Genomic DNA, 114,099 nt, shown 5'->3' with positions numbered 1-114,099 from the left:
CCAACCTCGACTCCTACCTCTTCGGCGCCATCACCACGACCAGCCGGGAGGACGTCGTGGTCTTCGCCGGCATCTCGGTGGTCGTGCTGCTCGTCGTGGCCCTGCTGGGGCAGCGGCTCTACGCGGTCAGCGACGACGAGGAGTACGCCCGCGCGGTCGGCCTCCCGGTGCTCGGCCTCAACGTGGTGCTCGCCGCCCTGGTGGCCTCCACCGTCGTGCTGTCCATGCGCGTCGTCGGGCTGCTGCTGATCAGCGCGCTGATGATCCTGCCCAGCGCCATCGCCCAGCTGCTCGCCCGCAGCTTCCGCGAGACCGTGCTCCTCGCCTGCCTGATCGGGGTGCTGGTCAGCGTCTCGGGGACGGCGACGTCCTTCTACACCGGGACGCCGTCGGGCGGGACGATCGTGCTGCTGGCCATCGGCCTGTTCCTGCTCGTGACCTCGGCGGTGGCCCTGCGCGAGAGCACCGCGCGGCGGCGCCACCGGCGACGGGTCGACGTGCACGACGCGCACCCCCACGAGCACGGCGCCGCCTGCGGCCACCCTCCCGTGCCGCACGGCGATCACGTCGACTACGACCACGACGGGCACCTGCACGCGCCGCACCGGACCGGCCGCGGCGTGCACTACGACGAGCACGGGGAGCACCCGGTCCCCGCTCCCCCGAACCGATGAGCGGCGCGGACACCGGCCGGGCGCCGGCCCCCGAGGTCACCGGCCGGCGGACCACCCGGCAGCGCAGCGCCCTGCTGGCCCTGCTGGACGAGCTGGACGGCTTCCGCAGTGCGCAGGACCTGCACGCGCTGCTGCGCGAGCGCGGCGACCCGGTCGGCCTGGCCACGGTCTACCGGGCCCTGCAGGCGATGGTCGACGACGGGCAGCTCGACGTCCTGCGCAGTGCCGACGGCGAGGCGGGCTACCGCCGGTGCTCACCGAGCCACCACCACCACCTGGTCTGCCGCTCGTGCGGGCGCACGGTGGAGGTGGCCGACCCGCCGGTGGAGCGCTGGGCCGCGCGGGTGGGCGCAGAGCACGGCTTCGCCGACGTCCAGCACCAGGTGGAGGTCTTCGGCACCTGCGCCGCGTGCGTCGCGGCCCGTTCCTGACCCGGAACCGTCAGCGGTCGCGCAGCGCGCGCAGCGCGGTCTTGCGGGCCTCACCGGTCAGCCGGTCCAGGAAGACCGTGCCGTCGAGGTGGTCGACCTCGTGCTGCAGGCAGCGGGCCATGAGCCCCTCCCCCTCCAGCCGGAGCGGCTTGCCGTCGACGTCGAAGCCCTCGGCGACGCAGCGCAGCGCCCGCACCGTCGGCGCCCAGATGCCCGGGACGGACAGGCAGCCCTCGTCGCCGTCCTGGATCTCCTCGGAGCGCTCGACGATCACCGGGTTGACCATGTGCCCGATCACGCCGTCGATGTTGTAGGAGAAGACCCGCGCGTTCACGCCGATCTGCGGAGCGGCGACGCCGGCGCGGCCGGGGTTGTCGACGGTCTCCTCCAGGTCGCGGACGAGCGCGGCCAGCCAGCCGTCGAAGGCCCTCACCTCGTCGGAGGGGGTGCGCAGGACCGGGTCGCCGAGCTCGCGGATGGGGCGGATCGTCACCCCGCCAGTCTCTCAGCCGGGCTCCGCGCCCCTGCCCGCGGCTCAGGGACGGCGGCGGACGAGCACCATCTCGTCGCGGTGCACGACCTCGCGGCGGTACTCCGGCGGCAGGTCACCGGTCTTGTGCCCGAGCAACCCGGGCAGCTCCGCCGCGTCGTAGGCGACCAGCCCGCGAGCGACCACCGTGCCGTCGAGGCCGACGAGCTCCACCGGGTCGTCGGCGACGAACTCGCCCGAGACCGCGGTGATGCCCGCGGCGAGCAGCGAGGCGTGCCGGTCGCGGACGGCCTCGACCGCGCCGTCGTCCAGGGTGAGCCGGCCCCGCGGACGGCTGGCGTAGCGCAGCCAGAACTGGCGGGCGCTGGGCCGCCGGCCCATCGGCTCGAACAGCGTGCCCACCTGCTCGCCGGCCAGCGCCGCGGCCGCCTGGGCGGTCGAGGTGACGACGACGGGCACGCCGGCCTGCGCGGCGATGAACGCCGCCTCCACCTTGGTCGCCATGCCGCCGGTGCCGACGCCGTTGCGGCTGGCCGACCCCAGGGTCACCGCGGCCAGGTCACCGGGCTCGCGGACGGTGTCGACCAGGGACGCCGGGCCCGAGCGCGGGTCGCCGTCGTAGACGCCGTCGACGTCGGAGAGCAGCACCAGGGCGTCGGCCTGCGCGACGTGGGCGACCAGGGCGGCGAGGCGGTCGTTGTCGCCGAAGCGGATCTCCTCGGTCGCCACCGTGTCGTTCTCGTTGACGATCGGCAGCGCGCCCAGGGTGAGCAGCCGCTCGACCGTCCGGTGCGCGTTGCGGTAGTGCCCGCGCCGGGTCAGGTCGTCGGCGGTGAGCAGCACCTGGCCGACGGTGACCCCGTGGCGGGCGAAGGCGTCGGCGTAGGTCTGCACCAGCCGCAGCTGCCCGACGCTGGCCGCGGCCTGCGCCGTGGCGAGGTCGCGGGGCCGGCCCTCGAGACCGAGCGGGGCGAGGCCCGCCGCGATGGCACCCGAGGAGACCAGCACGACCTCGCGTCCGGCGGCCCGGGCCGCACCCAGGACGTCGACCAGTGCGGACAGCCGCTCGGTGTCCAGCCCGCCCGGCAGGGTGGTCAGCGAGGACGAGCCGACCTTGACCACGACCCGGCGGGCGTCCGCGATCCGCGGACGGGCGGTCATCGCAGCTCCTCCGGCAGGTCGTCCTCGGTCCACCCCGGCTCGCCGAGCTCGTAGGGCACCCGGCGGGCGCGCTTGGCCGCCAGCCGCTCCTGGGCGCGGACCCGGTGCGGCGCGTCGATCCGGCTGTCGGTGCCGCGCCCGCCCAGGCCCGCGGACTCCTCGGCGGTGAGCGTGCCGGCCGGCAGCGAGGGCACCCAGTCGAAGGTGACGCCCCCGATGGTGACCGCGTCGCCGGTGACCGCGCCGGCCTTGGCCAGCGCCTCCTCCACCCCGAGGCGGTTGAGCCGGTCGGCGAGGAAGCCGACCGCCTCGTCGTTGCTGAAGTCGGTCTGCCGGACCCAGCGCTCGGGGCGGACGCCGTGCACGACGAAACCGCCGGTGTCGAACTCGGTGTCGCGCTCGACGGTGAAGCCGCTGTCGTCGACCGCCCGGGGCGTGACGGTGACGCGGGCCGGCTCCATCGCGGGCAGGCTCGCGCGGTGCTCCTCGACCGCCGCGGCGAGCGCGAAGCCGAACTCCCGCAGCCCCTCGCCGGTCGCGGCGCTCACCGGGTGGACGGCCAGGCCGCGCTGATCGAGGGTCGCGCGCACCAGGTCGACCAGCTCCCGGGCGTCCGGCACGTCGATCTTGTTGAGGACGGCGATCCGCAGCCGCCCGACGAGGTCCAGTTCGTCACCGCCGTACTCCGCGAGCTCGTGCTCGAGGGCCTCGATGTCGCTCTCCGGGTCGCGCCCGGGCTCCATCGTGGCCATGTCGACCACGTGCACCAGGACCGCGCACCGCTCGACGTGGCGCAGGAACTGCACGCCCAGGCCCTTGCCGGTGGAGGCGCCGGGGATCAGCCCGGGCACGTCGGCCATCGTGTAGACGGTGTCGCCGGAGCGGATCACGCCGAGGTTGGGCACCAGCGTGGTGAAGGGGTAGTCCGCGATCTTCGGGCGGGCCGACGACATCGCCGCGATCAGCGACGACTTGCCCGCCGAGGGGAAGCCGACGAGGCCGACGTCGGCGATGCTCTTGAGCTCGATGACGGCGTCGAACGCCTCGCCCGGCTCGCCGAGCAGCGCGAAGCCGGGCGCCTTGCGGCGGGCGTTGGCCAGGGCCGCGTTGCCCAGGCCGCCGCGGCCGCCCCGGGCCAGCACCACGCGGGTGCCGGCGCCGACGAGGTCGGCGATGACGCGGCCGTCGGGCGTGCTGACGACGGTGCCGGCGGGCACCCGCAGGACCCGGTCCTCGCCCCTGCCGCCGTTGCGGTTGCCGCCCTCGCCCGGGCGGCCGTTGCCGGCCTTCTGGTGCGGGCGGTGGTGGAAGTCCAGCAGCGTGTGCACGCTCGGGTCGACCTCGAGGACGACGTCACCGCCGTCGCCACCGTTGCCGCCGTCGGGGCCGCCGAGGGGCTTGAACTTCTCGCGGTGGATCGAGGCGACGCCGTGGCCGCCGTTGCCGGCCGCCACGTGCACGACCACGCGGTCGACGAAAGCGGCCATGCCCGCCGCCTCCTACCTGTCAAGCGCCACGAGCGCACGAGCCCGAAGGCCCGTGCGCTCGTGGCGGAACGTCTGGGTCGTGCGTCAGGCCTCGACGGCGCTGATGCTGATGGTCTTCCGCCCGCGGCGCGTGCCGAAGGTGACCGCACCCGGGGCGAGCGCGAACAGCGTGTCGTCGCTGCCGCGGCCGACGCCCAGGCCGGGGTGGAAGTGCGTGCCGCGCTGGCGCACGATGATCTCGCCGGCCTTGACGACCTGGCCGCCGAAGCGCTTCACGCCGAGGCGCTGGGCGTTCGAGTCGCGACCGTTGCGGGACGACGAGGCGCCCTTCTTGTGTGCCATGTCGAGGTCAGCCCTTCGAGATGTCGCGGACCACGACGCTGGTCAGGGGCTGACGGTGCCCCTGCCGCTTGTGGTACCCGGTCTTGTTCTTGAACTTGTGGATGCGGATCTTCGGGCCCTTGCCGTGCCCGACGATCTCGCCGGTCACGGTGACCTTGGCCAGGGCCGCGGCGTCGCTGGTGACGGTGTCGCCGTCGACCAGCAGGATCGCCGGCAGGGCGACCGAGTCGCCGGCCGCACCCGTCAGGCGGTTGATCGTGAACGTGTCGCCCACGGCCACCTTGTGCTGGCCGCCACCGGCCTTCACCACTGCGTACACCACTGACTCCTCGTTAGCTTCTCGTATCCAGCTGTCGGTCCGGCGCGCACGACCGAGCGGGCGCCGGGGACTGGACGGGTTGCGGACGCCTGACCCGGCGGCACCCGGAGGCGCCCGCGCGGTGGCGATGCAACCCGTCCAGCGTACCTGAGCCGACCGAACCCGTGCCCCTCACCCCTCGCACGCTCGGGGTGGCCTCCGGGCGGGCCGTCAGGACGCCGGCGGTCCGGCCGGCCGGCTCGCCGCCCGGCGACGGCGCGGACGCCCCGCCGGCGCGACCGGCTCGGCCGCTGCGCTCTCCGCGCCGGCCCCCGCGACCTCGGGCGCCGCGGCCTCGGACCGCTGGCTCGCGACGTCCTCGGCGGGCTCCGGCGCCTGCTCTGCGGCCGGCTCGGCCACCGCGAGCGGCGGCACGACCACCACGTCGGAGGCCTCGCGCGGCGGCGTGGACGGGCCGACCGCCGCGTCCGCGTTCACGGGGTCGACGTCCTCGACGGCGACGGCCTCGGCGGTCTCGGGCTCGGCAGTCTCGGGCTCGACGGTCTCGGGCTCGGCGGTCCCGGCGTCCTCCCCGGTGGGCTCGTCCCGGTCCGCGCCGGCCACGACGGCGGCGTCCGCGGCGGCCCGCTCCTCGCCCGACTGCCCGCGGTTGCGCCGGCCGCGGTTGCGCCGGCCGCCGCTGCGGGTGCCCTCGGTCGTCTCGCCGTCGCCCCCCTCGGCTGCCGGCTCGGCCGGCGCGCTCTCGGCGGCGGGCTGCTGCGTGGCGGATTGCTCGCCGGCGGCGTCGTCCCGGCCGTTGCCGTCAGGCTTGCCGGAGCGGTCGCGGCGGTTGCCGCCACCGGAGCCGCCCCGCCCGGAGTCACCGGAGTTGCCCCCGCCGCCGGACCCGTTGCCGCCGCGCCGCTTCTCGTCGACCGGGTCGGTGCTGACGAGGATGCCGCGCCCGCGGCAGTGCTCGCAGGTCTCGGAGAACACCTCGAGCAGGCCTTGGCCGACCCGCTTGCGGGTCATCTGCACCAGGCCCAGCGAGGTCACCTCGGCGACCTGGTGCTTGGTGCGGTCGCGTCCCAGGCACTCGGTGAGCCGCCGCAGCACGAGGTCGCGGTTGCTCTCGAGCACCATGTCGATGAAGTCGATGACGATGATGCCGCCGATGTCGCGCAGCCGGAGCTGGCGGACGATCTCCTCGGCGGCCTCCATGTTGTTGCGCGTGACGGTCTGCTCGAGGTTGCCGCCCGAGCCGACGAACTTGCCGGTGTTGACGTCGACGACGGTCATCGCCTCGGTGCGGTCGATGACCAGGGAGCCGCCGCTGGGCAGCCAGACCTTGCGGTCCAGCGCCTTGGCCAGCTGCTCGTCGATGCGCAGGTCGTGGAAGACGTCGCCCTGGCCGGTGTAGCGCGACAGCCGCGAGCTGAGCTCCGGGGAGACGTGCCCGACGTAGGCCTCGACGGTGTCCCACGCGTCGTCGCCCTGGACGACCAGGTCCTTGAAGTCCTCGTTGAAGACGTCGCGGATGACCCGGATCGCCAGGTCCGGCTCGCCGTAGAGCAGCGTCGGCGCGTTGGAGGCCGACTCCGCCTTCTGCGAGATGACCTCCCACTGCGCCTTGAGCCGGTTGACGTCGCGGGTGAGCTCCTCCTCCGAGGCGCCCTCCGCGGCGGTCCGGATGATCACGCCGGCGTCCTCGGGGACGATCTTCTTGAGGATGTCCTTGAGCCGCTGGCGCTCGGTGTCGGGCAGCTTGCGGCTGATCCCGGTCATCGAGCCGCCGGGCACGTAGACGAGGAAGCGGCCGGGCAGGTTGATCTGCTGCGTGAGCCGCGCGCCCTTGTGCCCGATCGGGTCCTTGGTGACCTGCACCAGCACCTTGTCGCCGGACTTCATCGCGGTCTCGATGGAGCGCTGCTTGCCCGACAGACCCGCGGCGTCCCAGTTGACCTCACCGGCGTAGAGGACGGCGTTGCGCCCCTTGCCGATGTCGATGAACGCGGCCTCCATGCTCGGCAGCACGTTCTGCACGCGTCCGAGGTAGACGTTGCCGGCGAACGAGGTGGCCTGCGCCTGCGTCACGTAGTGCTCGACCAGCACGTCGTCCTCGAGGACGGCGATCTGCGTGCGCTCACCCCGCTGGCGGATGACCATCTTCCGGTCGACGGCCTCGCGGCGGGCGAGGAACTCGCTCTCGGTCAGGATCGGCGCGCGGCGGCGACCGGTGTCCCGGCCGTCCCGGCGGCGCTGGCGCTTGGCCTCCAGGCGCGTGGAGCCGGTGACGCCGCGGACCTCGTCGTCGCTGCTGATCCGGCCGTTGCGGCCGGCCCGCTCGGGGCGGTCGTCGTCGTCGGTGTCGTCGGAGGCGTCGTCGCCACCGCCTCCGCTGCGACGGCGACGCCGACGACGGCGGCGGGTGCTCGACCCGCCCGAGGCCTCGTCGGCGTCGGCGTCGGTGTCGTCGTCCCCGTCGTTGGAATCGTCGTCGGTCTCGGTGTCGGCGGCCGGGGGCTGCTCGCCGTTCTCGTCCTCGGCCTCGCCGGCGTCCTCGCCGCTGCGACCACGGCCACGGCCCCGGCGGCCGCGGCGACGGCGGCGACTGCCGGTGCCGTCGCCGGAGTCGCCCTCGTCGCCGCCAGAGGCAGCGGTGTCCTCGTCGACGTCCTCGTCGTCGGTGGAATCGATGTCCTCGCCAGGCTCCACCACGGCGGGACGGCGGCGCGAGCGCTGGCGGCTCCGCGCCGGCTCGGCCTCCTCGGCGGGCACCTCGGACGCCTCGGCCTCGTCGGGCTCGGGCTGCGGGGACTCCGCCGGGCGGCGGCTGCGGCGACGCGGAGCCGGCGGCGCGTCGACGGGCGGGGCCATGAAGCTGACGAAGGCGGGAACCGCTGCGGCCGGCGCCGCCGGGGCCACCGTCTCGACGGCGTCGGGGTCCGGCGCGGCGGCCGGCCGGGTGGCGCGGCGGCGGGGGCGGGCGACCACGGCGGTCGGCTCCGGCGAGCTGAACTGGGCCCCGAAGCGGGAACCGACCGGCTCCGCGTCGGCGTCCGGCTGCGCCTCGGATTCGGGCTGCGGCTCCGGCTCGGCGGGGGTCGGCTCGGCGGAGGTCTCCGCCGCCGGGGCGTCGTCCGCCTCCGGCTCCTCGTCGGGGTCCTCCGGGACCGAGGAGTCCTCGGTCACCGCGGGGACCTCGGTCACGGTGTCGTCGGGCCCGGGACCGGTGGCGGTCTCGTCGGCGGTGGGGGTGCTGTTGTCGGTATCGGCCACGAGAAGTCTCGTCTCCTCATGTGCTCCCGGGCGCCGATCGGATGACTGGCGGCCGCACAGGAGCACGGGTGGGGCGGGGCGGGCGGTCGCACGGGGTACGGCGACCGGCTCGTCCTGCGAAGTCTGGGGCGGCTCCCGCGCGACGGTTGCCGCGGCGGGGAGCCGGACTGCTGTGGTGCGCGCACCCGGTGGGGCTGGGTGCGGTGGTGCGGAGTGGTGCGGTGGTCTGCGGTGTGCGGCACGTCTGGCAGCCGTGTCGCGGAACGGTGCGCGAGCCCCCGTGGGCCTCCGCCGGTCAGACCGTCGCGTGCGCCTCCTGGTCGGGGGCTCCCGCGGTGCGGTCCGGATCGAGCGGATCGGCCACGGTCCCGGTGTCGTCGAGCCGGCCCTGCGCCTCACGCACGGCCCGGGGGGGCAACGGCGGGTGCAGGTCGGCGACGGCAGCCAGGGCGGCCAACACGTCGTCCGGTCGAACGGCGGGCGTTCCCTGCCGGACGACCAGGTCGAGTATGGCACAACCCGCCCCCGCCGACGCCGACGCGCTGACCACCGAGGGCCGGACGTCGACGTCCTTGGGGCCGTTCTTGGTGCGCTTGGCGACGACGACGACCTCGCGCGCCAGGAGCTCCTCGACCGCCGGCCGGAGCTCCTCCAGCGTCATCCCGGGGAGCTCCACCCGCCAGACCGAGGTGTCGATGCGCTCGGCCAGGGACCCGGTCCCCTCCCCCGCCTCCACGCAGTCCAGGACCGCGATGTCCTCGGGCAGGGCGGCGTCCAGGGCGGCGCGGACGGCCTCGGGGTCGCACCGCACCGCCAGGCCGATCTCCACGTACTCCGCCTCGCTGGCCGCACCGGTCGGGGCGGCGCCGAGGTAGGAGATCTTCGGGTGCGGGCTGAACCCGGCCGAGAACGCCATCGGCACCCGGGCGCGGCGCAGCGCCCGCTCCAGCGCGCGGGCGAGGTCGCGGTGCGAGGCGAAGCGCAGCCGGCCGCGCTTGGCGTACCGGATGCGCAGCTTCTGCACGGTCGGCGGCGGGGGCGGCCCGTCGGGCTGGCGGGCCATCAGACGACGGTCAGCGGGAGCAGGCTGCGGTCGGTGGGGCCGATCTGGATCTCGGTGCCCATGGTCGGGCAGACCCCGCAGTCGTAGCAGGGGGTCCACCGGCAGTCGGCGACCTCCTCCTCGCTCAGGGCGTCCTGCCAGTCGTCCCAGAGCCACTCCTTGTCCAGCCCGGAGTCCAGGTGGTCCCAGGGCAGGATCTCGTGCTCGGTGCGCTCGCGCGTGGTGTACCAGTCCAGGCCGACACCGAAGGGCGCCAGCTCCTCGGCCGCGGCCTGCGTCCACCGCTCGAAGGAGAAGTGCTCGCTCCAGCCGTCGAACTTCCCGCCCTCGCGCCACACCCGCTCGATGACCCGGCCGACGCGGCGGTCACCGCGGGACAGCAGTCCCTCGATCACGCCGGGCTTGCCGTCGTGGTAGCGCAAGCCGATCGACCGGCCGATGCGGCGATCCTCGTTGATCTTGGCGCGGAGCACCCGCAGCCGGTGATCGATCGTCTCGGCGCTGGCCTGGGCGGCCCACTGGAACGGGGTGTGCGGCTTGGGCACGAAGCCACCGATGGACACGGTGCAGCGAATGTCCTTGCGGCCGCTGGCCTCGCGGCCGGCGCGGATCACCTCGACCGCCAGGTCGGCGATCTCCAGGACGTCCTCGTCGGTCTCGGTCGGCAGACCGCACATGAAGTAGAGCTTCACCTGCGTCCAGCCGTTGGCGTACGCGGTCGTCACCGTGCGGACGAGGTCCTCCTTGGACACCGTCTTGTTGATCACCCGGCGGATCCGCTCGCTACCGCCCTCGGGGGCGAAGGTCAGCCCGGAGCGTCGCCCGTTGCGGGACAGCTCGTTGGCCAGCGTCACGTTGAAGGCGTCCACGCGGGTGCTCGGCAGGCTCAGCCCGGTGTTGGTGCCCTCGTACCGGTCGGCGAGCTCCTTGGCCAGCTGCCCGATCTCGGAGTGGTCGGCGCTGGAGAGGCTCAGCAGCCCGACCTCCTCGTAGCCGGTCGCCTTCAGCCCCTGCTCGACCATCGAGCCGATGCCGGTGATGGTCCGCTCGCGCACCGGACGGGTGATCATCCCGGCCTGGCAGAACCGGCAGCCACGGGTACAGCCGCGGAAGATCTCCACGCTCATCCGCTCGTGCACCGACTCGGCCAGCGGCACCAGCGGCTGCTTCGGGTAGGGCCACTCGTCGAGGTCCATGACGGTGCGCTTGCCGACCTTGGCCGGGACGTCGTCGCGGGTGCGGGTGACGCCCGCGATGGCGCCGTCGTCGGCGTAGGTGACGGCGTAGAAGCGCGGCACGTAGACGCCGTCGACCCGGGCCAGGCGGGCGAGCAGCTCCTCCCGGCCACCGGGGCGGCCCTGGGCCTTCCACGCCTTGACGACGTCGGTGATGTCGCCCACGGCCTGCTCGCCGTCGCCCAGCACCGCGCAGTCGACGAAGTCGGCGACCGGCTCGGGGTTGAAGGCCGCGTGCCCGCCGGCGACGACCACCGGGTGGCTCTCGTCGCGGGCGATCGCGTGCAGCGGGATGCCGGCCAGGTCGAGGGCCTCGAGCAGGTTCGTGTACCCGAGCTCGGTGGCGAAGCTGACGCCCAGGACGTCGAAGTCGGCGACGGCGCGGTGGCCGTCGACGGTGAACTGCGGGACACCGTTCGCGCGCATGAGCGCGGCGAGGTCCGGCCAGACGGCGTAGGAGCGCTCGGCCAGGGCGTCGGGGCGCTCGTTGAGCACCTCGTAGAGGATCATCAGGCCCTGGTTGGGCAGCCCGACCTCGTAGGCGTCCGGGTACATCAGCGCCCAGTGGACGGCGGCCTCGTCCCAGGGCTTCACCTGGGCGTTCAGCTCACCGCCCACGTACTGGATCGGCTTCTGGATCTGGGCCAGCAGCGGCTCGAGTCGCGGGTAGAGCGACTCGCCGGCGGTCGTGCGGAGCTCTGCAGTCATGACCGGTCCAGGGTAGCCGCCGGACTCCCGGCGCTCCCCGGCCGAGTGCGGAGTTGTGGTCGCCCCGGACGGCGAGTCCGCGCGTGTCAGCGGCAACAACCCGGCACTCGACCGGTGCGTCCACCCACACTGCCGACGTGAGCCGTTTCGCCCGACCGCGATCGCGGGCACTCCTCGGCACCGCGGCGGTGCGGGCGATCCGCGAGGACACGCCTCCCCGCCGCGGCGCTGGGGGCTAGCCGAGGTCGGGGAAGAACAGGGCGATCTCGCGAGCGGCGGACTCGGGCGAGTCCGAGCCGTGCACGATGTTGTTCTGCACCTCGAGGGCGAAGTCGCCGCGGATGGTGCCGGGGCCGGCCTTCACGGGGTCGGTGGCCCCGGCCAGGGCGCGGAACGCCTCGATGGCGCGGGGACCCTCCACGACCAGGGCCATCAGCGGACCGCTGGTGATGAACTCGACGAGGGCGCCGAAGAAGGGCCGCTCGCGGTGCTCGGCGTAGTGGGTCTCGGCCGTCGCGGCGGTCAGCGTCCGCAGCTCGGCGGCGACCAGGCGCAGGCCCTTGCGCTCGAGGCGGGTGATCACCTCGCCGACCAGGCCACGGGCGACGCCGTCGGGCTTGACGAGGACAAGAGTGCGTTCGGTCACGGGGCCGGAGCCTACGGGCTGGTCCGCGTGCGGGAGTCGGCACCGCCGTCGGGCACCGGCCAGCCGATGCTCGGCGCGTGGCCGCGGAAGTTCTCCAGCCACCAGGTCCAGTCCCGCGGGACCAGCTCGAAGGGGCTGGGGTGACCGAGCTCCCGCGCCGCCCAGACCGGCCAGTGCGGATTGGCCAGCGCCGCCCGTCCCAGCAGGACGACGTCGACGTCGCCCGAGCGGACCGCCGCGTCGGCGTCCTGCGGGACACCGAGGTTCCAGCTGCTGGCGACGGGGATCCCGATCTCCCGCTTGACCCGCCCGGCCCGCGCCACCCAGGCGCCGGGCTGGTTCCACAGCGGGTCGGTCATCGCGTCGGTGTTGCCGCCGAAGCTCAGGTCGGCGAGGTCGAGCCCGCGCTCCCTCATCCAGCCGATCGCGACGACGGAGTCCTCGAAGCTGGTGCCCACGGGGTGGAAGTCGTCGGCGCCCAGCCGCATGGTCAGCGGCAGGTGCTCGGGCCACACCGCGCGCACCGCATCCAGGGCCTCGAGCAGGAAGCGGGCGCGGTTCTCCAGGCTGCCGCCGTACCGGTCGTCGCGCTTGTTGGCCAGCGGCGAGAAGAAGCTCGAGCCCAGGTACCCGTGCGCGAAGTGCAGCTCCAGCCACTCGTAGCCGGCCTCGGCCGCCCGTACCGCGGCCGCGGCGTACTGCCGGTGCAGCTGCCCGATCTCCTCGACGCTGAGCGCGTGCACCGGATAGGGCCGACGCGGCGCGCCGTAGGGGACGGCGGACGGCCCCACCACCTGCCAGCCGTCGGGGGCGTCGGGCGCGATCTGTCCCCACCCGGCCCACGGCGGCTGCTCGCTGCCGCTGCGGCCGGTGTGGCCGAGCTGGATGCCGGCGACGCCGCCCATCGCCCTGATCATCGCGGTGACCCGGGCGTGGCCCTCGATCTGCGCGTCGTCGTAGATGCCGGCGCAGTGGACGCTGGTCCGCCCCTCCGGGCTGATGGCGATCTGCTCGGGGAAGACCAACCCGAACCCACCGGCGGCCCGGGCGCCGAGGTACATCAGGTGGAAGTCGTCCAGCCGGCCCTCGGTCGACCGGTACATCGTCATCGGGCTCATCCCGATGCGGTTGCGCAGGGTGACGCCCTTGAGCGTGAACTCGCTGAACAGGTGCGACATGTGCGACACGGCCGCGCAGCGTACGTGTCGGGCGAACCGGCCTCGGGCGCCGCGGTGTCCCTCCTCCGGGGGATCGGGCCAGGAACCGGACCTGCCGATGAGGACTCGTGAGAACCGGAACCCGACGGCTGCTGGCCGTCCCCGCTGCCGCCGTCGTGCTCGTGTGCTCGGCCGGGCCAGCGACCGCCGAGGAACCCGTGAGCCCCGAGGTGACCGGGCTCCCCGAGGTGCTCGTGGACGACCTCGCGCGCGCCGAGCAGCACACCCTGACCGACCTGACGGAGGGCGAGGGCGTCCGGCTCGAGGCGTTCGTCGTCACGCCCGACGGCCCGGAGATCGTCACCCTGGACGCCGACCGGCGCGCCGACGCCGACGCCGCGGTGCGTCTGCTTGAGCAGCAGGCATCGGTCGAGGCCGCCGACCTGACCGTCGTCGCGCGGGCGACCGCCGGCTCCTACCCGCAGTGGGGCAACACGACGGTCCGCTCCGACGCCGCCCGCGCCGAGGTCTCCCCCGGCGCGCTGGCCGACGTCGTCGTCGCCGTCCTGGACACCGGGGTGTCGCTGCACGGCGAGCTGGCCGGTGCGCTCCTCCCCGGGCGCGACTTCACCGGCTCCCCCGGCGGGGTCAACGACGACCGGCAGGGGCACGGCACCCACGTGGCCGGGACGGTCGCCGCGGACGCCGGCTCGGTGGTCGAGGGCGTCGCCGCCGGGGCCCGGGTGCTGCCGGTCAAGGTCCTCGGGGACGACGGATCGGGGTACTCGTCCTGGATCAGCGGCGGCATCGTCTGGGCCGCCGACCGGGGCGCCGACGTCATCAACATGTCGCTGGGGGGCCAGTACAGCTCGACCGTCTACGACGCCGCCGTCGCCTACGCCCGCTCGAAGGGCACCACCGTGGTCGCCGCGGCGGGCAACGCGAACACGTCGGCCATCTTCATGCCGGCTGCGACGCCCGGCGTCATCGGCGTCTCCGCCACCGCCCAGAACGGCGCGAAGGCGGTGTTCTCCAACTACGGCAGCTACGTCGACGTCGCCGCTCCGGGCGTCGACATCATCTCGACCTACCCGGGGAACCGCTTCGGCTGGATGAGCGGCACCTCGATGGCCTCGCCGCACGTGGCGGGGGTCGTCGCCCTGATGGAGGCCGCGGCTCCGTCGCTCACCCCGGACCAGGTCGAGCGGGCGCTCACCTGGTCGGCCACCGACCTGGGCGCCGCCGGCCGGGACGACTCCTTCGGGCACGGGCAGGTCGACGGCGTCCGCGCCGTGCGCGCGGCGCAGGTCCTCGCCGGCGGCGGCACCCTGGTCCGGGCGCCCTCCGCACCGCGGGTCGGCGCGCCGACCGCACTCGCCGGCGGGCTGCGGCTGACCTGGTCGGCGCCGGCGGACACCGGTGGCGCCGCCGTCACGGCCTACCGGGTGTCCGCCTACCGCGGCACGGCTCTGGCGAAGTCCGTCGTGGTCAGCGGGCAGACGACCTCGGCGACCGTGACCGGGCTGACCAACGGGACCGCCTACCGGGTGGGGATCGAGGCCGCGAACACCGCCGGGTACGGGGCGCGGTCGGCGCAGGTCACCGCCACGCCGCGCACGACGCCCGGCGCTCCGACGATCAGCTCGGTGACGGCGCAGCGCCTCGCGGTGGCCGTGCGCTGGACCAGGCCGGCGAGCGACGGCGGGGCACCGCTCACCGGGTACGTGGTGCAGGCGTTCTCCGGCCGGACCCTCGTCAAGTCGGTGACCGCCGGGGCCACGGCGTCCGGCGTCACCGTTGGGGGGCTGAAGGCGGGCACGGCCTACACGTTCCGCGTGCTGGCGAAGAACGAGGCCGGTGCCGGGGCGGTCTCGGCACCGAGCCCGGCGGCGCGCCCCCGCTGACGCCGTCCGCCGACGGGACGGCCGCCTTAGGGGGCGGTCGTCCCGTCGGCGTCGCCGGGCCCGGGTACGGCGACCGGCGCGAACATCGACCCCAGCAGTTCCTTCCGGATCTGCAGGAGGTACAGCCAGATCAGCACGAACGCCCCGCCGACGAACCACATCGCACCGGTCATCAGCCCCGTGGCCAGCAGCGGGACCTGCAGCGCGGTGCCGATGGCCAGCCCGCGCTCGCGGCGCTGGATGCCGCTGGCGAGGATCAGCAGCAGCGCCAGCACGAGCAGCACGGTCAGCCGGACGGCGCCCAGGCCCTCCGTCGGGGCGATGCCGCGGGGCACGAAGAGGACCGCGATGCCCTCCAGCACGAGGATCGCGGCAGCCGCCCCGCCCAGCGCCCGGCCGGCCCGGACCGGGTCGGTGGCCCTCACGGACGACGTCCCGACAGGAGCGTGCGGGCCTCCCCGGCGGTGATCACGCTGCCGGTGACCAGGACGCCCGAGCCGCCGAGCGCGTCGTCCGGACCCGCCTCCGCCAGCTCGATCGCCTCGGTGATCGCCTCGCCGAGCACCGGCTGGACGCTGACCCGGTCGGCACCGAACACCTCGACGGCCAGCGCACCCAGCTCGTCGGCGGGCAGCGCACGCTCCGAGGAGTTCTGGGTGACCACCAGCTCGGCGCAGATCTCCTCGAGCGCGGCCAGCATCCCCGCGACGTCCTTGCCGCGGACCGCGCCGACGACCCCGACGAGGCGGGTGAAGTCGAACGACTCGCGGATGGCCTCGACCGTCGCCGTCATCCCGGCCGGGTTGTGCGCGGCGTCCACCAGCACGGTGGGGCTGGTGCGCACGCGCTCCAGCCGCCCGGGCGAGCGCACCGCGGCGAACGCCGCGCGGACGGTCTCCTGCTCGATCGGACCGGTGGCCGCGCCCGCGCCCAGGAACGCCTCGACCGCGGCCAGGGCGGTGGCCGCGTTCTGCGCCTGGTGCGCCCCGAACAGCGGCAGGTAGACCTCGTCGTACTCGCCGCCCAGGCCCTGCAGCCGCACCTGCTGGCCGCCGACGGCGACCCGGCGCTCGAGGACGCCGAACTCGGTGCCCTCCCGCGCGACGACGACGTTCACCTCGACGGCCCGCCGGATCAGCGCGTCCAGGGCACCGGGCTGCTGGTGGGCCAGCACCGCGATCGAGTCGGGCTTGATGATCCCGGCCTTCTCCTGGGCGATCGTGGCGACGTCGTTCCCGAGGTACTCCGCGTGGTCCATCGCGACCGGGGTGACGACGGCGACCCGCGCGTCGGCGACGTTCGTGGCGTCCCACCGTCCGCCCATGCCCACCTCGATGACGGCGACGTCGACCGGCGCGTCGGCGAACAGCGCGTAGGCCATCCCGACCATCACCTCGAAGAAGCTCATCGGGTGCTCGCCGGCGGCGTCGACCATCTGCACGTAGGGGGCGATGTCGTCGTAGGTCTCGACGAACCGCTCGGCGCTCACCGGCTCGCCGTCGAGGACGATCCGCTCGCGCATCGTCTCCAGGTGCGGGCTGGTGAACCGGCCCACCCGCAGCCCGAACCCGCGGAGCAGCTCGTCGATCATGCGCGCCGTCGTCGTCTTGCCGTTGGTGCCGGCCACCTGGATCACCGGCATCGCGCGGTGCGGGGAACCGAGGAGGTCGACCAGCGCCGAGATGCGGGTGAGAGACGGCTCCAGCCGGCTCTCCGGCCAGCGCGCCAGCAGCTCTCTCTCCACCCGGGCCAGGTCACCGGTGCTGCCGTTGTTCATCCTGCTCAGGATGCCAGCCGATCGGTTCCTAGACTGAACGGCATGACCACCGACATCCACGCTCCGGACGCTGCGGCCCCGGGAGCCGGCGGTGGCGTACCCGACAAGCCCACCATCGACGGGCTCGAGGAGAAGTGGGTCGAGCGGTGGGCGGCCGAGGACACCTACGCCTTCGACCGCGCCGCCGCGCTGTACCCCGCGACCGCCCGCGAGCAGATCTGGTCGATCGACACTCCCCCGCCCACGGCGTCGGGCTCGCTGCACGTCGGGCACGTGTTCAGCTACACGCACACCGACTTCATCGCCCGCTACCAGCGCATGCGCGGCAAGCACGTCTTCTACCCGATGGGCTGGGACGACAACGGCCTGCCGACCGAGCGCCGCGTGCAGAACTACTACGGCGTCCGCTGCGACCCTTCGCTGCCCTACGACCCCTCGTTCGAGCCGCCGGCCAAGCCGGAGAAGAACCAGGTGCCGATCTCCCGGCGCAACTTCGTCGAGCTCTGCATGCGGCTGACCGAGGCCGACGAGGCGGAGTTCGAGAAGCTGTGGCGCCGCGTCGGGCTGTCGGTGGACTGGTCGAACGTCTACCGGACGATCTCGGAGTCCTCCCGCGCGACCGCGCAGCGGATGTTCCTGCACAACCTGGCCCGGGGTGAGGCCTACGCGCAGGAGGCGCCGACCCTCTGGGACGTCACCTTCCGCACCGCCGTCGCCCAGGCCGAGCTGGAGGACCGCGAGCGCCCCGGCGCCTACCACCGGATCTCCTTCTCCGGACCTTCCGGCCCGGTGTACATCGAGACGACGCGGCCCGAGCTGCTGCCCGCCTGCGTCGCCCTGGTGGCCCATCCCGACGACGAGCGCTACCAGCCGCTGTTCGGCAAGACGGTGACCACGCCGCTGTTCGGCGTCGAGGTCCCCGTCGTGGCGCACCGCCTGGCCGAGCCGGACAAGGGCTCGGGCATCGCGATGATCTGCACCTTCGGTGACCTCAACGACGTCACCTGGTGGCGCGAGCTGCAGCTGCCGACGCGGGCGATCGTCGGCTGGGACGGCCGGCTGCTCCCCGACCCGCCGGCCGACGTCCCGGCGTCGCCCTACGACGAGCTCGCCGGCAAGACGGTGTTCAGCGCCCAGCAGCGGATCGTCGAGCTGCTGCGCGAGTCGGGCGACCTGGAGGGCGGCCCGACGCCGATCACCCACCCGGTGAAGTTCTACGAGAAGGGCGACCGTCCGCTCGAGATCGTCACCACGCGCCAGTGGTACATCCGCAACGGCGGCCGGGACGCCGACCTGCGCGAGGCCCTCATCGCCCGCGGCCGGGAGATCCAGTGGGTGCCCGACCACATGCGGCACCGCTACGAGAACTGGGTCGAGGGCCTCAACGGTGACTGGCTGATCAGCCGGCAGCGCTTCTTCGGCGTGCCGTTCCCGATCTGGTACCGGCTCGACGAGGCCGGCGAGCCCGACCACTCCGCGCCCATCCTGGCGCCCGAGGAGTCGCTGCCGGTCGACCCGTCCTCCGACGTCCCGGCCGGGTTCACCGAGGACCAGCGCGGGGTGCCCGGCGGGTTCATGGCCGACCCCGACGTCATGGATACGTGGGCGACGTCGTCGCTGTCGCCGCAGGTCGCCTCGGGCTGGGACACCGACCCGGAGCTGTTCGCCCGGGTGTTCCCCATGGACCAGCGGCCGCAGGCGCACGACATCATCCGCACCTGGCTGTTCTCCACCGTGGTCCGGGCGCACTACGAGCACGGGACCGTGCCGTGGACGCACGCCACGATCTCGGGGTTCGTGGTCGACCCCGACCGCAAGAAGATGTCGAAGTCCAAGGGCAACGCGACCACGCCGATCGACGTGCTCGAGCGCTACGGCACCGACGCCGTGCGCTGGCGGGCCGCCGGTGCGCGCCCGGGTGCCGACTCGCCGTTCGACGAGACGCAGATGAAGGTCGGCCGCCGGCTGGCGATGAAGATCCTCAACGTCGGCAAGTTCGTGCTCGGCCTGGGCGCCTCGGCGTCCTCGACCGTCGAGCAGGTCACCGAGCCGATCGACCTCGGGCTGCTCACGGCGCTGGGCCGGGTGGTCGACGAGGCGACCGCGGCCATGGAGACGTACAACTACACCCGCGCGCTCGAGGTCAGCGAGACCTTCTTCTGGTCGTTCTGCGACGACTACGTGGAGCTGGTGAAGTCGCGCGCCTACGGCTCGGGGCCCGAGGCCGCCTCCGCGCAGGCCGCGCTCGCGGTGGCGCTCGAGGTGCAGCTGCGGCTGTTCGCGCCGGTGCTGCCGTTCGTCACCGAGGAGGTCTGGTCCTGGTGGCAGGCCGGCTCGGTGCACCGTGCCGCGTGGCCGGTCGGCTCCGACCTGCCCGCGACCGGCGACCCGGCCGTGGTGACGGCGACGGCGGCCGCGCTGGCGGGGGTCCGCAAGGCGAAGTCCGACGCGAAGGTCTCCATGCGGGCCGACGTGGAGACGGCGACGGTGCGGGCGCCCGCGGCCCAGGTGCCGCTGATCGAGGCCGGCCGTGCCGACCTGGTCGACGCCGGCGGCATCGCCACCCTGGTCGTCGAGCCCGGTGACGGCGAGCTGACCGTCGACGTCGTCCTCGCCGAGGTCCCCGACGCCTGACCCCACCCGATGCGACCTCGAGCGTTGGCCCTCAGCCGGCCGGAACGTCCGCTGCTCTGGCCGGTGCAGGGCCAACGCTCGGCTGTTGTCCACAGGCGTGACCACGTTGGCAGCGGCGATCTCCCCGTGCACGGGAGTCTCTCCGGGTGCACGACCTCCCTCACCTGCTCGGACCGGAGCGCACGGCATCGACGGCGGCCCTGGCGGCCCTCGCCAGCGAGCGGAGCGTGCGCCGATGGCTCGCCTCCGGCGCCTTGGTCCAGCTGCACCCGGGTTGGGTGACGGTTCCGGAGCTGGCCGAGGACTGGACGGTCCGGGCCTGTGCGGCGACGGGCTACGCCCGCGGTCCGCTCAGCCACATGAGTGCGCTGGCCGTCCACGGGATCGTGGACCACGAGGTGACCCGGATCGACGTGACCGTTCGCGGTGATCGCCGGGTGCGCACCTCCCGATGGCTCCGGGTCCACCGCAGCCAGAACCCCTTCGCCGTGGTCTCGGCCCGCGGCTTGCCGGCGACGACCGTGGCGCGGTCGCTGGTCGATACCTGGGGTGCAGCGCACCGGGCACGGGCACCGCGAGGATTCGACGACGTCGCCCGGGATGCCGTCCTCCGCGCGACACGCGAACGGCGCGTCACCGTCGACCGGCTGACGCATGAGCTGGGGGCCCGGCCGGAACTACCTGGGCGGGCCGCGCTGAGCGAGTTGCTCGGCCTCATCGCGAACGGAGCGCAGAGCGTGCTCGAGGTGATCGCCGTCCAACAGGTGCTCGATGTCCCCGGGTTGCCGCCTTGCGAGCAGCAGTACCGGATCGTGCTGCCCGGCGGTCCGGCGTTCCTCGACGCGGCCTGGCCTGAGGTGAAGCTCGCCGTCGAGCTCGACGGGGCCGCGTTCCACGGCTCGGACGAAGCACGCGAGCGGGATCTGGCCCGGGACGCAGCGCTCGCGGCACTCGGCTGGCTGGTCCTGCGGTTCAGCTACCGCCAGCTGACCCGCGAGCCCAAGGTCTGCCGGGCTCGAATCGCGGCGGCTCACCGAGCGCGTCTGAGCGTTGTCCCCTGAGCGGTCAGAGTGGCCCCGGGAACGACCGGCTCAGGGGCAATGCTGGACGGAGCAGACCCACGAACGCGGCGAGCCCGCCCCCGAGTGGGGACGGGCTCGGCGGCAGCTCAGGTCAGGCGGACTTCTCGCGGCGCTCGCGGGTGGGCTTGCGCGGCACGATGGTCGGGTTCACGTGCTCCAGCACGACCTCCTTGGTGATCACCACGGAGGCGACGTCGTCCCGGCTGGGGACGTCGTACATCACCGACTGGAGCACCTCCTCCATGATCGCGCGGAGACCGCGGGCGCCGGTGCCGCGGAGGATGGCCTGGTCGGCGATCGCCTCGAGGGCGTCGTCGGTGAACTCCAGCTCCACCCCGTCGAGCTCGAACAGCTTCCGGTACTGGCGCACCAGGGCGTTCTTCGGCTCGGTGAGGATGTTGATCAGCGCCTCGCGGTCCAGCTTCTGCACGCTGGTGATCACCGGAAGCCGGCCGATGAACTCGGGGATCATGCCGAACTTCAACAGGTCCTCGGGCATGACCTCGGCGAAGGCGTTGGCCTCGGCGATCTCGGCCTTGCCGCGGACCTCGGCGCCGAAGCCGATGCCCTGCTTGCTGGTGCGCGCCTCGATGACCTTGTCCAGGCCGGCGAACGCGCCACCCACGATGAACAGCACGTTCGTCGTGTCGATCTGGATGAACTCCTGGTGCGGGTGCTTGCGGCCGCCCTGCGGGGGCACCGACGCCGTCGTGCCCTCGAGGATCTTCAGCAGCGCCTGCTGCACGCCCTCACCGGAGACGTCGCGGGTGATCGACGGGTTCTCGCTCTTGCGGGCGATCTTGTCGACCTCGTCGATGTAGATGATGCCGGTCTCGGCGCGCTTCACGTCGTAGTCGGCGGCCTGGATCAGCTTGAGCAGGATGTTCTCGACGTCCTCGCCGACGTAGCCGGCCTCGGTCAGCGCCGTGGCGTCGGCGATCGCGAAGGGGACGTTGAGCATCCGGGCGAGGGTCTGCGCCAGGTGGGTCTTGCCGCACCCGGTCGGGCCCATCAGCAGGATGTTGGACTTGGCAAGCTCGACGCTGTCCTCGCGGGAGGCGCGGTCACCGCCGGCCTGGATGCGCTTGTAGTGGTTGTAGACGGCCACCGAGAGCGTGCGCTTCGCCTGGTCCTGGCCGATGACGTACTGCTCCAGGAAATCGTGGATCTCCTTGGGCTTGGGCAGCTCGTCGAACTTCAGGTCCGAGGACTCCGAGAGCTCTTCCTCGATGATCTCGTTGCAGAGGTCGATGCACTCGTCGCAGATGTAGACCCCGGGGCCCGCGATGAGCTTCTTGACCTGCTTCTGGCTCTTCCCGCAGAAGGAGCACTTGAGCAGGTCACCGCTCTCACCGATTCGTGCCACCTGCTGACCTCCGGTTCGGATTCGCAGCCCTGGAACCAGGTGTCTGCGTCGTCATCGTTGCTGCTCTCGTCGCCCCTGCACACCCCGCTCTGCGGGGCTCTCCTCCCGGCGCTGCCGGCCGGGGTTCGGGCGTCCGCAGAACGTACCTGCCGCCACCGACGTCGCCGGGCAATGACTCACCCGGGTCTGCCTCGGTGGGTCCCACTTCCGTCTCGCTCGTCCCACTCATCGTCCCCGGTCCGGGAAGTCGTTTCCCGACCCGCTGGACCCCTGTGACGGTACGGGCCGGGGACGCGACACGCGCGCCCCCGGCCCATGCCCACGAGGGATCAGACGGCCGGGAGCGCGTTGAGCTTCCGGCTCTGGATCACCTGGTCGACGATGCCGTACTCCTTCGCCTCCTGGGCGGTGAGGATCTTGTCGCGGTCGATGTCGGCGCGGACCTGCTCGGCCGACCGACCCGTGTGCCGCGCCAGGATGTCCTCCATCTGCGACCGCACCCGCTGGATCTCCGCGGCGTGGATCTCGAGGTCGGAGACCTGACCGCCCGCCTCGCCCGAGGGCTGGTGGATCAGCACCCGGGAGTAGGGCAGGGCCAGCCGCTTGCCCGGCGTCCCGGCCGAGAGCAGGACGGCGGCAGCGGACGCGGCCTGGCCCATGCACACGGTCTGGATGTCGGGGCGGACGAACATCATCGTGTCGTAGATGGCCATCAGCGAGGTGAACGAGCCACCGGGCGAGTTGATGTAGATCGTGATGTCGCGGTCCGGGTCGGTGGACTCCAGCGTGATCAGCTGGGCCATGACGTCGTTGGCCGAGGCGTCGTCGATCTGCACCCCGAGGAAGATGATGCGCTCCTCGAAGAGCTTGTTGTACGGGTTGGACTCCTTCATGCCGTAGCTCGTGCGCTCCACGAAGGAGGGCAGGATGTACCGGCTGGAGGGCATCTGGAAGCTCATGAGTGTCCCTCCGGACTCAGTTGTCGGTGACCGGGTTGGTGGCGTCGGTCATGGCGGCCCGGCTGACCACGTGGTCGACGAAGCCGTACTCGAGGGCCTCCTGCGCGGTGAACCACCGGTCGCGGTCGGAGTCCTTCTCGATCTGCTCGATGCTCTGGCCGGTGTGGAAGGACTGCAGCTCGTTGAGCTCCTTCTTAGTCCGGCGGAAGAGGTCGGCCTGGATGGCGATGTCGGCCGCGGTGCCGCCGACGCCGGCCGAGGGCTGGTGCATCATGATCCGCGCGTGCGGCAGGGCGTAGCGCTTGCCCGCGGTGCCGGCGGTGAGGAGGAACTGGCCCATCGAGGCGGCCAGGCCCATCCCGTAGGTGGCGACGTCGCAGTCGATGAACTGCATCGTGTCGTAGATCGCCATGCCGGCGCTGACGGAGCCACCGGGCGAGTTGATGTAGAGGTGGATGTCGCTCTTCGGGTCCTCGGCCGAGAGCAGCAGCATCTGGGCGGCGAGCTGGTTGGCGATCACGTCGTCCACCTGGGTGCCCAGGAAGATGATGCGCTCGCGGAGGAGGCGCTCGTAGACGGAGTCTCCGAGATTCATCATTCCGCTGGCGCCACGCATCACGGGTGCGCTCGCGAGGTTCGGGTCGGTGGTGCTCACAGGTGCGGTGACCTCCGTAGGACTGTCCGGTCGGCGGTCGCGGTGACCGTGCGGCCGGGTGGTAGGGCGGGTCGGGCGACGGAGTGCGGGCGGTCGTGCGGGCCTCGACGGCCCTCCGGAGGGGTACCCCCCGGCGATTCGCCTGAGTCCTGTCGACCCTAACGCGCACCCCCGACGGTCGATGCCCTCGACGGGGAGTGTTCGCCGTCGGCGCAGCGTCGTCACCCGGAAAGACCGACGCCGCCCCACCCAGGAAGGGTGGAGCGGCGTCGGGACCGGAGCTGCGGGCCGGTCAGGCCTTGGAGACGTCCTCGGTGTCCTCGGTCGCGCCCTCGGCGGCCTCGGCGGCGACGGCCTCGACCGCGAGGTCCGCGTCCTCGTCGGTGGCGTCCTCGTCCGCGGCGTCGGCGTCGGCGTCGGCGGCGGCCTCGGCGGCCGGGGCCTGCACGGTCCGCGGACGCAGCGCCTCGAGGTCGACGACGTTGCCCGACGCGTCGGTGATCGTCGTCTGCTCGAGCAGCTGGGCGAGGGTCTTGGTACGGCGCACGTCGGCGACGAACTCGGCGATGTTGCCGCCCTGCTGCAGCTGCTGCGCGTACTGCTCCGGGCTCATCCGGTTGCGCTGCGCCTGCGCCATGATCTGCGCGGAGAGGTCGTCGTTGTCGACGGTGACCTCACGGGCGTCGGCGATCGCGTCCAGGATGAACTGGGTCCGGACGGCCTCCTCGACGTTCTTGCGCTGGTCGGCGTCGTAGGCCTCCCGGCTCTCGACGCCGGACATCGAGAGGAAGGTGTCCCAGTCCATGCCGGCCTGCTGGAGCTCCTGCTCGAAGGCCCGGTTGCGCCACTCAATCTCGCGCTCGACCAGGTTCTCGGGCATGGGCACCTCGACGACCTCGAGCAGGTGCTCGACCAGCTTGTCGCGGGCCTGCGCGCCCTGCTGGATCACCTTGGTGCGGGCCAGCCGGGTGCGGACGTCCTCGCGCAGCTCGTCGAGGGTGTCGAACTCGCTGGCGGTGGAGGCGAACTCGTCGTCGAGCTCCGGGAGCTCCTTCTCCTTCACCGAACGGACGGTGACGGTGACGTCGGCGGTCTCGCCGGCGTTGGGGCCCGACAGCAGCGCGGTCTGGAAGGTGGCGCTCTCCTCGGCGGACAGCCCGCGGACGGCGTCGTCGAGGCCCTCCATCAGGTTGCCGGAGCCCACCTCGTAGGACATGCCGGTGGTCGAGCCGTCCTCGAGCACCTCGTCGCCGAGCTTGGCCTCGAGGTCGATGGAGACGAAGTCGCCGTCCTGGGCCGCGCGCTCGACCGACTGCAGCATGCCGAAGCGCTCGCGCATGACGGTGACCTGCTGGTCGATCTCCTCGTCGGTGACCTCGACGTCGTCGACGGTGACCGCGAGCTCGTCGAGGGAGGGCAGCTCCAGCTGCGGGGCGACGTCGACCTCGGCGGTGAACTCGAGGGTGTCGTTGTCCTCGAGCTTGGTCACCTCGATCTCGGGCTGCCCGAGCACGCGGACCTGGTTCTCGCGCACGACCTCGGAGTAGACCTCCGGGATGGCGTGCTGGACGACCTGCTCCAGGACGACGGGGCGGCCGATGCGCTGGTCGAGCACACGGTTGGGGACCTTGCCCGGGCGGAAGCCGGGGACGCGGACCTGCTTGCCCAGCTCCTTGTAGACCTCACCGAAGGCGTGGTCCAGGTCCCCCCAAGCCACCTCGATGGCCATCCGGACCCGCGTGGGGCCGAGTTCCTCGATGGTGCTCTTCACAACGGCAGTGCTCCTCGGTAAGACAACTGGTGGGGGCGCTCGGCGTCGACGGCGCCGCGTCGACCCCCGAGTCTACGGGCGGCACACGAGCGGACGCCGGGCCGGGATGCGGTCCGGACGGAGCTCGGAGTCGGGGTGACAGGATTTGAACCTGCGGCCCCCTGCTCCCAAAGCAGGTGCGCTACCAAGCTGCGCCACACCCCGTGGCCGGGCCGAGTCTAGGACCCACCCACCCGGGACCGGCGACGTCTCAGGCGGAGACCTGCGGACGGCGGTCCGCCCAGGGCGCGGCCTGCTCGAGAGCCGCGGCGACGCGGACGAGCAGGTCCTCGCGGCCGAAGGCGGCCACCAGCTGCACGCCGACCGGCAGCCCGTCCGCCGTCCAGTGCAGCGGCAGGCTCACCGCCGGCTGGCCGGTCACGTTGAACTGGGCGGTGTAGGGCATGAAGCTCCCGACGCGGCGGCCCTCCTGCTCGGGGCCGGCCGCGGAGAACCAGCCCAGCTCCGGCGGAGGCGCCCCCACCGTCGGGGTGACCAGCAGGTCGAAGCCCCGGCCGTCCTGCTCCTCCGGCGTCCAGAACGCCGCCATCCGGCGCGCCCACGCCCCCAGCCGGGCCCGGGCCGCCAGGTAGTCGGCGGAGGACAGCCGCTGCCCCATGGCGCGGTACACGACGTTGCGGTGTTCCAACTCGTCGTCCCGCACCGGGCGGCCGAGGAGGCGCTCGTGCTCGGCCAGCTCGAGGGCGACGTCCGCGGCGATGGTGACGCCGAACGAGCGCATGAACTGGTCGTCGAACATGCCGTCGGGGGTGGCGGGCTCGACCGCGCAGCCGAGGTCCTCGAGCAGCTGCCCGGCGCGGTCGACGGCGGCCCGGCAGTCCGGCGACGGCTCGCCCGGCTCGACGTCCAGGAGGCCGACCCGCAGCCGGCCGACGGGGACGCCGAGCTCCTGCGCCAGGGGGCGGGCCAGCGGCGGGGCGACGTAGGGGTCGCCGGGCATGGGGACGCCGATCAGATCGAGGACGGCCGCGACGTCGCGGACCGTGCGGGTGACCACGCCGTCAGTCGTGGCGCCGGCCCAGCTCTCCCCCACCTCCGGGCCGTGGCTCACGCGACCACGGGTGGGCTTCAGCCCGACCAGCGCGCACTCGGACGACGGGATGCGGATCGATCCGCCGCCGTCGCTGGCGTGGGCGATCGGCACCATGCCCGCGGCGACCGCGGCGGCCGATCCACCGCTGGATCCGCCGGCGGAGTGCGCCGGGTTCCAGGGGTTGCGCGTGGGCCGGTGGGCGGCCGGCTCGGTGGTGATGGTGGTGCCGAACTCGGGCACGTTGGTGCGGCCGAGGGCGACGAACCCGGCGGCGCGGAACTGCCGGGCGAGGTGGCTGTCGGTCGGCCAGCGCACGTCGGCGTCGCGCAGGTAGGAGGTGCCGTAGTCGGTGCGCTCCCCCGCCACGTGGCAGCCGAGGTCCTTGAGCAGCATCGGCACGCCGCGGAACGGCCCGTCGGGCAGCTCGCCGGCCGCCTCCTTGCGGGCCGCGTCGAACCGGTCGCGGACGACGGCGTCCAGCCGCGGGTCCACCCGCTCGATGCGCTCGATCGCGGCGTCGACGAGCTCGGCGGGGCTCGCCTGGCCGGACCGCACGAGCTCGGCCTGCGCGGTCGCGTCCACCCACGTGGTGTCGGTCATGGGTGGGGACGCTAGCCCCGGGATCCGTGCTGGTCACCCCCTCGTGTCCGTGGCGGGCGGGCGGGTGCCGTGCCCTACGGTGCGCGCAGGGTGACGACGCGTCGGTGGCGTCCGTCGCTCGGTTCGGCGGGCGCTGGCCGCCGTCCTCCCGCGGATGAAGAGGGGCCATGTCCGGTCGTCGCGCAGCTCTCCTGCTGGTTCCGCTCCTCTTCCTGGGCGCCTGCTCCGGTTCCGACGGAGAGGACCGGGACGACGCATCGGAGGAGACGGCCCAGAGCAGCGTGGAGTTCGACGACTGCGACGTCGACGTGCCGGCGGGCGTGGACATGGAGTGCGGCACGCTCGAGGTCCCGGCCGACCGGGACGATCCCGACGCGGGCGAGATCGAGCTGGCCTTCGGCATCGTTCGGAGCCATGCCCCCGACCTGGCCGACGACCCCGTCGTCTACCTGTCCGGCGGGCCGGGCCAGAGCACGCTCGAGCTGGTGTCGCAGGGGTTCGCGCAGCTCTACGAGCCGCTCACCATGCACCGCGACCTCGTGCTCCTCGACCAGCGCGGCACCGGCCTGAGCGAACCGTCGCTGGCGTGCGACGAGTACAGCTCTTGGGCGCGCGACTCGCTCGGCTCCGATCTGCCCGACGAGGAGCTGGAAGCCCAGGCGGCGGGCGCGCTCGAGGAGTGCCACGCGCGCCTGGTCGACGACGGCGTCGACCTCGCCGACTACAACAGCGCAGCCTCCGCCGCCGATCTGGAGGACCTGCGGGTCGCCCTCGGCTACGACGAGTGGAACCTCTACGGGATCTCCTACGGCACCCGGCTGGCGCAGCAGGCCATGCGCGACCACCCCGACGGCATCCGGTCGGTGGTGCTCGACTCCGCCTATCCGGCAGAGGCGGATCTCTACGCGGAGACGCCCGGCAACGCCGAGCGCGCCATAGAGGCCCTGTTCGCCGCCTGCGCCGCCGACCCGGCCTGCGCGCAGCGCTACCCGGACCTGGGCCGGACGTTCCGGGACCTCGTGGCTCGGTTGAACGCCGCACCGGCGCCCGTGACCGTCGTGGACGCCAGCACCGGGGAGCGGGTGGACGACGACCTCGACGGGGACACCCTGGTGGGCGCGCTCTTCCAGTCCCTCTACTCCACCGAGCTGATCCCCCACCTGCCCGAGGTGATCACCGCCGCGGCCGCCGGCGAGTTCGGCTCGATCGGCCTGCTGCTCGGCACGCAGGTCGCCTCGCTGGACCTCGTCGCCGTCGGCCAGCAGCTCGCCGTGCAGTGCAACGAGGAGGTGCCGTTCGCGTCTCGCGAGGCGGTCGCCGCGGGTGCCGCGGAGCACCCGCTGGTGGAGGGGTTCTTCGAGACGGGGCCGACCTCGGGGACCGGCCTCTTCGAGGTCTGCGAGCTGTGGGATGCCGGGAAAGCCGACGCCGACGCGAATGAGCCGCTGACCAGCGACATCCCGACGCTGGTGCTGGCCGGTGACCTGGACCCGATCACGCCGCCGCGGTGGGGTGACCAGATCGCCGGGCAGCTGTCCGAGAGCGTCTTCGTGCAGTTCCCCTCCACCGGGCACGGCGCGCTGCCGAGCCGGGCGTGCGCGGTGGCGATCACCGGCGACTTCCTGGACGAGCCCGACCGCGAGCCGACGACGGACTGCGTCGACACCATCGAGGCGCCGCCCTTCACGCCGGAGCGCGTCGAGGTGGAGATGACGCCGTTCGAGAGCGACGAGCTGGGCTTGGCGGGGGTGCGACCGGAGGGCTGGATCGAGTCCTTCCCCGGGTTGTGGCAGGAGTCGCTCCTGTCCTCGCTCATCCAGCAGGTGGTGCCGGGCGTGACCGCCGAGGAGGTGCTGGCGACCGTCGCCGAGCAGCTCGGCACGGAGGAGCCGCTCGTGCCGGTCGGCGAGCTGACCACCAAGGCCGCGACGTGGCAGCTCTACCGGATCGTGGAGCTCGGACAGAGCGTGGACATGGCGCTCGCCGACGGCGAGGACGGCTTGATGCTGGTGCAGCTGACGACGAGCCCGAGTCGGGCGGACGTGCACCGGGAGCAGATCTTCCTGCCGGCGGTGCAGGCGATCGAGAGGCTGTCCTGACCTCCGCAGGCGCCCTGCAGATCACGACGGAGCCGCCGCGCTAGGCTCTGCGCGGACCTCTCGCAGGTCTCGCGGGTGTAGCTCAATGGTAGAGCCCCAGCCTTCCAAGCTGATTACGCGGGTTCGATTCCCGTCACCCGCTCCAATGCGGTGTCACGGAGCACCTTCACGGGTGTCCCGTGACACCGTCTTGGTTTGGGCGGGTTCGCGATGCCGCCATGAGTGTCGGCACCGCGGCGGATCAAAGCCCCACTGAACCCGGGGCGGGACAGTGTGTGACGACTACCACGTCATCGTCGATTCGGTCACCCGGCGGCCGCCTCTACGTGCAGGGCCCGCTGCGCACCAGGGGTCGGTTCGGGTCGCTCGGGGAGCCACCGTGGCGAGTCCCGAGCCGCACGCGCCTGCGACGACGAGCAGGCAACCGCCTCCACCACGAGACTGTGCGCAGTGACGACACCCGTACTGGAGGCCCAGTGTCCGAGTCGACGAATCCATCCTCAGTCCACAACCCCGAGCTCCTGGCCATCTACTGCAACGACCACCTCGCGGCCGCCCGCGGCGGCATCGAGCTGCTGAAGCGGATGATCGCCGAGCACCGAGACGGCCCCTATGCGCCGGACCTCGAGCGGCTGCTGGGCGAGCTGAAGGAGGAACGCCGCTTTCTGTCGAGCACGATGGCCACACTCGGGTTCCCCATCCGCCAGTACAAGCAGGTGGCGCTGTGGGTGGGCGAGAAGCTGTCGCGCCTGAAGCTCAACGGCGGGCTGCTCCACCGCTCACCGCTGTCGTCCCTCGTGGAGTTCGAGTTCCTGGCCTCTGCTGTGCGTGCCAAGCGCAGTGGCTTCGAGACCCTCCGTGTGGCAGCGGAGACGGACCACCGCCTGGACAAGGAGGAGCTCGACCGATTCATCGACCAGGCGGAACGGCAGCACGAGTGGCTGACCCACACCCGTAGGGAGGTCGCCGCCTCGGTCTTCGGCGGGCGACCCGAGGTCGCGGAGTAGGAGCCGCGCTGGCTCGGTAGTGCGGGTGGAGGGAACCGCCGCCCCCTCGACGTCTCGGCCGCACCACGGAACTGCCACCGGGTCGCCGCCTCCAGCAGTCACGCGATCGCAACAGTGGATCGGAGACGGCTGGGTAGAGGCGCACGGTCTGAAATGGGGGTGAGTGGTGTTCCTCGCAGCGGCGGTGATGCTGGTGCTTGCGGTCGGCGGCGCCGCCGTGGCTCTCCTCCTGCAGCGGTGGACCGCCGTCTCGGCCAGCCCACTGCCGAGCCTGCCGTTCCTCTCCGGTTGGCGCCCGCAGGAACATGCGCTGTCCCGTTTCCACGCTCGCTACTACCCGGTGACCCTGCTCTTCCTCGCCTTCGACGTCGAGATGCTCTACATGTACCCGTGGGCCACCGTCGTGGCTCAGGTCGGCGTCTCGGCCGTCGTGGAGATGTTCGTCTTCCTCGCCGTGCTCATGGCCGGGGTCGTGTGGGCCTGGCGCGAAGGTGCACTGCGGTGGGTCTGACGTCGGCGCTCGCCGCCGCCGCAACACGCCGTGTCGCGGTGCTGGTGGTCGAGACGCCGGGCTGGGGCCGGGCCCGGTGCGCCGTCGAGCGCGAGGTGCGCCGCCGCGGCTGGCGCGCGGCACTCTGCCCCGCCGACGCCGACGTGCTCGCCGTCTGCGGTCGCCCCGGGGAGCGGATGGCGGCGGCCGTCGACCTCGTCTGGGCACAGCTGCCGGGACCGCGTGCCCGCATCCACCTGCTCGATCCGAACGACGTCGCGCCCGCCCTCGACGATGCCGCCGCAGAACTCGCCGACGACGGCCGGCAGCGCGCCGATGCCGAGGAGCGACCGCACGATCCCCTGATGGGCCGCCCGGCCGTGGACGAGGACGGGCACGAGGACGCGGCCGCCGGCGAGGACGACGAGGACGACGAGGACGACGAAGACGACGACCACCTCGGCGGGAACGGCGACCACGGCGACATGGGCCACGCCGACATGGGCCACGGCGACATGGGCCACGGCGACATGGACATGCCGATGCCGGGCGGGATCCCGCTCGCCGGAGGTGGGGAGGACCGAGATGGGCTCGCCCTCGACGTGCTGCACGTCCCGCTCGGGCCGGTCATGCCGCACTGGCCGGCCGGCCTGCTACTCCACTGCACGCTCTCGGGCGACGTCGTCCAGGAGGCACGGGTCGAGGTGCTGGGTGCCCTCGAGCCGGCTCCGCCGGCCGCCGACCTGGTGCACGGCTCACCTGCCGACCGCTGCGACCGGGCGGCCACGCTGCTGGCGCTGTCCGGCTGGGAGGACGCGGCCACCGGCGCCGCCCGGCTGCGTGACGCGCTGCTGACCGATGCCGACCCGGCGGACTGCCGGCCGGTGCTGGACCGGCTGGCCCGGCGGGTGTCGCGCTCACGATCGCTGCGCTGGTCGCTCCGCGACCTGCCCGAGGTGCGGAACCACGTGCTCGTTCTCCTCGCGTCGGCCGCCGCGAGCATCGACGGCGTCCCGGCGCCCGTCTCGGCCACGCCCCTCACCGACCTCCCGGCCCGGCTGGCCGGGCGGGATCTGGCGGCGGTCCGGCTGCTGGTCGCAGCCGCCGGCCTGGACGTCGCCGCCGCGGCCCGGACCGGGGCGGTGGTCGCGTGAGCGTCGTCGAGGTCGCGGTCGGCTGGGTGCCGCTGGCCGCCGTCCTGCTGCTGGCCGTGGCGGCCGCGGCGGCGGCGCTGGACGGTGCGCTGGCCGCTCGCGCCGCCGGCCGGCCGTGGACGGCGGGTCTCCCGGTCCCCTGGCTGGAGACCGCGCGGCTGCTGCGCCAGCGCCGGCGGTCCACCGTGGCCGCCGACCGGCCGCTGGCCGCCACCGGGCGGATCGGGCTGCTGATCGCGGCGCTCCTGATGGTCGTCGTCGTACCGCTGGGCCCGTGGACCCTCGCGGACCTCTCCGTCGGCATCGTCTGGTTCAACGCCATGGACGTGCTGGTCTGGGCGTTCGTGTGGCTCGCCGGGTGGGGGCCCAACAGCGTGCACGCCCTCGTCGGCGGCTACCGGTTCCTCGCCCAGGCGCTGTCCTACGAGCTGCCGCTGATGTTCGCGCTGACGGCGCCGGCGGTAGCTGCGGGCAGCCTGCGGTTGGGGGACGTCGTCGCCGAGCAGCAGGGCCTGTGGTTCGTCGTCTGGATGCCGGTCGCCTTCGCCGTCTTCTGCGCGGGGGTGGCGGCCTTCTCGGTGTGGGGCCCCTTCGCCGCCGCGGCCGGCCCCGAGCTCGCCGGTGGGGTGCTCGCCGAGTCCTCGGGCATGGACCGGTGGCTCGTGCTCGCCGGGCGCTGGGCGCTGCTCGCCGCCGGCTCCGCGTTCGCGGCCACCGCCTTCCTCGGCGGCGGCCACGGTCCGCTGCTGCCCGCCTGGCTGTGGACGCTGGTCAAGACGGCGGCGGTGCTGGCGCTCCTCGTCCTGCTGCGCCGCCGGCTGCCCACGGTCCGCCCGGAGCGCCTGGTCACTCCCGCCTGGCTGGTCGTGCTGCCGCTGGTCCTGCTGCAGCTGCTCGTGGTCTCCGTCGTGGTCGTGGGGAGGGGCTGACGTGCTCGACGACGTCGTCTTCTGGGTGCTCGCGGCCGTGGCCGTCGCCGCGGGGATCGCGGTGTTCCGGGTGGACTCGATGGCCCGGGCCACCTACGCCCTCGCCGTCTCCTTCGTCGCCGTCGGACTGGCGCTGCTGCTGTTCGACCTGCCCTACCTGGGCGTGGTCGTCGTCCTCATGATGGTGATGGAGATGGCCATCATGGCCATCTACATGATCATGTTCATGGGGATGAACCCCGCGCTCATGCCGATGAGCATGGTGCACGGCAAGCGCGCGGCCCTCGCCGTCAGCTCGCTCACCTTCGGGCTGCTGGCCGCCGGCGCGCTCTTCGTCCCGTGGCCGTCCCGGCGGGCGGCCCCGGCCGGCGACCTGGTCACCTCGCTGGGGCAGGCGGTGATGGGTTCGAAGATGCTCGTGATGATGACCGTCAGCGCGGTCCTGTTCGCCACGATCGTCGCCGCCCTGGTCCTCGCTCTCCCGCGCGGTCGCTACGACCGGCTCGGCGAGGACCTCCAGGGCGACGACCTCCCGGGCGACGACCAGGAGCACCGCCGATGACCCTGCAGACGGTCCTCCTCGTCGCCGCCGCGCTGTTCGCGGTGGGCCTGTACGGCGCGATCTCCCAGCAGGTCGTCGTCATGGTGATGATGGGCCTGGAGCTCATGCTCAACGCGGTGATCCTGGCCGCCGGCGCCTTCTGGTGGTTCCTCTCCCCCACACCCGACGGCCAGGTCCTCCTGCTCGTCGTCATCACCGCGATGACCGTGGAGATGGCGATGGGCTTCGCCGTCGCCACACTGCTGCACCGCTCCCGCCAGTCCGACATGACCGACATGGCGACGGACCTCTCCCGGTGACGCCCGCCCTGCTCTGGACAGTGGTCGCCCTCCCGGCCGTCGTCGGAGCACTGCTGTGCCTCGTCGGACGTCGGGCCGACCGGATGGCGCCGGCGGTGGCGGTGGGAACCGCCGCCGCGGGCCTGGCGCTCGCGATCGTCGCGGCGGTGCTGCGTCCCGAGGCGGAGAGCCGCTTCCTGCCGGGGCTGCCGTTCGGCCTCGCGGTGGACCCGCTGGCGGCGGTGGTCCTCCCCGCGGTCGCGGCCGTGACGCTGCTGGTGCTGGTCTTCTCCGCGGCCGACGTCGAGGACGGCCGCGCCCGCTTCACCGGGCTGATGCTGCTCTTCGCCGCCGCCGTAGCGGTCACGGTCACCGCCACGACGCTGACCACCCTGCTGTTCGCCTGGGAGGTCATGGGCGCCACCTCCTACGCGCTCGTCGGCTTCTCCTGGCGCGACCGGGACAAGGTCGGCGCGGGGACCACCGCCTTCCTCACCACCCGCACCGCCGACCTCGGCCTGTACCTGGCCGCCGGGGCGGCGCTGGCCGGGGGCGGCGGGCTCGCGCTGGCCGACCTGCCGGCCGCGGCCGGCCCCTGGCGGGACGTCGTCGCCGCCGGCGTCCTCGTGGCCGCGCTCGGCAAGGCCGCCCAGCTGCCGTTCTCCTTCTGGCTGTCGCGCGCCATGGAGGGCCCGAGCCCGGTCAGCGCCCTGCTGCACTCCGCGGCCATGGTCGCCATGGGCGGCTACCTGCTGCTGCGCACCGCCCCGCTGCTGGAGTCGACCGGCTGGGCCGGACCGGTCACCGCGTGGGCCGGGGTGCTCACCGCCCTCACGCTCGGCGCCGTGGCGATCGCCCAGTCCGACCTCAAGCAGCTGCTCGCCGCCTCCACCGCGGCCCAGCTGGGGTTCGTCGTGCTCGCCGCCGGGGTGGGCTCGGTGTCCGGCGGCGCCGCCCACCTCGTCGCCCACGCCGCCACCAAGGCCGCGCTCTTCCTCGCCGCCGGCGCCTGGCTCTCCGCGCTCGGCACCAAACAGCTCACAGCGCTGCCCGGCGCCGCCCGCCGGTGGCCGGTCGTCGGCGCCTGCGCCGCGGTCGGCCTGCTCACGCTCGCCGGCATCCCGCCGCTGTCGCTGTGGGCCACCAAGGACGACGTCCTGGCGGTGGCCCGGGAGCAGTCCGTCGCGCTGTACGTCGCCGGTCTCGCCGCCGCCGGGATGTCGGCCGCCTACGCCGCGAAGGCGCTGTGGCAACTCCTGCGTCCGATACCTCCCGACGCCGACGCCGGCTACGACACCGAAGAGGTGGGGAACCGACGGATCCGAACCCCGCAGGTCGCACCGGTCGTGGTCCTCGCCGCCGGGGCCGCCGTGCTGGGCCTGCTCGTCTGGCCGCCGGCCGGGACGGAGCTGCGTGCGGCCCTCGGGGAGAGCGGCGCGCCACGGCCGCCCCTGCTCGACCTGGTCCTCTCCGCCACCGTCGCCCTCGCCGTCGTCGCCGCCGTGGCGCGGGTGGACCTGCCGGAGCCACGCTGGGCGGCCCGCTGGCTGGGGTTGGGCATCCTGACCGACCGGCTGGTCACCCGGCCGGTGCTGCGCCTGGCCGAGCTGCTGGCCCGGTTCGACGACCGGGTGCTCGACCGGGCCGTCCTGTCCACCGGGCGGGCGGCACTGGCGCCGGCCCGTGCGCTGGCCCGGTTCGACGACCGGATGCTGGACGGCGCGGTCGGCGGGCTCTCGGCCGGGACGCTCCGGGCCGCCCGCGGCGCCGCCGTGGCCGACACGGCCGGCGTCGACGGTGCTGCCGAAGGCGTGGCCGCGGTGACTCGCAGGCTCGGCGGTCTGGCCCGCCGGACGCAGACGGGGCAGCTCCACCAGTACTACGTCCTGGCCACGCTGGTGCTCGGCGCCGGCCTCGCCCTCCTGCTGCTCACGGGGTGACGGTGCTCAGCCTCATCGTGTTCCTGCCGCTGGCCGCGGCCGCCGTCCTGGCCCTGGTCCGGTTGCCCGACGGCGCCGCGCGCTGGGCGTGGCTCGCCCTGACCGTCGCCGACCTCGTGCTGGTCGGCGTCGCGGTCGCGGCCTACGAGACGCCACCCGACGGGGGGCTGGCCCTCGAGCAGCGGGCCCGCTGGATCCCCTCGGTCGGCAGCAGCTACCACGTCGGGGTCGACGGGCTCTCGCTGCCGCTGGTGGTGCTGACCGCGGTCCTGTTCGCCGCGTGCGCGGTCTACGCGCTGCGGGAGCAGCGGCGGCCGCGGGCGCAGGCCGCCCTGTTCCTGTTCCTGCAGTCCACCTGCCTGGGGCTGTTCGTCGCCCAGGACCTGATCCTGTTCTTCCTGTTCTTCGACCTGTCGATCGTCGGCATGTACTTCGCCATCGCCGGGTGGGGGCACGGCGACCGGGCGCGCTCGGCGCTGAAGTTCTTCCTCTACACGTTCCTCGGCAGCCTGGCGCTGCTCGTCGGGTTCATCGGGCTGTACCTGGCGGCCGATCCGCACACCTTCGACATCCCCGAACTCGTCGCCGCGGCTCCGCTGCAGGACAGCCCGGTCACGGGCGGCTGGGTCCTCGCCGCGCTGCTGCTCGGCCTGGCGGTGAAGACGCCGACCGTTCCCTTCCACACCTGGCTGCCGCCTGCACACACCGACGCCCCGGCGATCGGCTCGGCGATCCTCGCCGGTGTGCTGCTGAAGATGGGCACCTACGGGTTCGTCCGGATCGCGATGCCCGTGCTCCCCGACGCCTGGCAGGACTGGGCGTGGGTGCTCATCACCATCGGCGTCGTCTCAGCCCTGTACGGCGCGCTCGTCGCCCTCGCCCAGACCGACCTCAAGCGGATGATCGCCTACACCTCGGTCAACCACATGGGCTACGTCGTCCTCGCCGTCGGCGCCGCCGGTCTCGTGGGCTCGGGCGAGACCGCCCGTGAGCTGGCGGTGACCGGCGCGGTGACCCAGATGGTCAGCCACGGGCTGACCACCGGGGCCCTCTTCCTCCTCGCCGGGGTGTTGCACCAGCGCCGCGGCAGCTACGCGATGGACGAGTACGGCGGCCTGGCGGCACCCGCTCCCCGCTTCGCCGCCCTGTTCGCGGTCGGCGCGTTCGCCTCCCTCGGGCTGCCGGCCTTCAGCGGGTTCATCGCCGAGTTCCAGGTCTTCACCGGCAGCATCGGGGCCACCCCGGTCGCCGCCGTCGCACTCCTCGGCATCCTGCTCACCGCGGCCCTGTTCCTGCGGGCCGTGCAGCGGCTGCTCACCGGCCGGACGACCGGCCTCTCGGTCGGCTTCCCCGACCTGCACCTCCGCGAGACAGTCGCCGCCGGAGGCCTGCTGGCGCTGTCCCTGCTCGTCGGCATCGTCCCGTGGCCGTTGCTCGACCTCATCGCGCCGGCCGCCGAGTCGGTGGTCGACCTGGTCAGCCGGTAGGGGCCGGCGATGCACCCCGCCATGGGCAAGGACCCCCTGGCCCTCCTCCCCGAGATCTGCCTGCTCGTCGGCGCGGTCACCACGCTGCTCGCCGGCTCGTTCCTGGCCCGCGACCGGCAGTGGCTCACCCGGCTGGTCGCGCTCGCCGCACTGCTGGCTTCCGGGGTCGCCGCCGCCGCCGCTCTCACCGGCGACCCGCTGACGGTCTACGGAACGACGTTCGCCGTCGACACCGCCACCGGCGTCGCCCGGCTGGTCGTCGTCGGCTCCACGCTGCTGGTGATCGCCCTCGGCACCGAGGAGGTCCGGGGCAGGCCGCGGGAGAGCGAGACGTACGCGCTGCTGCTGCTCTCCTCGCTCGGCGCCACCGTGATGGCCGCGGCCAGCGACCTGCTCGTGCTGGCGGTGAGTTTCCTTCTCGCCAGCATCCCGCTCTACGGGCTGATCGGGATGACCCGCGGCCCCCGGGCCGCCGAGGCGGCGCTGAAGGCCTACCTGCTGGGCGCGCTGCTCAACATCCTGCTCCTGCTCGGCTCGGTCGTGCTCTACGGCGTCGGCGGCGCCACCGCCTACGCCGACCTGCGCGCCGGGCTGGCCGGCGCACCGGCCGCTGCCGTGGCGATCGGCCTGCTCGGGGTGCTCGCCGGGCTGCTGTTCAAGGCCGGCGGGGTCCCGGGGCACTTCTGGGTGCCCGACGCCGCCCAGGGAGCCGGGGTCACCGCCGCCGCGTTCCTCACCACCGTGCCCAAGATCGGTGCCCTCGTGGCCGCCTACCGGCTGGTGTCGGTGCTGCCCGACTCGGTGTCCTGGCCGCTGCTCGTCGCCGTACTGGCCGCGCTGACCATGACCCTGGGCAACCTCGCGGCCTTCGCCCAGGACGACGTCCGCCGGCTGCTCGGCTGGTCGACGGTGAGCCAGGTCGGCTACCTCCTCATGCCGGTCGCAGTCGCCGGCACCTCCTCCGACGCGCTGCCGGCCCTGCTGGTGTACCTCGCCGCCTACGCGGTCACGAACCTCGCCGCGTTCGCCGTCGTGGCCGCCGTCCCCGAGCGGCGCTCGGTCGCCGACGCCCGCGGGCTGGCTGCGTCGGCACCGGTGCTGGGTGGCGCGCTGCTCGTGGCCCTGCTGAGCCTGGTCGGCACCCCGCCGACGGCGGTGTTCCTCGGGAAGCTGAGCGTCTTCACGGCCACCTGGGAGGGCGGGATGGCCTGGCTGGTCGTCGTCGCCGCGGCCAACACCGTGGCCAGCCTCTTCTACTACCTGCGCTGGATCGCGCCGGCCTACCGGCCCGGGGAACGCACAGGCGGCCCGGAGCCGCACCGGCCGCTCGCGACGGTGACCGCGGTCGTCGCGGCGCTCTCCGTCCTCGTCCTCCTCCCGGCGCTGTCGGGACTGCTTCCCGCCGTCCAGGATGCGGTGGTGGCCCGGTGAGCCCTCGTACCCGCGGGCCGGCGGCCGCCGTGCTGGCGCGGCTGCGCAGCGCGCTCTGGCCGATCCCCGTCCTCGGGGTCGTCATCGCGATCGGCCTGGGGATCGGGATGCCGGCGTTGGACTCGGCGCTCGAGGGGGGCAACGGCGAGCACCCGCTCACCTTCGCCTTCGGTGGCGGTCCCTCGGCCGCGCGGGACCTGCTCGCCGCCATCGCCGGCTCCCTCATCTCGGTGACCGGCCTGACCTTCTCCCTCACCATCGTCGCCCTTCAGCTGGGCAGCAGCCAGTACTCACCCCGGCTGCTGCAGACCTTCGTCACCGACCGGGTCGTCCAGCTCACCCTCGCCCAGCTCGTGGCGACCTTCGTCTACGCGCTGACCGTGCTGCGTACCGTCCGCACCGAGGACGCGGCCGTCGGGTCCGATGCCGTGGTGCCTCGACTGTCGATCACGGTCGGGTACCTGATGACCCTCGGCAGCGTCGTGGCCCTGCTGCTGTTCCTGGGACACCTCGCCCGGTCCTTGCGCGTGGAGACGATGCTGCGCGACGTCCACGACGAGGCCAGCCGGACGATCGACCGGGAGCTACCCGGAGCCGGGAGCCCCCCGGAGCCGCCCCCGGAGGTCCCCGTGGGAGCCGGGCGGCCTGTGGTCGCCGCCTCCAGCGGGTTCCTCGTGGATGTCGACGAAGCCGCGCTCGTCGCCGCCGCCCGCCGGTACGGCGTCCTCGTGCGGCTCGCCGTCCGCATCGGCGACTCCGTGGTCGCCGGCACCCCCGTGGCCCACGTGTGGCCCCTGCCCGAGCAGGGTGCGGCCGACCTCGACGAGGTGGCCGGCGCCCTGGCCGACGGGCTGCGGCTGGGATTCGAGCGCTCCCCCGAGCGCGACGTCGCCTACAGCCTGCGCAAGGTCGTCGACATCGCCGCGCGCGCCCTGTCCCCCGGCATCAACGACCCGACGACCGCCGTGCACGCGCTGTCCCACGCCTCGGCGATCCTCGGGGACCTCGTCGAGCGACCGCTGACGGCGGTCGCGCACTCCCACGACGACGGCGTCGTGCGCCTGGTGGTGCCGCAGTGGACCGCGGCGGCTCTGCTCGAGCTGGTCGTGGAGGAACCGCTGCAGTTCGCCGACGGCCAGCCCGCCGTGCTGCGCCGGCTGGCGGCTCTCCTGCGTGAGGTCGCCTGGCGGGCGCCACGCGGGCTGCTCGACGACGCACTGCACCGCCACCTGTCCGACCTCACCGCCCTGGCCGGTGAGACGACCCGCGTGCCCCCAGCGGAGCTGTCGGCCTGGGAGACGCGCCTCGACCGGGCCCTGGCCGGCCTGTGGCCGTCGGACGGGCCGGGGGCGGGAGGGGTGTGACGGAGGTACCCGCGACCTCCGGTCCCGCCGCCGAGCACGGAGCCCGGCGCCGGTTCGGGTTCCGGGCGCTGCTCGGTCTCGTCGCCGTCCTGGTCGGGGCCGTCCCGTTCCTGGTGCTCCTGCTCCTCGTGACCCGGGGCTGGACGCCTCTGGCCGGCGCCGACCAGGGCATCGCCGACGAGTTGAACCGCGTGGTGCGTGACTCCCCGGCGGTGCTGTCGGCGTTGCGGTTGGTCACCGACCTGGGTGGGACGGGGACGGCGGTCTGGCTGCTCACCCTCGCCACGGTCGTGCTGCTGGTCCGCCGCCGGCGCCGGCTGGCTCTCTTCACGACCGTGACCGGCCTGGGGCTGGCCGTGCTCGTACCGGTCACCAAGGCCCTGGTGGACCGGGTGCGCCCGGTGGTGGAGGTGCCCGTCGCTGCGACGCCAGCGAACGCGAGCTTCCCCAGCGGTCACGCCACGACGGCCCTGGTCACCTTCGGCACGCTGACCCTCCTCACCCTGCCGGTCGTCGATCGCCGGTGGCGGCCCTGGCTCCTCGCGGCGGCCTCGCTCGTGGCGGGAGCCGTGGGGATCACCCGGCTCGCCCTGGGGGTGCACTTCCTGTCCGACGTCCTGGCCGGGTGGGCGATGGGCGCCGGCTGGCTGGCCACGACGACACTGGCTTTCCGCGCGTGGCAGCACGACCGTGGCGTAGCTCCCCGGGAGCCGCTCGACCCGCTGGAGGTCCCGCCGTCCCCGGTCTTCGCGGCGGACCGGTGGTTGCCCGACGGAGTGGCCACCGCGCGGCGGATGGCGCTGGCGGCGGCCGCCGCCTGGGCGGCGGCGACCGCGCTGGGGTTGCTGGTGACCGCGGTGGCATCGGGCACCTGGCTGGGCCGGTGGGACCGTGCGGTGCCCGCCGGGTTGGTCGAGCTGCGCACCCCGCTGCGGACCTCCGTCGCGGAGGCCGTGGGCGACCTGGCCGGCACCCGCGCCATCGTGGCGGTGTCGGTGACCACCGCCGTGCTGGCTGTTGCGCTCACCCGCCGCCGGCGACCTGCGCTGTTCGTCGTCGTCGCTACCGTCGGGGAGGTGCTGCTGTACGCGGCCGTCACCGCCGTCGTCGACCGGGCACGCCCGTCGGTCGCCGACCTCACCGACGGGCTCCCGGTCGAGGCGAGCTGGCCCTCCGGGCACGTCGCAGCCGCGACCGTCGTGTACGGGGCGGCCGCCGTGCTGCTCGTCTCCGGCCGGGGTCACCGGTGGCGCGTGCTGTTCGGCGTGCCGGCCGCGGTGGTGCTCGCCGTCGGCTTCTCGCGGATGTACGTCGCGGCGCACCACCCCACGGACGTACTCGCCGGCCTGCTGCTCGGCGCGGCGTGGCTGGCTGCCTACACTCGCCTGCTGCTGCGGCCGGGCGAGCATCCGCCGACGCCGGACCGATGACCGAGCCGACCGTGGTGCTCCCGCTCAGAGGACCGCCCTGCCCTCCAGCACCACGCGGACCACCGCGTACTGCAGCTGCTGGGTCGCCGTCGCCTGACGCAGGTACGCGGGGAGCTGTCCGACGTGCAGCCGGCGAACCGCCTCTACCGCCCATTCCTCCGCCTGCGCCGCCGTATCGGCCGCGCGGTGGCACAGGGACAGTGCCGTCGCGAGATCGTCCCGGGGGTGCCCGGCTCCGCGGCCGGACCGGCGGCGGGACCGGTCATCCATGTCCGGCCACGCCACGCTCGGCGAGGGCGTCGGGGAGATCGACCGCGCTCATGACCGGAACTGCTGGATCTTGTCGCGCGCGACACTGGCCAGGGTGGAGAGCCGGTGTGGCTGGCCGCGCAAGAACGCCTCCGCGAAGTGCTTGGCCTGCTCGTACTGGATCTTCCCCGGCATCGGCGGCTCGTTCGGATTGACCGAGACGTCCAGCAGGGCCGGTCCGTCGTGGGCCAGGAACTCCCGCACGGCCTCCCGCAGCCGTCCCGGATCCGTCACCTTCTCGCCGTGCGCACCGCACGTGCGGGCCCACGCGGAGAAGTCGGGCTCGGGGTCGGGGTAGCGGACGGCGAACTCCGGGTCACCCAGGATGATCTGCTCCCACAGGATCTGGCCGAGCGAGTTGTTGTTGTTGACCACCATCTTGATCGGCAGCCGGTTGCGGGTGGCCGTCAGCAAGTCGGCCATCAGCATGGCGAAGCCGCCGTCCCCGACGAAGCCGATCACCTGGCGGCCGGGGAATGCGTGCTGCATCGCGATGGCGTACGGCAGACCGGGGGCCATCGTCGCCAGGTTGCCCGACAGGTAGAACTCGCGGCCGCCGCGGATGGTCCAGTGCCGGGCCGCCCAGGTCGCGATCGTGCCGGAATCGCAGGTCAGGATCGCGTCGTTGCTCGCCAGCTCGTCGATGGTGTGCATCAGGTACTGCGGCGCGATGGGGCTGCGGTCGGGCGTCTCCAGGGCGGCCATGTTCTCCCGCCAGCTGGCCATCCCCTTCTGCGCCGACTCGAGGAACGAGCGGTCCTCCTCGCGGCTCACCATGCCCAGCAGCGCTGCGGCGGCCTCCTTGGCGTCGCCGACGACGGGCGCCTCGGTCGGCATCCGGGAGCCGATCCGGCCGGAGTCGAGGTCGACGTGCACGGTTCGGACGCCTCGGTCGGTGGGCAGGTACTTCGTGTAGGGGTAGTTGGTGCCCAGCATCAGCAGGGTGTCGCAGCCGTCCATGACGTCCTCCGACGGGCCGGTGCCGAGCAGCCCCAGACCCCCGGTGGTGAACGGCGAGTCGTCGGGGACGACGGCCTTGCCCGGCAGCGACTTCACGATCGGCGCCGCGAGGGCGTCGGCCAGAGCCAACACCTCGTCCCGGGCGTGCAGCGCGCCGGCACCGACGAGCATCGCGACCTTGCTGCCGGCGTCCAGCACCGCCGCGGCCCGCTGCAGGTCCTCGCTCCGCGGCGTGGTCGGCGCAGGGTGGTACACGGGAAGGGTGACGGCCGGCTCGCCGGGGCTGGGGCTCGCGTAGGGCGACTCGACCTCGGCGATCTGGATGTCGTTGGGCACGCTGATGTGCGCCACACCCCGCTTCGACAGCGCGTTGCGCACGGCGAGGTCGACCGCGGCCGGCAGCTGTGCCGGGTTGCTGATCAGGATGTTGTAGGCCTGCGCGACGTCCATGAACGGACGGGTGAGGTCGACCTCCTGCTGGTAGGCGGTGCCCATCACCGAAGTCTCCTGCGAGCCGGTGATCGCCAGGACCGGCGTGTAGTCCAGCTTCGCGTCGTACAGGCCGTTCATCAGGTGGATGCCGCCCGGACCGCTGGTCGACAGACAGACGCCCAGCTTCCCGGTGGCCTTGGCGTAGCCGCAGGCCATGAAGGCCGCAGCCTCCTCGTGGTGGACGAGCAGGAAGCGGATCTCGTCGGCGTGCCGGCGGAAGCCCTCCATGATCCCGTTGATGCCGTCGCCGGGAAGACCGAAGACGGTGTCCACCCCCCAGGCGATCAGGCGCTTGACCAGCGACTCGCCGACGGTCTCCTTCACGTGCACCTCCGGAGCGAACGCGGGCACGGCGCCGGGGCTGGGCGCGGACGCCGGGAACCCGCCCCGACGTTGCCTGGCGCAACGGTTTCCGGGACTCCCGTGGACCAAACCCGACCATGGAGGCCCCGAGGGGAGCGATCGTTGCCTCGCAGGACCTCGTCGATCCCCCTGTCCCCGGCCGGTCCGGCGGCGAGATGGGGAAGCCGATCAGTTCACGCTGATCCGACTGGTCCGGCCGCCGCCTGGTCCTGCTCGGCGGCGTACCGGTCGCGGCCGACGCGCCGGACCCTGCCCTCCTCCTGTGCCTCCCGCAGCGCCAGCCGCAGCTGGCCGGGCCCCCACCAGCGGGCGCCGACGGCCTCGGCGAGCGCCTTCTGGGTGAGCGTCCCTCGCTGCCGGAGCACCGCCTCCACTGCGGCGATGTGCCGGTCCAGCGACCGCTCGTCCCGGCCCGGGGTCGTGATCGTCATCCGGGGCGAGTAGAGCGACTGCCCTGGGCCGGGCCGGTAGCGGCGCAGGCCACGACGTTCCCGCTGCTCCCGGCCCACCACCCGCGCCCGGATGCGGTCGGCTGCCTCCCGGTCCCGGCGGCGCGCGGCCGGATCCTCGGCGTCGCGCGCCCCGACGTCGTCCTGGGCGTCGTCGTCGCCGTCGTCGCCGCCGTCGCCGTCCTGGGCGTGCTCGGCCGTCAGCGGCATCGCGATCGACTCCAGGGAGGCGTTCTCCGCCTTGACCCCGAAGACGATCTCGGCCAGCCCACCGAGGGCCATGACGGCCGCCGCGATGAAGAAGCCGGTCATCAGTGCGCCGGCGTCGCCGCTCTCGATCAGCCGGCCGAACAGCAGCGGGCCGACGATCCCCCCGATCCCGGTGCCGACGGCGTAGAAGAACGCGATCGCCAGCGCACGCGTCTCCATCGGGAAGATCTCGCTCACGGTCAGGTACGCAGCCGAGGCCCCGGACGACGCGAGGAAGAAGGTCAGCCCGAGCAGCAGGATGAACGTCCAGGAGTTGAGCCCGGTGAACAGGACGGCCGTGACGACCGCCATCACGGCGGAACCCAGGTAGGCCAGGCTGATCATGGGCTTGCGCCCGACCGTGTCGAACAGCCGGCCGAGCAGCACCGGCCCGAGGAAGTTGCCCACCGCGTAGACGATCAGGAAGACCGGTACGAAACCCGAGGCCACCCCGAAGTACGTCGACATCAGCGTGCCCAGGTTGAACGTGAAGCCGTTGTAGAGGAACGCCTGGCCGACGAAGAGCGCCAGGCCCAGCACCGCGCGCTTGGGGTACCGCGTGAAGGCCACCTTGGCGATCTCCCGGAACGGGATCACGTGCCGCTGACGGATCTTCAGGGTGTCGTGCGGCTCCTCCAGGTCCTCTCCGGTCTCCTCGCGCACCTCCCGCTCGATGGCCTCGACGGTGCGGTTCGCCTCGTCCTCCTGGCCGTGGATGAACAGCCATCGCGGGCTCTCCGGCACGTGCCGCCGGACGACGAGGATGACGAGGCCCAGCACGGCACCCATGACGAACGAGATCCGCCAGCCGACGCTCGGACCGAGGAGGTCCTCGTCGAGGAGCAGCAGCGAGGCGCCCGAGCCGAACGCGGCACCCAGCCAGTAGGAGCCGTTGATCAGCAGGTCGACCCGCCCGCGCAGCCGGGAGGGGATCAGCTCGTCGATCGCGGAGTTGATGGCGGCGTACTCCCCGCCGATGCCTGCGCCGGTGAAGAAGCGGCAGACGTAGAAGAACCACGGGGTCCACGCGAACGCGGTCAGCACGGTGGCCGTGATGTAGACACCGAGCGTGAGCAGGAACAGCTTCTTGCGGCCGAATCGGTCGGTCAGCTGACCGAACAGCAACGCGCCGGTGCAGGCCCCGACGATGTAGATGGAGGCTGCCAGGCCGATCTGGCTGGCGGTGATCTCGATCCCGCTCCCGGCCTCCACCATCCGTGCGGCGATGCTGCCGACGATGGTCACCTCGAGCCCATCGAGGATCCAGACCGTGCCCAGGCCGATGATCACCAGGCGGTGGAACCTGGAGAACGGGAGTCGGTCCAGCCGGGCGGGCACATCGGTCTCGATGGTCTGCAGTTGCTCGTCGCGCTGGGCCCGGGCCACGTGCCCCCCTGGTGTCCGCCGGAGCGTCTCCGCACAGCGGCGCCGGGGCTGGGCGCCGGCGGCCGGAGCCACGCCCGGTCGCCAGAGGCATCCTGCGTGTGGCCAGGGGTCTACGCAAAGCGGAGATGTCCCGAGCCAGCCGCGAGGAACACCGCCGGCCCGCGCGTGTGGGCGCCCGCGGACGTGGGCACCCCTCGCTCCCGTCGAGCACAGCGGCGGACCGAGGGGTGTGCCCCCGGCGGAAGGAGCCGAGGCCCATGACGGGCTCGGAACGACAGCGACTCGAGGACATCGAGTCAGCGCTCAGGACGGAGTCCCCCGATCTCGCCCGGCTGCTCGCCGGGACCGGAGCGCCCCCGGCGACGCGGGAATCGCGCCGGTGGCGATGGTCGGTGGCGATCGCTGCGGTGTCCGCGCTGGCGTTGCTCGGGGCGGCCGCGCTCGCCCACTCCGCAGTGCTCGGGGTCGCCGGGCTGGTCCCCCCGCTGACCGTCGCCGTCCTGGTGACCGGGGAGCGACGCTGGGGGCGCCGCCGCTGATGCGTCATCTCGGCGCAGCGGGCCGGGGCGGGCAGCCGACCACGGACGTGACGGTGCGCTCACCGGGATCCATCAGGCTGGACGAGCGGAGCGATTCTTGACGACGTGGCCGCTGGGCCCCAGCGTGTTCGCCCTCGGGGCCATGGCGCTGGTCATCGTGGTGGCCGGCGTCCGGCTGACCCGCACCGCCGACATCCTGGCCGAGCGGACCGGCCTCGGTGATGCGCTGGGCGGAGCGCTGCTCCTCGGCGCCGTGACATCGCTGCCCGGCAACGTCACCGTGCTGACCGGAGCGCTGGAGGGGGATGCGGGTTTCGCGCTCTCGAACCCGGTCGGTGGCATCGCCCTGCAGACCGTCTGGCTGGCCATCGCCGATCTCCTCTACCGGCGAGGCAACATCGAGCGCGCGGCCGCGAGCCTGCAGAACGTGCTGCAGGCGGTGATCCTGCTCGCCCTGCTCGCGATCCCGGTCATCGGCTACGCCACTCCGGCCTTGACACTCGGCTGGATACACCCGCTGACGGTGCTCATCCCGGTCTTCTACGGCTACGGGCTGGTGCTGCTCCGCCGCATGCAGCGGGAACCGATGTGGCAGCCGACCCGTACGGCCGACACCGAGGAGCGCCAGGACGACCCTGCGGACGAGGGCGGGAGCGGCCCCACGACTCGCCGGCTGTGGGCCTCACTGGCCGTCCTCGGTCTGGGAACGGGCGTCGCTGGATGGGTGGTCGGTCGAGCCGGACTCGGTGTGGTTGCGGGAACCGGGCTGGACAGCGGGCTGGTCGGATTCACCCTGACCACCGCGATCAGCTCGCTGCCCGAGCTCGTCGTCCTGCTCACGGCCGTACGGATGGGGCAGCTGACCCTGGGCGTGGGGAACATCATCGGGGGGAACGTCTACGACGTCCTCATGATCGCCATCGCCGACGTCGCGTACCTCGATGGCCCCCTGTACCGCGACGCCGGCCCGACCAGCCTGGTGCTGCTCGGTGGAACCATGCTGATGACCGCGGTCCTGGCCGGTGGCCTGCTCATGCGTGACCGGAAGTGGATCGGTTTCGAGGGTGTCTCGATCTTCCTCATCTACGGCGGCACCGTCGCCCTCCTGTTCGTGGGCGGCTGACGCTGGAGCCGGACGGATTCATGACTTCGGCGGCCCTGGAGGCGGACGTTGCGATCCGATGACGTCCGCTTCGCTGCGGCACCAGGGGGTAGGCGTACCGCGGCCAAGCCCGAGCCACCGCTACGGCGATCACGAGGCGAACTGACATGACCAACGGAGAAGACTCCCTCGGCACGGCGACCCTGTACCCGCTGAGCGAGACCGAGCTGACCGTCGCCGACCCGGCTGCCGACGTCCGCGGCCGAACGGTCGTCGACCGCAACGGTGACGAGGTCGGCCGCGTCGACGACCTCCTCGTCGACGACCGGGAGAACAGGGTCCGCCTTCTGCGGGTTGGCGAGGGAGGGTTCCTCGGCATCGGGACGTCGCACTACCTCGTCCCGGTGGACGCCGTCGTCTCCGTCGACACCGATCGGGTCCACATCGACCGCGAGCGCAATGGCATGGGCGGCGTCCCCGCCTATGACCCGGAGGTCGCCGCCCGGCCGGACTACTACGACGGCGTCTACGGGTGGTGGGGCGCCGCACCGTTCTGGGGCGCGGGCTACCGGTACCCCGGCTTCCCGTTCTGAGCGCCGCGCGTGTCCTCTCGCCGAGGTGCGGCGTCCGCCCGGGGAAGCCGCGTGGGCACGGCACTCGTCCTGTTCGTCCTGTGCGCGCTCCTGCCCGGGTGCGTGGCCGTCGGGACCGACGTGGGGAGCACCGCACCGCCCTCCACCACCCCGCCGGCCGGTGACGGGGCCACTCCGGCCGAGGAACGCATGGCTCGCGCGATCTTCGACCGGGTCAACGCCGAGCGGACGGCGCGCGGTCTGGCCCCCGTCGGCTGGAGCGACCAGCTGGCTGCGGTGGCCCGTAGCTGGAGTGAGTCCATGGCGCAGAGCGGCCGGTTCGAACACCAGGACATCGGTGAGGTGTTGGGCAGTGGAGACGTCGAGGGGCTCCGCGCCATGGGCGAGAACATCGCCACGTCGTCCGCGGCGGTGCCGGCCGGGGTCCTCCACGTCGGCTGGATGCGCTCGGACGAGCATCGGGTCAACGTCCTCAATCCCGGCTTCGATCGGCTCGGGATCGGCGTGGTCTGCGCCGCCGACGGTTCGGTGTGGGCCACGCAGGAGTTCGGTCGGACAGCGTCTGCCGACCTCCCGGCCATTGCCTCGCAGACTCCACCGCAGGAGCCCATCGCCCGCCCCGCCGAGGACGGCCCCGGCTGCGGCTGACGCCGCGCCCACCCCGGTCGTTCCGCGGACACCGAGCCGAAGCTCCCCCGGCAGTCCTGCCGACAGCGAAGCCTGCGGGCGGGACGCTGATCGCGACCTCGCCGAACCCCGATCGGCAACCCGGTACCGGGCATTCGGAGCCCGGTACCGGGTGACCACTACTTGATGGTGTAGCCAGCGTCGACCGGCAGGGCGACCCCGGTGATGTACCGCGCCTCGTCGGAGACGAGGAACAGGATCGCGTTGGAGATGTCCCGGGACTCGACCCACGGCACCGGTAGCGCGTTGGTGGCCTCGAACGCCTCGGCGGCCTGCTCCCGCGTCGGGTTCTCGGCGCCTCCCAGGAACAGCCCGCGGGTCTTCTCGTTCTGGATCATCACCGTGTCCACCCCCGTGGGGTGCACGGTGTTGACCCGGATCGAGTGGGGCGCGAACTCGTTGGCCAGCGTGCGCATGATCCCGACGACGCCGTGCTTGGCCGCGGTGTAGTGGATCGTGTTCGGCGTTCCCTTCAGCCCGGCGGTCGAGCTGGTGAGCACCATCGCTCCCCCGCCGTTCTCCACCAGGTGCGGCAGGCTCACCTTGCAGGTGTTCCACACGCCGGTCAGGTTGATGTCGATCATCTCCCGCCAGGCCTCGTCGGAGAGCTCCAGAGCCGGGAAGATCTCGAACACGCCGGCATTGGCGAGCACGATGTCCAACGTGCCGAGCTGGGCGACGCCGTCGTCGACGGCGGACCTCAGCGCCGCCGGGTCGCGGACGTCGGCCTGGGTGGCGACGATCCGGCGGTCGAGTGCCTCCACCTGGCGGACGGTCTCCGCCAGGTCGTCCTCGGTCGCCGGTGGGTACATCTGGATCGTCTCCACCGGGGCGGCGATGTCGACGGCGATGATGTCGGCGCCCTCCTCGGCCAGCCGCAGCGCGTGGCTGCGGCCCTGGCCGCGCGCGGCACCGGTGATGAAGGCGACCTTGCCCTCGAGTCGCCCGGCCATCACTTGACCACCATCCCGGCGTCGACCGGCAGCTGGATGCCGGTGACGTAGCGGCCGGCGTCGGAGACCAGGTAGAGGATCGCCTCGCTGACGTCGGCGGGCTCCACCCACGGGATCGGCAGTGCGTTGAGGCTGGCGAAGGTGTCCTGCACCTCGTCCTTGCCCGGGTTGTCCAGGTCGGGCCGGAAGTTCGAGTACGTCGACTGGTTCTGGATCATGTCGGTGTTCACGTTGGTCGGGTGCACCGAGTTGACCCGGATCTTGTCCGGCGCGAGCTCCAGAGCGAGCACCTTCACCAGGCCGACGACGCCGTGCTTGGCTGCCGTGTAGTGCGCCAGGTTCTGGATCCCCCGGAGGCCGGCGGTCGAGCTGGTGATCACGATCGCCCCGCCGTCGTCGTTGGCCTTCAGGTGCGGGATCGCCGGTCGGACCGCCTTGAACTGGCCCGACAGGTTGGTGGCGATCATGTCGTCCCACATCTCGTCGGGCATCTCCTCCGCGGTCGAGAAGCTGAGGATCCCGGCATTCGCCACGACGATGTCCAACCGGCCGAGCTGGGCGACACCGTCATCCACGGCTCGCTTCATCGCCGCGCCGTCGCGGACGTCGGCCTGGGTGGCCACGATCCGGCGGTCCAGTGCCTCGACCTCCGCGACCGTCTGCGCCAGGTCGTCGGGGGTCGCCAGGTCGTAGGGCACGGTGTCCACCTGGCTGCACAGGTCGACGGCGATGACGTCCGCCCCCTCCCGCGCCAGATGCACGGCATGGCTGCGGCCCTGGCCACGAGCCGCGCCGGTCACGAAGGCGACCTTTCCATCGAGCTTTCCCATGAGATTCCTCTCGGTCGGGGTACGGCCCGCTCCGGGGCTGGGAGCTGCCGCGGCCATCGCGCGCAACCGGCCGAGGCCCGCTGTGCGCGATGGAGGTCATGTCGTGGTGGCGCCGGCGTCGACCGGCAGCTGGATGCCCGTGACGTAGCGGGCCGCGTCGCTGACCAGCCAGGCCACCGCGTCGGTGACGTCGTCCGGCTGCACCCACGGCACGGGCAGGGCGTTCAACCCGCGGAACGGTGGGTCGACGTCGTCGCGGGTGACGTGCCGCGGCTCCAGATCCGGCCGGAACAGCGTGTAGGTCGCGTCGTTGTGGATCATGACGGTGTCCGTCGAGGTGGGGTGCACCGAGTTCACCCGGATCCCGTGCGGCGCGAGTTCCAGCGCGAGCGCCTTCGCCAGCCCGACGACACCGTGCTTGGCCGCGGTGTAGTGCGCCATGTGCTGGTTGGCCACCAGCCCCTCGGTGGAGCTGATGAGCACCATCGCGCCGGCGCCCTGTGCCTTCAGATGCGGGATCGACGCCCGCGCGGTGCGGAAGGCTCCGGAGAGGCAGGTGCCGACGACGTCGTCCCACATCGCGTCGCTGATGTCCTCGGCCGGGGCGTAGCTGGTGACGCCGGCATTGGCGACGACGACGTCCAGCCGGCCGAGCCGCGTCACGCCGTCGTCGACCGCCTGCTGGACCGCCGCGGTGTCCCGGACGTCGGCGCGGGTCGCCACGACCCTGCGGCCCAGCGCCTCGACCAGCCGCACCGTCTCGGCCAGGTCGTCCGGAGTTCCCATCGGGTAGGGCACCGTGCTGATCTGGCCGCACAGGTCGACGGCGATCACGTCGGCTCCCTCGTGCGCCATCCGCACGGCGTGGCTGCGGCCCTGGCCCCGCGCCGCGCCGGTGATGACGGCGACCTTCCCCTCGAGGGCGCCCGTCGCTCAGCCCTCCGGCGCGGACTGCGGGGGTGACTGCCGGGGAACGGGGAGCGCCGCGACCGCCGCCGCAGCGGGCGCCGGGGCGCCGTCCTGCCGGGTGAAACCAGCGGGGACGATGACGTCTTCGCGGCGGACGTCGTGCACCGAGGCGTGCCCGAGGCCCAGCAACGCCTCGTCGATGCCGCTGCGCAGGATCGACAGCACGTTGCGCACGCCCTGCTCACCGTTCGCGGCCATGCCCCACAGGTAGGCACGGCCGATCATCACCGCACGGGCTCCGAGCGCCAGCGCCTTCACCGCGTCCGCACCGCGGCGGATGCCACCGTCGAAGAGGATCTCGATCTGCCCGCCGACCGCGTCGACGACTCCGGGCAGCGAGCGGATCGAGCCGGGAGTGCCGTCCAGGTTGTTGCCGCCGTGGTTGGAGACCGAGAGGGCGGCCGCGCCGATGTCCACGGCCCGGCGGGCGTCGTCCGGGTGGCTGACGCCCTTGATCATCACCGGCAGGTCCAGCTGGTCGACCAGCCAGGCCAGGTCGTCCCAGCTGGGCGGCGGGGTCTGCATCCACTGGCCGTAGGCGTCGAAGAACCCGGGGGGCTCCTCCCCCACCGCGCCGATGTTGGGTACGCCCAGCTCGGGCAGTTGCAGGTGTCGGAGGTATGTGGCCAGGTACCGCGGCTTGCGGATCACCTCCGGGGCGAACCGCACCATCGTCTTGAGGTCGATCGCCTGCGGGATCGGCGGGCTCCCCCAGTCGCGGCGGGAGGCGAACGACCAGTCCAGAGTGAGGATGAACGCCTTGGCGCCGGCGGCCTTGCCACGCTCGGCACGGGCCAAGATCTCGTCCCGCGTGCCGACCCAGTAGGTCTGCAGGAAGGTCAGCGGGTTGGCCTCGGCGACCTCCTCCACCGGCTTGCTGCCGAACGACGACAGCCCCATCGCGGTGCCCTCCTCCTTGGCGGCTCGGGCGACAGCCACCTCCCCCTCGGGGTGCACCGCCTGCACGCCCACCGGGGAGATCAGCAGAGGCATCGAGATTTCGTGGCCGAGCACCGTGGTGCTCAGGTCCCGCTCCCCGGGCAGGTCCCCGATCCGCGGCCGCCAGGCCAACTCGTCGAAGGCACCGACGTTGTCCGACAGGGTCAACCCGCGCTCGGTGGAGGCCAGCAAGGCTAGGTAGACCGACCGCGGCAGCCGCTTCTTCGCCCGCCACTGGGCCTCGTTGACGGTCTCGAACCAGTTCCTCGTGCTCGCCATGGGACTCCGTCCAGGAGGCGGGATCGATCGAGCTGCGGTCTCAGCTCGTGTCGTTCTGTTCCCGGCACCTGCCCCGCTCGGTGACCCGGACACCCGGGACCACGGATCGTCACACGGCCGCAAAGAAGCAGTGCACCCACCGGGAGGCGTCCGGATTGGTGGTCGTCACACCGGTGACAGCCCTCGCCCGGTCCCTCCGGTGGGGCCGCCGATCCCACGGAGGCCCATGACCGCCGTGACGGCAGCCGAGACGGCCGCGACCCCGCCGCTGGTGCCGGCGGCGCGTCTGTACCGGGTGTCCGGCAACAGCGGGAGCATCGACGCGGCGTGCACGACGTCGAGCACCGTGGCCGCACGGAGCAGGGACGGGCTCGGCCGTGCGAAGAGGAGGCCGTGCTGCACGACGAGCCGAGCGCCCAGCAGGGACACCGCCCAGCGCCGGGACGCTGGCAGCTCGGGGCACACGGCCCGTACGACCGACCGTGGCCGGGTCAGGAGCGCCAGGCCCCACGCGGCACCGACCGTAGCCAGAACCCGGACCGCTCCTGCGGGCACCGGCTCAGGCACCGGTGCGCCCGGCGTCCAGCGCGGCGGCCGCCTCACGGGCACGGATGCGCTCGCGCTGCGGCTCGACGGTGTAGCGCGGGTCCTTCGCGCTGGCCACGCCGGCGTCGAAGATCCCGAACCGGGTGAGCGCCGACCCGGCGGCGAGCAGGGTGCCGCTCGCGGCGGCGAGCGCGCGGTTCCGCCCGGACAGCGGCGCCAGGAGCCCGCCCGCCGCGGTGCAGGCCCGCGCGAGCCGCAGCAGCGTGCCGGCGCGGCCCTGCCGGTAGGGCTCGCTGAGCAGCCCGTGCCCATGCTCGACGCGGTGCATCAGGCCGAGCTCCACGGCCGCCCCCACCGCCGCCACGGTCCGCGCCGGGCCGGCCTCGGCCGGCGGCGCCAGGGCCAGGCAGATCCCACCGCCGGCGGCGGCGGCCGACCCGGCGAAGACGTAGGGCAGCTCGACGTGCACCTCGTGCCAGGACGGCGTGGAGGTGTTCGCGAGCAGGACCGCGGTGTACGTGGTCAAGGGCCCGCCGAGGACCGCGGCGAGGGCGCCGGACACCCGGCGCAGCCGGGCCAGCCACCCGAGGACCTCGGCGCCGGCGGTCGCCGTCGCGAGCGCGCTGAACGGGGCGAGGATCCACGAGCCCACCGAGAGCGGCGACGTCGGTTTGAACACGCGCAGCATGTGCAGGAAGCGTGCGGGCCGGCCCAGGTCGTGGATGAGGAACCCCACCGACGTCAGGGCACCGGCGGCCGCGACCCGGTGGCCCACCGTCGACAGGCCCGGCCGGCGCGTGACGTCGGCGAGCGTCCCGATCAGCGACGACGCACCCGCCGCCCCGCCGAGGAACAGGTACAGCGGGACGTCGGGCTGCTTCCACACCGGGGCCTTGACCACCGGCCGCCCGTAGTAGGAGGTGAACTCGGCCTCCTCCACCATCGAGAAGTCCCGCCCGCGGCCACGACCACGCCGCCTGCGCCGCTCGCGCCCCTGCGCCGGCGCACCGTCCGCCCGCCGCCAGCCCGCACCGGGATCACGATCGGACCCCGTCACGGCCGCCGCCGCAGGAAGGCCGAGCCGATCAGACCCACCAGCCCGAGCGCCGCGGCCGCCGCGTGCCGCCACATCGCCGGGAGGTCCCGCGTGGTGACGACCGGGTCCGGCGGCAGGCCGTAGACCTCCGGCTCGTCGAGCAGCAGGAAGAACGCCCCCGCTCCCCCGACGCCGTCGTCCTCGTCCCGCCCGTAGAGCCGCACGCCCTCCACGCCGCGCTCCTGCAGCGCGGCGAGCCGGGCGTCGGCGCGGGCACGCAGGTCGTCGAGGTCGCCGAACTGGATGGACTGGGTGGGGCAGGCCGTGGCGCAGGCTGGCTGCAGCCCGTCGATGGTGCGGTCGTAGCAGAGGGTGCACTTGAAGACGCGGCCGTCGTCCTGCCGCTGGTCGATGACCCCGTACGGACAGGCCGGGACGCAGTACCCGCAGCCGTTGCAGATGTCCTCCTGCACGACGACGGTGCCGAACTCGGTACGGAACAGCGAGCCGGTGGGGCACACGTCCAGGCACCCGGCGTGCGTGCAGTGCTTGCACACGTCCGAGCTCATCAGCCAGCGGATCTCCCGGTCTCCGGAGGCGGTCTGCTGCGGGTCGGTCTGCTCGACCGCCGTCGTCGCCGCGGGCACGCCTCCGTGCACGGTCGGGTGGTCATCGAGCGGCCGGGCACCCGGCAGGCCGAGGGTGGGCATTGGCAGGTCGACCGTCCGGCTCTGCTCGACGAAGGCCACGTGCCGCCAGCTGTTCGCCCCGAGTATCCCCGTGTTGTCGTAGGACTCCCCGGTCAGCCCGAGCGCGTCGACCTGGCCGTGCGCGTCGTCCATCGGGAGGGTGTTCCACTCCTTGCAGGCGACCTCGCAGGCCTTGCAGCCGATGCAGATCGACGTGTCGGTGAAGAAGCCGACCCGCGGCGGGGAGTCGGTGTACCCGCGCTCCCCGGCCACATCGGGGACCGGCCCGTACAGGGTGTGCTCGGGGTCGTCCCCGGCCAGCGCACGCCCGACGGAACTGATGCTGGTCACGTATTCCTCCCCTCGATCGGCGCCCGGCCGTTCGGGCCGAGCAGCCCGCTCCCGGCGCCGGCGCGCCGCCGGTACTCCTCGACGTAGTCGACGAGGGCCGGACCGCGCGGGCGGCGGCCGGGACGGATGTCGCAGGTGCCGACCTTCGACTCCTGGATGTGCACGTTCGGGTCGAACACCGCACCCAGCAGCTCGTTGGCCGGATCGCCGGTCACCAGGCCGTTGGGCCCCCAGTGGTACGGCAGGCCGATCTGGTGCACCTCGCGGCCGGCGATCCGCAGCGGCCGCATCCGCTCGGTGACCAGCACCTTCACCTCGATGGCGTTGCGGGCGCTGACCAGTGTCGCCCAGCCCATGTGCTCGAGGCCCCGCTCCTCCGCGAGCTGCGGGCTGACCTCGCAGAACGCCTCGGGCTGGAGCTCGGAGAGGTAGGGCAGGGTGCGGCTCATCCCGCCAGCGGTGTGGTGCTCGGTCAGCCGGTAGGTGGTGACGACGAACGGGAAGACGTCGCTCTGCGCCGGGTTGCCCCGGTTCCACGCCCCCTGCACCTCGTGCCGCGCCGGATTGGCGTGCTGCCCGTACAACGCGTTGGGCACCGGCGACTCCGCCGGCTCGTAGTGCGTAGGCATCGGCCCGTCGGCCAGCCCCGAGGGGACGAACAGCCAGGCCTTGCCGTCGTTCTGCATGATGAATGGGTCGGCCCCACCGATGCCGTCCTCGGCCTGCGCGCCCTCCGGCGGAACGTAGTCCGGTGGCTTGGTCGACTCGAAGTCGGCGACGTCCGGTCCGCTCCAGCGGCCGGCGTCGGCGTCCCAGTACACGTACTTCTTCCGCTCGCTCCACGGCCGGCCCGCAGGGTCGGCGGAGGCACGGTTGTAGAGGGTCCGGCGGTTCATCGGCCAGGCCCAGCCCCACTCCGCGGCGACCCAGTCCTGCTCCTGCCCGGGCTTCCGGCGGGCCGCCTGGTTGACCTCGTCGGCGTAGACGCCGGAGTAGATCCAGCAACCGCAGCGGGTGCTGCCGTCGTCCCTCAGCGCGGTGTAGCCGGACACCGCGCGGTCGTCGGGTCCCGTTCCGCTGATCTCGCGCAGGACGGCGTCGGCGCTGGGCTCGTCGTGCTGGCCCGAGGTCGGGTAGTCCCAGGTGAGGTCGAGCAGTGGCCGGTCCCGCGGGTCGGTGGACCCGGCGAGCTTCTCCCGGATCCGGCGGCCCAGGTGGAAGTAGAACCACAGGTCGCTGCGGCAGTCGCCCGGCGGCTCGACCGCCTTGTGCCGCCACTGCAGCAGTCGCTGGGTGTTGGTGAAGGTGCCCTCCTTCTCCACGTGCGTGGCCGCCGGCATGAAGAAGATTTCGGTGGGGATCTCCTCGGTGACCAGCTCGCCGGTCTCCAGCTCCGGGCCGTTCTGCCAGAAGGTGGCCGACTCGATCATCTGCAGGTCCCGGACGACCAGCCACTCCAGGTTCGCCAGACCGAGTCGCGCCATCTTCGCGTTGGCGTGGCCCACCGTCGGGTTCTCCCCGACGAGGAAGTAGCCCGGCACGTTGCCCTGGATCTGCTCGGCCATCGTCTGGTACGAGCTGTGGTCGCCGGTCAGCCGCGGGAGATAGCCGAAGGCGAAGTCGTTCTCCGGCTGGGCGGCGTCGCCCCACCAGGCCTTGAGCAGGCTCACCGTGTAGGCGCGGATGTTGCCCCAGAAGCCGACAGACCCCGCGGCCTCGCCGACGAACTCCTCGAGCGACCCGTGCTGGCGCGCATGCGGCATCGGGATGTAGCCCGGGAGGATATTGAACAGCGTCGGGATGTCCGTCGAGCCCTGGATCGACGCGTGGCCACGCAACGCGAGGATCCCGCCGCCGGGCCGACCCATGTTGCCCAGCAGCGCCTGGAGGATCGAGGCGGTGCGGATGTACTGCACGCCCACCGTGTGGTGCGTCCATCCGACGGAGTAGACGAAGGCGCTGGTCCGTTCCCGGCCGGAGTTGGCCGTCAGCGCCTCGGCCACCCGGAGGAAGGTCTCCGGCTCGACCCCGCAAACCTCGTGCACCATCTCCGGCGTGTAGCGGGCGTAGTGCCGCTTCAGCACCTGGAACACGCAGCGCGGGTGCTGCAGGGTCTCGTCGCGCTCCGGCTTGCCGCCGATCGTCGTCCCGCCGCTGCCGGCCTCCTCCGACCGGCTGACCTCGTGGTCCTCCCCGCTGTGCGGGCGGGCGTTCTCGTCCGACCCGCCGGAGTCGGCCGGACCGCCTGGGCTGCCGGAGGCACCCGGCTGGGGCGCCAGGCGCTGCCCGGCGGCGGCGCTCATCTCCGCGCCCTCGTACTGCCAGCTCGTCTCGTCGTACTCCCGCGTCTCCGGGTCCCAGCCGGAGAAGACGCCGTCGAGGTCCTCGGTGTCGGCGAAGTCCTCGCGCAGGATCGCCGCGGCGTTGGTGTAGGCCACTACGTAGTCGCGGAAGTAGAGGTCGTTGTCCAGCACGTACCGGATCAGCCCGCCGAGGAAGGCGATGTCGGTGCCGGCCCGCAACTGCGCGTGGACGTCGGCCAGAGCGCTGGTGCGGGTGAACCGCGGGTCGACGTGGACGATCGTCGCGCCGCGCGCCTTGGCCTCCATGACCCACTGGAAGCCGACGGGATGGGCCTCGGCCATGTTCGAACCCTCGATGACGATGCAGTCGGAGTTCGCCAGGTCCTGCTGGAACATCGTGGCACCGCCACGACCGAACGAGGTACCCAGACCGGGCACCGTGGAGGAGTGCTATATGCGCGCCTGGTTCTCGACCTGGACCGCGCCCATGGCCGTGTAGAGCTTCTTCATGAGGTAGTTCTCCTCGTTGTCGAGGGTCGCTCCTCCGAGGCTCGCGATGCCCATCGTCCGGTTGACGCGCTTGCCGTCGACCTCGTCCTGCCAGCCCTTGCGGCGGGCGTCCAGCACCCGGTCGGTGATCATCTCCATCGCCGTGTCGAGGTCGAGGTCCTCCCACTCCGCCCCGTACGGACGGCGGTAGCGGACCGTCGTCACCCGCGAAGGGCTGGTCACCAGCTGCTTGCTGGCCGCGCCCTTGGGACACAGCCGACCGCGGCTGATCGGCGAGTCGGGGTCGCCCTCGATCTGGGTGACCTGCCCGTCCTCGACGAAGACGCGCTGACCGCAGCCCACGGCGCAGTAGGGGCAGATGCTCTGCACCACCCGGTCGGCCGTGGCCGTCCGGGGGGTCAGCTCGTCGGTGCCGCGGCTGCGCGCCGCGGCTCCCCTGCCGGTGGGGTCGTCGCCGCGCAGCTGCCGGATCACCGGCCAGGCGTCGAGCCAGGTCTTCACGTGTCCTCCTCCGCCGGGCTCAGCCGGGATCGGGGTCGTGGGCGGTCTGCTTGTCCCCCGAGGCCTTCTCCGCCAGCGACTGCTGGTGCCGCTTGCCGATCGCCGTCGAGTAGGCCTCCTCGTGCAGCCTCTCCTGCAGGTGGGGGTAGTGCGCGTCGAACGCCGGCCGGTTGGACCGGATGCGCGGGATCTCCCGGAAGTTGTGCCGGGGCGGTGGCGACGAGGTGGCCCACTCCAGGGAGTTGCCGTGGCCCCAGGGGTCGTCCCGCAGGGCCAGGTGCCCGTGCTTCCAGGAGCGCACGAGGTTGTAGAGGAACGGGATGGTCGCCGCGCCCAGCACGAACGACCCCACGGTCGAGATCGTGTGCAGCGTGGTGAACCCGTCACCGGGCTGGAAGTCCGCGTAGCGCCGGGGCATCCCCTCGTTGCCCAGCCAGTGGTGCACGAGGAACGTGGTGTGGAAGCCGATCATCGTCAGCCAGAAGTGCAGTTTGCCCAGCGGCTCGTCCATCAGCCGGCCGGTCATCTTCGGGAACCAGAAGTACACCCCGGCGAAGGCGGCGAAGACGATGGTGCCAAACAGCACGTAGTGGAAGTGGGCGACCACGAAGTAGCTGTCGTTGAGGTGGAAGTCCAGCGGCGGCGAGGCGAGCAGGACGCCGGTCAGGCCGCCGAGGAGGAACGTGACGAGGAAGCCCATCGACCAGAGCATCGGGGTCTCGAACGTCAGCTGCCCGCGCCACATGGTGCCGATCCAGTTGAAGAACTTCACGCCCGTCGGCACGGCGATCAGGTACGAGGTGAAGCTGAAGAAGGGCAGCAGCACCGCGCCGGTGGCGAACATGTGGTGCGCCCATACGGCCACCGAGAGCACCGTGATCGCCGCGGTCGCGAAGACGAGCCCCTTGTAGCCGAAGACCGGCTTGCGCGCGAAGACCGGGATGACCTCGGTGATGATGCCGAAGAACGGCAGCGCGACGATGTACACCTCGGGGTGGCCGAAGAACCAGAAGAGGTGCTGCCACAGCATCGGACCGCCGTTGGCGGTGCTGTAGATCTGCGCACCGAGGTGCCGATCGGCCTCCAGCGCCAGCAGCGCCGCGGTGAGGATCGGGAAGGCGAACAGCACCAGGATGCTGGTGAAGAACATGTTCCAGGTGAAGATCGGCATCCGGAACAGGGTCATGCCCGGGGCCCGGAGCGTGACGACGGTCGTGATCATGTTGACCGCGGCCAGGATCGTTCCCAGACCCGACACCACCAGCCCCATGGCCCACACGTCGCCACCGGCGCCCGGCGAGTGCACCGCGGTCGACAGCGGGGTGTAGGCGTACCAGCCGAAGTCCGCGGCCCCGCTGGGCATGAGGAAGCCCGACATGGTGATCAGGCCGCCGAACAGGAACAACCAGTAGCTGAACGCGTTCAACCGCGGGAAGGCGACGTCCGGTGCGCCGATCTGCAGGGGCAGCACGAGGTTGGCGAAGCCGAACGCCAGAGGAGTGGCGAACAGCAGCAGCATCACCGTGCCGTGCATGGTGACCAGCTGGTTGTACTGCTCGGGCGACAGGTACTGCAGACCCGGCTGGGCCAGCTCCCCCCGCATGAGCATCGCCATGAAGCCGGCGACGAGGAAGAACGCGAAGCTGGTCCCCAGGTAGAGCTGCCCGATCCGCTTGTGGTCGGTGGTCCGCAGCGCATCGGCGAACCGCCCGCCCTTGCGGGGTCTCTCCATGCCGCGCGCGCGGAGGACGATCCGCTCGGGCGTCAGGGTCACGGGACTCCCCGGAGGTGCACCAGCCGCACCCCCGGGGGGACGCGCCGCACGGGACGCCGTTGCTGGGCGCCGGTCTGCGCCCACCACCCTACGGAGAGCGCACGGTGCAGGCGACCGGGCGTCCACCGGCCGGTCCCGCCTCGCCGTCCGCACCCCCGGCCCGCACCATCAACCCCCATGAACGGGCAACCGGACGCCGTCGTCGTCGGAGCCGGGCCGAACGGGCTGGCCGCGGCGCTGCGGCTCGCCGCGGCCGGGCTGCGGGTGCGCGTGGTCGAGCGCAACCCGGTGGCCGGCGGCGGACTGCAGTCGGCGGAACTCACCCGCCCCGGCGTCGTCCACGACGTCTGCGCCTCGGCACACCCGCTGGCCGCCGCCGCCCCCTTCTTCCGCGAGTTCGACCTCGCCTCCCGCGGCGTCCGGCTCGTGAACCCGGAGATCCCCTACGCGCACCCGCTCGACGCCGGCCGCGCGGCGATCGCGCGGCGATCGATGGAGGACACCGCAGCCGGGATGGACGCCGATGCGGTCGCCTATCGCCGCCTGGTGGGGCCGGTGCTGCACCAGGCGCAGGACGTCGTCGACTACTTCCTGGCGAGCTCCTTCCGGCGACTCCCCACCCGAGGCATCCCCGGACTGGCCTGGTTCGGCCTCAACGGGCTGCCCGACGTCCGGCGGCTGACCCGCACGTGGTTCCGCACCGACGAAGCCCGGGCACTGCTGGCCGGGGCTGCTTTGCACGGGATGCTTCCGCTGAGTCGGGCGATCACGGGCGGACTCGGGCTGCTGCAGGGCACGCTCGCCCACCACGTCGGCTGGCCGCTCGTCGAGGGTGGGTCGCAGCGTCTGGCCGACGCGATGGTGGCCGCACTCGAGGAGCAGGGGGGCGAGGTCGTCACCGGCCACGAGGTGACCGATCTGCGGGAGTTCGACGGCGTCCCGGCCGTTCTGCTCGACGTCGTTCCCCGGGCCTTCGTCCGGATGGCCGGCGACCGCCTGCCGGACTCCTACCGCCGGGCGGTCGCCCGCTACCGGCACGTCCCGGGCGTCTTCAAGATCGACTGGTTGCTGACCGATCCCGTGCCCTGGGCCCATCCCGAGGTCCGGCGGGCGGGCACGGTGCACGTGGGCGGCACGCTGGACGAGATGGTCGAAGCCGAGGCGGCGCCCGGCGCCGGTCGGATCGCGGAGCGGCCGTTCGTGCTCGCCGTCCAGCCGACGGTGCACGACCCGACCCGCGCACCGGCCGGGCAGCACACCCTCTGGGGCTACGTGCACGTGCCGAACGGCTCGGACGTCGACATGACCGAGGCGATCGAGGCCCAGATCGAGCGGTTCGCCCCCGGCTTCCGCGACACGATCCTCGAGCGGCACGCCTTCACCGCCCCGCAGATGCAGGCGCACAACCCGAGCCTCGTCGGTGGCGAGATCTCCGGCGGCATGGCCACGCTGCGGCAGATGCTGGCCCGTCCCGTGCCCCGCTGGAACACCTACCGGACGCCGATCCCCGGCCGGTATCTGGCCTCCTCGTCCACTCCGCCCGGCCCGGCGGTGCACGGCATGTGCGGCGACAACGCCGCACGGGTCGCGCTGCAGGACGTCTTCGGTATCCGGGAGATGCCGCCGCTGCCGCGAACGGCACCGACGAACGCGTAGCGACGAGACCGCTCACCTACTGGCGCTGGCATACCGATTCCGCCCGGCCCGCACGGGTACCGGCGCGGACGACGAGCCGGAACGCCCACTCCGGAACCAGCCCGGTCGCCCGGGGTCGGGCACACGCGGAGCGCACGGCGCCGCTGACGAACGGAGATCACATGGTCGACAGGATCGCCGACATCTGGGGGACGCGGACCCCGCACGCCAAAGGCACGCGGTGGCCGGTGCGGGTGGACACTGCCCTCGCCGAGGGGGTCTCCGAAGGGGACGTGGAGAAGTGGGTCCAGTCGGCCTGCACCCTGTGCAGCAACGGCTGCGGCTGTGACATCGCTGTGGCCGACGGACGGATGGTCGGCGTCCGCGGCCGCGCGGTGGACACGGTGAACCACGGCCGGCTGGGCCCGAAGGGGTTGTTCGGCAGCTGGCAGGGCATGGGGCGCCGGCGCCAGAACCGCGGCGACCGGCTGACGCGACCCCTGATCCGCGAGGGCGGCACCCTGGTCGAGACCGACTGGGGCACGGCGATGACCCGGATCGTCGACCGCAGCCGGACACTGCTGGAGGAGCGCGGGCCCCTGTCACACGGCTTCTACACCAGCGGCCAGCTCTTCCTCGAGGAGTACTACACCCTCGCGGTCATCGGGAAGGCCGGCATCGGGACGCCGCACATGGACGGCAACACCCGGCTCTGCACGGCGACGTCGGCCGCCGCGATGAAGGAGAGCTTCGGCTCCGACGGCCAGCCGGGCAGCTACGAGGACATCGACTGGTGCGAGGCGATGTTCCTGTGGGGCCACAACATGGCCGAGACGCAGACGGTGCTGTGGATGCGCGTCCTCGACCGGCTGCACGGCCCCGACCGCCCGGCGCTCGTGTGCGTCGACCCGCGCCGCACCGCCGTGGCCCGCGAGGCCGACGTCCACCTGGCCCTCCGCAACGGCACCAACCAGGCGCTGGTCAACGGCATCCTGCGCGAGATCGTGCACCGTGGCTGGGTCGACGAGGACTACGTCGCAGCGCACACCTGCGGTCTCGAGGATCTCGTCGCCACGGTCGAGCCGTGGACGCCCGAGCGGACCGCCGAGGTGTGCGACGTCCCCGCCGACGACGTCCGGCGCGCCGCGGAGATCTTCGGGACCTCGGACCGGGTGCTGTCCACGGTGCTCGAGGGCTTCTATCAGTCCCACCAGGCGACCGCCGCGGCCTGCGGGGTGAACAACCTGCACCTGCTGCGCGGCATGATCGGGAAGCCCGGTGGCGGGATCCTGCAGATGAACGGGCAGCCGACGGCGCAGAACACCCGCGAGTGCGGCGCGGACGGGGACATGCCCGCGTTCCGCAACTGGGACAACCCCCGCCACATCGCGGAACTGGCCCGGCTGTGGGACGTCGACCCGCTGAAGATCCCGAGCTGGTCTCCCCCGACACACGCGATGCAGATCTTCCGGTACGCCGAGCAGGGATCCATCGGCCTGCTGTGGATCAGCGCCACCAACCCGGCGGTCTCGATGCCCGACAGCGGGCGCATCCGGCGCATCCTGGCCTCCGACGAGCTGTTCGTCGTCGTCCAGGACCTGTACGAGAACGAGACGACGGAGTTCGCCGACGTCGTCCTCCCCGCCGCTGGGTGGGGCGAGAAGCAGGGGACGTTCACCAACGTCAACCGGACCGTGCACCTGTCCGAGAAGGCCGTCGACCCGCCCGGGGAGGCTCGCAGCGACCTCGACATCTTCCTCGACTATGCCCGGCGCATGGACTTCCGCGACCGCTCCGGCCGTCCGCTGCCCCCGTGGAGCACCCCCGAGGAGGCTTTCGACGCCTGGCGGGACTGCACCCGCGGACGGCTGTGCGACTACACCGGGCTGAGCTACGACCAGCTCCGCGGCGGCAGCGGGGTCCCGTGGCCGTGCAACGACGAGGCGCCCGACGGGACGGTGCGCCTGTACTCGGACGGCGTGTTCCCGACCGCCTCGGAGGCGGCCGAGACCTACGGCCACGACCTGCTCACCGGTGCCGCCGTCAGCGCCGCCGACTACGCCGCTCTGGCGCCGGACGGCCGTGCGTTGCTCAAGGGCGCCGACTACGTCCCTTCTCCCGAGGAACCCGACGACGAGTACCCGTTGCGGTACACGACCGGCCGCACGGTGTACCAGTTCCACACGCGGACCCGCACCGGTCGGGCACCGCAGCTGCAGGCCGCCGCGCCGACCATGTGGATCGAGCTCGCCGCCGAGGACGCGCACTCCCTGGGCGTCTCGGAGGGCGACCGGGTGCGGGTGGTCAGCCGGCGTGGGCACATCGTCGCCGCCGCCCGGATCGCCGGCGGGCGTCCCGGCGTGGTCTTCGCACCGTTCCACTACGGAGCCCGGGGGCCGGACGCGGACCAGCCACCGTCCTCCGACGAGCCCACGGCCGCGAACGAGCTCACCAGGACCCAGTGGGATCCGGTGTCCAAACAGCCGCTGTTCAAGTTCGCGGCGGTCCGCGTCGAGCGCCTCGGCTCCGGCGACGGGCCGGCGCCGGCGCCGACCACGACTGCCTCGGCACCCGTGGACCCTGCCGCGGTGCCCCCGACGAGGGGACGCGGCGGGGTCGTCGTCCGCGAGGACATCGCGCCGGTGGAGCCCCCCAAGGCCGCGAGCGAGGAGCTGTCGTGAACCTGACCGCCGTGCTGACACTCCTCGACCAGGCCGAGCAGGACCTCGCGACCGGCTTCCGCACCGCGGCCGAGGGCCACGCCGAGGAGCCCGACATCCACGACATCTGCCACAACCTCGCCGCGCAGTGCGAGGGACGGCGGGTAGCGCTGGCGCCGCTCCGGGAGCGCTACGGATCCACCGACACCGGCGGAGCCGCCGACCGGCTGGGCACGCGGGTGCTCAGCGAGGCCCGCCCCGGCCCCCTCGGGCTGCTCCGCGATCTGCAGGACCTCTACGTACAGGCCGCTTTCGCCGAGCTGACCTGGGACCTGCTGCAGCAGGCCGGCGCTGCCCTGCACGACCGGGACATGCTGGCCGTCAGCCAGCGGTGCGCGCGCGAGGCGAGCATCCAGCAGGGATGGCTGCGGACCCGGTCCAAGCAGGCCGCACCCCAGACGCTGGTCCTCGCCCGATGATCCCTTCGTCCCCAGGACCGCTGCGCCCCGGGTGCAGTCGGTGATCAACCGAGCGGGCGTGCGGACCGGGACCTACGCGGGCCTGGTGTCGGCGATCGTCCTCGCCTGCGCGGGGGTGGTCGGCCTCGTGCTCCACCAGCCGTGGCTGTTCCCCAGCCTCGGACCCACCCTCATGGTGATGACCGAGACGCCACGGCAACCGGCGGCCCGGCCCCGCAACGTGATCGTCGGGCACGCCGTCGGCGTGGCCGCCGGCTACCTCGCTCTCGTCGTCACCGGGTTGACCGGCGCGCCGCCGGTGATCCGCACCGGTGTCAACTGGCAGTTCGTGCTCGCCGCGGCACTGGCGCTGGGGCTGACGTCGTTCGTGCTCCAGGCCATCGACATGCCGCACCCGCCGGCGGGGGCGACCACGCTCATCGTGGGGCTCGGCCTGCTCAACAAACCCGGTGAGCTGGGGGTCATCCTCCTCGCGGTCGTGCTCGTGACGGCGGGGGCGTCGGCGGTCAACCGGCTACGGGGTGTCCGCAACCAGGGTGAGCCCGTTGAACAGGGACCTCGTCAGCGGCCCTGACGCTCACCGTTCCTCCCGATCACGGAGGGCGTCCCGCGCGAGGGGTTCGCCGACCCCCGCCCGGTGCGCGGCGCGTCCGACCAGCTGGGCGAGGACGGGCGCGGTGGCCAGCTGGAAGAGGACGACCAGGCCCAGCTTCAACGCCTCGGCGGCCGGCACCAGCACCGCCGTCCCCGCCGTCAGCAGCACCAGACCGAGGACCTGCACCTTCGTGGCCGCCTGCAGCCGTGCCGCGACATCCGGCAGGCGGACCAGCCCCACTGCGGCCAGGACGGCGAGCAGTCCCCCGCTCACGAGCAGGACCGACGCGACGATCTCCGTGGCGGTCACCGGGGGTCCTCCACGTCGAAGCGGAGCACCGACACGGTGCTGAGGAAGCCGACCAGGGCCACCACGACCAGCAGGACGACGTTGGCCGGCTCTCTCCGCCCGAGCGCTTCGACCAGGATGCCGCCGAGGAGGATGACGACGAACAGGTCCAGTGCGACCAGCCGGTCGTAGACCGAGGGTCCGCGCAGCAATCGGAACAGGGTCAGGAGCGCCGCGACCAGCAGCAGCCCCCCGGTGACGAACAGCACCGCGGTCACCGGCTCTCCTCCCGGTCGGCGCTCTGGTGCCCGACCGCCGCCAGCACGTCGTCCACCGCACGGGCGGCCGCCAGGCGAGCCACCGTGAGGTCCTGCTCCGAGCGGACGTCGAAGACGTAGACGTACAAGGTGTCCGAGGGGCGGTCGATGTCGACCACGAGCGTGCCCGGCACCAGGGACAGGCGGTTGGCCACCGTCGAGACCAGCAGGTCCGGATGCGGGTCGGTGGACGCGGGCAGCTTCAGCTCGATGATGGCCGAGCGGGTGGCCGGGCCACGGCGTACCACCGTCCACGCGACCTGCGCCGATGTGGTCACGACCTCGACCGCGAAACGCCCCAGTGCTCGCAGGGAGGGGCCGAGCCGGGGACGGGACGTCAGCCGGACGGCGGGGAGCCGGCAGAGCGCCAGGCACAGTGGCGCGACGACGAGGCCGGACAGCAGCACCGCCGGTGTCAGCACGCCCCACAGCAGCACCCACACCACGAACAGCCAGACGGTCAGCGCGATCCGGTCGGTCATGGCGCCGCTCCCTCCCCCAGGACGGCGGCCCGGTACCCCTCGCGGTCGACGAGGTCGTCCGCAGCCCGGCCGGCGTAGGCCGACAGCGGACCAGCGGCCGCGGCGAGGGCCACACCCGCCGTGACGGCCAGGGCAGCGGCGGTGGTCATGAGTCCCGAGGCGCGCCGGGTGGCCGTCGTCGTCCCCGACCCGCCGTCGGGCTCCTCCCGGGGCGACTCGCCCCAGAACGCCATGAGCCAGACCCGGCCCATCGCCGCGAGGGTGAGCAGGCTGGTCACCAGCGCGACGGCCGCGACCACCAGCACTCCTGCCGAGGCGCCACCGACCGCCGCCTGGAGCAGGCCGAGCTTGCCGATGAACCCGGCCAGCGGCGGGATGCCGCCGATGCTCAACGCCGGCACGAGGAACAGCACGGCGACCACCGGCGCACTCCGGGCGAGCCCACCAAGCTCGGACAGCGCGGTGCTGGCCCGTCGCCGTTCGGCCAGGCCGGCCACCAGGAACAGCGCCGACTGGACCGTGATGTGGTGGACGAAGTAGAGGATCGTGCCGGTGAGGCCGGCGACCGAGGACATCGCCAGGCCGAAGAGCATGAACCCGATGTGCGAGACCAGGGTGAACGACAGCACGCGGTTGAGGTCGTCCTGGACGAGGGCGCCCAGCACGCCGACCAGCATCGTGACCGCGGCCAGTACGAGCAGCAGCACCCAGGGCTCGTCCCGGGGGAACAGCAGCGTCTGGGTGCGGACGATCGCGTAGACGGCGACCTTGGTCAGCAGCGCCGCGAAGACCGCCGTGACGGGGGCGGGCGCGGCTGGGTAGCTGTCGGGCAGCCACCAGTGCAGGGGCACCATCGCCGCCTTGATCCCCAGCACGGTGAGCAGGATCAGGCCGAGGAACTCACGCAGGCCGGCGGGCAGCTGCTGCACGGCGTCGGCGAGCTGGGCGAGGTTGACCGTGCCGGTGAGGGCGTAGACCAGCCCGATGGTGGTCAGCAGCAGGATCGTCGCGGTGAGGCTGGTGCTGACGTAGATCATGCCGGCCCGCACCCGCTCGACCGTGGGTCCGAGTGTGGTCAGCACGTAGCTGGCCATAAGCATGACCTCGAACCCGACGAAGAGCGTGAACAGGTCGCCGGTGAGCAGCACCAGCGCGATGCCCGCCAGCAGCACCAGGTAGGTCGGGTGGAAGACCGAGGGGACGTTCTCGATGCGCTTCTCGGCGCTCCCCTGGCCGATCGCGTAGAGCATGACGGCCAGACACACGACCACGGCGACCAGCAGGGCCAGGGCCGAGAAGCGGTCGGCGACCAGGGTGATGCCCAGCGGTGGCGCGTGACCACCGGCGTGCAGGACCAGCCGGTCGGCTGCGTCGACGCGGAGGAGCAGCCAGACGGCGTCGAGCAGCACGGCGGTCAGCACGGCCAGGCCGAGCACCCGCTGTACCGCCGGGCGGGGGCTGAGAACGAGGGAGAGTGCCGCTCCGATCAGCGGCAGCACCACGGGGACTGACAGCAGCGTGGTGGTGCTCACCGGGTCTCCTCCATCGAGCCCCGGTCGTCGCCACCGGCGAGGGCGTCCTCCACGGCATCGGGCACGTCGTCGTCCCCGCGCAGCGTCACGCTCCGGTCGGCCAGCGCTAGCAGGAGCGCGGTGACCGCGAGGGTGATGACGACCGCCGTGACGGCCATGGCCTCCGGCAGTGGGTCCGCCGCCGCCTCCGGCGTCGTCTCCCCGGCGACGGGTGCGTGCCCCGCCGGCCCGCCCGCGACCAGCAGGACCAGGTTGGCCGCGTGCCCCCACAGGGCGAAGCCGAGGACGACGCGCAGGAGGCTGCGTTGCAGCAGGAGGTAGCTGCCACCGGCGAACAGGACGCCGACGAGCAACGACAGGGTCAGGTTGCCGGCGCTCACGTCGTCTCCTCGGCGTCTTCCTCGGAGGGCTCGTCGACCCCCAGCGTGCGGAGGACGTCGAGCGTGAGGCCGACGACGATCAGCGCGACCCCGAGCTCGAACACCAGCGCCGAGGGGATCTCCACGTGCCCGAGGAACCCCGCGTCCACGCTCCAGACCGCTCCGGCCAGCAGTTCCCCGGCGACCAGGACCCCCGTGCCCGCGTAGCCGGCCACGAGCAGGAGCCCGATGCCCAGGAGCAGTCCCGGAGGCAGCGGGGTGGCCGCGGTGAGCTCCTTGGGGCCGCCGGCGAGCCGGCGCAGCACCAGGCCGAGCCCGGCGACGAGGCCGGCGGCGAAGCCGCCGCCGGGGTGGTGGGTGCCCACGACCAGCAGGTAGACCGCCACCACGAGGATGCTCGGGTGGGCCAGCCGGGCGAGGACCTCCAGCTGCAGGGATCGCTCTCCGGCGTCCTGCCGGTCGGCGGCGGGGAGCAGGCGCGCGCGGGGCGCGGCCGCCGGCCGCCGATGGGCGTCGGTCATCGCGCGTCCTCCTTCTCCGCTTCCCGTTCCGCGCGGCCCGGCCGGTCGTGTCCGCCCCGCGGGGTGCCACGGAGCCGGCTCGTGACGAGCACCAGGCTCGCGACGCCGGTCGAGGCGATCGCGAGCACGGTGACCTCGCCCAGGGTGTCCAGCGCCCGGAACTCGCTGATGATCAGGTTGGTGACGTTCGGGCCGCCCTCGGCCGGCGCCTCGGCGAAGTAGCCCTCGGTGGAACGGGACGGCACGCGCCGGGCGCTGATGGTCAGCGTGGCCAGCGTCGCCAGCGCCCCGACCATGAGCGCGACGACGGCGCGCACCCCGCGCAGCACCTCCGGCGGATGCCGGACCTCCGCCGGCATCCGCCGGATGACCAGGACGAAGACCAGCAGGGTGACCGTCTCGACCAGCACCTGGGTCAGCGCGAGGTCCGGGGCGCCGTGCAGGAGGAACAGCAAGGCGACGGAGTAGCCGACCGCCGACAGGACGAGGACGGCGACGATCCGGCGGTGGATCCGGACCACCCCGACCACCGCGATGACGACGGCGACACCGATCAGCGCCTGCGCCGGGGTGTCCCAGGCCCGATACCGCTCCGGCAGCCCGACCTGGACCAGCAGCACACCCCCGGGGCCGAGGCACACCGCGAGCAGCACGACGAGCAGGTAGCCCGGCAGCGAGCCGACCTGGGTGCTCCGGGTGAGCCCTCCCGCCGCGGCGAGCACGCCACGCGCCACCCCGTCCTGCGCGCCCTCGGCGGACGGCACCGGCGGCACCGCTCCCCGAGCGGCATCGACACGGTCCCGCGCGAGGTGCAGCGCCGCCCCGGCCACCAGCGTGACCAGCGACAGGAACAGCGGCGGGGAGAACCCGTGCCACAGCGCCAGGTGGTAGCTGTGCTCCACCGGATAGGCGTCGGCGTGCCCGCTGGCGAGCGCGTCGACCACCGACGGCAGGAGACCGAGCACGACGCCGGCCGCGCCCAGCACCGCCGCCGGCGCGACGAAGGACAGGGGCGGCCGGCGCTCCAGACGCGGCTCGACGCCAGGCCGGTCGGCGAAGGCGCCCCACAGGAAGCGGAGGGTGTAGGCCACGGTGAGCACCGAACCGGCGACGATCCCCGCCAGCACCCAGCCGTGCCCGGTCCCGGGCTCGACGAACGCCTCGAAGGCGGCCTCCTTGCCCAGGTAGCCGATGGTCGGCGGCAACCCGGCCATCGACAGGCAGGCCAGCCCGGCGACCACGGCGAGGCCGGGAGCGCGCCGGCCGACGCCGGTCAGTTCACGCAGGTCCCGGGTGCCGGCCTCGTGGTCGATGATGCCGACGACCAGGAAGAGGGTCGCCTTGAACGCTGCGTGCGCGAGCAGCATCGCGGCGCCGGCCAGGGCCGCGGTGCGGGTCCCCGCACCGAGCAGGACCAGCAGGAACCCGAGCTGGGCGATCGTGCCGTAGGCCAGCAGCCGTTTCAGGTCGGTCTGGGCCAGCGCCCGCCAGCCGCCCAGGAGCATGGTGGCCACACCGACCGCCAGCACGATCGGTCGCCACGGCAGCACCTCGGCGAGGGCCGGGGCGAGCCGGGCGACCAGGTAGATGCCCGCCTTCACCATGGCCGCGGCGTGCAGGTAGGCGCTGACCGGGGTCGGCGCGACCATCGCCGCCGGGAGCCAGGGGTGGAACGGCACCTGGGCGGACTTGGCCAGCGCACCGACCAGCACGAGGACGACGGCGGTGGCGGCCTGCGCCCCGGTCGGGGGCGCGGCCACGATCTCCGAGAGGCGGTAGGTGCCCGCCGCGTCCCCGAGGAGCAGCAGCCCCAGCAGGAGCGCGAAGCCCGCGCCGGTGGTCACGAGCAGGGCGCGCAGCGCGGCCGACCGGTGCTCGCCGTCGCGACCCTCGTCCCCGATCAGCAGGAACGAGCAGACCGTCGTGAGCTCCCAGGCCACGTACAGGGCCAGCACGTTGTCGGCCAGGACCAGCGCGAGCATCGCGCCGGCGAACAGGACGAGGACGGCGGTGGTCCGGACCATCCCGTGCCGCCGGTCGGCGAAGTAGTGGACGCCGTAGAGGAGCACCAGCGTGCCGACGCCGGTGACGACGAGCCCCAGGAGCAGCGAGAGCCCGTCCAGGCGCAGCGGCACCTCGAGGTCGAGGGTCTCCGCCCAGGTCCAGTCGGACCGGCGGGGGCGCCCAGCGAGGACGTCCGGCGCGGCGGCGACGAGCCAGGCGAAGGACGCGGCCGGGGCGAGCGCCCCGACCAGCAGCGCCCGTGAGCCCACCCGCGGAGTCAGCGCCGCGGCGGCCGCGGCGAGGACGAGGTGTGCAAGGAGCAGAGCGGCCACGAGCGTCAGGGAGCCGCGATCCGGCGGCACCGGTCACTCGGGCGCATCGGGTCCTCCTCCAGATCGTGGCGTCCACCGGGTGCCCGAGCCGGCCCCCGCTCACACGTCGGTGCGCGCCGCTCCCCCGATGCCCGTCAGGCTGGACCAGTCGCCGACCTTCTCCGCCGGGATGACGCTGAGCGAACCGTCGCTCTCCAGGACCACCGCGGCGATCGCCGACAGGTCGCCGGAGCCGGTGGCGCGGACGGCCTGGCGGATCTCGTCCATCGTCACCCGCTGCTCCTTCAGCGCCGCGGTGATGGCGCAACCGTCCCGGAACAGCAGGGTCGGTCGCGCCGTCACGATCCCGCGCAGGCCCGGCCGTCGGACGGTCACCCAGGCCACCAGGAACTGCAGCATCGCCAGGACCACCAGAGCGAGCGCCCCCTCGGCCCAGCTGACATCGCTGTTGAGCAGGATCGTGGCCAGCGTCGAGCCGAGCGCGACCGTCACGACGAGGTCGAACGCGTTGAGCTTGGCCAGCGTCCGCTTGCCGGACGAGCGCAGCACCACCACCACGGTCAGGTAGGCGCTGGCCCCGACCGCGAGCACGCGGCCGAGGTCGGACCAGGAGTCGAACCACATGCTGCCCGGCTACCCCCACCGAACGGCGCGTAGTGGTGCCGCCCTGCTCATCGCAGAGCCGGCTCAGCGCAGGCGGACCGGCCCGGCGTCGATCGGCGTCCGGAACAAGACGTAGGGCTTGCGCCGCTGATCCTTCCCCCCGCGGTACTTGTCCTGCCGGTACAGCTGGTTGGCGGTCACGTAGAGGAACCCGTCGGCGGCGACGGACATGGTGTCGGGCCACAGCAGGCGAGGGTCGTGGACGACGGTCTCCCAGCTGCCGTCGGGCAGCCGGCGGTGGATCGCGTCGTGCTCGCCGTCGGTGACGTAGAGCCGCCCCTGGTCGTCGGTCTCCAGGCCGTCGCTGACGCAGCCCTTGTCGCCCTCGTCCCGGACGGTGGCCGCGACGGCGTCGTCGTCCTGGTTGCGGTCGACCAGGACGTCCACCGAGACGCTGTACCAGCGGCGCCCGGCCAGCGGGCAGTAGTACAGGCGGCTGCCGTCGGCGGCGATCGCGATGCCGTCGGCGCCCATCGTCACCGGCGAGGTCGCGCCGTCGGGCGAGCGCTCCAGGAACTCGATCCCCTCGACGACCATGCGCAGGTCCGGCGGCGTCGTCGCCTTGGTGCTCGGGTGCTCGTGCAGCCGCCGCCACGACCTCCCTGTGGCCAGGTCGACCACGATGATGCCGTTCGGCCCGGAGTCGGAGGAGTCGGTGATGAACGCCGTCCCGCCCTCCCCTCGGCGCAGGTCGAAGCGGACGTCGTTGAGGTAGGTGGTCGGCAGCGCGACGTCGGTCGGGATGAAGATGGTCTGCACGACCTCGTCGGAGGTCAGGTCGACGCAGACCAACTTCGGCCCGCCGTGCTCGGTGGGCTGGAACATCGGGCTGCCGGTGTCGAGCACCCACAACCGGTCGGCGGGGTCGACCACGACGCTCTGCACCGACACGAACCGCTCGGGGTCGGCGTCGCTGACGTTGTCGTTTTGCTGCTGGCTCGGGTAGGGCACCTCCTCGCCGTCGCGCAGCTCGCCGACGGTGAAGCCGACGTCGTCGCCCCACTTCGGGTAGCAGACGAACACCCGGCCGGTGTGCGACACCGTGACGCCGGTGGGCATCGCGCCGGTGAAGGTGTGGACGACCTCCAGCCCGCTGATGGTCTCGTGGACGGCCGGCTGCCCCGTCACGGGGCTGCCACGGCGACGCCGAAGGCGCGCGTGAAGTGCTGCGCCGCCTCGCGCTGGGCCTGCTCGGCCTCGTCCAGGACGGCGGCGGCGCCGAAGAACTCATGCATCACACCGGCGTAGTACCGGTGCGTGGTCGGCACTCCCGCGGCCTCCAGCTTGCGGGCGAACTCCTGCCCCTGGCTGCGCAGCACGTCCCGCTCGTCGGTGATCACCAGCGTCGGCGGCATCTGCGCCAGCTGCTCGGACGACCAGCCCAGCAGGTCCACGCGCGGATCCTTCGCCCCCTCCGGGACGCCCTGGAAGGCGTGCATCGCCATCCACGACAGCAGCGGGCGGTTCAGCGGGCGGCCGTCGGCGGCGTCGTCCATCGACTCGCCGAACTGCTCGCCGGTGGTCAGGGGGTAGACGCAGACCACGGCCGCCGGCAGCGGCTCGCCTGCCTCGGCCAGCTGCAGGACGGTCGCCGGCGCCATGTTCCCGCCCACGGACTCGCCGCCGATGCCGATCCGGCCGGGATCGCCGCCCAGCTCGGCGGCGTGCGCGACGGTCCACAGGTACGCGGTGAGGACGTCGTCGTGGGAGGCCGGGAACACCGCCTCGGGTGCCCGCCGGTAGTCGGGGCTGACCACGATTGCACCGGCCTTGTTCGCCAGACCGCGACACGAGGCGTCGTAGGTGTCGATGTCGAAGAGCACCCAGCCGCCGCCGTGGATCCACACGATGACCGGCAGCGGACCGGCCGGCGCCTGCGCCGGCGTGTAGATCCGCACCTTCATCTGCCCGTCGGCGCCGTCGGGGATCATCCGGTCCTCGACCGAGCCCACCGGCTCGGGTCCCTCGATGCCCTTGTCGGCCATGACCTTCTTGACGGCGTCGTCCGGGCCGGGCTGCTTGCGCGCCTGGTCGGGCTCGAGGATCTCGAAGGGCAGCGGTCCCAGTGAGGAGTGCGCGTCGGTGATCGCCTGCGCCTGCGGCGTGAGCAGGCCCGAGGGGTCGGTGGCCATCTCCTTCTGCTTGCCCGAGAGCAGGTCGCGCACCTGGTCCAGGGGCTTGGCGAGGAAGCCGGCGATGCGCTCGGCGATACCCTCGTCGGGGGCGTGCGGGTGCGGCCGGGTGGGCGCCTGGCGCTTCGCGGCGAGGAACTCCCTGCCCAGCTGCGCCATGCGCTCGGGCCCGGCCTTGCGCCGGAACTCCGGCAGCTCCTCGTCCTCCTCGTCGTGCACGTGGTGGCGGGTGACCTCCATCAGCTTGGTCAGCGCCTGCTCGAACTCGGCCTCGCCGGGCTCGGTCCGGCCGAGGGTGACGAGCAGTTCCTTGATCTGCTGGTGCTCGTGCTCGGCGTCGTCGTGCTCGTCGGTCATGCCGACCTCGGGCCAGATCGGGTAGAGCACGGTCTCCTCGGCGAAGGCGTGCAGCGCCAGCTCCAGTGAGATCTGGTCCACCAGCACCCGGCGGTTGCCGCGGCCGGCCTCCAGGTGCTGGAACTGCCGCTCGACGACGGCGTGGTCGTCGGCGATCAAGTGGTCGATGTCGCCGGGCTGGGTCGGGTAGGACAGCGCCACGGAGTGCTCCTCGCGGGTCGGGTCTGGGGACGGCCGGCACACACCTGGTCTCGGCGGCCGGTCCCTGCCTCAGCAGGTGGTCCGTCGTGCACCACCTACCCCTCGCCCCCGCAGGTACACGCCTGGATCGGTGCGTGTGCCAACCAGTCCTGGGTAGTCCCGGGGTCCGGCACCGGTCCTAATACGAGCCGCCGCTGCCGCGTCCGCGGTGTCCTCGCGCGCTCTCGTGCGTACACCGCTCCCCCACAGTTCCAGGAGGTCCACCCGTGAAGGCTGTCGTGTACCGCGGCCCAAAGAGCGTCGCCGTCGAGGAGGTGCCCGACCCGACGATCCAGGCGCCCACTGACGCCGTCGTCCGCATCACCACCACGAACATCTGCGGCTCAGACCTGCACATGTACGAGGGCCGCACCAGCGTGGAGGAGGGCAAGGTCCTCGGCCACGAGAACATGGGCATCGTCGAGGCCGTCGGTGACGCCGTCGACCGCATCAAGGTGGGCGACCGGGTCTCCGTCCCGTTCAACATCGCCTGCGGCACCTGCCGCAACTGCCAGACCGGCTGGACGTCGTTCTGCCTGCAAGCCAACCCCACCGAGGGGATGGACGGCGCCGCCTACGGCTACGCGAACATGGGCCCCTACGACGGCGGCCAGGCCGAGTACCTGCGCGTGCCGTGGGCCGACGTCAACCTGCTCAAGCTGCCCGAAGGCAGCGAGCACGAGAACGACTACACGATGCTGTCGGACATCTTCCCCACCGGCTGGCACGGCGTGGAGCTGTCCGGCTTCCAGCCCGGTGACCGGGTCGCCGTGTTCGGTGGCGGGCCGGTCGGCCTGATGGCTGCACACAGCGCGATGCTGCGCGGCGCCTCCCACGTCTTCGTGGTCGACAAGGAGACCGACCGGCTGGCCCTGGCCGAGAAGTTCGGCGCCACCCCGATCGACTTCTCGGCGCACGACCCGGTCGAGCAGCTCATGGACGCCACCGGCGGCCGCGGCGTCGACCGCGGCGTCGAGGCGGTCGGCTACCAGGCCCACGACCCCTCCGGCCAGGAGCACCCCGAGCTGGTGCTGGACAACCTCGCGCAGGTCGTCCGGTCGACCGGCGGCATCGGCGTCGTCGGCGTCTACATGCCACAGGACCCCGGCGCCGCGACCGACCTGGCCAAGGAGGGCCGGATCCCCTGGCAGTACGGCACCTTCTTCACGAAAGGTCAGTCCATGGGCACCGGCCAGGCGCCGGTCAAGCGGTACAACCGCCAGCTGCGCGACCTGATCACCAGCGGCCGGGCGACGCCGTCGTGGATCGTCAGCCACGAGCTGCGGCTGGACGAAGCCGTCGACGGCTACCGCCACTTCGACGACCGGGACGAGGGCTGGACCAAGGTCCTGCTGCACCCCGACCGCGCCTCCTGACCACCGTGATCCGGATATGCGGGGCCTGCTCAGGCGAGCAGGCCCCGCACCTCCCGAGCGATCTGGACATCCTCCCGGCCGTAGGAGGTGGTCACCGGCTCAGCGTGGGACCGAGCTCGGCGCCGGTCTGCCCTGCCCACGGGGGGTGAGGTCAGCCCGGGTCCCCCAGTGCTCCGGCCCCTCACCCGCTGCAGATCACCGGGTCCGCTCGAGGAGACGGCGCGCCGTGCCAGTCGCGAGGAAGGCGCGACACGCGATCTACACCCTCCAGAGCCCTCATCCTGATCTCGTACGCGGCGGCGAGGTCGGTGATCGCCTTGATGCGGTTGCAGGAAATAGCGGGCTGCCCGGCCCTTCCCCCGGGACCGGCGTACCCCGTGGACCGCGGGGTAGGACGACGACGGGCGCGGAGAAGCAGCGCCGTGCTCGTGGGGTAGGGAGTCCCCGGTGGAGGAGGTCCGCACATGTGGGTCTGGATCACGGTCGCGGTGGTCGTCATCGCACTGGTGTTCGCAGTGTGGGTGGCCAACGCATACCGCCTGGCCAAGAAGAACAAGAGCCTGATCCGGAGGAGCACCGGTTCCATCGCGCCAGGGCACGCGGAGAGTGGTCGGACGGGACATGGCGAACAGGGCCTCTAGTTCTCTTGAGTCTCCCGGCGCAGCACCCGTTCGGACCGCTGACCACGGGCTATGAACCGGACGGATCCGCATCGGCTTGGAGGACATGCTGGCCGGCGGAAGGTCTGCGGGCCGTCGATCAGTCGGCATGGCCCCACCTCCGAGTGCCGTCCCAGCGAGGGGCGGAGGGTGGCCGCCGGCGCGAAGCCCAGGCCGGGACCCGGGCCGCCATCCCCGCACAGTCGTGGCGGTTGCTCACTGATCTGGCGGGTAGCGGGGCCTTGTCCGCGATCCACTTCGCGAGGTGTCCGACCGCAAGGGCCTGCTCAGCAGCGGCGGGCCTCCTCGAAGACTCCCCCAGGAGGCACCGCATGAAGGCTGTCGTGTGGCACGGCGTCGGGGACATCCGGCTCGACGACGTCCCCGACCCGACCATCCAGGACCCGACGGACGCGATCGTGGAGATCACCGCGAGCGCGATCTGCGGCACCGACCTGCACTTCGTGCGCGGCACGATGGCCGGCATGGTCGAGGGAACGATCCTCGGGCACGAGGCGGTGGGCGTCGTCCGCGAGGTGGGCCCCAATGTGCGGAACCTGCGGCCGGGCGACCGTGTCGTCATCCCCTCCACCGTCGCCTGCGGCACCTGCTCGTACTGCCGGGCCGGGTACTACGCCCAGTGCGACAACGCCAACCCCAACGGGCCCGGCGCAGGGACGTGCTTCTTCGGGGGACCGCAGACCACCGGCCCCGTCGACGGTCTGCAGGCGCAGTACGCCCGCATCCCGTACGCGAACGTCGGCCCCGTCTGGGTGCCCGAGGAGGTCGGCGACGACGCGGCGATCATGCTGTCCGACATCTACCCGACCGCCTGGTTCGGCGCCCGGCTGGCCGAGGTCGGCGACGGCGACACCGTGCTGGTGCTCGGCGCCGGACCGGTCGGGCAGTTCGCCGTCACGAGCGCCTTCCAGCAGGGGGCCGGGCGCGTCCTCGTGGTCGACGGCATCGGCAGCCGGCTGGACCAGGCGCGAGCACGCGGAGCGGAGGCGATCGACTTCAACGCCGAGAACCCGGTGGCCGTCGTCAAAGAGCTCACCGGTGGCATCGGCGTCGACCGGGTGATCGACGCGGTCGGCGTCGACGCGCAGCGGCCGAAGAGCGGGCCGGCTGCCGAGGCCGCCGAACAGCAGGCGGAGCAGTTCGACCAGGAGCGGTCGCAGGTAGCCCCGGAGCAGGCCCCGCAGGGCGACACCTGGGTGCCGGGCGACGCGCCCAGCCAGTCGCTGCAGTGGGCCGTGGAGGCCGTCGCCAAGGCCGGCAGCATCGGGATCATCGGCGTCTACCCGCCGCAGATGACGAGCTTCCCCACCGGTGCGGCGATGAACAAGAACCTCACCGTGAAGATGGGCAACTGCAACCACCGCCGCTACATCCCGCACCTGCTCGACCTGGTCCGCACCGGCGCCATCGACCCCTCCACGGTCCTCACCCAGGTCGGCGACATGCCCTCGGTGCTCGACGCCTACGAGACCTTCGACCAGCGGCAGACCGGCTGGACGAAGGTCGCCCTCGATCCCTCGTCCTGACGACGTCCTGCCGACGGGAAGGGCGCGCGGTCGCCCGCGCAGTCCCTCCCCCAGCGATGCCCGGGCCAGGCGCGAGGCCGGCACCGTATGACGGCACAACCCGGCGGCCCGACCGCCTCGAGGAGGCACCACATGAACGTCGACAGATCCCACGTCGTCCAGGCGTTGCACGCCGGCGGCCGACCCGACCAGGCACGGAGAGCCGAGGAGGAACTCGACGTGGAGGTCGACACGGTGCGCGACGCCGACCGTCTCCGCGACCTCGGCATCGACCCAGACAGTCGGGCACAGGGCGGCGGGCTCGCCGTGCGCTGACCGGCGCCAGCGCTCGACTCCACCACCACACCAGGAGGTGTCCATGGCCGCCCACGCCGGAGAGAAGGCGCAGAAGACCGGCGACTTCTACTGCGCCCACTGCAGCGAAAAGGTCCACGTGACCCAGGGGCACGAGATCCCGCCGTGCCCCAACGGCCACGCGACCTTCGAGACCCGCCGCAACGAGCCGGGGAACAAGAGCTGATCGGCCCGGCGTCACCGCGCGCGGCGACGTTCACCTCGCCGCTCGGGCGTCGTCCGGGGAAGGTGCGCCGGGTGCGTGCCGCGACGTCACGCGGGAGGGCGCGACCATGACCGTCGACGTCACCCCCGGACCTTGGCCGGCCACACCACTCGGCCACCTGCGCCGGGTACGGCTGGAACACGCGCGGCGCGACCTGCAAGGCGAGCTCCCAGGACAGACCCTGCGGGACTGAGTGCATGAAGGCACTAAAGGCACACGGAAGGCACGACTGCCGCCTGATTCGGCGCTGAGCAGCAAGGATGGGGTCTGAGGTCCCAAGCCTTCCAAGCTGGCCATGCCGGTTCGATCCCGGTCACCCGCTCCACGCTCCGACCAGCTCGACTGCCCGTTCGGCAGCTCAGCGCGGCAGCGCTCCTCCTTCCCCGCCTCAACGGCTCTGGTGACCACCGAACACCGGTACGGAACGGTGCTCAAGGGCACGGTGGGCGAGGACGACGGGCGACGATCGGTTGCCCGCCTCCGCGGCCGCCATCGGGGCACCTGACCAGGTCGGACAGACGACATGACGCGCTACGTGCCACGGCGGGCCTCGGGGCTGCCTCCGGGGCAACGCCTGCTGCAGGAGATGCCCCGCTCCACCGACCGGCCGCAGCTGCTCATCGCGGCGGCAGGACCGGTAGCCGGCGAGCACCATGGAGACGTGCCCGAGGGAGACAGCGTCTGGAAGGCCGCCCGGCGAATGCGCGGGCACCTCGTCGGCCGCGTCGTGGTGAGCAGCGACTTCCGCGTTCCGCAGCTCGCCACGGCCGACCTGGCCGGCCGCACGATCACCGCGTTCGACTCCGTCGGCAAGCACATGCTCACCCGCTTCAGCGGCGGCCTGACGTTGCACACCCACTTCAAGATGGACGGCGCCTGGCAGGTGGTCGGCCCGGGCAAGCGCCTGCCGCGCACCTTCGACGACGAGATCCGGCTGGTCCTGCGCACCGACGGCCCGACGGCGTACGCGCTGCGCATGCCGGTGCTCGAGCTCGTCGAGACCGCGCGCGAGGACGAGGTCGTGGGCCACCTCGGGCCCGACCTGCTCGGGCCCTCGTGGGACGAGGACGTCGCCGTCGAGCGACTGCTGCGCGATCCCGAGCGGCCGCTCGTCGAGGCGCTCCTGGACCAGAAGAACCTCGCCGGCATCGGCAACCTCTGGGCCGTGGAGACCTGCTACCTCCGCGGCCACTCCCCCTGGACGCCCGTGCGCGAGGTCGACCTCCGTGCCACGGTCCGCCTGGCCCGACGGATGATGCAGCACTCGCTCGACCACCCCGGTCAGGTCACCACCGGCAACACCCGCCGAGGCCAGACCCACTGGGTGTACGGCCGGGCCGAGCGCCCGTGCCGCCGGTGCGGCACGCCGGTCGCCTTCCGCGATTCGGTCACCGGGCAGCCCTACTCCCGCGAGACCTGGTGGTGCCCGCACTGCCAGCCCGGGCCCTTTCCGTCCCTGGCCGAGCGCCCCACCCGACCCGGACTGCGACGCGGTGTGAACGAGGAGTCCTTCGGCTCGCGCGGCCGGCGGCTGCGCGGCGAGGCCGGGTACGCGCGACGCCCCCTCCGGTGAGGGGGCCGGCATCAGACCGCCTGCGGCCGGCCGCGGCCGACACCAGTCCCGTCGCTCGGGAGAAGCACCGTCCTAGACGGTCGGGTCGCCTTCGGGCACCTCGATCGCGATCACCTCGTCCACCTTCGCGTCGGCGCCGGACAGGCCTTCGGCCTCCTCGTGCTCGTCGTGGAAGGCCAGCCAGCGCATGCCGAGGGCCTCGCGCTGCTCGTCATCGACGGCCTCCTTGAAGGGCGGGAAGAAGTCGGTCTCCTCCTCGGCCATGTGGTCGGCGTTGACCTGGCGCACGTTCCGCACCGCCTCCCACCACGCCTCGCTGCCGACCTCGTGCTCAGCGACTGCGGCGGCAGCGTGCCGGATGTCGTTGTGGTCGTGCACGCCCTCCGCGGTCTCCTGCTCGCCGTCCGCCTCCTGGGCCAGCAGCGGGTAGAACAGCTGCTCCTCGGCGACGGCGTGCACTTCGAGCCTGGCGTGCAGCGCCTCCCAGGCAGCGGCGAGATCCTCCCCGGACAGGTCGTCGAGCGCGGCGAAGTCCCGCCGGAAGATCTCGTGCTCGGCCAGGACCAGGGCGGTGATCTCGAAATCGGACATGCGGGGGCCGTTACCCGTGCGGTCGTCCGCCACGCCCGCGGATCGCTGCCGGCGGTTTGTCGACGCACCCGCGTGGGGTAGCCGCGCCGCAGCGGAGCGACATCGCTCCGACATCTGCATGGAGGAGACGTCATGGCGAGCGGTGTGGCGACGGTCTGGGTGCCCGTGGACGACATGGACCGGGCGGTGCGCTTCTACACCGACGTCCTGGGGCTGAGCGCGAAGAACACCGCGGCCGACTGGTCGGAGATCGACGCCGGCGGGCTCACGATCGGGCTCAACGCGCGGGAGGGCACGGCCGCCCACGCCGACGGCGGAGCGGTCATCAGCTTCACCCCCGACGGGGGCATCGAGGACGAGGTGCGGCGGCTCCAGGAAGCCGGCGTCCAGTTCGCCGGCGACATCGCCAGCTACGACTGGGGCCGCATCGCCGCCTTCAGGGACAGCGAGGGCAACGACCTGCAGCTGTACGCGCCCCCGGCCGACTGACGCCGTCGCGGGGCGGGCGGTCGCCACCGCCGGCGGTCATGCCGGGGCGATCGGTTCCCCGTCGGACGCGCTCCCGGTCACCGGGTGTCCCACGGCCCCGGCTCCGGGCTGCTCGCGCGCCAACCGCGCCGCCTCGGGCTCGACCAGGCCCACCTGGGCGGCGATCGGCCGGCTGACCAGGTTGGTCAGCCAGTCGGCCCCTATCCGGAGCCGGTTGGCGGCGGAGGGCAGTGCGTAGAGGTGGTAGCCCTTGGTGACCACCTTCGCCGCCGGCCCGGTGAGCGGGAGGCCCAGGGGCCGGGCCACGCCCGACGCGCCACCCAGATCGGCGACGAGCCCGAGGTCGCGGTGCCGGTACGTCCGGGGGCTGCCGTGGCCGAGGCTCGCCGCGATGTTGCGGGCGATGACGACCCCCTGCCGCTGCGCGTGCTGGGCGGTGGGCGGGTAGTCGGCGTCGGTGCCGCTGAACGGGTCACGGGCGGCCGCGCTGTCCCCCGCGGCCCACACCCCGTCGCGCAGCTGCAGGTGGTCGTCGACGGCGAGCCGGCCGCGTCGGACCGGTAGGCCCAGGTGCCGGACCAGCGGCGGCGGGGTGACGCCCACCGTCCAGACCACGGTGTGCGTGGGCAGGGTGTCGCCGTCGGACAGCGACACGCTGCGGTGGTGCATCGCCGTGACGCTGGTGCCCAGCCGGATCTCCATGCCGCGCGCCCGGACGACCTGCATCGCGGCGCGACCGAACCGGGCGCCGAGCTCGGGGAGAATCGTCGGGGCGACGTCGATCAGCACCCAGCGCAGGTCCTCGGAGCGCAGCCTGGGAAACCGGTCCCGCTGCGTCGTCGTCATGTGCTGCAGCTGTGCGGCGGTCTCCGTGCCGGTGTAGCCGGCACCGACGGCGACGAAGGTCAGCCGGGCGCGGCGTTCGACCGGATCCCGGGCGCCGTCGGCCAGTTCCAGCTGCCGGAGGACGTGGTCGTGGAGATACTGCGCCTCGACCAACGTCTTGAGCCCCAGCGCGTACGTGGCCACGCCGGGGGTGGGCAGCGTCCGGGTGACGCTCCCGGTGGTCAGTGCCACCCGATCCCAGTGCACCGGGTCGACGGGTCCGTGATCGGCCACGACCCGGAGGGTGCGCCGGCCGAAGTCGACGTCCTCCACCGAGGCCTGGACGACGCGGGTGCGGTGCAGGACCGCACGCAGGGGAACCGCGATCCGGCGGGGATCGAGCCTGCCTGCGGCGACCTCGGGCAGGAGCGGGCTGTAGCAGAGGTGATCGGTGGCGCTGATCAGGGTCAGGTCCGCTGCCTCCGGAGGGAGAAGGCGCTCGAGGGTGCGGGCGGCGAACAGGCCGGCGAACCCGCCGCCGACGACGACGACGACGGCGGGGCGCTGCCCGGGGGCCGGCCGGTCGCCCGCCGCGCGGCGTCGTCGCACGGCTGCCGGCGCACGGATCACCGGACCGTCGTCATCTCGTCGCCTCGCTGCTCGTGCCCTCCTGCGGGGTCCGGGGCGCGGGCGGGGGCTTCGGGGCTCCCCGCGGGACGAACCGGTCGGCGAAGTCGAGCGCGGTCTGGGCGACCTCGCGCCACCCGTGGTCGATCGTGAGCGAATGGCCGCGGTTCGGGATCTTCACGATCTCCGTCACTCCTGGGTTGCGGCGCTGCCGGTGGTAGGCGGCGTTCGCGATCGCCCATGGCACGGTGTGGTCCTTCTCGCCGTCGATGATCAGCAGTGGGCCGCGCTGGGGATTGGCCGTGTCGACCGTGGCCTCCGTCCACGGGTTGAGGTTGGCGGTGCCCATCTGCACGAGGGCGGCTCCCGAGGCGGCGACGTGGAAGGTGTCGTAGAGCTCCCTGGTCTCCTTGTCGTCCAGCGCGTTCGCCCAGCCGTACGCGAACTGGTCGAGCGTGAGCGTGATCGCGCGCCCCCGGGTCCGCGGGTCGACCAGGAACGGGCCCACACCTCTGAGGACGGACACCGGGAGGGGCAGGACGCCGCGGAACACTCCGGGATCGATGGCCACCGTGACCGCCGCGAGGCCCCGGCCGGCGAGCATCTGCGCCACCAGGCCTCCGGTCGAGTGACCCATCACGACGGGTCGCCGGTCCAAGGCCTGGATGATCTCGGCCGTGTGGTCGGCGACCTGCTTCAGCGTCTTCCGGGCGAAGACGTCCGGGTTCGCCCGGGCCGCCTCGACCGTGGGCGGATCGTCCGGCCAGTCCGGCGTCAGCGGGGCGTAGCCGGCCTGCTGGAAGAAGTCCGCCCAGGCGGCCCAACTGCTCGGGAGCAGCCAGAGGCCGTGGATCAGGACGACCGGGGTGGTGCCGGAGGCGTTGGCCGCCTCGATCTCGCGGATCTCCCGCTCGGATGGTGACGCCATGACGAGTTCCTCCTGCCCGGGGCGCGATCACCTGTGCGCCCGGACGCTTCTCGCCCGGCCTCCGAGCCGCCAGCCCCTTCCGGGCCTGCGACCGGCGTGCCGCACCGGTCGGTAGACAGCCGTCTGCGCAGCGTCCGACGTCCCGCGACGGCTCATCGGACCCGTTCCGCTCACTACGCTGCGGCGCGTGACCGCTGACCGGCCGGCGCGGGTCGAGGACGTGCACGAGCTCGCCCGGGCGATGCCGCACGTGACCGTCGTCCGCGGGTCGCGGGGCAACGCCGTCTACCAGGTGGGTGGCAGGTCGTTCGTCTTCTTCCGCACCCCACGGCCCGACGCCCGCGACGAGAACGGCCAGAAGCTGACCGACGTCATCGTCCTCTGGGTGGGGTCGGAGGCCGACAAGCAGTCGCTCGTCCAGGACCCGACGACGCCGTTCTTCACCACCCCGCACTTCGACGGCCACGACTCGGTCCTCGTCCAGGCCGGCCGGCTCGGCGAGATCGGCCGGCAGGAGCTCGCCGAGGTCATCGAGGACGCCTGGCTCGCCCAGGCCTCCGCCCGGCGACGGACCGCCTGGCTCGCCGAGCACCCCGCGCCCGGCGACCGGTGAACCGCGGCCCGGTCCTCGTGGAGGAACGGGCCGCCCGGGTTCACCGGTGCGACGCGGGGACCGTCAGTCGAAGGCCGCCGGCAGGCCCAGCTTCACGAACAGGCCGCTGTCGAGGTCGAGGAAGCTGGAGATGTGGGCGACCTTCCCGTCCTCGATCTCCAGGACGTGCAGGCCCCACGGCTCGTGACCGCCACCCGCGCGGGGCCGGTACTGCGCCACCGCCGGCGAGCCGTTCGCCCACACCGGGAACACCCGGGAGTTCGCGCACTCGCTGCCCGGGCCCCGCATCCACGTCCCGATGTCCGCCGACCCACGCAGCCACATCTCGAAAGGGGGCATGTGCTGGGTGGCGTCCTCGTGCAGCAGCTGCACGAAGGCCTCGATGTCGTAGCGCTCGAAGGCGTCCACGTACTTCGCGAGCAGCTCGCGGTCGTCGGAGTCCAGCGAGCGGGGGGCGGGGCGGGCGTCCAGGTCGGCGAGCGTCGCGCGGGCCCGCTGCAGGGCGCTGTTCACCGACGCGACCGTGGTGTCGAGCAGCCCGGCCACCTCGTCGGCCTTCCAGCGCAGCACCTCGCGCAGGATCAGCACCGCGCGCTGCCGGGGCGGTAGGTGCTGCAGCGCGGCGACGAAGGCCAGGCGGATCGACTCCCGGGCGACGGCCTGCTCGGCCGGGTCGCCGTCCTCGGGGAGCACCTGGCGGTCCAGCACCGGCTCGATCCACGCCGTCGCCGGACGGCGCCCGGCCAGCGACGCCGGCACCGGCGGGTACGGGTCCCCCGCCAGGTCCATCGGCAGCGCCCGCCGGTTGCGGCCGTTGAGCGCGTCGAGGCACACGTTGGTGGCGGTGCGGTACAGCCACGACCGCAGCGCCGAGCGGCCCTCGAAGTCACCGAGACCCCGCCACGCGCGGACCATCGTCTCCTGCACGGCGTCCTCGGCGTCGAAGGACGAACCGAGCATGCGGTAGCAGTAGCCGGTGAGCTCGCGACGGTGCTCGAGGAGCCGTGGGTCGAGCTGATCGGTCGGGCCGAGGGCCACGCTGGTCACCTGGGAACCACTCCTCCGGTCGGGTTGCGAGCCATCGCACCACAGCGCGCCGACATTCCGGGAGGGCCCAAGCGCCCGTTCCTACTGGTAGCTGACCAGCTCCGGGGTCGGCAGCACCTGCTGGATCGTCTGCTCGGGGGTGAGCATCGGGGCGTCCTCGTCGTAGAAGTTCTTCCACCCCCACGCCACCTCGGGCGCCCCCTGGCGCAGGGTCCGCCACGTCTCCTGCTTGCTGGCCTGCGACCCCTGACCGTCGGCGTGGATCAGGACCGCCAGCTCGTCGCGGGACAGGTCGAGGTCCTCCCGCCCGGGCAGCATGTCGAGCCGGAACTGGTGGAGCACCAGGAGCTTCTGCGGCAGCGATCTCTCCCGCGTCAGGTCGGCCAGCCAGGTCACCACCCGGTTGACCTCCTCGACCCCGACCGAGCCGATCTGGGTCAGGTGCACCTCGCCGGGCGCGAGCCGCCACTCCGGGTCCAGAGCCAGCCCGACGTGGGGCAGCTCCAGCAGCGGCCGGTACAGCTCGGCCTGCGCCACGAAGTCGGTGCGGCCCGGCTGCAGGTCGAGGATCACGTAGAGCCCCGCGGCACCGGCCGCCTCCACCCACGGCCACACCGTCTCGATCGGGCTCTCGGTGGAGTAGTTGCCGTCCGGCCCCGCGACCTCCGAGGCAACGGTCACGATGACCTCGAACGCCGGGACCACGGGGGGCTCGACGAGCGCGTCGTACGGGGCGGCCGTGTCGCGAGCCCGCTGGATCGCCGCGTCGACCGGCTGCTCCCCCAGCACCCCGAGCGCACCGCTGCCCGGGAAGCCGTAGAGCGCCACCATCATCCGGCCCGGGAACAGCAGCTGCCCTCCCCCGGGCAGCTCGGTGCCGGTGGCCGCCGTCGCCACCTTCCAGTCCAGCCCCTGCTCGGCACCGAGCCCGGCACCCACCGCGATCACGGTCTCCGCGTCGTCGTCGGAGAGCGCCTCGACCACGTCGGCCGACGCGCGGGGGTCGGTGCTCCCCGACACGGTCACCACGCGGGCCCCGGCCGCGCGGCCGGTCGCGACGGCGGCGGGCGAGGCGTCGTCGCCGGCGAGCAGCACCACGCCCTCGACCGGGTCGGCGCGGTCGAACTCCGGCAGCTCCTCGGCGTCGACGCCGTCCTCCGGCGCCTCGGCGTCCTCGGGCCGGAGCGCGACCGGACCGTCGGGGTCCAGCTCGGCCACCGCGGCGACGTCGCCGTCCGACGGGACGGCCTGCTCCTCGTCCAGCGACAGCCCGGTGGCACCGGCGACCGCGGCGACGTCGGCCGGCACCGACCGCACCTCGGGACCGTCGTCCGGCCCTTCCGCCTCGCCCACGGCCAGCACGACGTCGACCCCGAGGCGGTCCAGCTCCTCGGCCGGCTCCGCTCCCCCGCCGCGGGCCGGCTCGACCAGCAGCGGCACGCCGAGGCCGACGGCGGCCGACGCGCCCAGGAGCTGCCCCGCCCGGTCGTCCGCGCGGACAAGCACCGCGACCGGCGAGCTCTCGAAGAGCGCCCGGCTCGTGGTCACCGCCTGCGCGACCGGGTCCTCGTCGGCGACCACGGTGAGGCCGCCGCCGGGCTCGGCCGCCACGGGCGACGACGCGGTGCCGCCGGAGGTCGTCCCGCCGTCGGAGGACGACCCGGCATCGGCGTCGGCATCGGTGCAGCCGGCCACCAGGACGAGGAGGGCTGCGGACACGGCTGCCCCACGAGTGCGCACGATCCTCCTCCGGACACCGGGGTCGGCCTGCGAGCCTACGGCCCGGGCGCCGCTGGTACCTATGCCCGCCCCAGCGCCCGCTCCACGTTCTCGACCATGCGCCGGAGCACCAGCACCGTGCGCTCGTACTCCTGGCGGGACAGCCCGTCGGCGGTGTGCCGGCGCACCCGTCCCACCGCCCGCAGCACCCGGTCGTGCGCGGCCGAGCCCTCGGCGGTCAGCTGCAGTTCGCCGCCCTCGCCGCGGTGGATCCAGCCGCGGCCGGCGAGGTCACCGACCACCGCGCTGGCGTTCCCGGGGAAGTCCGCCAGGGCGGCGACGACCTCGGACTCGCTGTCCAGGCCACCGGCCAGCGAGTGCAGCACCTGCCAGTGCCGGCGGGTCAGCCCCTCCCCGGCGACGACGGAGTCCAGCGCCTCCTCGAGCAGGGCGTCCAGGCGTTTGACCCACCAGCCGATCGGCCGCTCGTCGTCCATCCGCGCATCCTGAGCAGCGGATCGGCCCGGCGACAACCCGTTGGCGCTCGGCGTCCCCCGACCGGTAGACACGAGCCGTGCCCGACGACCTCGCCGCCCAGCTCCGCCCGATCTCCGTCGAGGAGTGGCCGGTCTTCGTCCGGGCCATGTACGGCGTCTTCGGCGACGAGCCGCGCGGACGCTTCGTCGACACGCCGCCGCCGTGGGCCGAGCTCGACCGGTCGCTGTCGCTGTGGGACGCCGGTCGGGTGGTGGCGACGGCGGGGCTCTACAGCCGCCGGCTCACCGTGCCCGGCGCCGACGTGCCGTGCGCCGGCGTCACCTGGGTCACCGTCGCCCCCACCCACCGGCGGCGCGGTGTCCTCAGCGCGATCATGCGCCGCCAGCTCGACGACCTCCGGGCCGCCGAGCGGGAACCGGTCGCCGCCCTGTGGGCCGCCGAGGCGTCGATCTACGGCCGGTTCGGCTACGCGCCGGCCACGCGCCGCGGCGGATGGACCGGGCGCACCCACGGGATGCGGTTCCGGCCCGGTGTCGACGTCGGCACCGGTGCGGTCCGCCCGGCCGAGCCCGCCGAGTTCCGGGCGGCGGCCGTGCCGCTGCACGAGCAGCTGCGCCGCCGGGTGCCGGGCAACCTCGCGCGCGACGAACGCTGGTGGGACCGGTTCCTGCTCGACGAGCCCGAGGAGCGCAACGGCCGGCCGGCCCAGCAGCTGCTGCTGCACACCGAGACCGACGGCGCGGTCACCGGGTACGCCGCCTACCGGCGCAAGGCGGCCTGGAGCGAATCCAGCGAACCCGAGGGCGAGGTCTCGGTGCAGGAGGTGCGCGGGTCGACCCCGGCCGCCTACGCCGCGCTCTGGCAGTACCTGCTCTCCATCGACCTGGTGCGCACCGTGCGGGCGCGCACGGCGTCCGACGACGACCCGCTGCGCCACCTGCTCGCCGACGAGCGCGCGCTGCACGCCTCCCCCGTCGACGCGCTGTGGGTCCGCGTGGTCGACGTCGGCCGCGCGCTCTCCGCCCGTCGCTACCCCGCACCGCTCGACATGGTGTTCGAGGTGCGCGACGAGTTCTGCCCCGAGAACACCGGCCGCTGGCACCTGTGGGGGCACCCGGCCGGCGCCTTCTGCGACCGCACCGACCGCGACCCCGACATCGTGCTCGGCATCGAGGAGCTGTCGGCGGCCTACCTGGGCGGGGTGTCGCTGGCCTCCCTGCAGGCCGCCGGACGGGTGCACGAGGTCAGCCCCGGCGCGGTCGTGCAGGCCTCGACCGGCTTCGGCTGGCCGGTCACGCCGTGGTGCCCCGACGAGTTCTGAGCGGCTTCGCTGCGGGGGCGCCTTCTACCGGCCGCCGGCGGGGCGGTGCCGGTCGCGCTCGTAGTCGCTCAGCAGCCCGATCCGGCGGACGTGCCGCTCGTCGCCGCTGAAGGGGGTGCGCAGGAACTCCAGCACCAGCTCCGTGGCCTCCTCGACGCTGTGCTGCCGGGCGCCGATGGAGACGACGTTGGCGTCGTTGTGCTGGCGGGCGAGCTGTGCGGTCGCGGTGTTCCAGACCAGGGCGGCGCGGACACCGGGCACCTTGTTGGCCGCGATCTGCTCACCGTTGCCCGAGCCGCCGATGACGACGCCGAGCGACCCGGGCTCGGTGACCGTCCGCTCCCCCACCTCGAAGCAGAACGGCGGGTAGTCGTCCTGGGCGTCGTACTCGAACGCCCCGCAGTCGACGGGCTCGTGCCCGGCCTCGGCGAGGACCTTCTTCAGGTGATCCTTGAACTCGAGGCCGGCGTGGTCGGTACCGACGAAGACGCGCATGGCATGCAGTTTGACAGGCTGCCGACGTGGCAGTGCTCGGGGTGGACGGCTGGAAGGGCCGCTGGGTGGGTGCGCTGCTGACCGGCCGGACCGTGCGGCTGCTCGCGCTGGACGACATGACGGCCGTCCTCGCGGGTCCCGGACGTGGAGCTCATCGCCGTCGACATGCCGATCGGCCTGTCGGACGACGGCGCGCGGGCCTGCGACGTCGCGGCCCGGCGGCGGCTGAGCCCTTTCGGGGCGGCGTCGTCGGTGTTCCCCGCCCCGGTGCGCCCGGTGCTCGCGGCCGGCTCCTACGAGGAGGCCCGGCGCATCTCGGTCGCGGCGTCCGGGAAGTCGCTGTCGGCGCAGGCCTGGCAGCTGGTCGCCGCGATCCGCCAGGTGGACGACGCACTCGGGGAACCGCCCGACCCCCGGGTGGTGGAGGTGCACCCCGAACTCGCCTTCCGCACGCTGGACGACCGGGTGCGGAACCGCAAGGCGACGGCACCGGGCCAGGCCCAGCGGCTCCGCGCACTCAGCTCGTCGATGGACGTGCTGGACGGCCTCGCTGCCGCCGCTCCGGGCGTTCCGCTGGTCGACGCCCTGGACGCGTGTGCGGCGGCGTGGTCCGCCCAGCGCATCAGCGACGGACGCGGCGAGTGCGTCGGCGACGGCACGATGGACCGCCGCGGCCGCCCCATGCGCATCTGCTGGTGAATCCACACGGGTGAGGTCCGGTGGCTCGCGAGCCCTCGGCCGGGCCTACAGGCCCATGAATGCCCGCGTCGCCGACAGGTTCATCCCGTAGCGGTTGCTGCCCGAGGAGTACGTGTCGCACGGCGGAACGACGCCGTAGTACGCGATCCCCCGCCTGCTGCAGTAGAAATGCACGCCATCGGCATCTCCGACGCGGATGCTGTTCCTCACGCAACCGTGCGCCGCCGTCGCCTCCCAGGATCCGCACGGCAGCGACAGGTAGAACTTCCCGCCCGGTGAAATCCCGACGCCACCGTCGAGAACGCGTGCGCTGGGCCAGGACAACGGCAGGGCACCGTAGGCATTGCCCACTCCGGAGCGGACGAAGTTGAGGTCCGGAGCGGCTGCTGCGGGTGGCTTGACCCAGACCACGAGAGGCACCCCGTACTGGCGACTGGTCTTCATCACGGCAGCGGCATCGGCCTTGTACTTGTCGACGAGGGCCTGCCCCTTCAGACCGCCGGTGCACTTGGTCGAGGAATTGCCCGAGAATGCGACGACCATCGCGTCATAACGCTTCGCGGAGAGCATGCTGCTGAGCGTCCACGGTCCGCCGGAACCGGGCAGGAGGTCGCAGATCGCCAGTCCCCCACGGACCGGAAGGTGGTCTGCACCTTGCCGTCATGCGCGAGGTAGAAGTTGATGTAGTTGGACGAACCTCCGACCAGGGAATCGCCGAGGACCAGCACCTGCTTGGGAGTGGCGGCCTGGGCCCCCGGAGAAAGGCCCAGCCCCCACAACAGGCACAGCACCAGGAGCGGCAGGGCGACGACGATGTTCCTGGATCGTCTCGGAATGGCTGTGTTTCGACCCCCGGCCATTACGGGGTTGTCGACCCGGTGTCGTCGGCTCGTCCATGCGCCCTGCGTCCGGCGCTTCTCCGCTCGCGCTCGTGCATCTCAGTTCTTCCCCCGGTGAGAACGAGTCCTCGGCATCCGCGGGCGCGAGCCTAGGGCGGCAGTCGCCATTCAGGAACCCCCGTCGATGCGCCGCGCACCACGAGGCACTGCCGCAATCGCCGGGGGGCCTTCCGTGGTCAGCGGTCGGTCAATTCCTTGACGAGATAGCCGCACAGGTCGGCGTGCTCCCGGATGGCCGTGCCGCTCTCGTCGCGCTCGAGCCACCGGTCGACGACGTCGCCGTGCTCCCACTCCACGTAGCCGAGCCGCTCGTACAGACGTCGGGCGGCGACGTTCCCGCGCTCGACCGCGAGGCCGAGCCGGTGAGCTCCCAGCGCCGTCGCGCACTCCTCCGCCGCAGCGACGAGCCGCGAGCCGATCCCCACGCCGCGCGGGATGGCCTCCAGCGCGTTCAACTCCGGGACGTCGCCCAGCACCTGGCGGACCTGCTCGTACCTCGAGCGGTGGAACACGGTCCCCCGACCGCAGGGCAGGTCGCCGTCCCAGGCCACCAGGTACGTCGCCTCACCACGCTCGTGCATCCCTGACCGCTCGACGTGGTGGAACCGGTCGCGGGGGCCGGCACCCACCAGGAGGCGCGGTAGCTCACCCGAGCGGAAGGGTCGGACGACCACCCCCGCAGCGGCCGTCCGGTCCATGCCTGACACTCCTGTTGCCGATGGGCGTGGGGACGACGTGCTCAGGAGCCGGTGAGCCGCCGGACGATCGACAACGGGAGCAGGCGCAGCAGCCGTGCCACCGGGCGCCACGGCCACTCGGGCACGTAGCCGCGCACCGGCTCCCGCTCGACGACGTCGACCAGGGCGGCCACGCCCTTGTCCAGGCCGACCGTCAGCGGCCCGCGCCGTCCCTCGTTGATGTCCGTGGCGATGTACCCGGGCAGCACGGTGGAGACGACGATCCGCGAGCCGTAGACGTCGGAGCGGATGCCCTCGGCGAGCGAGTTGAGCGCCGCCTTGCTCGCCCCGTACGCGGTGCGGGTGCCGGGCATGCCGCGGATGGAGGCGACCGACGAGACGATCACCAGGTGCCCGGCGCCCTGGCTGCGGAACAGCTCCATCGCCGCCTCGCACTGCGCGTGCGACCCGAGCACGTTGGTCACCAGGACGGCGCGGTTCGCGGCGGCCTCACCGGTGCCGACCGACCCGCCCTTGCCGATACCGGCGTTGACGATCACCCGGTCGAAGCCACCGAGCTCGTCGGCCAGCCGCGGCATCACCGTGGCGACCGACTCCGGGTCGTCGACGTCCATCGCGGCCACGACCACCCGGATGCCGGGGTGGGCGGCGAGCAGCTCGTCGCGCAGCGCCTCGAGCCGGTCGAGCCGGCGGGCGGTCAGCGCGAGGTCCCGGCCCATGGCGGCGAACCGGCGGGCCATGCCCTGCCCGAGGCCGGCACTGGCACCGGAGATGAAGATCCGCTGGCGAAGGGGGTGCGGCATCGCAACAGGATGCCGCACCCCCTCTCCCCTGCTTTTCCGCGGAGAAGCGGTCCGCTTTTCCGCGGAAAAGCAGACCGGTTGCTCAGCGGGAGGAGAGCTCCAGGGTGTCGGCGGGGACGGAGTCCATGTCCGGGCCCGACGTGCGGGTGCGCTTGAGCTCCCAGAAGTCGGGGAGGTTGGCCAGCAGCACCGCGCCGTCGAACGCCTTGCCGGCGTCCTCACCGGTGGGGACCTTGCTGATCACGGGGCCGAAGAAGGCGACGCCGTCGATGTGCATGACGGGCGTGCCGACGTCGTCACCGACCGGGTCCATGCCCTCGTGGTGGCTCTTCTCCAGCGCCTCGTCGTACTCGGTGGAGGTGGCGGCCTCGGCGAGGGAGGCCGGCAGACCGGCGCGCTCCAGCGCGGGCGCGATCAGCTCGTCGAGCTCGGCCTGCTCGTGGTGCCGCAGGGTGCCCATGGCGGTGTAGAGGTCGCCCAGGACCTCGTCGCCGTGCTGCTGGGCGGCGGCGATCGCGACCCGCACCGGACCGATCGCCTTCTTCATCATCTCCTGGTACTCCTCCGGCAGGTCGCGGCCGCGGTTGAGCACGGCGAGCGACATGACGTGCCAGTGGAGGTCGATCTCGCGGACCTTGGCGGCCTCGAGCACCCAGCGGCTGGTGAGCCAGGCCCACGGGCACAGCGGGTCGAACCAGAAGTCGACGCGGGCCTTCACGGGCGCGCTCTGCACTGCCTCGGTCATGGTGGTTCTCCTCGCGGTCGGTGCCCCGGGGGTGCTCACCGGGGCTCTCGTCGGGTGCCAATCAGCATCGGCGCCCGCTTGTTCCCCCGCAGGACGGGACGGCGATGCGCCCCGGGTGATCGCAGCGGGCGCGAATGACGTCGTCCCCGCGTGGGAAGCTGCCGGACGTGGCCGCACCCAACCTGACCCGCACCGATGCCGCAGCGCGCGCCGAGCTGCTGACCGTCGAGAGCTACGACCTCCAGCTCGACGTCACCGACCAGTCCGGCCGTCCCGGCGAGCGCACCTTCGAGTCGACGACGACCGTCGTGTTCGGCTGCCGCGAGCCCGGCGCCGCCACGTTCATCGACCTGGTCGCCGACGGTGTCCGGTCGGCCTCCCTGAACGGCGTCGAGCTGGACATGAGCACGTGGACCGAGGAGGCCGGCCTCCCGCTGCCCGACCTTGCGAAGCAGAACACGCTGGTCGTCACCGCCGACTGCCGCTACTCTAACAGCGGCGAGGGCCTGCACCGCTTCCTCGACCCCGAGGACGGGCAGGTCTACCTGTACACGCAGTTCGAGCCGGCCGACGCCAAGCGGATGTTCGCCTGCTTCGACCAGCCCGACCTCAAGGCCACGTTCACGCTGCATGTGACCGCGCCCTTCGACTGGCAGGTGGTCTCCAACAGCGGCGACCGCACCGTCGAGGCCGGCGCCCACGGCGCGCAGCTCGTGCACTTCGCGCCCACCAAGCGCATCTCGACCTACCTGGTCGCGCTGATCGCCGGGCCGTATGCCAAGGTCACCGACTCCCACGACGGCATCCCGCTGGGCCTGTACTGCCGCGCGAGCCTCGCCCAGTACCTCGACCCCGACGAGCTGTTCCGGGTGACCAAGCAGGGCTTCGACTTCTACCACCGGGTCTTCGACTACCCGTACCCGTTCGACAAGTACGACCAGCTGTTCGTGCCCGAGTTCAACGCCGGGGCGATGGAGAACGCCGGCGCGGTCACCTTCCTGGAGGACTACGTCTTCCGCTCCAAGGTGAGCCGGGCCCGGTACGAGCGCCGGGCGGAGACCGTGCTGCACGAGCTGGGCCACATGTGGTTCGGCGACCTGGTGACCATGCGCTGGTGGGACGACCTGTGGCTCAACGAGTCCTTCGCAACCTACATCAGCACGCTGTGCCAGGCCGAGGCGACCGAGTACACGACCGCCTGGACGACGTTCGCCAAAACCGAGAAGGCGTGGGCCTACGCGCAGGACCAGCTGCCTTCGACGCACCCGATCGCCGCCGACATCCCCGACGTCGCCGCCGTGGAGGTCAACTTCGACGGCATCACCTACGCCAAGGGCGCCTCGGTGCTCAAGCAGCTGGTCGCCTACGTCGGCCGGGACGAGTTCCTCGCCGGCGTGCGCCGGTACTTCCGCACGCACGAGTACGGCAACACCACCCTCGCCGACCTGCTCGGCCCGCTCTCGGAGAGCTCCGGGCGCGACCTCACCGAGTGGGCCGACCAGTGGCTGCGCACCAGCCAGGTCAACACGCTGCGCCCGGTCTTCGAGATCACCGACGACGGCCGGTACGGCAGCTTCGCGATCGAGCAGACCGCCGTCGCCGAGCACCCGGTGCTGCGCAACCACCGGCTGGCCGTCGGGCTCTACAGCGAGGGACCCGACGGGCTGACCCGCAGCCACCGCGTCGAGCTGGACGTCGCCGGCGCGCGGACCGAGGTGCCCGACCTGGTGGGCCACCCGGCCGCGGACCTCGTGCTGGTCAACGACGACGACCTGACCTACGCCAAGCTGCGGCTCGACGAGCGCTCGCTGGTCACGCTGCGCGCCCGGATCGGGGCAATGACCGATCCGCTGGCCCGGGCGCTGTGCTGGTCGGCGGCGTGGGACATGACCCGCGACGCCGAGCTGCCCGCCCGCGAGTGGGTCGAGCTGGTGCTGGCCGGCATCGGCTCGGAGACCGAGATCAGCGTCGTCCAGTCGCTGCTGGCCCGGGTGCAGTCGGCGCTCAGCAGCTTCGCCGACCCGACCTGGGCACCCACCGGCTGGACGCTGCTGGGCGACCACGCCCTCGCGGCGCTGCAGTCGGCTCCGGCAGGCAGCGACGAGCAGCTGGTGTGGTCGCGCACCCTGGCCAGTGCCGCCCGCACCGACGAGCACGTCGCCGCACTGCGCGGGCTGCTCGACGGCTCCGGCACCGTCGAGGGGCTCGTCGTCGACGCCGACGCGCGGTGGTCCTTCCTGCACGGGCTGGTGGCCATCGTCGCGGCCGGCGACGCCGAGATCGACGCGGAGGCCGAGCGCGACGCGACGGCCACCGGGATCCGCCGGGCGGCCACCGCCCGCGCCCTCCGGCCCACCGCCGAGTCCAAGGCCGAGACCTGGCGGAAGTCGTTCCACGACGACGAGGTGCCCAACGCGGTGCACGAGGCGATCGTCGCCGGCTTCTGGCACCCCGCCCAGCGCGAGCTGACCGCGCCGTACGTGGACCGCTACTTCGCGGACATCCGGTCGATCTGGGACCGGCGCCCGGGTGAGATCGCGAAGAACGCCGTGCAGTACCTGTTCCCGTCCGTGGTGGAGCCGCGCACCATCGTGGCGGCCGACGCCTGGCTCGCCGACGCGAGCCAGCCGGCGGCGCTGCGGCGGCTGGTGTTCGAGGGCCGGGACGGCATCGCCCGGGCTCTCCGCGCCCGCGAGCGGGACGCCGAAGCCGGCCTGTGAACGGCGAAGGCCCCGTCCCCCTGTGGGAGACGGGGCCTTCGTCGCTTCAGTGGTGCCGGTGGGACGGGCGGCCGGCCTGGTCGGACAGCTGACGCAGCCCGTTGACGATGCCGCCGACGAGGTCGCCCCCGGCGAAGGCGGTCGTCATCGACAGCACCGCGAGGGCGCACGCGCGGTCGGGCAGCCGGCGGGCCGCGGCGGAGCCGGTGACCACCTCGACGACGCGCTGGCCGGGCGAGACGGCGATGAGCACGGCCTCGGCGGTGTTCCCGCCGGAGTAGGCGTGCAGCTCCTCGGCGCGGGCCCGGGTCGGGGTGCCCAGGTCACCCACGTACAGGGTGAAGCGCAGGCCGGTCTCCCGCGAGGACATGGTCAGCGCCTCGTCGATGCGGGCCAGCTCGCGGAAGCTGAAGATCTGGTCGATCCCCTCGTCCGTGCGCGCGGGCAGCGTCGAGTGCGTCGCGGTGTCGTGGGACTCGACTTCGAGAGCGCGGGTCATCGCGGGCCTCCGGCCAGGTCGATCGCCGGTGCGGCGAGGGTCGTCGGACGTGCGGCGGGCATCGGGCTCACCAGGTGCCCCGGGCGCCGCCGAGCGGGCCGGCCGGGCGGGGGGCGCGGGCCGCGGAGGCGCCGTCGGCCGACGGTCCGCCGCTGACTGCGTGGGTGGCGGCCGCGTCGGCGCCGTGCCGCTCGCCGTAGACCGAGGAGCCGATGGCGGCGGTCTCGCCGTCGCCGTGTCCGCTGCCGTGGCCGGTGGCCTCCGGGTGCGGCTCGTACCAGACCGGCTCGTGGGTCCACGGCTGCCCCGGCTTGTAGCGGGGGCGCCGGTTGCGTGCGGCGGGTCCGATGGTCAGCAGCGCCAGCAGCAGCACGACGGCCAGCGGGGCCGCGACGAACACGAGGATGGTCTCGGCAGCGGTCACGCCCACAACCTACCGGCACCCGGTGCCCTCAGCCCGCCGCGCTCCCCCAGGCGGCGGGGTGTCGGGAGGCCCAGGGCCGGGCCTGCTCCAGCTGCGCGGACAGCGCGATCAGCGTGGCCTCGTCCGCCGGGCGGCCGACCAGCATGCTGCCCACCGGGAGCCCGGCGGCGGTCCGGTGCAGGGGCAGGGAGACGGCCGGCTGCCCGGTGATGTTGGACAGCGCCGGGAAGGCCGCGTAGCGCTCGTTGCGCGCGAAGTCCGCGGCGCCGTCCCCGTCGGCGTCGAACCACCCGATCGGCCGCGCGGTCATGGTGGTCACCGGGGCCAGCAGCACGTCGAAGCCGGCGGTCGCCCGCAGGAAGCGGCGCGAGACGGCCCGCAGGGTGGCGAGGGACTCCAGGGCGTCGCGCGCCGACAGCGCCAGCCCCCGGGCCCGCAGCTCCCGGGTGAGGGGGCGCAGCTCGCCGACCCGGCCCTCCGGCACCTGCAGCGTGGCCCCGGACAGCGCCCACACCCGCTCGAAGGCCGGGAGCACCTCGGGACCGAGCAGGCTGGGCGGCGCCTCCTCGACGTCGTGCCCCAGCTCGGCCAGCAGCCCCGCGGCGTCGTCCAGCGCGGTGACGATCTCCGGTTCCAGCACGGCATCCGGCATCGGCGACTCGGTGAAGACGGCGATCCGCAGCCGGCCCGGCGGGCGGTCGGCGGCCGCCAGGAAGGTCTCCCCCGGCGGTAGCGGCGGCGCCCACCACGGGTCACCCACCTCCGGGCCGGCCATCGCGTCGAGCACCGCGGCGGCGTCCCGCACGGTGCGCGCCAGCGGCCCGTGGGTGACCAGGCCGGTCACCTCGCTGCCGAGCGGCGCGTTGCTCACCCGGCCGCGCGTGGGCTTGAGGCCCACCAGCCCGTTGACGCTGGCGGGGATGCGGATCGAGCCGCCGCCGTCGCTGCCGTGCGCGACGGGCACCAGGCCCGCGGCCACCGCGACCGCCGCTCCCCCGCTCGAGCCGCCGGCCAGGAGGGTGGGATCCCACGGGCAGCGGGCCGGGCCGACGACGTCGTTGTCGGTGTACCCGGGGAAGCCGAACTCCGGGGTGTTGGTCTTGCCCACGCTGAGGGTCCCAGCCGCGGCCAGCCGGGTGACGACGGCGTCGTCCACGGTGGGCACGTGGTCGGCGGTGACCCGGGAGCCGAACGTCGTCCGCACCCCGGCGGTGCTGGTGAGGTCCTTGATCGCGGTCGGCACCCCCAGGAGCGGGGGCAGCTCGCCCCCGGCGCGCAGCCGGCGCTCGGCCTGCGCGGCAGCGGCCAGGGCGCGCTCGGGGGTGACGGTGATGAACGCGCCGAGACCGGCGTCGAGGGCCTCGATCCGGCGCAGGCAGTGCGTCACCAGCTCCGTGGGGCTCACCTCGCCCGAGCGCACCGCCGCGGCCTGCTCGAGCGCGGTCAGGTCGTGCAGCCGGGTCACACGACCGGACGCTAGTCGTGCCCCCGCGCACGTCCGGCCCGGCCGTCCCGTACACAAGGAGCCATGGACCTCTCCCGTGCCGCCGCGGAGGCCCTCGACGCGGCCGACCCCCTCGCCGGTTTCCGCTCCCGCTTCGCCGGTGCCGACGAGGACGGCCCCGGCCGGCTGCTGTACCTGGACGGCAACTCCCTGGGCCGCATGCCGCGGGCCACCCCCGCGGCGGTCACCCGCGTCGTCGAGCAGGAGTGGGCACGCGGCCTGGTCGGCTCCTGGTCGCAGTGGATCGGCGCGGCCACCCGGCTCGGGGACGAGCTCGGCGCCGGGGTGCTGGGAGCCGGCCCGGGTCAGGTGCTGGTCGGCGACTCGACCACGGTGAACCTCTACAAGCTGATGGTCGCGGGGGCCGCCGCCCGCCCGGGGCGCGACGTGCTGGTCTGCACCGCCGACGACTTCCCGACCGACCGGTACGTGGTGGCCGGCGTGGCCGAGAGCCGGGGCATGACCGTCCGGGAGATCGACGCGCACGTCGACGAGGGCCTGGACCTGGCGGAGCTCGCCGCGGCGCTGGACGAGCGCGTCGCCGTCGTCGTCCTGTCGCTGGTGGCCTACCGCTCCGGCGCGCTGGCCGACGTCGCGGAGGTGACCCGGCTGGTGCACGAGTCGGGCGCCCTACTGCTGTGGGACCTCTCCCACGCGGTCGGCGCGGTGCAGGTGGAGCTGGACGCCACCGGCGCGGACCTGGCCGTGGGGTGCACCTACAAGTACCTCAACGGCGGGCCGGGGGCGCCGGCGTTCCTGTACGTGCGCCGGGATCTGCAGGACGAGCTGCGCTCGCCCATCCAGGGCTGGTTCGGGCAGCGCGACCAGTTCGCGATGGGTCCGGTCTACGCGCCGGCCGACGGCATCGAGCGCTTCGGCGTGGGGACGCCGCCGGTGATCGGCATGGCCGCGGTCGAGGTCGGCGCGGGCATCGTGGCCGAGGCCGGCATCGGGGCGCTCGCCGCGAAGGGCCGGGCGATGAGCGATCTCGTCGTCGCGCTCGGCGACGAGTGGCTCGTGCCCGCCGGGATGACGCTGGCCTCCCCGCGGCAGGCGGTCCGCCGCGGCTCGCACGTCACCTTCGCCCACCCGCAGGCCTGGCAGCTGACCCAGGCCCTGGTCGACCGGGGCGTGGTGCCGGACTTCCGCACCCCCGACCGGGTGCGGCTGGGCCCGGCACCGCTGTACACCCGGTTCGTCGACGTCTGGGACGCCATGGACCGTTTCCGCGCGTTGCTGGCCGACCACTCGTACGAGGCCTATCCCGCGGAGCGCGCCCGCGTCACCTGAGGCCGGTCAGGACCGCGCGACGACGACCAGGTTCTCCGTCGACCGGCCGCCGTCCTCCTGCGTGCAGGTGATGAGCACCAGCCGGCCCGGGACGGCCTCCCACACCTCGGCGGCGTCGGGCAGCTCATCCTTGTCGTACCGCTGGGTGCGCTCGACGGTGTACGCGACCGTGCCGCCGGGGGTGCTCACCTCGACGACGTCCCCGGTGCCCAGCGTGCTGTCGCCGTCCTCGTCGAGCAGCGGGTCGAAGCCGTACCGCCCGGTGTTGGTGGAGTGGGCGGCCAGGTACAGCGTGTTGTCGGCCTCGGCGGCGTCGCCGACCGGGTCGCCGTAGGGCTCGATCCAGTAGGCCGCCGTGAGGGTGGGCGGGTTGATCGCCCCGCTGCGCGGCGTCAGGGGCAGCACGGGCAGGTCCATCCCCAGGGCCGGGACGACGACGTGCACGTCCGAGGCCGGAGTGGGCAGGGCCTGGCCGGCCGTGGGCAGCGCGGGCTGCGCGTCCTCGGCCGGCACCGCCGCCTCCTCGGGTGCGGCGTCGGCGGTAGGGCTGGACGCCGCGGACGTCGGTGCGGCCGCTGCCGCCTCCCCGCCTTGCAGGCCGAGCGCGACCACCGTCCCGCCGGCGATCGTGAGCGCGAGGAGTCCCGCGCCCACGGCCACCCGGCGGGACGGCCTGGTCAGACCCCGCACGGGCTGCCCTCGACCACGGGGCGACGACGACCGCGGACGACGGCCGCGCCGGCACCCGCCACGAGCAGCAGGCCCGCGCCGGCGGCGAGCATCGGGCCGGTGCCGGCCTCGGCCTCGACCTCGGGCAGGTGCACGCCGGTGTTGGAGCGCAGCCCCGGGTTGAGCTGCGGAGCGGCGGGCGGAGCCGGTGCGGCGACGGGAGCGGCCGCCGGTGCCTCGACGGTCAGCTCGGCGAAGACGGTGGAGAACCCGCCGGTCGGGGTCTCCTGCAGCACGTACAGGCCGTACGAGCCGGGCTCGGCGTCCGCCGGCACCGCGAAGCTCGCCTGCGGGCCCGTGACGTCCACGGTCAGCTCGCTGACGGGCCCGGACTCGAACCCGTCCTCGTCCAGCTGCGCGAGAGCGACCTGGACGCCGGAGAGGTCGGTGAGGCCGAGCTCGCGGAGGATCGAGTCCTCGGTGAGAACCAGCGTGACCGTGGAGCCGGGGGTCGCCGGCGTCGGCAGGGGGCAGCTGTCCCAGGAGGAGAGGCCGCACGGGATCTGCGAGGTGGCGGTCAGCACGGGGTGCACCGTCTGCGGCGCGGGCGGCGTCGCGGTGTCGAACTCGATCTCGTAGTCGATGGTGTCGTAGACGTCGCCGAAGGCCGGTCCCAGCGACGACGTGAGCCCACCGATGGACAGCGTGCCGACGTCGCCGACGAACGGGTCGTCCGCCGGCAGGGTGACCTCGACGGCGTCGGAGGAGGGGGTGCTGACGAGGTATTTCGGGTTGGCCGAGGCGAAGCGGGAGGAGTAGGTCGCCTCGGGGATGCCGTCCTCATTGTCGTCGAAGACGAGGTCGGCGGTGGCGGTGGAGGCGTCGAGCCCGTCGGGCAGCTCCACGGTGATCGTCCCGGTGAACTGCACCGGCACCGGCACGAAGTCGCTCAGCGCGGTCGCCTCGCTGACCGACATGCCCATCCCGCTGTAGTACCCGCCCACGTCCCCGCCGAAGTTCTCGATGGGGAGGGCGGCGATCGCCACCTCGGTCGGCTCGAGCGAGACCACGACGCCGTCGGCCGCGGCCGCCGGCGATGCGGTGCCGACGAGGGTGGCGACGGCGCCGACGCCAGCGCCCGCCAGGAGCAGTGCAGGCCGCCGGCGCAGCCCGGTGCTGGTGGACATGAGGATGCCTTTCGCCGAGCGCAGCACCCCGTCGGCGCCGATTGAGGTCGGACGCTAGTGGTCCGGGCACTTCTCGCCCGCTCCGCGACACGCCGCCACGCCGGAGTCGTCACACATGTCCGACGCCGCAGCGATCAGGGCACCGAAGCGTCGGCAGATCTGCCAGGCAACCGGGTGGGCTCAGTCGGGGTCGGGAGCGCCGATCGGGTTGCCGGCCGGCCAGTGACCTGCCGCGACGACGGCGCGGCGGACGGGCCGGAGGAGCTCGGCGAGCCGGTCGCAGCCCTGCGCCCCGAGCGCCTGCCAGGGCCCGAGGGCCAGCCGGTCGGTGTCGGCCTCGATCGCGGTCGCCATGGCCAGGCCCTGCGCGGTGAGCGCGCCCCGGTCGAGCCAGCCCCGCTCGGTCAGGCTCCGTTCGGCGTCGTCCCAGCAGGCGTCGTCCCAGCCCCGGGCCTTCTGCAGCCACGCGCGATCGGACCGGCCGGCCGCGGCGGCCAGGACGTGGGCCTGGATCCCGTCCACCTCCCGGGCCACCAGCGCGACGGTGTGGCCGTCCCCACGGTGCTCGCGCAGGGTGGTCAGCGCCTGCCACAGCACCAGGTGCGGCTTCCCGGGCACCACCACCGCGGTGTTGGCGGCGGCGAGCGGGCGGCCGGGCGCGTCGACGGCGGCCGCGGCGGTCGCGGCCAGCTGCATCGCCTCGACGGCGTGCTCGGAGGTGGTCCACTCTTCGCCGAGCACCCGTCGGATCGCCCCGTCCACCCCGGACAGCCGGGCCTCGAGCGCCACCGCCGGGGTGACCGCTTCCCACACCGCCGGCACCCGGCGGGCCACGAAGTCCGGCGCGAAGTTGACGAACGTCGCGGTGACCACCTCGGGGCCGACGGCGCCCAGCGGTGCCGCACGGCCGGCGAAGTACCCCGACCAGAACCCGCGCAGCCCGGCCGCGTCGAAGGCGGCGGCGGCCTCGTCGGCGAAGTACGTGAGCGCATGGAACGGCTCCGCCAGGCTCCACAGCAGCCGAGCGGTCCCCGGAGACGTCATCTGTCGCTCCGGTGGCCGTCCGGCCCCGTCCCGAGGCTCGCCACGAGCCTGCGAGTGGTGAGGAGGACGGGGTCCTCTATCACGCGGACACGCTCTCGGGCATGCCGAGCCACTCCCGCCAGCGCGGGTCGACGGTGCGGTGGCCCAGCAGCCGCCAGGCCGCACCGGTCGGCGTCCGCGGCGGGTGGGGCAGCGCCCAGCCGAGCTCGGCGAGCGAGCGGTCGGCCTTGGTGTGGTTGCACCGGCGGCACGCGGCGACGACGTTGTCCCAGGTGTGCGTGCCACCGCGGCTGCGCGGTACGACGTGGTCGATGCTGGTGGCCGAGCCACCGCAGTAGACGCAGGTCTGCCCGTCGCGGGTGAACACGGCGCGCCGGGACAGCGGCACCGACGAGGGGTAGGGCACCCGCACGTAGCGGGTCAGCCGCACGACGACGGGCACCGCCAGGCTGACGGTGGCGGCGTGCACGACGTCGGCCGCCGAGTCGACCGGCACGGCCTTGTCGGCGAGCACGAGCACGATCGCCCGGCGGCTGGACACGACGCACAGCGGCTCGAACGTGGCGTTCAGCAGCAGCGTGGCGCTGGTCGTCCCGGGTGAGGGCACGGGCAGGACCGATGGACGGGAGGGGTCGCGGCGCGGGCCTGGATGACCCGCCGTCGACCCGGACGCGGCGCGCAGCACGGATCACCTCCGGTCGCCGCGGACCGCCGGTGGCTCCGAGACCCGCGGGCTGCCCCATTCTGACCTGCAAATCCCGGATCGGCGCTGCCGAATTCCTGGCGGCCCGGCCGGGCGTCCCCGGGCGCCGCTACCGTGGGATCGATGCGCTACCCCGAGGCCCCGTGGCTCGACCTCGTCGAGGACCTGCACGGACACGTCGTCGCCGATCCCTACCGCTGGCTGGAGGACGCCGACGACCCGCGCACCGTCGCCTGGAGCGAGGCTCAGGACGCGTTGGCCACGGAGGTGCTGAGCGGGCTGCCGCAGCGCGCGGCCTTCGCCGCCCGCCTGGAGGACCTGGTGCACGCCGGCGCGGTCGGGCTGCCCGTGTGGCGGGGTGACCGCGCGTTCTCCACCCGCCGCGACCCGGGCCAGGAGCACGGCGTCCTGCGGGTGACCGAGGCCGACGGCACGGTCCGCGTGCTCGTGGACCCCATGGCCCTCGACCCGGCGGGCACCACGACGCTCGACGCGTGGTCGCCGTCGATCGAGGGCGACCGGCTGGCCTACCAGCTCTCCACCGGTGGCGACGAGGAGTCGCGGCTGTTCGTGCTGGACGTGGCCACCGGCGAGGTGCTCGACGGTCCGGTCGACCGCTGCCGGTACTCCCCCGTGGCCTGGCTGCCGGGCGGCGAGGAGCTGTTCTACGTCCGCCGGCTCGCGCCCGACCTGGTCCCGGCCGGCGAGGAGCAGTTCCACCGCCGGGTCTGGCGGCACCGCGTCGGGTCCGACCCGGACGACGACGTCCTCGTGCACGGCGAGGGCAGCGACCCGGCCAGCTACTTCGGCGTGCACACCAGCCGCGACGGCCGCTGGCTGGTCGTCTCCCGGTCGGTGGGCACCGCGCCCCGCGACGACGTGTGGCTGGCCGACCTCTCCGGCGACGGCGTCCTGCGCGAGCTGCAGATCGGCGTGGACGCGCAGACCTCGGCGTGGGTCGCGCGCGACGGCCGGCTGTGGCTGATGTCGGACCGGGGCGCCCCGCGCTGGCGGCTGGCGGTGGCCGACCCGGCCGACCCCGCGACCTGGGCCCCGGAGGCGTGGCGGGACGTCGTCCCGGAGCAGGACGGCGCCGTGCTCTCCGACGTCACCCTGGTGGACGGGCCGGACGGCGAGCTGCAGGTGCTGGCCGTGCACGCCGTCGACGCCACCGACCGGCTCTCGGTCTGGGCCGCGGACGGTTCGGGGCGCCTCGGCGACGTGCCCGCCCCCGGCGCCGGCAGCGTCTCCGGCGTCGTCTCCCGGCCCGAGGGAGGGTCCGAGGCCTGGGTGGGCTACACCGACTACGCCACTCCCCCTTCGGTGCTGCGCTGGGACGCCACCTCGTCGGCGGCACCGGAGGACTGGGAGCGGGCCGCCGTCGCCGGCGCCGTCCCGGAGCTGACCGTCGTCGAGACGCACGCCACCTCGGCCGACGGGACGCCGGTGCACCTGTTCGTGCTGTCGGCGACCGGCACTCCGGACCGGCCCCGGCCGGCGGTGCTCTACGGGTACGGCGGGTTCAACGTCTCCCTTACCCCGGCCTACAGCGCGCAGGCGCTGTCCTGGGTCGCCGCCGGTGGCGTCTGGGCCGTAGCCAACCTCCGCGGCGGGTCCGAGCACGGCGAGGAGTGGCACCGGGCCGGCATGCGCGAGCGCAAGCAGAACGTCTTCGACGACTTCGCCGCCGCTGGTGAGCACCTCGTGGCGCAGGGCTGGACGACGCACCGGCAGCTGGGCATCTTCGGGGGCTCCAACGGCGGGCTGCTGGTCGGGGCGACGCTGACCCAGCGGCCCGGCCTGGCGGCCGCTGTCGTCTGCAGTGCGCCGCTGCTGGACATGGTGCGGTACGAGCTCTTCGGCCTGGGCCGCACCTGGAACGACGAGTACGGCACCGCGGAGGACCCCACCGAGCTGGGCTGGCTGCTGGGCTACTCGCCGTACCACGCGGTCCGCGAGGGGACGGCGTACCCGGCGGTGCTCATCACGACGTTCGAGTCCGACACGCGTGTCCACCCGCTGCACGGGCGCAAGCTGGCCGCCGCGCTGCAGCACGCCACCAGCGCCGAGGCGCCGGTCGTCCTCCGGCGCGAGGTCTCCGTCGGGCACGGGGCGCGGGCGGTCAGCCGGACGGTGGGGCTGGCCGCCGACCAGCTCGCGTTCCTCGCGCAGCACACCGGTCTGGTCCTCCAGGAGAATTCGAGCGGCTCCCCTGGCTGACATCGCCACTCACGCCTGAGAGTATTTGCCTCGGTGATGGACGGGTCACTAACAGTGGCCGCGGAGCGCTCGGCGTCACGCGCCGGGGAATGCGGGGTGCCCATGGACGCTCTCGGCACGACCACTTCCGGCCCGGCGCGACGCAGCCCGGGGTCCCGGTGAACGCCACCGCGCCGGAGGACACCGACCCGGCCGGCCTCACCCGCCCCGCGACGTACCGCGAGGTCTTCGCCGTCCGCGAGTTCCGGCCGCTGTTCGGCACGTTCCTGCTGTCGACGGCCGGCGACGAGCTGGCCCGCGTCGCCCTGACGGTGCTGGTCTACCAGCGCACGCAGTCACCGCTGCTGTCCGCCCTGACCTTCGCCATCAGCCACTTCCCCTGGCTCATCGGCGGCCCGCTGCTGTCCACGTTCGCCGACCGGCTGCCCCGCCACCGCGTGCTCGTCGCCACCGACACCGTCCGCGCCCTGCTGCTCGCGCTGATGGCGATCCCCGGGATGCCCCTGCCCGTGCTGCTGGGCCTGCTGCTGCTGGTGTCGCTGTGCGCTCCACCGTTCGAATCGGCCCGGTCCGCGCTCATGGCCGACGTGCTCGACGGGGACCGCTACGCCGTCGCCACCTCGCTGACGACGGTGACCCTGCAGCTGGCCCAGGTGGCCGGGTTCCTGGTCGGCGGCGCGCTGGTCGCCGTCGACCCCTCGCTGGCGCTGGCCATCGACGCGGCCACCTTCGCGATCTCGGCGCTGTGGCTGTCGGCGCGCCTCCAGCGGCGGCCCGCTCCGGGCACCACCACCGGCTCGCTGTGGCAGGACACCGCCGAGGGGCTGCGCTTCATCGGCCGCGCTCCCCGGATGCTCGCGATCATCGCCGTCCTCTGGGTTGGCGCTCTCTTCGGCAACGCCTGGGAGGGCGTGGCCGTCCCGCTGGCGGCGCAGCTCGGTGGGGGCAGCATGGCCGTCGGCGTGCTGCTGGCGGCCAATCCCGCCGGGGTGGTCGTCGGCGGGCTGCTGCTGGGCCGGCTCGTGCCCCCGGGGCGCCGGGAACGCCTGGTCGTCCCGCTGGTGCTCGCGTCCCTGGCACCGCTGCTGGCCGGCGGGCTGGTGGTCTCCCTCGCCGGCGCGGGCTGGTCGTCGTTCTCGACGCTGCTCGCGCTGCTGTTCCTGTCGGGGCTGGGCTCGTCGTGGCTCATCCCGCTGAACATCTCTTTCGTGCAGGCGACGCCGGCACCCTTCCGCGGGCGCGCGTTCGGCGTCGCGGTCAGCGGTCTCTACGGTGTGCAGGGGCTGGGGGCGCTGGCCGCCGGGCTCGCCGCGGAGGGCGTGGCGCCCAGCGGCGTCCTGGCCCTGTGTGGCGGGGTCGGAATGATCGCCGTCGCTCCGGCGCTGCTTGCGTATCGGCGGACGCAGGGGGCCTCCGCCGGAATCGACCCTGAGGGAGCAACACCGGCATGAGCGAGTCGAGGCGGTCGCCGTCGGAGCGGACCGCTTTCTACGACGAGGTCGGCGGGCACGCCACCTTCGAGCGGCTCGTGGCCCGCTTCTACGCCGCCGTCCGCACCGACCCGGTCCTCGCGCCGCTGTACCCGCAGGACGACTGGGAGGGCGCCGAGACGCGCCTGCGCCGGTTCCTCGAGCAGTACTGGGGCGGCCCGACGACCTACTCCGACGAGCGCGGGCACCCACGGCTGCGGATGCGGCACGCGCCCTTCGCCATCGGCCCGGCCGAGCGCGACGCCTGGCTCGCGCACATGCGGGACGCCGTCGACTCCCTCGAGCTGCCGCCCGAGCAGGACGCCACGCTGTGGGGGTACCTGTCGATGGCCGCGCGCAGCATGCAGAACCGCTTCCCGGCCGACGCCGGCAGCGACCTCACCCCGTAGTCCTCCCCGCCCGTCCCGGCCCCGGCCGACCTGATCCTCGAGGAGCCCGGTGACCGCCGAGCCGACCACCGCAGCACGTCCCTCCACCCGGCGCAGCGGGCCCGGGTGGTGGCGGGACGCGGTGTTCTACCAGGTGTACATCCGCAGCTTCGCCGACGGGAACGGCGACGGCGTGGGCGACCTGGCCGGCCTGCGCGCACGGCTGCCCTACCTGCGCGACCTCGGCGTCGACGCGCTGTGGATCACGCCGTTCTACCCCTCGCCGATGGCCGACCACGGCTACGACGTCGCCGATCCGCGCGACGTCGAGCCGCTGTTCGGGAACCTGCCCGAGTTCGACGCGCTGCTGGCGGAGGCGCACGACCTCGGCCTCCGCGTCACCATCGACCTGGTCCCGAACCACACCTCGCACCAGCACGAGTGGTTCCGGGCGGCTCTGGCCGCAGGCCCCGGCTCCCCCGAGCGGGCGCGCTACCTGTTCCGCGACGGACGCGGCCCCGACGGCAGCGAACCGCCCAACAACTGGCCGTCGGTCTTCGGCGGCCCGGCGTGGACGCGGGTGCCCGACGGCCAGTGGTACCTGCACATCTTCGCGCCCGAGCAGCCCGACCTGGACTTCACCGATCCGGAGGTCGTCGCCGACCTCGAGGCGACGATGCGCTTCTGGCTGGACCGGGGCGTCGACGGGTTCCGCATCGACGTCGCGCACGGCATGGCCAAGCCCGCGGGACTCCCGGACATGCTGCCGATGGAGGACACCGGGCTGCTCGACGACCACGGCCCCGGCGACGAGCGGTTCGACCAGGACGGCGTCCACGACGTGCACCGGCGGATCCGCGCCGTGCTCGACGAGTACCCCGACCGCATGGCCGTGGGCGAGGTGTGGGTGTCCGACGACGACCGGCTGGCCCTGTACCTGCGCCCCGACGAGCTGCAGCTGGCCTTCAACTTCAAGCTGCTGACGGCGGAGTGGACGCCGGCCGCCCTGCGCGACGCGATCGTGCACTCGCTGGCCGCGGTCGACGGCACGCCCGCGCCGGCGTGCTGGGTGCTGTCCAACCACGACCGGCCGCGGCACGTGACCCGCTACGGCGGCGGGGAGCTCGGCACCCGCCGAGCTCGGGCGGCCGCGCTGCTCCAGCTCGCCCTCCCGGGCGCGGCTTACCTCTACAACGGCGACGAGCTCGGCATGCCCGACGTCGACCTCCCCGACGAGGCGCTGCAGGACCCCATCTGGTTCCGCTCCGGCGGGGCCGAGCGCGGACGCGACGCCTGCCGCATCCCCGTACCGTGGTCGGGCAGCGAGCCGCCGTACGGCTTCACGACCGGGACCGGCACGTGGCTGCCCATGCCGGAGGGCTGGGCGGAGCTGACGGCGGAGGCACAGGAGTCCCGACCAGGCTCGATCCAGTCGCTGTACCGAGCGGCGCTGGCGCTCCGCGCCTCCTCGCCGGCCTTCGAGGGCGAGGGGCTGGCCTGGTTGCCGTCACCCGACGGATGCCTGGCGTTCCGCCGGGACGGCGGGCTCGTGTGCCTGGTCAACCTCTCGGGCGCCGCGGTGCCCGTGCCGGAGGGCACCGTGCTGCTGGCCAGCGGGGACGTCAGCGGCGGGCAGCTGCCCCCGGACACCGCTCTGTGGCTGGTCGCCTGAGCCACCCCGGCCGGGTCCGGCGGCCCCTCGGGGCTCGGGTACCTTGCCGCACGGAATGCGCCCAGGCGGCGCCTGCCCACCGGCGCACCGCAGGAGACTGAGCATGAAGACCCGGGACCTCGCCTACATCGCCCTGTTCGCGGCCATCATCGCCGTCCTCGGCACCCTGCCCGCGATCAACATCGGGCCGGTCCCGGTCACCGCCCAGACGCTCGGCGTGATGCTCGCGGGCAGCGTGCTGGGCGCGCGCCGGGGCTTCCTCGCCGTGCTGCTGTTCCTGGTGCTCGTCGCGATCGGGCTGCCGCTGCTGTCCAGCGGGGCCGGAGGCCTGTCGGTGTTCGCCGGCGCCACGGCGGGCTACCTCTTCAGCTGGCCCATCGCCGCGTTCGTCATCGGCTGGCTCACCGAGCGGTTCTGGTCCCGCTACAACGTGGCGTGGGGCTTCGCGTTCAACGTCCTCGGCGGCATGGTCGTCATCTACCTGATCGGCGTGCCGGTGCTCGCCGCCGTCGCGAACCTGTCCCTCCGCGAGGCGCTGGCCTCCGGGGCCTGGCCCTTCCTGCCCGGCGACGCCGCCAAGGCGTTCATCGCCGCGGCGATCGCCGACCAGGTGCGGCGCAGCTACCCGATCATCGAGCGACCCCAGCGGGCGGTCGCCGCCCGGTGAGGCTCGGCCGTCAGGAGAGGCGACCGGAGGCCGTCGCCGACCCGACGCGCGGGATCGAGCTGCGCGGGGTCTCGCACCGCTACGGCGACCGCCCCGTGCTGGCCGGCCTCGACCTGCACCTGATCGAGCCCCGGATCGGGATCGTCGGCGCCAACGGCTCCGGCAAGAGCACCTTCGCCCGGCTGCTCAACGGCCTGGTGGTGCCCACCGAGGGGCAGGTGCTGGTCGACGGCCTGGACACCCGGACCGCCGCCCGCGAGGTCCGCCGCCGGGTGGGCTTCGTCTTCCAGGACCCCGACGCGCAGATCGTCCACCCCACGGTCGCCGAGGACGCCGCCTACGGGCTGGAGAACCAGGGCGTGCCCGCACCCGAGCGGGCCGAGCGGGTGGCCGAGGTGCTCGCGCGGTACGGCCTGGCCGGGCACGCGGACCATCCCGCCCACCTGCTCTCCGGTGGCCAGAAGCAGCTGCTCGCCATCGCCGGCGTGCTCGTGATGCGTCCGGCGCGGGTGGTCTTCGACGAGCCGACGACGCTGCTGGACCTGATCAACGCCCGGCGGATCGCCCGGGTGATCGACGAGCTGGAGCAGCAGGTGCTCGTGGTGACCCACCAGCTCGAGCTGCTGGAGTCCTTCGACCGCGTGCTCGTCATCGACGAGGGCCGGGTCGTCGAGGACGCCGCCCCGCACCCGGCGATCGCCGCCTACCGGTCGCTGATGGAGCGGCGATGACCCTCGCGCTCTACGTGCCGCGGCGCAGCCCCGTCCACCGCGTTCCGGCAGGGGTCAAGCTCCTGGCGCTCGCCGTCCTCGCCGTGGTCCTGTTCGCCGTGCCCACCCTGCCGATGACCGGTGGCGCGCTGGTGGCGGTGGTGGTCGTCGGCCTCGGCGCCGCGCGGCTGCCCGTGGCGGCGCTCGCCCGCCAGGCGCGGACCGTGCTCTGGTGGCTGATCGGGCTGTTCGTCTTCCACGCCCTGTTCAGCGACCTGCCGACGGCAGCGGTCACCGTGCTCCGGCTGCTGGCGCTGGTCCTCGCCGCCGCGGTGGTGACGGCGACGACGCGGGTGAGCGAGATGGTGGCCGTGATCGAACGGCTCTGCTCCCCCCTGCGGCTGTTCGGTGTGCGTCCGGCCCGGATCGGCCTGGTCATCGCCATGGCGCTGCGGTTCATCCCGGTGCTGGCCGAGCGGGCCGACCGGATCCGCGAGGCCCAGGCTGCCCGGGGCGGCTCGGCGCGGGGCATCCGCGGGCTCCGGACGACGGTGGCCCCGCTGCTCGTGCAGCTGCTGCAGATGGCGCACACCGTCGGCGAGGCGCTCGACGCCCGCGGGGCCGACGACGTGCCACCCGCCCGCGGACGCCGCTCCCCTGCTCCCGCCGCCTGACCCTGGAGGACCTTGATGGATGCCGGAACCCTCGCCGAGATCTGGACGACGCCCTCGGCCGCGACGCCCATGCAGCGCGTGCCGTCGGCCCGGCTGGTGGCCGGCGTCGGGCTGGAGGGCGACCGGTACGCCCTGGGCGGCGGGACGTGGGCCCAGTACCCGGACCTGGAGAAGCAGCTGACGCTCATCGACCGGGACGACGTCGCGGCGGTGGCGGCCGAGGTCGGCTCGCCGTTCACGACCGAGGACACCCGGCGCAACCTGGTCACCACCGGCGTGGACCTGCCGTCGCTGGTGGGCCGGTGGTTCGCGGTCGGCGACGCGCTGCTGTTCGGGATGAAGCGCTGCCCGCCGTGCACCCACCTGGAGCGGCTGACCGGGTTGAAGCTGGTGAAGGCGATGGTGCACCGGGGCGGCATCAACGCGGCCGTGTTCGGCGGTGGCGTGGTGGCCCCGGGCGCCGTGGTGCGGCCGGTGGACGACGAGGAGGCCGCCCGCCGGGGCGCGCCCAGCGGTGCCGACCGTCCGGTGCCGCGGATCGTCACCGGCTGAGCCGGTCGGCCCGGGTCAGCTCGCGGCGTCGTCGGCCCAGCGGGCGAGGAACTCCTTCTCCTCCGGTGTGAGCCGGCGTGGGCGCTCGATGGCGAAGTCGAACGGCACGATCTTCGTGCTGCCGGTGACCGCGAGGTTCCCGTGGTCGAACAGCTCGTAGCGGCACAGGAACGTGGCCGCGCGGACGTCGGTGATCCAGACGTCCACCTGCAGGGGCGTCGAGGAGTAGACGACCTGGCGCTTGTAGGCGATCTCGTGCGCGGCGACGATGAGGCCGCGCCGGCGCCCGGTGCGCAGGTCGTGCGTGGGCTGTTCCCGGAACAGGCTGATGCGGGCCATCTCGAAGTAGCCGAGGAAGGCCACGTTGTTGATGTGCTGGTAGGCGTCCATGTCCGACCAGCGCATCGGGACAGCAGCGGTGTGCCTCACACGGCCACCATGCCGTACGGCGCCGCATCCGCTCGCACGGACCACGCCCCGGGTCCTACGGTGAGCCGATGGGCGCCCCCTGGCCTGCCGAGCTGCGGGGTGTCCTCTGTCTCCCCTCGGGGCGCCGGGTGCTGGGCCGCGGGCTGCGCAGCGCGCCGCCGGAGCCGCTCCCGGAGTTCGGCGTCTACCTGCTGGGGCGCCGGCCCGCGGCATGGCCCTGGGAGCAGCGGTGGGTGCGCTGGCGCGACTTCGGACTGCCCGCCGACGATCTCGAGCTGCGACGGGTGCTGGAGGAGGCTTGGGAGCGGGCGGGCGGCGAGCGGGTCGAGGTCGCCTGCGGTGGGGGCACCGGCCGCACCGGTACCGCGCTGGCCTGCCTGGCCGTGCTGGACGGCGTCCCCGCCGAGGACGCCGTGGCCTTCGTGCGCCGCCACTACCGGCCGGGGGCGGTCGAGACGCGCTGGCAGCGCCGGTTCGTGCTCCGCTTCGGGAACGGTTGAGAGCTCAGCCCAGCCGCTGCGCCACGCGTGCGTGCCCGGGACCGGACAGGTCGTCGACGGCCGCTCGCCGGCCCGCCACGGTCATCAGGATCGCCTCACCCGTCCCCCGGAGTTCCGGCCCCCGGCCGAATGCCCAGTCGATGTCGGTGGCGACCAGCCGGACGTCGCGCACCCGAATCACGCCCAGGAGGGTGGGGGCGAACAAGGCGGTGCGCAGGGCGGGCACCAGGCGCTCCGCGGGGATGGTGCGAGTCAGCCCGAGCGGCCGGCGGATGTCCTGCTGGTGGATCATCCCGTCGGTCAGCGCTATGGCTCCGCCCATCCCGGCGGTCAGCCCCGTGGGGTCGAGGTGCGCGTCAAGGAGCTGGATGAGCTGCTCGGGCGTCCGGGAGGCGTTCTCCCGAAGCGTGATGTCGTTGACGCGGTCGACGCTCAGCCGTCCGCGGAGGAACCGTTCCGCCAGCTGCCGGGCGCCCAGTTCCTCGTAGCTGAGCATGTGCGCCACGACGTCCCTGACCGACCAACTGGCACAGAGGGAGGGGGCGCGCCACTGCTCCGGACTCAGTCCGCTGAGCAGGTCGCGCAGGTCTTCCCGCTCCGTCCGCGCCAGTTCCATCACGCCCATGCCCACCGCCGACCGCCGAGGTCGCGCGGCGCGCGACGAGGTGGCCGCAGCGTAGGAGGACGGCCGCGGCCACACCAGGCTCCGCGACCCCCGGACGCCGACGGCCGGCCCGGAGCGGATGCTCCGGGCCGGCACGTGACGTCCTGGAACGGCCCCCTCGCAGGGGCCCACCGCGAGCTCGCGAGCGGTGGGGGGCGAGGGGGTCCTTCTTCAGTCGCGGGTGAGCTTGCGGTAGGTCGCCCGGTGCGGCCGGGTGGCCTCCTGGCCGAGCCGCTCGACCTTGTTCTTCTCGTAGTCGGCGAAGTTGCCCTCGAACCAGAACCACTTCGAGTCGCCCTCGTAGGCGAGGATGTGGGTGGCCACCCGGTCGAGGAACCACCGGTCGTGGCTGACCACGACGGCGCAGCCGGGGAACTCGAGAAGCGCGCTCTCCAGGCTGGTCAGCGTCTCGGTGTCGAGGTCGTTGGTCGGCTCGTCGAGCAGCAGCAGGTTGCCGCCCTGCTTGAGGGTCAGGGCGAGGTTGAGACGGTTCCGCTCACCACCGGACAGCACGCCAGCGGGCTTCTGCTGGTCCGGGCCCTTGAACCCGAAGGCCGCGATGTAGGCCCGCGACGGCATCTCGACGTTACCGACCTTGATGTGGTCGAGACCGTCGGAGACGACCTCCCACAGGGTCTTCTTGGGGTCGATGCCGCTGCGGGTCTGCTCGACGTAGGAGAGCTTGACCGTCTCGCCGACCTTGATATCGCCGTCGTCGGGCTTCTCCTCGCCGACCAGCATCTTGAACAGCGTGGTCTTGCCGACCCCGTTGGGGCCGACGACGCCCACGATGCCGTTGCGCGGGAGGTTGAAGGACAGTCCGTCGATGAGGACGCGGTCGCCGAAGCCCTTGGTCAGCTTGTTCGTCTCGACGACGACGCTGCCCAGCCGCGGGCCCGGCGGGATCTGGATCTCCTCGAAGTCCAGCTTGCGGAACTTGTCCGCCTCCGCGGCCATCTCCTCGTAGCGGGCCAGCCGCGCCTTGCTCTTGGC

The 114,099-nt window shown here is 73.2% G+C and carries 103 protein-coding genes, 2 tRNA genes and 2 pseudogenes (2 of these 107 only partly in view); 47 read left to right on the top strand and 60 right to left on the bottom strand.

Annotation, left to right across the window (positions count from 1 at the left end; translation table 11 throughout):
- Nucleotides 1-674, top strand: partial view of a metal ABC transporter permease gene (locus DQ239_RS08175; RefSeq protein WP_113833913.1) — the 3' portion only. The gene continues 340 nt to the left of window position 1, outside the view; only the last 674 of its 1,014 coding nucleotides appear in the window; its start codon lies beyond the left edge, outside the window; its stop codon occupies nt 672-674.
- Nucleotides 671-1,105: a Fur family transcriptional regulator gene (locus DQ239_RS08170; protein ID WP_113833912.1), complete on the top strand. Its 435-nt coding sequence runs from the start codon at nt 671-673 to the stop codon at nt 1,103-1,105. Before DQ239_RS08175 ends, DQ239_RS08170 begins: the two co-directional genes overlap by 4 nt.
- A 10-nt stretch (nt 1,106-1,115) precedes the next feature.
- On the opposite strand, the gene def is transcribed toward DQ239_RS08170, so the two are convergent.
- The 10 genes from def to DQ239_RS08120 form a co-directional block, all read right to left on the bottom strand.
- Nucleotides 1,116-1,598, bottom strand: a complete 483-nt coding sequence (def, locus tag DQ239_RS08165; RefSeq protein WP_113833911.1) for a peptide deformylase — start codon at nt 1,596-1,598, stop codon at nt 1,116-1,118.
- A gap of 42 nt (nt 1,599-1,640) precedes the next feature.
- Nucleotides 1,641-2,756 carry a glutamate 5-kinase gene (gene proB, locus DQ239_RS08160; protein ID WP_113833910.1) on the bottom strand — a complete coding sequence of 372 codons (1,116 nt, stop codon included), beginning with the start codon at nt 2,754-2,756 and terminating at the stop codon, nt 1,641-1,643.
- Complete coding sequence (obgE, locus tag DQ239_RS08155) at nt 2,753-4,243, bottom strand: GTPase ObgE (RefSeq protein WP_113833909.1); 1,491 nt, start codon at nt 4,241-4,243, stop codon at nt 2,753-2,755. Before obgE ends, proB begins: the two co-directional genes overlap by 4 nt.
- Before the next feature lie 84 nt (nt 4,244-4,327).
- A complete protein-coding gene (gene rpmA / locus DQ239_RS08150) occupies nt 4,328-4,585 on the bottom strand; it encodes a 50S ribosomal protein L27 (protein ID WP_091984959.1) in 258 nt (85 codons plus the stop codon).
- A gap of 7 nt (nt 4,586-4,592) precedes the next feature.
- Nucleotides 4,593-4,904, bottom strand: a complete 312-nt coding sequence (gene rplU / locus DQ239_RS08145) for a 50S ribosomal protein L21 (protein ID WP_113833908.1) — start codon at nt 4,902-4,904, stop codon at nt 4,593-4,595.
- Between the two features lie 210 nt (nt 4,905-5,114).
- The gene (locus tag DQ239_RS08140; RefSeq protein WP_199582770.1) at nt 5,115-8,162 is read right to left on the bottom strand and encodes an Rne/Rng family ribonuclease; all 3,048 of its coding nucleotides are present in this window, start codon (nt 8,160-8,162) and stop codon (nt 5,115-5,117) included.
- A 295-nt stretch (nt 8,163-8,457) separates the two neighbouring features.
- Nucleotides 8,458-9,225 carry a TIGR03936 family radical SAM-associated protein gene (locus DQ239_RS08135; RefSeq protein WP_113833907.1) on the bottom strand — a complete coding sequence of 256 codons (768 nt, stop codon included), beginning with the start codon at nt 9,223-9,225 and terminating at the stop codon, nt 8,458-8,460.
- Nucleotides 9,225-11,168 carry a TIGR03960 family B12-binding radical SAM protein gene (locus DQ239_RS08130; protein WP_113833906.1) on the bottom strand — a complete coding sequence of 648 codons (1,944 nt, stop codon included), beginning with the start codon at nt 11,166-11,168 and terminating at the stop codon, nt 9,225-9,227. The genes DQ239_RS08135 and DQ239_RS08130 overlap by 1 nt, the downstream gene beginning before the upstream one ends.
- A 235-nt stretch (nt 11,169-11,403) precedes the next feature.
- Entirely contained in the window at nt 11,404-11,814 is a 411-nt protein-coding gene (gene ndk, locus DQ239_RS08125; protein WP_113833905.1) for a nucleoside-diphosphate kinase, read from the bottom strand.
- Nucleotides 11,815-11,825: 11 nt separating this feature from the next.
- The gene (locus DQ239_RS08120) at nt 11,826-12,992 is read right to left on the bottom strand and encodes an NADH:flavin oxidoreductase/NADH oxidase (protein WP_113833904.1); all 1,167 of its coding nucleotides are present in this window, start codon (nt 12,990-12,992) and stop codon (nt 11,826-11,828) included.
- A gap of 107 nt (nt 12,993-13,099) precedes the next feature.
- Here DQ239_RS08120 and DQ239_RS08115 point away from each other — a divergent pair, with 107 nt between their 5' ends.
- Nucleotides 13,100-14,875 carry a S8 family serine peptidase gene (locus tag DQ239_RS08115; RefSeq protein WP_113833903.1) on the top strand — a complete coding sequence of 592 codons (1,776 nt, stop codon included), beginning with the start codon at nt 13,100-13,102 and terminating at the stop codon, nt 14,873-14,875.
- A 26-nt stretch (nt 14,876-14,901) separates the two neighbouring features.
- Here DQ239_RS08115 and DQ239_RS08110 read toward each other — a convergent pair whose 3' ends face one another.
- The gene (locus DQ239_RS08110) at nt 14,902-15,300 is read right to left on the bottom strand and encodes a DUF4233 domain-containing protein (protein WP_113833902.1); all 399 of its coding nucleotides are present in this window, start codon (nt 15,298-15,300) and stop codon (nt 14,902-14,904) included.
- Complete coding sequence (locus DQ239_RS08105; RefSeq protein WP_113833901.1) at nt 15,297-16,652, bottom strand: folylpolyglutamate synthase/dihydrofolate synthase family protein; 1,356 nt, start codon at nt 16,650-16,652, stop codon at nt 15,297-15,299. Before DQ239_RS08105 ends, DQ239_RS08110 begins: the two co-directional genes overlap by 4 nt.
- A 42-nt stretch (nt 16,653-16,694) precedes the next feature.
- Between DQ239_RS08105 and valS the strand changes: the two genes are divergently transcribed.
- Nucleotides 16,695-19,286, top strand: coding sequence for a valine--tRNA ligase (gene valS / locus DQ239_RS08100; protein ID WP_113833900.1), 2,592 nt, complete (start codon nt 16,695-16,697; stop codon nt 19,284-19,286).
- A 398-nt stretch (nt 19,287-19,684) separates the two neighbouring features.
- On the top strand, nt 19,685-20,347 hold the full coding sequence (locus DQ239_RS08095; protein ID WP_158544801.1) for a DUF559 domain-containing protein: 663 nt from the start codon (nt 19,685-19,687) through the stop codon (nt 20,345-20,347).
- A 112-nt stretch (nt 20,348-20,459) separates the two neighbouring features.
- On the opposite strand, the gene clpX is transcribed toward DQ239_RS08095, so the two are convergent.
- The 6 genes from clpX to DQ239_RS08065 form a co-directional block, all read right to left on the bottom strand.
- Entirely contained in the window at nt 20,460-21,734 is a 1,275-nt protein-coding gene (gene clpX / locus DQ239_RS08090; protein WP_113833898.1) for an ATP-dependent Clp protease ATP-binding subunit ClpX, read from the bottom strand.
- A 329-nt stretch (nt 21,735-22,063) separates the two neighbouring features.
- Nucleotides 22,064-22,693: an ATP-dependent Clp protease proteolytic subunit gene (locus tag DQ239_RS08085; RefSeq protein WP_113833897.1), complete on the bottom strand. Its 630-nt coding sequence runs from the start codon at nt 22,691-22,693 to the stop codon at nt 22,064-22,066.
- A 16-nt stretch (nt 22,694-22,709) separates the two neighbouring features.
- On the bottom strand, nt 22,710-23,309 hold the full coding sequence (locus tag DQ239_RS08080) for an ATP-dependent Clp protease proteolytic subunit (protein ID WP_113834048.1): 600 nt from the start codon (nt 23,307-23,309) through the stop codon (nt 22,710-22,712).
- A 331-nt stretch (nt 23,310-23,640) separates the two neighbouring features.
- Complete coding sequence (tig, locus tag DQ239_RS08075; RefSeq protein WP_113833896.1) at nt 23,641-25,119, bottom strand: trigger factor; 1,479 nt, start codon at nt 25,117-25,119, stop codon at nt 23,641-23,643.
- 130 nt (nt 25,120-25,249) lie between these two features.
- A tRNA-Pro gene (locus DQ239_RS08070) sits at nt 25,250-25,323 on the bottom strand.
- 46 nt (nt 25,324-25,369) lie between these two features.
- The gene (locus tag DQ239_RS08065; RefSeq protein WP_113833895.1) at nt 25,370-26,812 is read right to left on the bottom strand and encodes an amidase; all 1,443 of its coding nucleotides are present in this window, start codon (nt 26,810-26,812) and stop codon (nt 25,370-25,372) included.
- A 167-nt stretch (nt 26,813-26,979) separates the two neighbouring features.
- Here DQ239_RS08065 and DQ239_RS08060 point away from each other — a divergent pair, with 167 nt between their 5' ends.
- From DQ239_RS08060 to DQ239_RS08000, 13 genes are all read left to right on the top strand, one after another.
- Nucleotides 26,980-28,911: an alpha/beta fold hydrolase gene (locus DQ239_RS08060; protein ID WP_113833894.1), complete on the top strand. Its 1,932-nt coding sequence runs from the start codon at nt 26,980-26,982 to the stop codon at nt 28,909-28,911.
- Between the two features lie 71 nt (nt 28,912-28,982).
- Nucleotides 28,983-29,056: transfer RNA gene (locus DQ239_RS08055), tRNA-Gly, on the top strand.
- Nucleotides 29,057-29,387: 331 nt separating this feature from the next.
- Nucleotides 29,388-29,918 carry a hypothetical protein gene (locus DQ239_RS08050; RefSeq protein WP_113833893.1) on the top strand — a complete coding sequence of 177 codons (531 nt, stop codon included), beginning with the start codon at nt 29,388-29,390 and terminating at the stop codon, nt 29,916-29,918.
- Nucleotides 29,919-30,084: 166 nt separating this feature from the next.
- Nucleotides 30,085-30,429, top strand: coding sequence for an NADH-quinone oxidoreductase subunit A (locus DQ239_RS08045; protein WP_233488914.1), 345 nt, complete (start codon nt 30,085-30,087; stop codon nt 30,427-30,429).
- Nucleotides 30,420-31,562 (top strand): hypothetical protein, encoded by a 1,143-nt coding sequence (locus tag DQ239_RS08040; RefSeq protein ID WP_113833892.1) that lies wholly within the window; start codon nt 30,420-30,422, stop codon nt 31,560-31,562. Before DQ239_RS08045 ends, DQ239_RS08040 begins: the two co-directional genes overlap by 10 nt.
- The gene (locus DQ239_RS08035; protein ID WP_113833891.1) at nt 31,559-32,491 is read left to right on the top strand and encodes an NADH-quinone oxidoreductase subunit H; all 933 of its coding nucleotides are present in this window, start codon (nt 31,559-31,561) and stop codon (nt 32,489-32,491) included. The genes DQ239_RS08040 and DQ239_RS08035 overlap by 4 nt, the downstream gene beginning before the upstream one ends.
- 1 nt (nt 32,492) lies before the next feature.
- Nucleotides 32,493-33,053, top strand: coding sequence for an NADH-quinone oxidoreductase subunit J (locus DQ239_RS08030; RefSeq protein ID WP_113833890.1), 561 nt, complete (start codon nt 32,493-32,495; stop codon nt 33,051-33,053).
- Nucleotides 33,050-33,352, top strand: coding sequence for an NADH-quinone oxidoreductase subunit NuoK (gene nuoK, locus DQ239_RS08025; RefSeq protein ID WP_113833889.1), 303 nt, complete (start codon nt 33,050-33,052; stop codon nt 33,350-33,352). The genes DQ239_RS08030 and nuoK overlap by 4 nt, the downstream gene beginning before the upstream one ends.
- Nucleotides 33,349-35,271: a proton-conducting transporter membrane subunit gene (locus DQ239_RS08020; protein ID WP_233488912.1), complete on the top strand. Its 1,923-nt coding sequence runs from the start codon at nt 33,349-33,351 to the stop codon at nt 35,269-35,271. The genes nuoK and DQ239_RS08020 overlap by 4 nt, the downstream gene beginning before the upstream one ends.
- Nucleotides 35,268-36,758, top strand: a complete 1,491-nt coding sequence (locus tag DQ239_RS08015; RefSeq protein ID WP_233488910.1) for an NADH-quinone oxidoreductase subunit M — start codon at nt 35,268-35,270, stop codon at nt 36,756-36,758. The genes DQ239_RS08020 and DQ239_RS08015 overlap by 4 nt, the downstream gene beginning before the upstream one ends.
- Nucleotides 36,759-36,779: 21 nt before the next feature.
- Nucleotides 36,780-38,189, top strand: coding sequence for a proton-conducting transporter membrane subunit (locus tag DQ239_RS08010; protein ID WP_113834045.1), 1,410 nt, complete (start codon nt 36,780-36,782; stop codon nt 38,187-38,189).
- Entirely contained in the window at nt 38,186-39,553 is a 1,368-nt protein-coding gene (locus DQ239_RS08005) for a DUF2254 domain-containing protein (protein ID WP_113833887.1), read from the top strand. The genes DQ239_RS08010 and DQ239_RS08005 overlap by 4 nt, the downstream gene beginning before the upstream one ends.
- Nucleotides 39,550-40,983 (top strand): phosphatase PAP2 family protein, encoded by a 1,434-nt coding sequence (locus DQ239_RS08000; protein WP_147252040.1) that lies wholly within the window; start codon nt 39,550-39,552, stop codon nt 40,981-40,983. Before DQ239_RS08005 ends, DQ239_RS08000 begins: the two co-directional genes overlap by 4 nt.
- Nucleotides 40,984-41,007: 24 nt before the next feature.
- Here DQ239_RS08000 and DQ239_RS07995 read toward each other — a convergent pair whose 3' ends face one another.
- The 3 genes from DQ239_RS07995 to DQ239_RS07985 form a co-directional block, all read right to left on the bottom strand.
- Nucleotides 41,008-41,253, bottom strand: a complete 246-nt coding sequence (locus DQ239_RS07995; protein WP_147252038.1) for a hypothetical protein — start codon at nt 41,251-41,253, stop codon at nt 41,008-41,010.
- Between the two features lie 48 nt (nt 41,254-41,301).
- Nucleotides 41,302-43,095: a thiamine pyrophosphate-dependent enzyme gene (locus DQ239_RS07990; RefSeq protein ID WP_199582768.1), complete on the bottom strand. Its 1,794-nt coding sequence runs from the start codon at nt 43,093-43,095 to the stop codon at nt 41,302-41,304.
- 185 nt (nt 43,096-43,280) lie between these two features.
- Nucleotides 43,281-45,191: an MFS transporter gene (locus DQ239_RS07985; RefSeq protein WP_199582766.1), complete on the bottom strand. Its 1,911-nt coding sequence runs from the start codon at nt 45,189-45,191 to the stop codon at nt 43,281-43,283.
- 257 nt (nt 45,192-45,448) lie between these two features.
- Here DQ239_RS07985 and DQ239_RS07980 point away from each other — a divergent pair, with 257 nt between their 5' ends.
- From DQ239_RS07980 to DQ239_RS07965, 4 genes are all read left to right on the top strand, one after another.
- Nucleotides 45,449-45,730, top strand: a complete 282-nt coding sequence (locus DQ239_RS07980; RefSeq protein WP_158544800.1) for a DUF3040 domain-containing protein — start codon at nt 45,449-45,451, stop codon at nt 45,728-45,730.
- A gap of 97 nt (nt 45,731-45,827) precedes the next feature.
- The gene (locus DQ239_RS07975; protein ID WP_233488908.1) at nt 45,828-46,853 is read left to right on the top strand and encodes a sodium:calcium symporter; all 1,026 of its coding nucleotides are present in this window, start codon (nt 45,828-45,830) and stop codon (nt 46,851-46,853) included.
- 146 nt (nt 46,854-46,999) lie between these two features.
- Nucleotides 47,000-47,425 carry a PRC-barrel domain-containing protein gene (locus DQ239_RS07970; protein ID WP_113833882.1) on the top strand — a complete coding sequence of 142 codons (426 nt, stop codon included), beginning with the start codon at nt 47,000-47,002 and terminating at the stop codon, nt 47,423-47,425.
- Nucleotides 47,426-47,476: 51 nt separating this feature from the next.
- A complete protein-coding gene (locus DQ239_RS07965) occupies nt 47,477-48,073 on the top strand; it encodes a CAP domain-containing protein (RefSeq protein ID WP_233488907.1) in 597 nt (198 codons plus the stop codon).
- A gap of 158 nt (nt 48,074-48,231) precedes the next feature.
- On the opposite strand, the gene DQ239_RS07960 is transcribed toward DQ239_RS07965, so the two are convergent.
- From DQ239_RS07960 to ctaD, 8 genes and pseudogenes are all read right to left on the bottom strand, one after another.
- Nucleotides 48,232-49,065 (bottom strand): mycofactocin-coupled SDR family oxidoreductase, encoded by an 834-nt coding sequence (locus DQ239_RS07960; protein ID WP_113834041.1) that lies wholly within the window; start codon nt 49,063-49,065, stop codon nt 48,232-48,234.
- Nucleotides 49,065-49,895 (bottom strand): mycofactocin-coupled SDR family oxidoreductase, encoded by an 831-nt coding sequence (locus tag DQ239_RS07955; RefSeq protein WP_113833881.1) that lies wholly within the window; start codon nt 49,893-49,895, stop codon nt 49,065-49,067. The genes DQ239_RS07960 and DQ239_RS07955 overlap by 1 nt, the downstream gene beginning before the upstream one ends.
- A 96-nt stretch (nt 49,896-49,991) precedes the next feature.
- Nucleotides 49,992-50,810 (bottom strand): annotated as a pseudogene (locus tag DQ239_RS07950) (mycofactocin-coupled SDR family oxidoreductase); the annotation flags it as partial.
- Between the two features lie 18 nt (nt 50,811-50,828).
- On the bottom strand, nt 50,829-52,082 hold the full coding sequence (mftD, locus tag DQ239_RS07945; protein ID WP_113833879.1) for a pre-mycofactocin synthase MftD: 1,254 nt from the start codon (nt 52,080-52,082) through the stop codon (nt 50,829-50,831).
- Between the two features lie 559 nt (nt 52,083-52,641).
- The gene (gene nrfD / locus DQ239_RS07935; protein WP_233488905.1) at nt 52,642-53,571 is read right to left on the bottom strand and encodes an NrfD/PsrC family molybdoenzyme membrane anchor subunit; all 930 of its coding nucleotides are present in this window, start codon (nt 53,569-53,571) and stop codon (nt 52,642-52,644) included.
- Nucleotides 53,572-53,681: 110 nt separating this feature from the next.
- On the bottom strand, nt 53,682-54,704 hold the full coding sequence (locus DQ239_RS07930; protein ID WP_113833876.1) for a 4Fe-4S dicluster domain-containing protein: 1,023 nt from the start codon (nt 54,702-54,704) through the stop codon (nt 53,682-53,684).
- Nucleotides 54,701-58,018, bottom strand: a pseudogene (gene fdh / locus DQ239_RS07925) (formate dehydrogenase). The gene DQ239_RS07930 and the pseudogene fdh overlap by 4 nt, the downstream one beginning before the upstream one ends.
- Before the next feature lie 19 nt (nt 58,019-58,037).
- Nucleotides 58,038-59,750, bottom strand: a complete 1,713-nt coding sequence (gene ctaD / locus DQ239_RS07915; RefSeq protein ID WP_113834040.1) for a cytochrome c oxidase subunit I — start codon at nt 59,748-59,750, stop codon at nt 58,038-58,040.
- A gap of 219 nt (nt 59,751-59,969) precedes the next feature.
- On the opposite strand from ctaD, the gene DQ239_RS07910 reads away from it, so the two are divergent.
- The 4 genes from DQ239_RS07910 (at nt 59,970) to DQ239_RS07895 (ending at nt 65,140) form a co-directional block, all read left to right on the top strand.
- Nucleotides 59,970-61,448 (top strand): NAD(P)/FAD-dependent oxidoreductase, encoded by a 1,479-nt coding sequence (locus tag DQ239_RS07910; RefSeq protein ID WP_113833873.1) that lies wholly within the window; start codon nt 59,970-59,972, stop codon nt 61,446-61,448.
- Between the two features lie 161 nt (nt 61,449-61,609).
- A complete protein-coding gene (locus DQ239_RS07905) occupies nt 61,610-64,108 on the top strand; it encodes a nitrate reductase (protein ID WP_113833872.1) in 2,499 nt (832 codons plus the stop codon).
- The gene (locus DQ239_RS07900; protein WP_113833871.1) at nt 64,105-64,566 is read left to right on the top strand and encodes a hypothetical protein; all 462 of its coding nucleotides are present in this window, start codon (nt 64,105-64,107) and stop codon (nt 64,564-64,566) included. Before DQ239_RS07905 ends, DQ239_RS07900 begins: the two co-directional genes overlap by 4 nt.
- 58 nt (nt 64,567-64,624) lie before the next feature.
- On the top strand, nt 64,625-65,140 hold the full coding sequence (locus DQ239_RS07895) for an HPP family protein (protein WP_147252036.1): 516 nt from the start codon (nt 64,625-64,627) through the stop codon (nt 65,138-65,140).
- Nucleotides 65,141-65,143: 3 nt separating this feature from the next.
- Here the strand turns inward: DQ239_RS07895 and mnhG are convergent, their stop codons facing one another.
- The 10 genes from mnhG to DQ239_RS07845 form a co-directional block, all read right to left on the bottom strand.
- On the bottom strand, nt 65,144-65,470 hold the full coding sequence (mnhG, locus tag DQ239_RS07890; RefSeq protein WP_199582764.1) for a monovalent cation/H(+) antiporter subunit G: 327 nt from the start codon (nt 65,468-65,470) through the stop codon (nt 65,144-65,146).
- The gene (locus DQ239_RS07885) at nt 65,467-65,727 is read right to left on the bottom strand and encodes a monovalent cation/H+ antiporter complex subunit F (RefSeq protein ID WP_113833869.1); all 261 of its coding nucleotides are present in this window, start codon (nt 65,725-65,727) and stop codon (nt 65,467-65,469) included. Before DQ239_RS07885 ends, mnhG begins: the two co-directional genes overlap by 4 nt.
- The gene (locus DQ239_RS07880; protein WP_113833868.1) at nt 65,724-66,248 is read right to left on the bottom strand and encodes a Na+/H+ antiporter subunit E; all 525 of its coding nucleotides are present in this window, start codon (nt 66,246-66,248) and stop codon (nt 65,724-65,726) included. Before DQ239_RS07880 ends, DQ239_RS07885 begins: the two co-directional genes overlap by 4 nt.
- Nucleotides 66,245-67,780 carry a Na+/H+ antiporter subunit D gene (locus tag DQ239_RS07875; RefSeq protein ID WP_233488903.1) on the bottom strand — a complete coding sequence of 512 codons (1,536 nt, stop codon included), beginning with the start codon at nt 67,778-67,780 and terminating at the stop codon, nt 66,245-66,247. The genes DQ239_RS07880 and DQ239_RS07875 overlap by 4 nt, the downstream gene beginning before the upstream one ends.
- A complete protein-coding gene (locus DQ239_RS07870) occupies nt 67,777-68,160 on the bottom strand; it encodes an NADH-quinone oxidoreductase subunit K (protein ID WP_113833867.1) in 384 nt (127 codons plus the stop codon). Before DQ239_RS07870 ends, DQ239_RS07875 begins: the two co-directional genes overlap by 4 nt.
- Nucleotides 68,157-68,681, bottom strand: coding sequence for an MnhB domain-containing protein (locus tag DQ239_RS07865; RefSeq protein ID WP_113833866.1), 525 nt, complete (start codon nt 68,679-68,681; stop codon nt 68,157-68,159). Before DQ239_RS07865 ends, DQ239_RS07870 begins: the two co-directional genes overlap by 4 nt.
- On the bottom strand, nt 68,678-71,017 hold the full coding sequence (mbhE, locus tag DQ239_RS07860; RefSeq protein WP_113834038.1) for a hydrogen gas-evolving membrane-bound hydrogenase subunit E: 2,340 nt from the start codon (nt 71,015-71,017) through the stop codon (nt 68,678-68,680). The genes DQ239_RS07865 and mbhE overlap by 4 nt, the downstream gene beginning before the upstream one ends.
- Before the next feature lie 99 nt (nt 71,018-71,116).
- On the bottom strand, nt 71,117-71,641 hold the full coding sequence (locus DQ239_RS07855) for a YetF domain-containing protein (RefSeq protein WP_113833865.1): 525 nt from the start codon (nt 71,639-71,641) through the stop codon (nt 71,117-71,119).
- 63 nt (nt 71,642-71,704) lie between these two features.
- A complete protein-coding gene (locus DQ239_RS07850) occupies nt 71,705-72,808 on the bottom strand; it encodes a major royal jelly family protein (protein WP_233488901.1) in 1,104 nt (367 codons plus the stop codon).
- Nucleotides 72,805-74,370, bottom strand: coding sequence for an alpha/beta hydrolase fold domain-containing protein (locus DQ239_RS07845; RefSeq protein WP_113833864.1), 1,566 nt, complete (start codon nt 74,368-74,370; stop codon nt 72,805-72,807). Before DQ239_RS07845 ends, DQ239_RS07850 begins: the two co-directional genes overlap by 4 nt.
- A 266-nt stretch (nt 74,371-74,636) precedes the next feature.
- Here DQ239_RS07845 and DQ239_RS07840 point away from each other — a divergent pair, with 266 nt between their 5' ends.
- From DQ239_RS07840 to DQ239_RS07820, 6 genes are all read left to right on the top strand, one after another.
- Nucleotides 74,637-75,785: a glutathione-independent formaldehyde dehydrogenase gene (locus tag DQ239_RS07840; protein WP_113833863.1), complete on the top strand. Its 1,149-nt coding sequence runs from the start codon at nt 74,637-74,639 to the stop codon at nt 75,783-75,785.
- Between the two features lie 464 nt (nt 75,786-76,249).
- Nucleotides 76,250-76,426 (top strand): hypothetical protein, encoded by a 177-nt coding sequence (locus tag DQ239_RS20295; RefSeq protein WP_158544799.1) that lies wholly within the window; start codon nt 76,250-76,252, stop codon nt 76,424-76,426.
- Nucleotides 76,427-76,776: 350 nt separating this feature from the next.
- Nucleotides 76,777-77,991 (top strand): zinc-dependent alcohol dehydrogenase, encoded by a 1,215-nt coding sequence (locus DQ239_RS07835; protein WP_113833862.1) that lies wholly within the window; start codon nt 76,777-76,779, stop codon nt 77,989-77,991.
- A 132-nt stretch (nt 77,992-78,123) separates the two neighbouring features.
- Nucleotides 78,124-78,306 (top strand): hypothetical protein, encoded by a 183-nt coding sequence (locus DQ239_RS07830; RefSeq protein WP_113833861.1) that lies wholly within the window; start codon nt 78,124-78,126, stop codon nt 78,304-78,306.
- Between the two features lie 43 nt (nt 78,307-78,349).
- On the top strand, nt 78,350-78,511 hold the full coding sequence (locus DQ239_RS07825; RefSeq protein ID WP_113833860.1) for an alpha helical protein: 162 nt from the start codon (nt 78,350-78,352) through the stop codon (nt 78,509-78,511).
- Between the two features lie 700 nt (nt 78,512-79,211).
- Nucleotides 79,212-80,123, top strand: a complete 912-nt coding sequence (locus tag DQ239_RS07820) for a DNA-formamidopyrimidine glycosylase family protein (protein ID WP_113834036.1) — start codon at nt 79,212-79,214, stop codon at nt 80,121-80,123.
- A gap of 72 nt (nt 80,124-80,195) precedes the next feature.
- On the opposite strand, the gene DQ239_RS07815 is transcribed toward DQ239_RS07820, so the two are convergent.
- Complete coding sequence (locus DQ239_RS07815; RefSeq protein WP_158544798.1) at nt 80,196-80,714, bottom strand: hemerythrin domain-containing protein; 519 nt, start codon at nt 80,712-80,714, stop codon at nt 80,196-80,198.
- 132 nt (nt 80,715-80,846) lie between these two features.
- Between DQ239_RS07815 and DQ239_RS07810 the strand changes: the two genes are divergently transcribed.
- Nucleotides 80,847-81,203 (top strand): VOC family protein, encoded by a 357-nt coding sequence (locus DQ239_RS07810; RefSeq protein ID WP_113833858.1) that lies wholly within the window; start codon nt 80,847-80,849, stop codon nt 81,201-81,203.
- A gap of 36 nt (nt 81,204-81,239) precedes the next feature.
- On the opposite strand, the gene DQ239_RS07805 is transcribed toward DQ239_RS07810, so the two are convergent.
- Nucleotides 81,240-82,658: an NAD(P)/FAD-dependent oxidoreductase gene (locus DQ239_RS07805; protein ID WP_233488899.1), complete on the bottom strand. Its 1,419-nt coding sequence runs from the start codon at nt 82,656-82,658 to the stop codon at nt 81,240-81,242.
- Between the two features lie 10 nt (nt 82,659-82,668).
- On the bottom strand, nt 82,669-83,583 hold the full coding sequence (locus DQ239_RS07800; RefSeq protein WP_113833857.1) for an alpha/beta hydrolase: 915 nt from the start codon (nt 83,581-83,583) through the stop codon (nt 82,669-82,671).
- 187 nt (nt 83,584-83,770) lie between these two features.
- Between DQ239_RS07800 and DQ239_RS07795 the strand changes: the two genes are divergently transcribed.
- Nucleotides 83,771-84,196 (top strand): MmcQ/YjbR family DNA-binding protein, encoded by a 426-nt coding sequence (locus DQ239_RS07795; protein ID WP_233488897.1) that lies wholly within the window; start codon nt 83,771-83,773, stop codon nt 84,194-84,196.
- A gap of 63 nt (nt 84,197-84,259) precedes the next feature.
- Here DQ239_RS07795 and DQ239_RS07790 read toward each other — a convergent pair whose 3' ends face one another.
- The 3 genes from DQ239_RS07790 to DQ239_RS07780 all read right to left on the bottom strand — a co-directional run bounded on the left by DQ239_RS07790 (nt 84,260) and on the right by DQ239_RS07780 (nt 87,459).
- A complete protein-coding gene (locus DQ239_RS07790) occupies nt 84,260-85,243 on the bottom strand; it encodes a sigma-70 family RNA polymerase sigma factor (protein WP_113833856.1) in 984 nt (327 codons plus the stop codon).
- Nucleotides 85,244-85,324: 81 nt separating this feature from the next.
- A complete protein-coding gene (locus DQ239_RS07785; protein WP_233488895.1) occupies nt 85,325-86,962 on the bottom strand; it encodes a hypothetical protein in 1,638 nt (545 codons plus the stop codon).
- 80 nt (nt 86,963-87,042) lie between these two features.
- The gene (locus DQ239_RS07780) at nt 87,043-87,459 is read right to left on the bottom strand and encodes a MarR family transcriptional regulator (RefSeq protein WP_113833854.1); all 417 of its coding nucleotides are present in this window, start codon (nt 87,457-87,459) and stop codon (nt 87,043-87,045) included.
- A 77-nt stretch (nt 87,460-87,536) separates the two neighbouring features.
- Here DQ239_RS07780 and DQ239_RS07775 point away from each other — a divergent pair, with 77 nt between their 5' ends.
- Complete coding sequence (locus tag DQ239_RS07775; RefSeq protein ID WP_113833853.1) at nt 87,537-88,781, top strand: GNAT family N-acetyltransferase; 1,245 nt, start codon at nt 87,537-87,539, stop codon at nt 88,779-88,781.
- A 24-nt stretch (nt 88,782-88,805) separates the two neighbouring features.
- Here the strand turns inward: DQ239_RS07775 and DQ239_RS07770 are convergent, their stop codons facing one another.
- Nucleotides 88,806-89,276, bottom strand: a complete 471-nt coding sequence (locus DQ239_RS07770; protein WP_113833852.1) for a ribose-5-phosphate isomerase — start codon at nt 89,274-89,276, stop codon at nt 88,806-88,808.
- Between the two features lie 144 nt (nt 89,277-89,420).
- On the opposite strand from DQ239_RS07770, the gene DQ239_RS07765 reads away from it, so the two are divergent.
- On the top strand, nt 89,421-89,975 hold the full coding sequence (locus tag DQ239_RS07765; RefSeq protein ID WP_233488893.1) for a DUF429 domain-containing protein: 555 nt from the start codon (nt 89,421-89,423) through the stop codon (nt 89,973-89,975).
- Between the two features lie 45 nt (nt 89,976-90,020).
- On the opposite strand, the gene DQ239_RS07760 is transcribed toward DQ239_RS07765, so the two are convergent.
- The 4 genes from DQ239_RS07760 to DQ239_RS07745 all read right to left on the bottom strand — a co-directional run bounded on the left by DQ239_RS07760 (nt 90,021) and on the right by DQ239_RS07745 (nt 93,120).
- On the bottom strand, nt 90,021-90,545 hold the full coding sequence (locus DQ239_RS07760; protein ID WP_113833851.1) for a hypothetical protein: 525 nt from the start codon (nt 90,543-90,545) through the stop codon (nt 90,021-90,023).
- A 505-nt stretch (nt 90,546-91,050) separates the two neighbouring features.
- A complete protein-coding gene (locus tag DQ239_RS07755; protein ID WP_113833850.1) occupies nt 91,051-91,572 on the bottom strand; it encodes a GNAT family N-acetyltransferase in 522 nt (173 codons plus the stop codon).
- A 41-nt stretch (nt 91,573-91,613) separates the two neighbouring features.
- A complete protein-coding gene (locus tag DQ239_RS07750; protein WP_113833849.1) occupies nt 91,614-92,375 on the bottom strand; it encodes an SDR family oxidoreductase in 762 nt (253 codons plus the stop codon).
- Nucleotides 92,376-92,457: 82 nt separating this feature from the next.
- On the bottom strand, nt 92,458-93,120 hold the full coding sequence (locus tag DQ239_RS07745; RefSeq protein ID WP_113833848.1) for a DsbA family protein: 663 nt from the start codon (nt 93,118-93,120) through the stop codon (nt 92,458-92,460).
- A 167-nt stretch (nt 93,121-93,287) separates the two neighbouring features.
- Here DQ239_RS07745 and pepN point away from each other — a divergent pair, with 167 nt between their 5' ends.
- Entirely contained in the window at nt 93,288-95,840 is a 2,553-nt protein-coding gene (gene pepN / locus DQ239_RS07740; RefSeq protein WP_113834033.1) for an aminopeptidase N, read from the top strand.
- Nucleotides 95,841-95,886: 46 nt separating this feature from the next.
- Here pepN and DQ239_RS07735 read toward each other — a convergent pair whose 3' ends face one another.
- The 3 genes from DQ239_RS07735 to DQ239_RS07725 all read right to left on the bottom strand — a co-directional run bounded on the left by DQ239_RS07735 (nt 95,887) and on the right by DQ239_RS07725 (nt 98,228).
- The gene (locus DQ239_RS07735) at nt 95,887-96,339 is read right to left on the bottom strand and encodes a DUF5130 family protein (RefSeq protein ID WP_113833847.1); all 453 of its coding nucleotides are present in this window, start codon (nt 96,337-96,339) and stop codon (nt 95,887-95,889) included.
- 67 nt (nt 96,340-96,406) lie between these two features.
- Nucleotides 96,407-96,763 (bottom strand): hypothetical protein, encoded by a 357-nt coding sequence (locus tag DQ239_RS07730; protein ID WP_113834032.1) that lies wholly within the window; start codon nt 96,761-96,763, stop codon nt 96,407-96,409.
- 28 nt (nt 96,764-96,791) lie between these two features.
- A complete protein-coding gene (locus DQ239_RS07725; RefSeq protein ID WP_113833846.1) occupies nt 96,792-98,228 on the bottom strand; it encodes an amidase in 1,437 nt (478 codons plus the stop codon).
- A gap of 63 nt (nt 98,229-98,291) precedes the next feature.
- Between DQ239_RS07725 and DQ239_RS07720 the strand changes: the two genes are divergently transcribed.
- A complete protein-coding gene (locus DQ239_RS07720; protein ID WP_113833845.1) occupies nt 98,292-99,557 on the top strand; it encodes an aminotransferase class V-fold PLP-dependent enzyme in 1,266 nt (421 codons plus the stop codon).
- A 6-nt stretch (nt 99,558-99,563) separates the two neighbouring features.
- Here DQ239_RS07720 and DQ239_RS07715 read toward each other — a convergent pair whose 3' ends face one another.
- The 4 genes from DQ239_RS07715 to DQ239_RS07700 form a co-directional block, all read right to left on the bottom strand.
- A complete protein-coding gene (locus DQ239_RS07715) occupies nt 99,564-100,211 on the bottom strand; it encodes a class F sortase (protein ID WP_233488891.1) in 648 nt (215 codons plus the stop codon).
- Nucleotides 100,212-100,234: 23 nt separating this feature from the next.
- Nucleotides 100,235-101,413, bottom strand: coding sequence for a hypothetical protein (locus tag DQ239_RS07710; protein WP_113834031.1), 1,179 nt, complete (start codon nt 101,411-101,413; stop codon nt 100,235-100,237).
- A gap of 180 nt (nt 101,414-101,593) precedes the next feature.
- Complete coding sequence (locus DQ239_RS07705; RefSeq protein ID WP_113833843.1) at nt 101,594-102,457, bottom strand: hypothetical protein; 864 nt, start codon at nt 102,455-102,457, stop codon at nt 101,594-101,596.
- Between the two features lie 79 nt (nt 102,458-102,536).
- On the bottom strand, nt 102,537-103,064 hold the full coding sequence (locus tag DQ239_RS07700) for an HNH endonuclease (protein WP_113833842.1): 528 nt from the start codon (nt 103,062-103,064) through the stop codon (nt 102,537-102,539).
- Nucleotides 103,065-103,283: 219 nt separating this feature from the next.
- Here DQ239_RS07700 and DQ239_RS07695 point away from each other — a divergent pair, with 219 nt between their 5' ends.
- From DQ239_RS07695 to DQ239_RS07660, 8 genes are all read left to right on the top strand, one after another.
- Complete coding sequence (locus DQ239_RS07695; protein WP_113833841.1) at nt 103,284-105,380, top strand: prolyl oligopeptidase family serine peptidase; 2,097 nt, start codon at nt 103,284-103,286, stop codon at nt 105,378-105,380.
- A gap of 158 nt (nt 105,381-105,538) precedes the next feature.
- Nucleotides 105,539-106,831, top strand: coding sequence for an MFS transporter (locus tag DQ239_RS07690; RefSeq protein ID WP_233488889.1), 1,293 nt, complete (start codon nt 105,539-105,541; stop codon nt 106,829-106,831).
- Complete coding sequence (locus DQ239_RS07685; protein ID WP_113833840.1) at nt 106,828-107,259, top strand: globin; 432 nt, start codon at nt 106,828-106,830, stop codon at nt 107,257-107,259. The genes DQ239_RS07690 and DQ239_RS07685 overlap by 4 nt, the downstream gene beginning before the upstream one ends.
- Nucleotides 107,260-107,308: 49 nt before the next feature.
- Nucleotides 107,309-108,910, top strand: coding sequence for a glycoside hydrolase family 13 protein (locus tag DQ239_RS07680; RefSeq protein WP_199582760.1), 1,602 nt, complete (start codon nt 107,309-107,311; stop codon nt 108,908-108,910).
- 103 nt (nt 108,911-109,013) lie between these two features.
- Nucleotides 109,014-109,577 (top strand): biotin transporter BioY, encoded by a 564-nt coding sequence (locus DQ239_RS07675; RefSeq protein WP_113833839.1) that lies wholly within the window; start codon nt 109,014-109,016, stop codon nt 109,575-109,577.
- On the top strand, nt 109,574-110,308 hold the full coding sequence (locus tag DQ239_RS07670) for an ABC transporter ATP-binding protein (protein ID WP_113833838.1): 735 nt from the start codon (nt 109,574-109,576) through the stop codon (nt 110,306-110,308). Before DQ239_RS07675 ends, DQ239_RS07670 begins: the two co-directional genes overlap by 4 nt.
- Complete coding sequence (locus DQ239_RS07665; protein ID WP_113833837.1) at nt 110,305-110,961, top strand: energy-coupling factor transporter transmembrane component T; 657 nt, start codon at nt 110,305-110,307, stop codon at nt 110,959-110,961. Before DQ239_RS07670 ends, DQ239_RS07665 begins: the two co-directional genes overlap by 4 nt.
- Before the next feature lie 15 nt (nt 110,962-110,976).
- Nucleotides 110,977-111,513: an MOSC domain-containing protein gene (locus DQ239_RS07660; RefSeq protein WP_113833836.1), complete on the top strand. Its 537-nt coding sequence runs from the start codon at nt 110,977-110,979 to the stop codon at nt 111,511-111,513.
- A gap of 15 nt (nt 111,514-111,528) precedes the next feature.
- On the opposite strand, the gene DQ239_RS07655 is transcribed toward DQ239_RS07660, so the two are convergent.
- A complete protein-coding gene (locus DQ239_RS07655) occupies nt 111,529-111,942 on the bottom strand; it encodes a thioesterase family protein (RefSeq protein ID WP_113833835.1) in 414 nt (137 codons plus the stop codon).
- 68 nt (nt 111,943-112,010) lie between these two features.
- On the opposite strand from DQ239_RS07655, the gene DQ239_RS07650 reads away from it, so the two are divergent.
- Entirely contained in the window at nt 112,011-112,442 is a 432-nt protein-coding gene (locus DQ239_RS07650) for a protein-tyrosine phosphatase family protein (RefSeq protein WP_113833834.1), read from the top strand.
- A gap of 4 nt (nt 112,443-112,446) precedes the next feature.
- Here the strand turns inward: DQ239_RS07650 and DQ239_RS07645 are convergent, their stop codons facing one another.
- A complete protein-coding gene (locus DQ239_RS07645; protein WP_233488888.1) occupies nt 112,447-113,202 on the bottom strand; it encodes a maleylpyruvate isomerase family mycothiol-dependent enzyme in 756 nt (251 codons plus the stop codon).
- 75 nt (nt 113,203-113,277) lie between these two features.
- Nucleotides 113,278-114,099, bottom strand: partial view of an energy-dependent translational throttle protein EttA gene (gene ettA / locus DQ239_RS07640; protein ID WP_113833833.1) — the 3' end only. It continues 849 nt past the right edge of the window; only the last 822 of its 1,671 coding nucleotides appear in the window; the start codon falls outside the window, past its right edge; the stop codon is at nt 113,278-113,280.

Origin of the sequence: Blastococcus sp. TF02-09 (assembly GCF_003319105.1) — a bacterium.
GTDB lineage: Bacteria > Actinomycetota > Actinomycetes > Mycobacteriales > Geodermatophilaceae > Blastococcus.
The sequence above is the reverse complement of the archived record's forward strand: the minus strand, read 5'-3'. Positions and strand labels throughout refer to the sequence as shown.

Bases quoted from the DNA above. Each gene is read 5' to 3' on its own strand.
- DQ239_RS08170 (WP_113833912.1), top strand. From the start codon at position 671: ATGAGCGGCGCGGACACCGGCCGGGCGCCGGCCCCCGAGGTCACCGGC.
- proB (WP_113833910.1), bottom strand. From the start codon at position 2,756: ATGACCGCCCGTCCGCGGATCGCGGACGCCCGCCGGGTCGTGGTCAAG.
- obgE (WP_113833909.1), bottom strand. From the start codon at position 4,243: ATGGCCGCTTTCGTCGACCGCGTGGTCGTGCACGTGGCGGCCGGCAAC.
- rpmA (WP_091984959.1), bottom strand. From the start codon at position 4,585: ATGGCACACAAGAAGGGCGCCTCGTCGTCCCGCAACGGTCGCGACTCG.
- DQ239_RS08135 (WP_113833907.1), bottom strand. From the start codon at position 9,225: ATGGCCCGCCAGCCCGACGGGCCGCCCCCGCCGCCGACCGTGCAGAAG.
- DQ239_RS08130 (WP_113833906.1), bottom strand. From the start codon at position 11,168: ATGACTGCAGAGCTCCGCACGACCGCCGGCGAGTCGCTCTACCCGCGA.
- DQ239_RS08120 (WP_113833904.1), bottom strand. From the start codon at position 12,992: ATGTCGCACCTGTTCAGCGAGTTCACGCTCAAGGGCGTCACCCTGCGC.
- DQ239_RS08105 (WP_113833901.1), bottom strand. From the start codon at position 16,652: ATGAACAACGGCAGCACCGGTGACCTGGCCCGGGTGGAGAGAGAGCTG.
- valS (WP_113833900.1), top strand. From the start codon at position 16,695: ATGACCACCGACATCCACGCTCCGGACGCTGCGGCCCCGGGAGCCGGC.
- DQ239_RS08085 (WP_113833897.1), bottom strand. From the start codon at position 22,693: ATGAGCTTCCAGATGCCCTCCAGCCGGTACATCCTGCCCTCCTTCGTG.
- DQ239_RS08080 (WP_113834048.1), bottom strand. From the start codon at position 23,309: ATGCGTGGCGCCAGCGGAATGATGAATCTCGGAGACTCCGTCTACGAG.
- DQ239_RS08065 (WP_113833895.1), bottom strand. From the start codon at position 26,812: ATGACCGACACCACGTGGGTGGACGCGACCGCGCAGGCCGAGCTCGTG.
- DQ239_RS08060 (WP_113833894.1), top strand. From the start codon at position 26,980: ATGTCCGGTCGTCGCGCAGCTCTCCTGCTGGTTCCGCTCCTCTTCCTG.
- nuoK (WP_113833889.1), top strand. From the start codon at position 33,050: ATGACCCTGCAGACGGTCCTCCTCGTCGCCGCCGCGCTGTTCGCGGTG.
- DQ239_RS08010 (WP_113834045.1), top strand. From the start codon at position 36,780: ATGGGCAAGGACCCCCTGGCCCTCCTCCCCGAGATCTGCCTGCTCGTC.
- DQ239_RS07995 (WP_147252038.1), bottom strand. From the start codon at position 41,253: ATGGATGACCGGTCCCGCCGCCGGTCCGGCCGCGGAGCCGGGCACCCC.
- DQ239_RS07980 (WP_158544800.1), top strand. From the start codon at position 45,449: ATGACGGGCTCGGAACGACAGCGACTCGAGGACATCGAGTCAGCGCTC.
- DQ239_RS07970 (WP_113833882.1), top strand. From the start codon at position 47,000: ATGACCAACGGAGAAGACTCCCTCGGCACGGCGACCCTGTACCCGCTG.
- DQ239_RS07960 (WP_113834041.1), bottom strand. From the start codon at position 49,065: ATGGCCGGGCGACTCGAGGGCAAGGTCGCCTTCATCACCGGTGCCGCG.
- DQ239_RS07955 (WP_113833881.1), bottom strand. From the start codon at position 49,895: ATGGGAAAGCTCGATGGAAAGGTCGCCTTCGTGACCGGCGCGGCTCGT.
- mftD (WP_113833879.1), bottom strand. From the start codon at position 52,082: ATGGCGAGCACGAGGAACTGGTTCGAGACCGTCAACGAGGCCCAGTGG.
- nrfD (WP_233488905.1), bottom strand. From the start codon at position 53,571: ATGGTGGAGGAGGCCGAGTTCACCTCCTACTACGGGCGGCCGGTGGTC.
- ctaD (WP_113834040.1), bottom strand. From the start codon at position 59,750: ATGGAGAGACCCCGCAAGGGCGGGCGGTTCGCCGATGCGCTGCGGACC.
- DQ239_RS07910 (WP_113833873.1), top strand. From the start codon at position 59,970: ATGAACGGGCAACCGGACGCCGTCGTCGTCGGAGCCGGGCCGAACGGG.
- DQ239_RS07905 (WP_113833872.1), top strand. From the start codon at position 61,610: ATGGTCGACAGGATCGCCGACATCTGGGGGACGCGGACCCCGCACGCC.
- DQ239_RS07880 (WP_113833868.1), bottom strand. From the start codon at position 66,248: ATGACCGACCGGATCGCGCTGACCGTCTGGCTGTTCGTGGTGTGGGTG.
- DQ239_RS07865 (WP_113833866.1), bottom strand. From the start codon at position 68,681: ATGACCGACGCCCATCGGCGGCCGGCGGCCGCGCCCCGCGCGCGCCTG.
- DQ239_RS07855 (WP_113833865.1), bottom strand. From the start codon at position 71,641: ATGTGGTTCGACTCCTGGTCCGACCTCGGCCGCGTGCTCGCGGTCGGG.
- DQ239_RS20295 (WP_158544799.1), top strand. From the start codon at position 76,250: ATGTGGGTCTGGATCACGGTCGCGGTGGTCGTCATCGCACTGGTGTTC.
- DQ239_RS07835 (WP_113833862.1), top strand. From the start codon at position 76,777: ATGAAGGCTGTCGTGTGGCACGGCGTCGGGGACATCCGGCTCGACGAC.
- DQ239_RS07830 (WP_113833861.1), top strand. From the start codon at position 78,124: ATGAACGTCGACAGATCCCACGTCGTCCAGGCGTTGCACGCCGGCGGC.
- DQ239_RS07825 (WP_113833860.1), top strand. From the start codon at position 78,350: ATGGCCGCCCACGCCGGAGAGAAGGCGCAGAAGACCGGCGACTTCTAC.
- DQ239_RS07815 (WP_158544798.1), bottom strand. From the start codon at position 80,714: ATGTCCGATTTCGAGATCACCGCCCTGGTCCTGGCCGAGCACGAGATC.
- DQ239_RS07810 (WP_113833858.1), top strand. From the start codon at position 80,847: ATGGCGAGCGGTGTGGCGACGGTCTGGGTGCCCGTGGACGACATGGAC.
- DQ239_RS07800 (WP_113833857.1), bottom strand. From the start codon at position 83,583: ATGGCGTCACCATCCGAGCGGGAGATCCGCGAGATCGAGGCGGCCAAC.
- DQ239_RS07780 (WP_113833854.1), bottom strand. From the start codon at position 87,459: ATGGACGACGAGCGGCCGATCGGCTGGTGGGTCAAACGCCTGGACGCC.
- DQ239_RS07770 (WP_113833852.1), bottom strand. From the start codon at position 89,276: ATGCGCGTCTTCGTCGGTACCGACCACGCCGGCCTCGAGTTCAAGGAT.
- DQ239_RS07760 (WP_113833851.1), bottom strand. From the start codon at position 90,545: ATGCTCTCCGCGAAGCGTTATGACGCGATGGTCGTCGCATTCTCGGGC.
- DQ239_RS07755 (WP_113833850.1), bottom strand. From the start codon at position 91,572: ATGGACCGGACGGCCGCTGCGGGGGTGGTCGTCCGACCCTTCCGCTCG.
- DQ239_RS07750 (WP_113833849.1), bottom strand. From the start codon at position 92,375: ATGCCGCACCCCCTTCGCCAGCGGATCTTCATCTCCGGTGCCAGTGCC.
- DQ239_RS07745 (WP_113833848.1), bottom strand. From the start codon at position 93,120: ATGACCGAGGCAGTGCAGAGCGCGCCCGTGAAGGCCCGCGTCGACTTC.
- DQ239_RS07735 (WP_113833847.1), bottom strand. From the start codon at position 96,339: ATGACCCGCGCTCTCGAAGTCGAGTCCCACGACACCGCGACGCACTCG.
- DQ239_RS07720 (WP_113833845.1), top strand. From the start codon at position 98,292: ATGGACCTCTCCCGTGCCGCCGCGGAGGCCCTCGACGCGGCCGACCCC.
- DQ239_RS07710 (WP_113834031.1), bottom strand. From the start codon at position 101,413: ATGTCCACCAGCACCGGGCTGCGCCGGCGGCCTGCACTGCTCCTGGCG.
- DQ239_RS07705 (WP_113833843.1), bottom strand. From the start codon at position 102,457: ATGACGTCTCCGGGGACCGCTCGGCTGCTGTGGAGCCTGGCGGAGCCG.
- DQ239_RS07695 (WP_113833841.1), top strand. From the start codon at position 103,284: ATGCGCTACCCCGAGGCCCCGTGGCTCGACCTCGTCGAGGACCTGCAC.
- DQ239_RS07685 (WP_113833840.1), top strand. From the start codon at position 106,828: ATGAGCGAGTCGAGGCGGTCGCCGTCGGAGCGGACCGCTTTCTACGAC.
- DQ239_RS07675 (WP_113833839.1), top strand. From the start codon at position 109,014: ATGAAGACCCGGGACCTCGCCTACATCGCCCTGTTCGCGGCCATCATC.
- DQ239_RS07665 (WP_113833837.1), top strand. From the start codon at position 110,305: ATGACCCTCGCGCTCTACGTGCCGCGGCGCAGCCCCGTCCACCGCGTT.
- DQ239_RS07660 (WP_113833836.1), top strand. From the start codon at position 110,977: ATGGATGCCGGAACCCTCGCCGAGATCTGGACGACGCCCTCGGCCGCG.
- DQ239_RS07650 (WP_113833834.1), top strand. From the start codon at position 112,011: ATGGGCGCCCCCTGGCCTGCCGAGCTGCGGGGTGTCCTCTGTCTCCCC.